At 71.1% G+C, this 113394-nt stretch carries 108 protein-coding genes (1 of these 108 only partly in view); 33 read left to right on the top strand and 75 right to left on the bottom strand.

Annotation, left to right across the window (positions count from 1 at the left end; genetic code table 11):
* The 11 genes from ACWED2_RS20410 to ACWED2_RS20360 form a co-directional block, all read left to right on the top strand.
* Positions 1-1149 carry the 3' portion of a class I SAM-dependent methyltransferase gene (locus tag ACWED2_RS20410; RefSeq protein ID WP_449692050.1) on the top strand. The gene continues 84 nt to the left of window position 1, outside the view, so only the last 1149 of its 1233 coding nucleotides appear in the window; the start codon falls outside the window, past its left edge; its stop codon occupies positions 1147-1149.
* 1 nt (position 1150) lies between these two features.
* Complete coding sequence (locus ACWED2_RS20405) at positions 1151-1942, top strand: glucose-1-phosphate cytidylyltransferase (RefSeq protein WP_449692049.1); 792 nt, start codon at positions 1151-1153, stop codon at positions 1940-1942.
* Positions 1939-2586 (top strand): PIG-L deacetylase family protein, encoded by a 648-nt coding sequence (locus tag ACWED2_RS20400; protein ID WP_449692048.1) that lies wholly within the window; start codon positions 1939-1941, stop codon positions 2584-2586. Before ACWED2_RS20405 ends, ACWED2_RS20400 begins: the two co-directional genes overlap by 4 nt.
* Positions 2587-2591: 5 nt before the next feature.
* Positions 2592-3611 (top strand): NAD-dependent epimerase/dehydratase family protein, encoded by a 1020-nt coding sequence (locus tag ACWED2_RS20395; RefSeq protein WP_449692047.1) that lies wholly within the window; start codon positions 2592-2594, stop codon positions 3609-3611.
* Positions 3611-4891 carry a DUF4910 domain-containing protein gene (locus ACWED2_RS20390; RefSeq protein ID WP_449692046.1) on the top strand — a complete coding sequence of 427 codons (1281 nt, stop codon included), beginning with the start codon at positions 3611-3613 and terminating at the stop codon, positions 4889-4891. Before ACWED2_RS20395 ends, ACWED2_RS20390 begins: the two co-directional genes overlap by 1 nt.
* A 5-nt stretch (positions 4892-4896) precedes the next feature.
* The gene (locus ACWED2_RS20385) at positions 4897-6222 is read left to right on the top strand and encodes a hypothetical protein (RefSeq protein WP_449692045.1); all 1326 of its coding nucleotides are present in this window, start codon (positions 4897-4899) and stop codon (positions 6220-6222) included.
* 7 nt (positions 6223-6229) lie between these two features.
* Positions 6230-7174 carry a glycosyltransferase family 2 protein gene (locus ACWED2_RS20380; protein WP_449692044.1) on the top strand — a complete coding sequence of 315 codons (945 nt, stop codon included), beginning with the start codon at positions 6230-6232 and terminating at the stop codon, positions 7172-7174.
* Positions 7171-8355 carry a polysaccharide pyruvyl transferase family protein gene (locus ACWED2_RS20375; RefSeq protein ID WP_449692043.1) on the top strand — a complete coding sequence of 395 codons (1185 nt, stop codon included), beginning with the start codon at positions 7171-7173 and terminating at the stop codon, positions 8353-8355. Before ACWED2_RS20380 ends, ACWED2_RS20375 begins: the two co-directional genes overlap by 4 nt.
* Positions 8352-8900, top strand: coding sequence for a dTDP-4-dehydrorhamnose 3,5-epimerase family protein (locus ACWED2_RS20370; protein WP_449692042.1), 549 nt, complete (start codon positions 8352-8354; stop codon positions 8898-8900). The genes ACWED2_RS20375 and ACWED2_RS20370 overlap by 4 nt, the downstream gene beginning before the upstream one ends.
* A gap of 8 nt (positions 8901-8908) precedes the next feature.
* On the top strand, positions 8909-10225 hold the full coding sequence (locus ACWED2_RS20365; protein WP_449692041.1) for a glutamate-1-semialdehyde 2,1-aminomutase: 1317 nt from the start codon (positions 8909-8911) through the stop codon (positions 10223-10225).
* A 93-nt stretch (positions 10226-10318) separates the two neighbouring features.
* Positions 10319-11800, top strand: coding sequence for a right-handed parallel beta-helix repeat-containing protein (locus tag ACWED2_RS20360; RefSeq protein WP_449692040.1), 1482 nt, complete (start codon positions 10319-10321; stop codon positions 11798-11800).
* 323 nt (positions 11801-12123) lie between these two features.
* Here the strand turns inward: ACWED2_RS20360 and ACWED2_RS20355 are convergent, their stop codons facing one another.
* The 14 genes from ACWED2_RS20355 to ddaH all read right to left on the bottom strand — a co-directional run bounded on the left by ACWED2_RS20355 (position 12124) and on the right by ddaH (position 31569).
* The gene (locus ACWED2_RS20355; protein ID WP_449692039.1) at positions 12124-12771 is read right to left on the bottom strand and encodes a phosphatase PAP2 family protein; all 648 of its coding nucleotides are present in this window, start codon (positions 12769-12771) and stop codon (positions 12124-12126) included.
* Complete coding sequence (locus tag ACWED2_RS20350; RefSeq protein WP_449692038.1) at positions 12768-13937, bottom strand: glycosyltransferase family 4 protein; 1170 nt, start codon at positions 13935-13937, stop codon at positions 12768-12770. The genes ACWED2_RS20355 and ACWED2_RS20350 overlap by 4 nt, the downstream gene beginning before the upstream one ends.
* On the bottom strand, positions 13934-15220 hold the full coding sequence (locus ACWED2_RS20345) for an O-antigen ligase domain-containing protein (protein ID WP_449692037.1): 1287 nt from the start codon (positions 15218-15220) through the stop codon (positions 13934-13936). Before ACWED2_RS20345 ends, ACWED2_RS20350 begins: the two co-directional genes overlap by 4 nt.
* A gap of 1 nt (position 15221) precedes the next feature.
* Entirely contained in the window at positions 15222-16748 is a 1527-nt protein-coding gene (locus ACWED2_RS20340; RefSeq protein ID WP_449692036.1) for a right-handed parallel beta-helix repeat-containing protein, read from the bottom strand.
* A gap of 9 nt (positions 16749-16757) precedes the next feature.
* Positions 16758-18815 carry an alginate lyase family protein gene (locus tag ACWED2_RS20335; protein WP_449692093.1) on the bottom strand — a complete coding sequence of 686 codons (2058 nt, stop codon included), beginning with the start codon at positions 18813-18815 and terminating at the stop codon, positions 16758-16760.
* Between the two features lie 133 nt (positions 18816-18948).
* The gene (locus ACWED2_RS20330) at positions 18949-21126 is read right to left on the bottom strand and encodes a bi-domain-containing oxidoreductase (protein ID WP_449692035.1); all 2178 of its coding nucleotides are present in this window, start codon (positions 21124-21126) and stop codon (positions 18949-18951) included.
* Positions 21123-23033 carry an asparagine synthase (glutamine-hydrolyzing) gene (gene asnB / locus ACWED2_RS20325; RefSeq protein ID WP_449692034.1) on the bottom strand — a complete coding sequence of 637 codons (1911 nt, stop codon included), beginning with the start codon at positions 23031-23033 and terminating at the stop codon, positions 21123-21125. The genes ACWED2_RS20330 and asnB overlap by 4 nt, the downstream gene beginning before the upstream one ends.
* A 103-nt stretch (positions 23034-23136) precedes the next feature.
* The gene (locus ACWED2_RS20320) at positions 23137-24903 is read right to left on the bottom strand and encodes a Wzz/FepE/Etk N-terminal domain-containing protein (RefSeq protein WP_449692033.1); all 1767 of its coding nucleotides are present in this window, start codon (positions 24901-24903) and stop codon (positions 23137-23139) included.
* Positions 24900-26258: an exopolysaccharide biosynthesis protein gene (locus ACWED2_RS20315; protein ID WP_449692032.1), complete on the bottom strand. Its 1359-nt coding sequence runs from the start codon at positions 26256-26258 to the stop codon at positions 24900-24902. The genes ACWED2_RS20320 and ACWED2_RS20315 overlap by 4 nt, the downstream gene beginning before the upstream one ends.
* Before the next feature lie 109 nt (positions 26259-26367).
* Positions 26368-27549, bottom strand: a complete 1182-nt coding sequence (locus tag ACWED2_RS20310; protein ID WP_449692031.1) for a glycosyltransferase family 4 protein — start codon at positions 27547-27549, stop codon at positions 26368-26370.
* Positions 27539-28849, bottom strand: coding sequence for a nucleotide sugar dehydrogenase (locus ACWED2_RS20305; protein ID WP_449692030.1), 1311 nt, complete (start codon positions 28847-28849; stop codon positions 27539-27541). The genes ACWED2_RS20310 and ACWED2_RS20305 overlap by 11 nt, the downstream gene beginning before the upstream one ends.
* A 194-nt stretch (positions 28850-29043) precedes the next feature.
* Positions 29044-29739: a glycoside hydrolase family 75 protein gene (locus ACWED2_RS20300; protein WP_449692029.1), complete on the bottom strand. Its 696-nt coding sequence runs from the start codon at positions 29737-29739 to the stop codon at positions 29044-29046.
* Positions 29740-29999: 260 nt separating this feature from the next.
* Complete coding sequence (locus tag ACWED2_RS20295; RefSeq protein WP_449692027.1) at positions 30000-30659, bottom strand: polysaccharide deacetylase family protein; 660 nt, start codon at positions 30657-30659, stop codon at positions 30000-30002.
* 82 nt (positions 30660-30741) lie between these two features.
* On the bottom strand, positions 30742-31569 hold the full coding sequence (gene ddaH / locus ACWED2_RS20290; RefSeq protein WP_449692026.1) for a dimethylargininase: 828 nt from the start codon (positions 31567-31569) through the stop codon (positions 30742-30744).
* Positions 31570-31652: 83 nt separating this feature from the next.
* Between ddaH and ACWED2_RS20285 the strand changes: the two genes are divergently transcribed.
* Positions 31653-32099 (top strand): Lrp/AsnC family transcriptional regulator, encoded by a 447-nt coding sequence (locus ACWED2_RS20285; RefSeq protein ID WP_033261465.1) that lies wholly within the window; start codon positions 31653-31655, stop codon positions 32097-32099.
* Between the two features lie 452 nt (positions 32100-32551).
* Here the strand turns inward: ACWED2_RS20285 and ACWED2_RS20280 are convergent, their stop codons facing one another.
* The gene (locus ACWED2_RS20280; protein ID WP_449692025.1) at positions 32552-32941 is read right to left on the bottom strand and encodes a hypothetical protein; all 390 of its coding nucleotides are present in this window, start codon (positions 32939-32941) and stop codon (positions 32552-32554) included.
* A 25-nt stretch (positions 32942-32966) separates the two neighbouring features.
* Here ACWED2_RS20280 and ACWED2_RS20275 point away from each other — a divergent pair, with 25 nt between their 5' ends.
* From ACWED2_RS20275 to ACWED2_RS20260, 4 genes are all read left to right on the top strand, one after another.
* Positions 32967-33731 (top strand): enoyl-CoA hydratase, encoded by a 765-nt coding sequence (locus ACWED2_RS20275; RefSeq protein WP_449692023.1) that lies wholly within the window; start codon positions 32967-32969, stop codon positions 33729-33731.
* Positions 33732-33990: 259 nt separating this feature from the next.
* A complete protein-coding gene (locus ACWED2_RS20270; RefSeq protein ID WP_449692022.1) occupies positions 33991-35916 on the top strand; it encodes a 2-oxoacid:acceptor oxidoreductase subunit alpha in 1926 nt (641 codons plus the stop codon).
* Positions 35913-36977, top strand: coding sequence for a 2-oxoacid:ferredoxin oxidoreductase subunit beta (locus ACWED2_RS20265; RefSeq protein WP_449692021.1), 1065 nt, complete (start codon positions 35913-35915; stop codon positions 36975-36977). The genes ACWED2_RS20270 and ACWED2_RS20265 overlap by 4 nt, the downstream gene beginning before the upstream one ends.
* Positions 36978-37073: 96 nt before the next feature.
* On the top strand, positions 37074-37424 hold the full coding sequence (locus ACWED2_RS20260; protein WP_449692020.1) for a VOC family protein: 351 nt from the start codon (positions 37074-37076) through the stop codon (positions 37422-37424).
* Here the strand turns inward: ACWED2_RS20260 and ACWED2_RS20255 are convergent.
* Together ACWED2_RS20255 and ACWED2_RS20250 are read right to left on the bottom strand one after the other, a co-directional pair.
* A complete protein-coding gene (locus ACWED2_RS20255; RefSeq protein ID WP_449692019.1) occupies positions 37417-38637 on the bottom strand; it encodes a sunset domain-containing protein in 1221 nt (406 codons plus the stop codon). The genes ACWED2_RS20260 and ACWED2_RS20255 overlap by 8 nt on opposite strands.
* A gap of 24 nt (positions 38638-38661) precedes the next feature.
* Entirely contained in the window at positions 38662-39714 is a 1053-nt protein-coding gene (locus tag ACWED2_RS20250; RefSeq protein WP_449692092.1) for a polyprenyl synthetase family protein, read from the bottom strand.
* Positions 39715-39946: 232 nt separating this feature from the next.
* Between ACWED2_RS20250 and ACWED2_RS20245 the strand changes: the two genes are divergently transcribed.
* The 5 genes from ACWED2_RS20245 to ACWED2_RS20225 all read left to right on the top strand — a co-directional run bounded on the left by ACWED2_RS20245 (position 39947) and on the right by ACWED2_RS20225 (position 43702).
* Entirely contained in the window at positions 39947-40555 is a 609-nt protein-coding gene (locus ACWED2_RS20245; protein ID WP_449692018.1) for a hypothetical protein, read from the top strand.
* Between the two features lie 309 nt (positions 40556-40864).
* Positions 40865-41137 carry a hypothetical protein gene (locus ACWED2_RS20240; RefSeq protein ID WP_449692017.1) on the top strand — a complete coding sequence of 91 codons (273 nt, stop codon included), beginning with the start codon at positions 40865-40867 and terminating at the stop codon, positions 41135-41137.
* Positions 41137-41769 carry a DUF3558 domain-containing protein gene (locus tag ACWED2_RS20235; RefSeq protein WP_449692016.1) on the top strand — a complete coding sequence of 211 codons (633 nt, stop codon included), beginning with the start codon at positions 41137-41139 and terminating at the stop codon, positions 41767-41769. Before ACWED2_RS20240 ends, ACWED2_RS20235 begins: the two co-directional genes overlap by 1 nt.
* Positions 41769-43031, top strand: a complete 1263-nt coding sequence (locus ACWED2_RS20230) for a PPE domain-containing protein (protein ID WP_449692015.1) — start codon at positions 41769-41771, stop codon at positions 43029-43031. Before ACWED2_RS20235 ends, ACWED2_RS20230 begins: the two co-directional genes overlap by 1 nt.
* Positions 43028-43702 carry an ESX secretion-associated protein EspG gene (locus ACWED2_RS20225; protein ID WP_449692014.1) on the top strand — a complete coding sequence of 225 codons (675 nt, stop codon included), beginning with the start codon at positions 43028-43030 and terminating at the stop codon, positions 43700-43702. The genes ACWED2_RS20230 and ACWED2_RS20225 overlap by 4 nt, the downstream gene beginning before the upstream one ends.
* A gap of 41 nt (positions 43703-43743) precedes the next feature.
* Here ACWED2_RS20225 and nuoN read toward each other — a convergent pair whose 3' ends face one another.
* The 18 genes from nuoN to ACWED2_RS20135 form a co-directional block, all read right to left on the bottom strand.
* Positions 43744-45315 carry an NADH-quinone oxidoreductase subunit NuoN gene (nuoN, locus tag ACWED2_RS20220; protein ID WP_449692013.1) on the bottom strand — a complete coding sequence of 524 codons (1572 nt, stop codon included), beginning with the start codon at positions 45313-45315 and terminating at the stop codon, positions 43744-43746.
* Between the two features lie 2 nt (positions 45316-45317).
* Positions 45318-46868: an NADH-quinone oxidoreductase subunit M gene (locus ACWED2_RS20215; RefSeq protein WP_449692012.1), complete on the bottom strand. Its 1551-nt coding sequence runs from the start codon at positions 46866-46868 to the stop codon at positions 45318-45320.
* Positions 46868-48769 (bottom strand): NADH-quinone oxidoreductase subunit L, encoded by a 1902-nt coding sequence (nuoL, locus tag ACWED2_RS20210; RefSeq protein ID WP_449692011.1) that lies wholly within the window; start codon positions 48767-48769, stop codon positions 46868-46870. The genes ACWED2_RS20215 and nuoL overlap by 1 nt, the downstream gene beginning before the upstream one ends.
* Before the next feature lie 11 nt (positions 48770-48780).
* Positions 48781-49080 carry an NADH-quinone oxidoreductase subunit NuoK gene (gene nuoK / locus ACWED2_RS20205; protein ID WP_003081840.1) on the bottom strand — a complete coding sequence of 100 codons (300 nt, stop codon included), beginning with the start codon at positions 49078-49080 and terminating at the stop codon, positions 48781-48783.
* A complete protein-coding gene (locus tag ACWED2_RS20200; RefSeq protein WP_449692010.1) occupies positions 49077-49952 on the bottom strand; it encodes an NADH-quinone oxidoreductase subunit J in 876 nt (291 codons plus the stop codon). Before ACWED2_RS20200 ends, nuoK begins: the two co-directional genes overlap by 4 nt.
* A complete protein-coding gene (gene nuoI, locus ACWED2_RS20195; protein ID WP_003081846.1) occupies positions 49949-50473 on the bottom strand; it encodes an NADH-quinone oxidoreductase subunit NuoI in 525 nt (174 codons plus the stop codon). Before nuoI ends, ACWED2_RS20200 begins: the two co-directional genes overlap by 4 nt.
* Positions 50460-51809: an NADH-quinone oxidoreductase subunit NuoH gene (nuoH, locus tag ACWED2_RS20190; protein WP_449692009.1), complete on the bottom strand. Its 1350-nt coding sequence runs from the start codon at positions 51807-51809 to the stop codon at positions 50460-50462. The genes nuoI and nuoH overlap by 14 nt, the downstream gene beginning before the upstream one ends.
* Positions 51806-54295: an NADH-quinone oxidoreductase subunit G gene (locus ACWED2_RS20185; protein WP_449692008.1), complete on the bottom strand. Its 2490-nt coding sequence runs from the start codon at positions 54293-54295 to the stop codon at positions 51806-51808. Before ACWED2_RS20185 ends, nuoH begins: the two co-directional genes overlap by 4 nt.
* Entirely contained in the window at positions 54292-55587 is a 1296-nt protein-coding gene (nuoF, locus tag ACWED2_RS20180) for an NADH-quinone oxidoreductase subunit NuoF (protein WP_449692007.1), read from the bottom strand. Before nuoF ends, ACWED2_RS20185 begins: the two co-directional genes overlap by 4 nt.
* Positions 55587-56444, bottom strand: a complete 858-nt coding sequence (nuoE, locus tag ACWED2_RS20175) for an NADH-quinone oxidoreductase subunit NuoE (protein ID WP_449692006.1) — start codon at positions 56442-56444, stop codon at positions 55587-55589. The genes nuoF and nuoE overlap by 1 nt, the downstream gene beginning before the upstream one ends.
* Positions 56441-57811: an NADH-quinone oxidoreductase subunit D gene (locus ACWED2_RS20170; protein WP_449692005.1), complete on the bottom strand. Its 1371-nt coding sequence runs from the start codon at positions 57809-57811 to the stop codon at positions 56441-56443. The genes nuoE and ACWED2_RS20170 overlap by 4 nt, the downstream gene beginning before the upstream one ends.
* Complete coding sequence (locus ACWED2_RS20165; protein ID WP_449692004.1) at positions 57808-58557, bottom strand: NADH-quinone oxidoreductase subunit C; 750 nt, start codon at positions 58555-58557, stop codon at positions 57808-57810. The genes ACWED2_RS20170 and ACWED2_RS20165 overlap by 4 nt, the downstream gene beginning before the upstream one ends.
* 4 nt (positions 58558-58561) lie before the next feature.
* The gene (locus tag ACWED2_RS20160) at positions 58562-59110 is read right to left on the bottom strand and encodes a NuoB/complex I 20 kDa subunit family protein (protein WP_043783847.1); all 549 of its coding nucleotides are present in this window, start codon (positions 59108-59110) and stop codon (positions 58562-58564) included.
* Positions 59111-59114: 4 nt separating this feature from the next.
* Positions 59115-59534, bottom strand: a complete 420-nt coding sequence (locus tag ACWED2_RS20155) for an NADH-quinone oxidoreductase subunit A (protein ID WP_348954221.1) — start codon at positions 59532-59534, stop codon at positions 59115-59117.
* Positions 59535-59999: 465 nt separating this feature from the next.
* The gene (locus tag ACWED2_RS20150; RefSeq protein ID WP_449692003.1) at positions 60000-61286 is read right to left on the bottom strand and encodes a geranylgeranyl reductase family protein; all 1287 of its coding nucleotides are present in this window, start codon (positions 61284-61286) and stop codon (positions 60000-60002) included.
* Between the two features lie 64 nt (positions 61287-61350).
* A complete protein-coding gene (locus tag ACWED2_RS20145; protein WP_449692002.1) occupies positions 61351-62040 on the bottom strand; it encodes a class I SAM-dependent methyltransferase in 690 nt (229 codons plus the stop codon).
* 23 nt (positions 62041-62063) lie between these two features.
* Positions 62064-63167: a glycosyltransferase gene (locus tag ACWED2_RS20140; RefSeq protein ID WP_449692001.1), complete on the bottom strand. Its 1104-nt coding sequence runs from the start codon at positions 63165-63167 to the stop codon at positions 62064-62066.
* 1 nt (position 63168) lies between these two features.
* Positions 63169-64239 carry a glycosyltransferase family 4 protein gene (locus tag ACWED2_RS20135; protein WP_449692000.1) on the bottom strand — a complete coding sequence of 357 codons (1071 nt, stop codon included), beginning with the start codon at positions 64237-64239 and terminating at the stop codon, positions 63169-63171.
* A gap of 177 nt (positions 64240-64416) precedes the next feature.
* On the opposite strand from ACWED2_RS20135, the gene ACWED2_RS20130 reads away from it, so the two are divergent.
* A complete protein-coding gene (locus ACWED2_RS20130; RefSeq protein ID WP_206790910.1) occupies positions 64417-65247 on the top strand; it encodes an inositol monophosphatase family protein in 831 nt (276 codons plus the stop codon).
* Between the two features lie 190 nt (positions 65248-65437).
* Here ACWED2_RS20130 and ACWED2_RS20125 read toward each other — a convergent pair whose 3' ends face one another.
* The 3 genes from ACWED2_RS20125 to menD all read right to left on the bottom strand — a co-directional run bounded on the left by ACWED2_RS20125 (position 65438) and on the right by menD (position 69208).
* Positions 65438-65869, bottom strand: coding sequence for a DUF3592 domain-containing protein (locus ACWED2_RS20125; RefSeq protein WP_449691999.1), 432 nt, complete (start codon positions 65867-65869; stop codon positions 65438-65440).
* A 22-nt stretch (positions 65870-65891) separates the two neighbouring features.
* Complete coding sequence (locus ACWED2_RS20120) at positions 65892-67412, bottom strand: M1 family metallopeptidase (protein ID WP_449691998.1); 1521 nt, start codon at positions 67410-67412, stop codon at positions 65892-65894.
* Positions 67413-67531: 119 nt separating this feature from the next.
* On the bottom strand, positions 67532-69208 hold the full coding sequence (gene menD, locus ACWED2_RS20115) for a 2-succinyl-5-enolpyruvyl-6-hydroxy-3-cyclohexene-1-carboxylic-acid synthase (protein WP_449691997.1): 1677 nt from the start codon (positions 69206-69208) through the stop codon (positions 67532-67534).
* Positions 69209-69265: 57 nt separating this feature from the next.
* Between menD and ACWED2_RS20110 the strand changes: the two genes are divergently transcribed.
* The 4 genes from ACWED2_RS20110 to ACWED2_RS20095 all read left to right on the top strand — a co-directional run bounded on the left by ACWED2_RS20110 (position 69266) and on the right by ACWED2_RS20095 (position 72460).
* The gene (locus ACWED2_RS20110; RefSeq protein WP_449691996.1) at positions 69266-70189 is read left to right on the top strand and encodes a 1,4-dihydroxy-2-naphthoyl-CoA synthase; all 924 of its coding nucleotides are present in this window, start codon (positions 69266-69268) and stop codon (positions 70187-70189) included.
* 1 nt (position 70190) lies between these two features.
* A complete protein-coding gene (gene menE / locus ACWED2_RS20105) occupies positions 70191-71300 on the top strand; it encodes an o-succinylbenzoate--CoA ligase (protein WP_449692091.1) in 1110 nt (369 codons plus the stop codon).
* Positions 71301-71366: 66 nt separating this feature from the next.
* Positions 71367-71504 carry a hypothetical protein gene (locus ACWED2_RS20100; protein WP_449691995.1) on the top strand — a complete coding sequence of 46 codons (138 nt, stop codon included), beginning with the start codon at positions 71367-71369 and terminating at the stop codon, positions 71502-71504.
* An 83-nt stretch (positions 71505-71587) separates the two neighbouring features.
* Complete coding sequence (locus ACWED2_RS20095) at positions 71588-72460, top strand: 1,4-dihydroxy-2-naphthoate polyprenyltransferase (protein WP_449691994.1); 873 nt, start codon at positions 71588-71590, stop codon at positions 72458-72460.
* Here ACWED2_RS20095 and ACWED2_RS20090 read toward each other — a convergent pair.
* The 3 genes from ACWED2_RS20090 to ACWED2_RS20080 are packed head-to-tail and all read right to left on the bottom strand — an operon-like array spanning position 72457 to position 74308.
* A complete protein-coding gene (locus tag ACWED2_RS20090; RefSeq protein WP_449691993.1) occupies positions 72457-73539 on the bottom strand; it encodes a PLP-dependent cysteine synthase family protein in 1083 nt (360 codons plus the stop codon). The two genes, ACWED2_RS20095 and ACWED2_RS20090, sit on opposite strands and share 4 nt — an antisense overlap.
* A complete protein-coding gene (locus tag ACWED2_RS20085; protein ID WP_449691992.1) occupies positions 73536-73823 on the bottom strand; it encodes a DUF4229 domain-containing protein in 288 nt (95 codons plus the stop codon). The genes ACWED2_RS20090 and ACWED2_RS20085 overlap by 4 nt, the downstream gene beginning before the upstream one ends.
* A gap of 11 nt (positions 73824-73834) precedes the next feature.
* The gene (locus ACWED2_RS20080; protein WP_310967891.1) at positions 73835-74308 is read right to left on the bottom strand and encodes an Lrp/AsnC family transcriptional regulator; all 474 of its coding nucleotides are present in this window, start codon (positions 74306-74308) and stop codon (positions 73835-73837) included.
* A gap of 277 nt (positions 74309-74585) precedes the next feature.
* On the opposite strand from ACWED2_RS20080, the gene ACWED2_RS20075 reads away from it, so the two are divergent.
* On the top strand, positions 74586-74798 hold the full coding sequence (locus ACWED2_RS20075; protein WP_086837800.1) for a BldC family transcriptional regulator: 213 nt from the start codon (positions 74586-74588) through the stop codon (positions 74796-74798).
* Positions 74799-74944: 146 nt separating this feature from the next.
* Positions 74945-75130, top strand: coding sequence for a hypothetical protein (locus ACWED2_RS20070; RefSeq protein ID WP_449658874.1), 186 nt, complete (start codon positions 74945-74947; stop codon positions 75128-75130).
* 75 nt (positions 75131-75205) lie between these two features.
* Here ACWED2_RS20070 and ACWED2_RS20065 read toward each other — a convergent pair whose 3' ends face one another.
* The 9 genes from ACWED2_RS20065 to hemL all read right to left on the bottom strand — a co-directional run bounded on the left by ACWED2_RS20065 (position 75206) and on the right by hemL (position 84551).
* Positions 75206-76552 (bottom strand): nucleotide-binding protein, encoded by a 1347-nt coding sequence (locus ACWED2_RS20065; protein ID WP_449691991.1) that lies wholly within the window; start codon positions 76550-76552, stop codon positions 75206-75208.
* Between the two features lie 76 nt (positions 76553-76628).
* Positions 76629-77597, bottom strand: coding sequence for a c-type cytochrome biogenesis protein CcsB (ccsB, locus tag ACWED2_RS20060; protein ID WP_449691990.1), 969 nt, complete (start codon positions 77595-77597; stop codon positions 76629-76631).
* A 4-nt stretch (positions 77598-77601) separates the two neighbouring features.
* Positions 77602-79197, bottom strand: coding sequence for a cytochrome c biogenesis protein ResB (gene resB / locus ACWED2_RS20055; RefSeq protein WP_449691989.1), 1596 nt, complete (start codon positions 79195-79197; stop codon positions 77602-77604).
* Positions 79194-79967 (bottom strand): cytochrome c biogenesis CcdA family protein, encoded by a 774-nt coding sequence (locus ACWED2_RS20050; RefSeq protein ID WP_449691988.1) that lies wholly within the window; start codon positions 79965-79967, stop codon positions 79194-79196. Before ACWED2_RS20050 ends, resB begins: the two co-directional genes overlap by 4 nt.
* Positions 79968-80819: 852 nt before the next feature.
* Complete coding sequence (locus ACWED2_RS20045) at positions 80820-81581, bottom strand: aminoglycoside phosphotransferase family protein (protein WP_449691987.1); 762 nt, start codon at positions 81579-81581, stop codon at positions 80820-80822.
* Positions 81582-81602: 21 nt separating this feature from the next.
* The gene (locus tag ACWED2_RS20040; protein WP_449691986.1) at positions 81603-81974 is read right to left on the bottom strand and encodes a hypothetical protein; all 372 of its coding nucleotides are present in this window, start codon (positions 81972-81974) and stop codon (positions 81603-81605) included.
* Positions 81975-82063: 89 nt separating this feature from the next.
* Positions 82064-82630 (bottom strand): TlpA family protein disulfide reductase, encoded by a 567-nt coding sequence (locus tag ACWED2_RS20035; protein WP_449691985.1) that lies wholly within the window; start codon positions 82628-82630, stop codon positions 82064-82066.
* On the bottom strand, positions 82627-83253 hold the full coding sequence (locus ACWED2_RS20030; protein ID WP_449691984.1) for a histidine phosphatase family protein: 627 nt from the start codon (positions 83251-83253) through the stop codon (positions 82627-82629). Before ACWED2_RS20030 ends, ACWED2_RS20035 begins: the two co-directional genes overlap by 4 nt.
* Complete coding sequence (hemL, locus tag ACWED2_RS20025) at positions 83250-84551, bottom strand: glutamate-1-semialdehyde 2,1-aminomutase (RefSeq protein WP_449691983.1); 1302 nt, start codon at positions 84549-84551, stop codon at positions 83250-83252. The genes ACWED2_RS20030 and hemL overlap by 4 nt, the downstream gene beginning before the upstream one ends.
* Before the next feature lie 59 nt (positions 84552-84610).
* Between hemL and ACWED2_RS20020 the strand changes: the two genes are divergently transcribed.
* Positions 84611-85087, top strand: a complete 477-nt coding sequence (locus ACWED2_RS20020) for a TspO/MBR family protein (RefSeq protein ID WP_449691982.1) — start codon at positions 84611-84613, stop codon at positions 85085-85087.
* On the opposite strand, the gene ACWED2_RS20015 is transcribed toward ACWED2_RS20020, so the two are convergent.
* The 15 genes from ACWED2_RS20015 to ACWED2_RS19945 all read right to left on the bottom strand — a co-directional run bounded on the left by ACWED2_RS20015 (position 85084) and on the right by ACWED2_RS19945 (position 99920).
* On the bottom strand, positions 85084-85611 hold the full coding sequence (locus tag ACWED2_RS20015; RefSeq protein WP_449691981.1) for a hypothetical protein: 528 nt from the start codon (positions 85609-85611) through the stop codon (positions 85084-85086). The genes ACWED2_RS20020 and ACWED2_RS20015 overlap by 4 nt on opposite strands.
* Before the next feature lie 9 nt (positions 85612-85620).
* Positions 85621-86823 (bottom strand): ABC transporter permease, encoded by a 1203-nt coding sequence (locus tag ACWED2_RS20010; protein WP_449691980.1) that lies wholly within the window; start codon positions 86821-86823, stop codon positions 85621-85623.
* Entirely contained in the window at positions 86820-87533 is a 714-nt protein-coding gene (locus ACWED2_RS20005) for an ABC transporter ATP-binding protein (RefSeq protein ID WP_449691979.1), read from the bottom strand. The genes ACWED2_RS20010 and ACWED2_RS20005 overlap by 4 nt, the downstream gene beginning before the upstream one ends.
* On the bottom strand, positions 87530-88813 hold the full coding sequence (locus ACWED2_RS20000) for an efflux RND transporter periplasmic adaptor subunit (protein WP_449691978.1): 1284 nt from the start codon (positions 88811-88813) through the stop codon (positions 87530-87532). Before ACWED2_RS20000 ends, ACWED2_RS20005 begins: the two co-directional genes overlap by 4 nt.
* A 62-nt stretch (positions 88814-88875) precedes the next feature.
* Positions 88876-89214, bottom strand: coding sequence for a hypothetical protein (locus tag ACWED2_RS19995; RefSeq protein WP_449691977.1), 339 nt, complete (start codon positions 89212-89214; stop codon positions 88876-88878).
* A gap of 13 nt (positions 89215-89227) precedes the next feature.
* Complete coding sequence (locus ACWED2_RS19990) at positions 89228-89668, bottom strand: hypothetical protein (protein WP_449691976.1); 441 nt, start codon at positions 89666-89668, stop codon at positions 89228-89230.
* Positions 89665-90201 (bottom strand): hypothetical protein, encoded by a 537-nt coding sequence (locus ACWED2_RS19985; RefSeq protein ID WP_449691975.1) that lies wholly within the window; start codon positions 90199-90201, stop codon positions 89665-89667. The genes ACWED2_RS19990 and ACWED2_RS19985 overlap by 4 nt, the downstream gene beginning before the upstream one ends.
* A 17-nt stretch (positions 90202-90218) precedes the next feature.
* Positions 90219-91190, bottom strand: coding sequence for a porphobilinogen synthase (gene hemB / locus ACWED2_RS19980; protein ID WP_449691974.1), 972 nt, complete (start codon positions 91188-91190; stop codon positions 90219-90221).
* Between the two features lie 152 nt (positions 91191-91342).
* Positions 91343-92875 (bottom strand): uroporphyrinogen-III synthase, encoded by a 1533-nt coding sequence (locus ACWED2_RS19975; RefSeq protein WP_449691973.1) that lies wholly within the window; start codon positions 92873-92875, stop codon positions 91343-91345.
* An 82-nt stretch (positions 92876-92957) separates the two neighbouring features.
* A complete protein-coding gene (gene hemC / locus ACWED2_RS19970) occupies positions 92958-93887 on the bottom strand; it encodes a hydroxymethylbilane synthase (RefSeq protein WP_449691972.1) in 930 nt (309 codons plus the stop codon).
* A gap of 20 nt (positions 93888-93907) precedes the next feature.
* Positions 93908-95215 carry a glutamyl-tRNA reductase gene (locus ACWED2_RS19965; protein WP_449691971.1) on the bottom strand — a complete coding sequence of 436 codons (1308 nt, stop codon included), beginning with the start codon at positions 95213-95215 and terminating at the stop codon, positions 93908-93910.
* 73 nt (positions 95216-95288) lie between these two features.
* Positions 95289-96212: a redox-sensing transcriptional repressor Rex gene (locus ACWED2_RS19960; protein WP_449691970.1), complete on the bottom strand. Its 924-nt coding sequence runs from the start codon at positions 96210-96212 to the stop codon at positions 95289-95291.
* A gap of 336 nt (positions 96213-96548) precedes the next feature.
* Complete coding sequence (locus tag ACWED2_RS19955) at positions 96549-98105, bottom strand: molybdopterin-dependent oxidoreductase (RefSeq protein ID WP_449691969.1); 1557 nt, start codon at positions 98103-98105, stop codon at positions 96549-96551.
* A 65-nt stretch (positions 98106-98170) separates the two neighbouring features.
* Positions 98171-98407: a glutaredoxin family protein gene (locus tag ACWED2_RS19950; RefSeq protein WP_360263394.1), complete on the bottom strand. Its 237-nt coding sequence runs from the start codon at positions 98405-98407 to the stop codon at positions 98171-98173.
* A 10-nt stretch (positions 98408-98417) separates the two neighbouring features.
* The gene (locus tag ACWED2_RS19945) at positions 98418-99920 is read right to left on the bottom strand and encodes an AMP-binding protein (RefSeq protein ID WP_449691968.1); all 1503 of its coding nucleotides are present in this window, start codon (positions 99918-99920) and stop codon (positions 98418-98420) included.
* Positions 99921-100252: 332 nt separating this feature from the next.
* Between ACWED2_RS19945 and ACWED2_RS19940 the strand changes: the two genes are divergently transcribed.
* From ACWED2_RS19940 to ACWED2_RS19925, 4 genes are all read left to right on the top strand, one after another.
* Entirely contained in the window at positions 100253-100945 is a 693-nt protein-coding gene (locus ACWED2_RS19940; protein ID WP_449691967.1) for a sigma-70 family RNA polymerase sigma factor, read from the top strand.
* 115 nt (positions 100946-101060) lie between these two features.
* Positions 101061-102137: a DUF5667 domain-containing protein gene (locus ACWED2_RS19935; protein WP_449691966.1), complete on the top strand. Its 1077-nt coding sequence runs from the start codon at positions 101061-101063 to the stop codon at positions 102135-102137.
* Positions 102138-102196: 59 nt separating this feature from the next.
* Positions 102197-103099: an HAD family hydrolase gene (locus ACWED2_RS19930; protein ID WP_449691965.1), complete on the top strand. Its 903-nt coding sequence runs from the start codon at positions 102197-102199 to the stop codon at positions 103097-103099.
* A 70-nt stretch (positions 103100-103169) separates the two neighbouring features.
* Positions 103170-104111, top strand: a complete 942-nt coding sequence (locus tag ACWED2_RS19925; RefSeq protein ID WP_449691964.1) for a CPBP family glutamic-type intramembrane protease — start codon at positions 103170-103172, stop codon at positions 104109-104111.
* On the opposite strand, the gene ACWED2_RS19920 is transcribed toward ACWED2_RS19925, so the two are convergent.
* The 10 genes from ACWED2_RS19920 to ACWED2_RS19875 all read right to left on the bottom strand — a co-directional run bounded on the left by ACWED2_RS19920 (position 104078) and on the right by ACWED2_RS19875 (position 113235).
* The gene (locus ACWED2_RS19920; RefSeq protein WP_449691963.1) at positions 104078-104752 is read right to left on the bottom strand and encodes a response regulator transcription factor; all 675 of its coding nucleotides are present in this window, start codon (positions 104750-104752) and stop codon (positions 104078-104080) included. The two genes, ACWED2_RS19925 and ACWED2_RS19920, sit on opposite strands and share 34 nt — an antisense overlap.
* Positions 104740-105972: a sensor histidine kinase gene (locus ACWED2_RS19915; RefSeq protein ID WP_449691962.1), complete on the bottom strand. Its 1233-nt coding sequence runs from the start codon at positions 105970-105972 to the stop codon at positions 104740-104742. The genes ACWED2_RS19920 and ACWED2_RS19915 overlap by 13 nt, the downstream gene beginning before the upstream one ends.
* Before the next feature lie 43 nt (positions 105973-106015).
* The gene (locus tag ACWED2_RS19910) at positions 106016-107047 is read right to left on the bottom strand and encodes a lysophospholipid acyltransferase family protein (RefSeq protein WP_449691961.1); all 1032 of its coding nucleotides are present in this window, start codon (positions 107045-107047) and stop codon (positions 106016-106018) included.
* 77 nt (positions 107048-107124) lie between these two features.
* A complete protein-coding gene (locus tag ACWED2_RS19905) occupies positions 107125-108168 on the bottom strand; it encodes an NAD-dependent epimerase/dehydratase family protein (protein ID WP_449691960.1) in 1044 nt (347 codons plus the stop codon).
* Positions 108169-108424: 256 nt separating this feature from the next.
* Positions 108425-108526, bottom strand: coding sequence for a 30S ribosomal protein bS22 (locus ACWED2_RS19900; RefSeq protein ID WP_007030867.1), 102 nt, complete (start codon positions 108524-108526; stop codon positions 108425-108427).
* Positions 108527-108692: 166 nt separating this feature from the next.
* Positions 108693-108908: a helix-turn-helix domain-containing protein gene (locus ACWED2_RS19895; protein WP_013222402.1), complete on the bottom strand. Its 216-nt coding sequence runs from the start codon at positions 108906-108908 to the stop codon at positions 108693-108695.
* Positions 108909-109116: 208 nt separating this feature from the next.
* Entirely contained in the window at positions 109117-109926 is an 810-nt protein-coding gene (proC, locus tag ACWED2_RS19890) for a pyrroline-5-carboxylate reductase (protein ID WP_449691959.1), read from the bottom strand.
* Positions 109927-110054: 128 nt separating this feature from the next.
* A complete protein-coding gene (locus tag ACWED2_RS19885; RefSeq protein WP_449692090.1) occupies positions 110055-110873 on the bottom strand; it encodes a thioesterase family protein in 819 nt (272 codons plus the stop codon).
* Between the two features lie 134 nt (positions 110874-111007).
* On the bottom strand, positions 111008-111820 hold the full coding sequence (locus tag ACWED2_RS19880) for a sugar phosphate isomerase/epimerase family protein (RefSeq protein ID WP_449691958.1): 813 nt from the start codon (positions 111818-111820) through the stop codon (positions 111008-111010).
* Between the two features lie 68 nt (positions 111821-111888).
* The gene (locus tag ACWED2_RS19875; RefSeq protein WP_449691957.1) at positions 111889-113235 is read right to left on the bottom strand and encodes a hypothetical protein; all 1347 of its coding nucleotides are present in this window, start codon (positions 113233-113235) and stop codon (positions 111889-111891) included.
* Positions 113236-113394 lie beyond the last annotated feature (159 nt).

The following is a 113394-nucleotide window of genomic DNA, read 5'->3' as shown; positions in this document are numbered from 1 at the left end:
GCGGCGGAGCAGCTCGACGAACCGGAAGCCACCTTCCCGCTCCACCTGAAGGTGTGCACCGACTGCTGGCTCGCGCAGATCCCGCCGCTGATCGACCCCGGCGAAACTTTCACCGAGTACGCGTACTTCTCGTCCTTCTCGACGTCGTGGGTCGAGCACGCGAAGCGTTTCGTCGACGGCGCGGTCGAGCGGCTCGGGCTCGGCGAGAAGTCGTTCGTCGTCGAGGTGGCGAGCAACGACGGGTACCTGCTCAAGCACGTCGTCGGGCACGGGATCCGGTGTCTGGGCGTGGAACCTTCGGTGAACGTCGGGCAGGCGGCGCGTGACGCCGGCGTGCCCACCCTGACGGCCTTCCTCTCCGAGGAAACCGGCCGGCAGGTGCGCGAAGAGCACGGTGCCGCGGATCTGGTGGCCGCGAACAACGTCTACGCGCACATCCCCGACGTCCTCGGCTTCACGAAGGGCCTGCGCGCCCTGGTGGCCGACGACGGCTGGGTCTCCATCGAGGTCCAGCACCTGCTCACGCTGATCGAAAAGAACCAGTACGACACGATCTACCACGAGCACTTCCAGTACTACACGGTCGAATCCGCCCGCCGCGCCCTCGCGACCGGCGGCCTGACCGTGGTCGACGTCGAGCTGGTCCCGACGCACGGCGGCTCGATCCGGCTCTGGGCGCGTCCGGCCGAGGTGGCGGGCGAGCCCAGCGAGCGGATGACCGACGTGCTGGAGCGCGAAAAGTCCGCCGGGCTGCACGAGCTGTCCGGGTACACCGAGTTCGCCGAGCGCGTCACCCGCGTGCGGCTGGACCTGCTGAAGTTCCTCATCGAGGCGCGCAACGACGGGAAGACCGTCGTCGGGTACGGCGCCCCGGGCAAGGGCAACACCCTGCTGAACCACTGCGGCATCCGGACCGACCTGCTGCAGTACACGGTCGACCGCAACCCGTACAAGCACGGCCGGTTCACCCCGGGCACGCGCATCCCGGTGCTGCCCCCGGAGCGGATCGACGCGGACCGGCCCGACTACGTGCTCGTCCTCCCGTGGAACCTCCGGGAGGAACTGACCGAACAACTCTCCTACATCGGGGACTGGGGCGGAAAGCTCGTGTTCCCGATCCCCCACCTGGAAATCGTCGAGGTGCAGTGAAGTGAAGGTCGTCCTCTTCTGCGGTGGCTACGGGATGCGGATGCGCAACGGCGCGGCCGACGACGTCCCCAAGCCGATGGCGATGGTCGGTCCGAGACCGCTCATCTGGCACGTGATGCGCTACTACGCGCATTTCGGCCACACCGAATTCATCCTGTGCCTCGGCTACGGCGCGGCGCACATCAAGAACTTCTTCCTGTCGTACGAAGAAACCATTTCGAACGACTTCGTGCTCCGGAACGGCAAGGCCGAGCTGCTCTCGACCGACATCGCGGACTGGACGATCACCTTCGTGCAGACCGGGATCGAGTCGCCGATCGGCGAGCGCCTCCGCCGCGTCCGCGAGCACCTCGACGGCGACGAGATGTTCCTCGCCAACTACGCCGACGTCCTGTCCGACGTGCCGCTGCCCGAGATGATCGAGCGGTTCGAGAAGTCGGACGCGGGCGCGTCGATGATGGTCGTCCCGCCGCAGTCGTCGTTCCACTGCGTCGAAATGGACGAAGGCGGCATGGTCGGCTCGATCACCGCGGTGAGCGAGATGCCGCTGTGGGAGAACGGCGGCTACTTCGTGCTGCGCCAGGACGTGTTCGACCACATCCCGGAAAACGGCGACCTCGTCGCCGACGGCTGCGCCGAGCTGGCCAAGCGGGGCCGGCTGCTCGCCTACCCGTACCGCGGGTTCTGGAAGCCGACCGACACGGTCAAGGAGCGGGCGGCGCTGGACTACGCCTACAGCCACGGCGACCGCCCCTGGGCGCTGTGGGAGCGCCCGGCCGTGAGCACCGCGTGATCGGGCTCCGGCCGGGACGGCTCGGCAGCGTGGTCGCCCTCGGCGCCCACTGCGACGACATCGCGATCGGCGCCGGCGGCACGTTGCTGACGCTGTGTTCCTCCCGGCCCGGCCTGCGGGTCGACGCCCTGGTCCTGTCCGGCGGCGGCACGCCCCGCGAGGACGAGGAGCGGGCGGCGCTGGCGGCGTTCTGCCCGGGCGCGGACGTCGAGGTCACCGTGCTCAAGCTGCCGGACGGGCGCTTCCCGGCCCACTGGGAAGAGGCCAAGAACGCCCTGGAGGACCTGCGGCGGCGGACCGACCCGGGCCTCGTCCTGGCCCCGCGCACCGACGACGCGCACCAGGACCACCGCGGGCTGGCGAAGCTGGTGCCCACGACGTTCCGCGACCACTTGGCGCTCGGCTACGAGATCGTCAAGTGGGACGGCGACCTCGGCAGCCCGTCGGTGTACCAGCCGCTCTCCGACGAGCTCGCAGAGGAGAAGGTCCGGCTGCTGCAGGAGCACTACGCGTCGCAGCGGCACCGGCCCTGGTACGACCGCGAGGCCTTCCTCGGGCTGGCCCGCATCCGCGGGATCGAAGCCGCCGCGAAGTACGCCGAAGCGTTTTTCGTCAAGAAACTCACTCTCGATCTGAAGGGCTGAATCCGATGCGGGTGTTGCTGACGGGGCACAAGGGCTACCTGGGGACGGTGATGGCCCCGGTGCTCGCCGCCGCCGGCCACGAAGTCACCGGCCTTGACTCCGGCCTGTTCGAGGACTGCCTGCTCGGGCCCGCCCCCGCCGACCCGGCCGGGCACGTCGTCGACCTGCGGGACGTCACGCTCGAGCACGTCACCGGGTTCGACGCGGTCATCCACCTGGCGGCGCTGTCGAACGACCCGCTGGGCTCGCTCGCGCCCGAGCTGACCTACGACATCAACCACCACGCGTCGGTGAAGCTCGCGAAGCTGGCGAAGGAGGCCGGCGTCCAGCGGTACATCTACGCGTCGACCTGCTCGGTGTACGGCGCCGGTGGCGACAACCTCGTCGACGAGGACGCGCCGCTGCGCCCGGTGACGCCGTACGCGGAGTCGAAGGTGCGCGTCGAAGCCGACGTCCACGAGCTCGCCGACGACGACTTCACGCCGGTGTACATGCGCAACGCGACGGCGTTCGGCTACTCGCCGCGGCTGCGCGGCGACATCGTGCTGAACAACCTGACCGCGCACGCCCACCTGTCCGGCGAGGTGCTGGTGCTGTCGGACGGCACGCCGTGGCGGCCGCTGGTGCACGCCCAGGACATCGCGCGCGCGTTCGCGGCGGCGCTGACGGCGCCGAAGGAGGCCGTGCACAACAAGGCGTTCAACATCGGCACCGAAGAGAACAACGTCACCGTCGCCGAGATCGCCCAGGAGGTCGTCGAGGCCGTGCCGGGCTCGACGCTGAACATCACCGGCGAGGCGGGCGCCGACCCGCGCTCGTACCGGGTCGACTTCTCGCGCTTCCGCGCGGCGATCCCCGGCTTCACCTGCGACTGGTCGGTCAAGGACGGCGCCGTCGAGCTCATCGAGGCCTACCGCAAGTTCGGGCTGACGCGGGAGTCGTTCGAGCAGCTGTTCACCCGGCTGGCCTGGCTGAAGAGCGAGGGCGAAGCCGGCCGCGTCGACACCACCCTGCGGCGGAAGTAGTGGCGGCCCCGCAGCTGCGGACCGGGGCGGAACTGCACGCCCTGGTCGAGCGGCTGTACCCGATCTGCCGCAGCATCACCGGCGACGGCGTGCGGCAGACCCTGGACATCATCGGCGAGCACATCTGTTTGGAGCGGCACGAGGTCCCGACCGGTACCGCGGTGCTGGACTGGACGATCCCGCAGGAGTGGAACATCCGGGACGCCTACGTCGCTTCGCCGTCGGGTGAGCGCGTGATCGACTTCCAGGAGCTGAACCTGCACGTCGTCGGGTACAGCGTCCCGGTGTCGCGGCGGATGCCGCTGAGCGAGCTGCGGGAGCACCTGCACACGCTGCCGGACCAGCCGTCGTGGGTGCCCTACCGGACCAGCTACTACGCCCCGGCCTGGGGCTTCTGCCTCGCGCAGGAGAAGCTCGACGCGCTGCCCGACGGCGAGTACGACGTCGTCATCGACTCGACCCTGGCCGACGGTTCGCTGACCTACGCCGAGCACGTCGTGCCCGGCCGCGTCACCGACGAGGTCATCGTGTCCTGCCACGTCTGCCACCCGTCGCTGGCGAACGACAACCTCGCCGGCATCGCGGTGGCCGTTTCGCTGGCCCAGCAGCTGGCTCTCTCCCAGCCCCACTACACCTACCGGTTCCTGTTCATGCCGGGCACGATCGGCTCGATCACGTGGCTGGCGCGCAACGCCTCCCGGATCGAGAAGGTGCGTCACGGGCTCGTGCTGGCGTGCGCGGGCGACCCGGGAACGCTGACGTACAAGAAGTCCCGCCGCGACGACGCCGAGATCGACCGCGTGATGCAGCACGTGCTGCGGTCGCGGGAGCACCGCGTCGTCGACTTCTCGCCGTACGGCTACGACGAGCGCCAGTTCTGCTCGCCGGGCTTCAACCTCGGCGTCGGCTCCCTGACGCGCACGCCGTACGCGGGCTACCCCGAGTACCACACGTCCGCCGACAACCCGGGCTTCGTGTCGCCCGCGGCCATTGAGGACACCCTCGGCGCCCTTCGCGATGCCTTCGGTGTCCTGGACCGCAACCGCCGGTACGTCAACCTCAGCCCGTACGGCGAGCCGCAGCTCGGCAAGCGCGGGCTGTACGACTCCCTCGGCGGCCGCAGCGACGCCAAGCAGGCCCAGATGGCGATGCTGTGGGTGCTCAACCTCTCCGACGGTTCGCACAGCCTGCTCGACATCGCCGAGCGCGCCGGGCTGCCCTTCGAGATCGTCGACGTCGCGGCGCGGGCGCTCCACGACGCCGGCCTGGTCAAGGAGTGAGCGACGTGGCCAACCATCGCCGTGCACCGCGCTCGATCTTCCGGTCGGGCGCGGTTCGCGCGATGGCCGGACGGTTGAGCTGGGGCCTCGGCGACCAGGCCGTGTCCAGCCTGACCAACTTCGCCGTCGGGCTGTACGTGGCCCGCTCGCTCGGCACGTTCGCGTTCGGCATCTTCAGCCTCGCCTGGGTCACCTACGGCGTGGTGCTCAACATCTCGCGCGGCCTCGCCACCGACCCGCTGATGGTGCGGTTCAGCGCCGTGGCGGAGGACCGGTGGCGCACGGGCGTGGCGAGCGCGTCCGGCACCGCGATCGGCGTCGGCTGCGCGACCGGGCTGGTCAGTCTCGTGGCCGGCCTGGCCGCGGGCGGGCCGCTCGGCAACGCCTTCGTCGCGCTCGCCGTCGTCCTGCCGGGCCTGCTCCTGCAGGACGCCTGGCGCTTCGCGTTCTTCGCGCGCGGGGCGGGCAAGAAGGCGTTCATCAACGACTGTGTGTGGGGCGTGGCCCTGATCCCGGCGCTCTACGTCGCCGCGCAGATCCACACGGTGGTCGCGTTCGTGCTGGCCTGGGGCCTTTCCGGCGCGGTCGCGGCCCTCTACGGCGGGTTCCAGACGAGGATCCTTCCGCACCCGCGCGAGCTGCTCGGCTGGCTCCGGACGCAGCGCGACCTCAGCGTCCGGTACCTCGTCGAGAACGTCAGCAACAGCGGCGCGTCGCAGCTGCGCGCGTACGGCCTCGGCGCCATCGCCGGGATCACCGCGGTCGGCGCGGTCCGCGGGGCCGAGCAGCTCCTCGGCCCGTTCCTGGCCCTGCTCATGGGGCTGTCCCTGGTGACGGTCGCCGAGGGCGCGCGGGTGCTCCAGCGGGCCCCGCACCGGCTGAAGCACTTCTGCATGATCCTCGGCGGCGGGCAGGCCGCCGCGGCGTTGTGCTGGGGCCTCGGCCTGCTGCTGCTCGTGCCCGACCGCGCCGGCCGCTGGGTGATGGGCTCGGTGTGGGACTCGTCGTCCCCGCTGATCCTCCCGGTCACCCTCGCCGTGGTCGGCGCGAGCTTCGCCACGGGGGCGGCGGCCGGCCTGCGCGCACTCGGCGCGGCTCCCCGCAGTTTGCGGTCCCAGCTGATCGCCTCCCTGTTCTACGTCACCTTCGGCATCGCCGGCGCGTTCCTCGGCGGCGCGGCCGGGTCCGCCTGGGGCGTCGCGACGGCCACCCTCAGCGGCTCCGTCGTCTGGTGGTTCCAGCTGCGCCTGGGGCTGCGCGACTACGTCCCGCCGGGCGCCGACGAGCCCACCGTGGTGTTCGAGCCGATCAAACAGCCGATCAAGGAATGAGGACTCCATGACCACCGTCCCGCGGCTGAGCCTCGGCCTCCCGGTGTACAACGGCGAGGAGTACCTCGCCGAGTCGCTGGACGCCCTGCTCGGCCAGACCTTCGAGGACTTCGAGCTCATCATCTCGGACAACGCCTCCACCGACGGCACCGACGAGATCTGCCGCCGCTACGCCGAGAAGGACTCGCGGATCCGCTACGTCCGCCAGCCGAAGAACATCGGCGCGACACCGAACCACAACTTCGTGTTCGACGTGTCCCGCACCGAGCTGTTCAAGTGGGTCTCCCACGACGACCTGTACGCCCGCGACCTGCTCAAGCGGTGTGTCGAGGCCCTCGACGAGCGCCCGGACATCATCCTCGCCCACTGCGACCAGGCGATCATCGACGGCGACGGCCGCATCGTCCAGCCGCTGGAGTACACGCTGAACACCGCGTCCCGGCACGCGCCGGACCGCTTCCGCAGCGTCCTGTTCGAGCCGGGCGGCGACGACTTCTACGGCGTCATCCGCGCCGACGTCCTCCGCCGCGTCAAGCCGCTCGACAGCTACCACCACGCCGACCGGACGTACTCGGCCGAGATGGCCCTGCACGGCCCGTTCCACCAGGTGCCCGAGCTGCTCTACTTCCGCCGCGACCACCCGGGCCGCGCCGAGCGGGCCAACCCGACCATCCGGAGCCGGTGCGCGAATCTGGACCCGCGGCGCGCGAACCGGCTCCGGAATCCCACCGTCCGCCTGCTCGGCGAGTACGTCTACGGATTCGCGGACCTCATTCGGCGCGCGCCGATCTCGGCCGCCGACAAGCGCGAGTGCTTCGGCCACCTCGGCGCCTGGCTGACCAACCGGGCCCGCTCCGGCCACGGCGAGCGCGTCGAGGACCGCGCGCCGACCGCCTCGGACGTCGCCACGGTCAACGAGATCGTGGCCGGCCGGGAAGGCAGGCTCGCGTGAAGCGTCCGCCACGCGTCGGCGTGTTCGGCCTGCTCGGCTCGGGGAACCTCGGCAACGACGGTTCCCTCGAAGCCGTGCTCGGCTACCTGCGCGCCGAGTACCCGGACGCGGTGCTGGGCGCCCTGGTCGGCGGGCCCGAGCTGGTCCGCCGGCGGTACGGCCTCGACGCGACGCCGCTGCACTGGAACCAGGCCGAGTACGAGACGGCGTCCGGCCTGCGCTCGATCGTCCTCAAGGGACTCGGCAAGCTGGTCGACATCGGCCGCACGGCCGCCTGGGTCCGCAAGCAGGACGTCGTCATCGTGCCCGGCATGGGCGTCCTCGAAGCGACGCTGCCACTGCGTCCTTGGGGTTTCCCGTATTCGCTCTTCCTCCTGTCCGCCACCGGGCGCCTCTTCGGCACCAAGGTGGCGCTCGTCTGCGTCGGCGCCAACGAGATCAGCGCCCGGGCGACGCGGGCCCTGGTCCGCTGGTCCGGCCGGCTGGCCGCCTACCGCTCCTACCGCGACGACATCTCGCGCGACGCCATGCGCGCCATGGGCGTCGACACGAGTGCCGACCAGGTCTATCCCGACCTCGCGTTCTCCCTCCCCACCCCGGCCGCCGGCGGCAAGCCGGGCACCGTCGGCGTCGGCGTGATGGCCTACTACGGCGGCAACGACGACCGCGCCGAGGCCGACCGCATCTACCGCCACTACGTGGACACGATGAACCGTTTCGTCGCGTGGCTCGTTGACCAGGGCAGACCCGTCCGGCTGTTCATCGGCGACCAGATCGACCGGCAGGTCGTCGACGAAATCATCGAGAAGACCGCCAGCCCGCTGGTGACGGCGGCTCCGGCGGAGACCCTGGACGAACTGATGCACGAGATGGCCGAAGTGGACAGCGTGGTGGCCACGCGCTACCACAACGTGCTCTGCGCCCTGAAGGTCGCGAAACCGACCGTGGCGATCGGCTACGCACCGAAGAACGACGTGCTGATGGCGGAGATGGGCCTCGACGGCTTCACCCAGCGGGCGAAGACCGTCGGCTTCGACCGGCTCGTCGAACAATTCACCGAACTGGAGAACCGTTCGGCGGAACTTCGCCAAACACTCCTGGAACGGAACCAGATGAACGCGCAACGGCTCAAAGACCAGTTCGCCGCCCTTTCGGCGGCCCTCTTCGGGGGTGGGCGATGAAGGCCATTCCGGTGCCCGAGATCGACGGCGCGTACCTGTTCGAACCCACTCCGCACGCGGACCGGCGCGGCTTCTTCAGCCGGACGTTCGACCGCGACGTCGTCGCGTCGGTCGGCATCGACCCGGACGGCTTCATCCAGGACAGTCTTTCCCGGTCACGCAAGGGAGTCGTGCGCGGGATGCACCTTCGCGGCGGGGCCGGCGAGGCGAAGCTGGTGCGGTGTTCGCACGGCGCCATCTTCGACGTCGTGGTGGATCTCCGACCGGATTCGCCGACATACCGGAATGTGAAAACCTTCGAACTTTCCGGTGATACCCAGGTTTCTTTGTACATCCCGGCGGGGTGTGCACACGGATTCCAGTCACTCACCGATCCCTCCGATGTTTCGTACCGTATCGATCGGGCGCACGATCCTGAAGAGGACATTACGATTTCGTACAAAGACCGTGAATTGGACATTTCGTGGCCACTGTCGGTCACAATGGTCAGCGACCGGGACGAACGGGCGCCATCTCTCGGAGAGGCGTTGAAACCAACGAGGTGAGCCACGACATGGGAACGAACCTGCCCCGCTCCACAAAGGCGAACGAGCGGCTGCACCGGGTCATCCCCGGCGGTGCGCACACCTACGCCAAGGGCTCGGACCAGTATCCCGAAGGGATGGCCCCGGTCATCTCGCACGGCCGCGGCGGCCACGTCTGGGACGTCGACGGGAACGACTACATCGAGTACGGCGCCGGCCTGCGAGCCGTCAGCCTCGGCCACGCCCACCCGCGGGTGGTCGAAGCGGTGCGCGGCGAGCTGGACAAGGGCAGCAACTTCATCCGGCCGTCGATCATCGAGGCCGAAGCCGCCGAGCGGTTCCTCGAGAACATCCCGACCGCCGACATGGTGAAGTTCACCAAGAACGGCTCGGACGCCACCACGGCCGCGGTCCGGCTGGCCCGCGCCGCCACCGGCCGCAAGCTCGTCGCCAAGTGCGCCGACCACGCCTTCTTCTCCACCGACGACTGGTTCATCGGCACCACGCCGATGAACGCGGGCATCCCGGACGAGACGACGGAAGCGACGGTGTCCTTCCCGTACGGCGACCTGCAGGCCGCGGAGGAGCTGCTGCAGCGCCACGAGGGCGAGATCGCGTGCATGATCCTGGAGGCGGCCGCCGCGGTGGAGCCGCCGCCGGGGTACCTGCTGGGCCTGCGCGAACTGACCACCCGGCACGGCGTCGTCCTGATCTTCGACGAGATGATCACCGGCTTCCGCTGGTCCGCCCAGGGCGCGCAGGGCCTCTACGGCGTCACGCCCGACCTCTCGACGTTCGGCAAGGCGCTCGGCAACGGCTTCGCGGTGTCGGCGCTGGCCGGCAAGCGGGAGCTGATGGAGATCGGCGGCCTGCGCACCGGCCGCGAGCGGGTGTTCCTGCTCTCGACCACGCACGGCGCCGAGACCCACTCGCTCGCCGCCGCGATGGCGGTCATGGACGTCTACCGCGACGAAGACGTCATCGGCCGCATGCACGCCCTCGGCGACCGGCTCGCCGCCGGCGTCCGCGAGGTGACGGCCGGGATCGGCGTCGAAGACCACGTGGTGGTCCGCGGCCGGGCCAGCAACCTGGTCTTCGGCACGCTCGACGAGCAGGGCAGGCCGTCGCAGCCGTACCGGACGCTGTTCCTGCGCGAGCTGATCAGCGGCGGCGTGCTCGGACCGTCCTTCGTGGTCAGTGCCGCACTCACCGAAGCGGACATCGACAAGACCATCGACGTCGTCGCCCAGGCCTGCACGGTGTACCGGAAGGCCCTCGACGCCAACGACCCCACGCCGTGGATGGGCGGGCGACCGGTGCAGCCCGTGTTCCGCAAATACGCCTGATCCCCGCACGGACGGGCCGGATTCACCCGTTGGGTCCGATGAGGACACTTGAGGGTGACTGCTTTCCGGCCCGTTCGTGCGTAACTTCCTGCCATGGGTAGATCTCGTGCGGTTCTCGTCGCTGCTTGCTCGTTCCTGATCGCCGTGGCGTGCCCGGCGGCCGCGGGCGCCGCCGACGGACCGCAGCCGGTGTGCGGCCACCAACCCGCCGAGTACGGGCAACCACCCTCGGGCGCCGTCGCCGTCGATCCGGCCGTCGACGGCGACCTCGCGGCCAAGACGGCGGCGCACCCGGCGGGCACGACGTTCTGGCTGCGCCCCGGCACCCACACGCTCGGCAAGGACGAGTTCGGCCAGGTCGTCCCCAAGGACGGCGACGTCTACCTCGGCGCGCCGGGCGCGGTCGTCGACGGCCGCGGCGTCAACCGGGCGGCCTTCACCCAGCGGGCCCGCAAGGTGGAGATCCGCGGCCTCACCGTCCGCGGGTTCGCCGCCCCGCAGGACCAGGGCGTGGTCAACCACGACTCCGGCGACGGCTGGCTCATCGAGAACACCACCATCGAGGACAACGCGGGCGCCGGGCTGATGGCCGGCGCCGGCCAGGTCGTGCGGCACAGCTGCCTGCGCAACAACGGCCAGTACGGGCTGAACGCCTACCAGGCCGGCGACGGCATCACCGGGCTCGTGCTGGAGGGCAACGAGATCACCGGCAACAACACCGGTGACTGGGAGGCCAAGGTGCCGGGCTGCGGCTGCAGCGGCGGCGCCAAGTTCTGGGCCGTGAACGGGGCCGACATCCGCGGCAACTGGGTGCACGGCAACCACGGCGCCGGCCTGTGGGCCGACACGAACAACAACGACTTCCTCGTCGAGAACAACCTCTTCGAGGCCAACGACGCCGAGGCGCTGTTCTACGAGACCAGCTACAACCTGGTGCTGCGCGGCAACACGTTCCGCGGCAACACCCTGGTGCAGGGCCGGGCGTTCGCGGCGCGCGGCGACAACTTCCCGGTGGCGACGGTGTACCTGTCGGAATCGGGCGGCGAGCCGCGCGTGCAGGCCCGGACGTGGGCCATCGACATCAGCGGCAACACCTTCGAGGACAACTGGGCCGGGATCACGTTGTGGGAGAACGCCGACCGCTTCTGCAACAGCCCGGCGAACACCTCGACGGGCTACTGCACCAAGACGGCGGCAAAGTCTTCGTGCGCCGCGGGCACCATCGAGAAGGCCCCGGCCTACGACGACTGCCGCTGGAAGACACAGCGGGTGGACATCCACGGGAACACCTTCCGGTTCGACGCGGGCCGCGTCGGCTGCACGAGCCTCTGCGGGCGGATGGCTCTCCTGTCCAACTTCGGGACCTTCCCGGACTGGTCGCCCTACAAGGGAACGGTGATCGAAGAGGCGATCACCTTCCGCCAGACCAACCGCTGGCACGACAACTCCTACTCCGGGCCGTGGACCTTCGTCGCGCATGACACCTCCAAGACGGTCGACGCCGCGGCCTGGCAGGCAAAGCCCTACGCACAGGACGCGTGCTCTTCGTTCGGCGGTGGGCCCGCCGGCTGCTGATCACGAGCTTGCCGACCGGGTCCGACAATTTCCACGACGCCCGGCGCCGCCGGCCGACATTTCCCTTGCCGCACAGAGGAAAAGTCGCGAACGGAGAATTTCGGACACGACCGTTCACCCGATCCAGCGACTGGCGATCGCACGCCTGTTCGGTACCGTCGGAGACATGACCGCTTCGACCCCCACCGCGTCCACAGTGGACGAATCACGCAAACCCGGCCGCCCCGGCACCGCTCACCGCGCCGGGAATCGACCACCCCGCGTGCGCCTGCACTCAACTCGGATCAGCACACCATCCGTCCAACCCGCGAGCGGCCTCGGCCTCAAAGCCGGTCGGCCGCCCGGTCCAGCACCCAGGCAGTCACCGGGACCGCGGCCAGCGCAGCGCAGAACCCACCGAGGGCGTCCGTCGGGTAGTGCGCGCCCAAAGCGACCTCGGCCCACCCCATCGCGAGCCCGGCGACCACCGTCAACGCCAGCACGAGTACGAGCGCGGCCGCGCGCCCCAGCCCCAGCCGCTCGGTGAGCAGCAGCGCGATGACCAGCGCGAGCGCCGTCGCCAAGGCCGTGTGTCCACTCGGGTACGACAGGAACTCGCCGTGGATGGTGCGGCCGACCAGCGGCTTCAGCACCGTCGTCACCGCCACCGTCACCACCACACCCAGCACCGTCAGCACCGCCGCCCGGATGCGGTGGACCAGCCAGCACAACGCCGAAAGGAGAGCGATCAGGATCACCGACCCCACCGGCTCGCCACCGAAGTCGATGGCCAGGGCGACGTACCGCCACGGCGGCTCGACCGGGTAGATCGAAGGGAGGATGGCCGCGTCGATGCCGGTCAGGCTCGAGTCGCGGAAGTGCAGGATGCCGAGCGCGACCAGCACCGCCGTCGCCAGAGCAGCCGTCATCGCCAGCGAAGTGCGCAACGCGGGCGGCAGGGCCGGGGGCGCCGTCCGGACCAGCTGCCTCACGCCTCGATCGCCGCCTCGTACCCGGCGATCAAGCGGTCGAGGCCGACCGCGGGCGTGAAGTCCTTCTCGTACCGGACGCGAGCCGCGTCGCCCATGTCGCCGTTGCGGTCGCCGACGACCGCGCGCAGGCGGTCGGCGAGCGAGGCCGCGTCGTTCGGGACGTGCAGGAGGCCCGTGACACCGTCGTCGACCAGCTCGGGGAACGCGCCGTGCGCGGCCGCGACCGTCGGCACGCCGGCGGCCATGGCCTCGACCACCACCAGGCCGAACGCCTCCAGCCACGTCGACGGCGCGACCACCGCGACGGCGTCGGCGGTCAGGGCACGGCATTCCGCCTTGTTCCGGAGGCCGACGTAGGAGACGTCGGGCCGGCCGGCCGCCCAGGCCGCGACCTCGTCCTGCATCGGGCCGGTACCCGCGATGACCAGCGGCACGCCCAGGGCGCCGTCAAGCCGCTCCCAGGCACGCATCAGCAGGCCGACCCCCTTTTCCTCGGTGACGCGGCCGAGGAACAGCACGTGCTTGCCGGCGCCCGTGCGGCGGACGCCGGGGTCGGTGACGAAGTTGTGCTTCACCGCCATCCGCTCGCCGGGCATCCCGGCCGACACCAGGAGGTCACGTTGGGCCGCCGAAATGCAGAAGAACCGGGAAACGCCCGTCCACCACCGGCGCCGGTTCGCGACCATGCTCGCCGCCATCGGAAGCGTGGCCGCGCTCGAACCGCGGTAGCAGCCGTGCTTCACCGCCGGCAGCGGTGAGCCGCCGACGCACTCGGTGCAGATGCGGCCGTCGCGGTGGAGCGTGCCCGGTGGGCAGACCATCGTGTAGTTGTGCAGCGTCGCGACCGCGGGCACCCCCGCGTCCGCGCACGCGGCGACCACCGACGGCGACAGCAGCGGGAACGTGTTGTGGATGTGCACGACGTCCGGGCGCGACGCGCGCAGCCGGGCGGCGAGTTCCTTCCGCACCGCCGGGTTCCACGGCACCATCAGCGGCACCGCGGCCTTGCGGGGCAGCGGCATCGCCGCGATGTCGTCGCTGCGGCGTTCGAACAGCGACACCTGGTGACCGCCCTCGGCGAGCAGCGTCACCTCGGCGTCGACGACGTTGTTCTCGCCGCTCGGCTGCTCGGACCGGTAGCGGTTGTGGACCACGAGCACCTTCACGCGCCTGCACCTCGCACGTCTGCCCCCTTCGCCGGGATGAATGCCTGTTCGTCGGACTGCGGCACCCCGCGGACCAGCAGCGACGCGGCGACCGCCAGGTGCAGCAGGTACGGCGACGCGTCGCCGAGCCCCGCTTCGGTGTAGGAGGCCGAAATGCAATAGGTGATCAGGAAGATCGCGCACGCGCGAGCCAGTGACGGCGGCCGCAGCACGGCCACCACGACCAAGGTGAGGAGGAACCCGGCCACCAGCGCGATCCCGACGAAACCCTGCTCGTGGTAGATCGCGAGCCAGCTGTTGTCGATCGGGAGGCCGTCGTAGGACTTGTCCGTCAGCCCGACCCCGAAGATGTACTCCGCCGTCGACCGCGGGGCCTCCAGCAGCGCGTCCCACACCTTCGCGCGGCCGGTCAGGCTGGAGAAGTTGTCCGCGCTCTGCCCGCGGAGGAACCACGTCTGCAGTGCGCCCGCGAGCACCACGCCGGCCACGCCGCCGACGCCGACCGTCCACGCGAACACCTTCCTCGCGCGGGCACTGGTCAGCACCATCGACAGGAAGGCCACCGCGAGGCCGGCGACGAGGCCGAGCGTCGCCGTGCGGGTGTGCGTGAGCAGCAGCAGCCCCAGCACCGGCACCACGATCAGCAACGCGCTGCGCCACGTCGTGCGGCGCCCGAACCAGAGGAGGAGCGTGAGCCCGGAAATCACCGCCGCGTACTGGCCGATCTGCGGCGGGGTCAGCGGCCAGATAGCGCCCGAGAGCCGGCCGCCGTACTCCTCCGGCATCGCGTTGCCGGGCGAGATCACCAGGCCGACCGCCACCGACGCGAGCACGACCGCGTACGTGCGGATGTGGTACCGGACGAAGCTGAAGCCGCCGTCCCACCAGCGGGTCAGCAGCCAGAGCGTGGAGACGAACACCGTGAGCCGGAAGCACCGGAACAGGGCGCCGAAGCCCTCCTGGAGATCGGCGCTGGAGAGGATGCTGGCCCCCAGCAGTGCCGTCAGCAGCAGCAGGTACGCGCTCGGGCGGATCCGCAGGTGCCTGTTCAGCGCCAGCGCGATCACGAACGCCGTCATCAGGGAGCCCATGGTGACCAGCTGGCTGACCGACCGCGGCAGCGGGAGAACAGTCTTCGCACCGGTCGAGCCGAGCGTGTTGAGGATCAGCAGCGCCCACGCCAGGCCCGCCCACTTCGGCGTGGCGGACGCGGGTTCGCGCGCGGCGTCGCCGCGGAGGCCGGACAGTCCGGCCCGCCCGGCCGGCCCGGTGTGCGCCGTCATGTCAGCCCCCGCCCTGCGCGGTGAAGATGCTCCCGCTGTCCTGAGAGTAGGGCGCGCCTTCCCACTCGCCGATCTCGAGGACGCGGTCGGCCGAGTAGGCGATGAACGTCCACGGGCCGGCGTAGCTGTTGTCGTGCCAGCGGTTGTCCTGCTTGAACGTGATCGATTCCTGGACGGCATCGCCGCGGTACGGCGACCAGTCCGGGTAACTGCCGAAGTTGGACAGCAGGCCCATCCGGCCGCAGGACGCCTGGCAGCCGACGACCGCGGGGTCGAGGACGAACTTGTTGTCGTGGATGTCGACGTGCTGGGTCTTCCAGCGGCAGTCGGCCAGGAGCGCGCCGCTGGTGATCGCCGGGGCCGCGCACTCCTTGACCGCGGGCACCAGCCGGGTGCAGTCACCGGAGGAGGTGTTGGCCGGGCTGTTGCAGAACCGGTCGGCGTTCTCCCAGAGCGTGATCCCGCTCCAGTTGTTCTCGAGGTAGTTGCGGGAGATCTCGATCTTGGCGGTGCGGGCCTTGATCCGCGGCTCGCCGCCGGACTCCGAGATGTAGACCGCCGACGTCGGGAAGTTGTCGCCCTTGTCGGCGTACCGGCGGCCGTCGGTCCAGTTGTTCTTGCGGATCGTGTTGTCGCGGATGATCGCGTTGTAGCTGATCTCGTAGATCAGCGCGGCGCTGTCGTTGTTCTCGATGAGGTTGCCCTCGATGAGGAAGTCGTTGTTGTTCGTGTCGGCCCAGAGCCCGGTGCCGTGGTTGTCGTGCACCCAGTTGCCGCGGATGTCGGCACCGTTGACGTCCCAGAACTTGATCCCGCCGCTGCAGCCGCAGCCCTGGATCTTCGCTTCCCAGTCGCCGGTGTTGTTGCCGGCGATCTCGTTGCCCTCGACGACGAGCGCGGTGAGCGGCGTGCCGCCGGAGTAGGCGTTCATCCCGTACTGGCCGTTGCGGCGCAGGCAGTTGCCGCGCACCTGCTGGCGCGCGCCCGCCATCAGCCCGGCGCCGTCGTTGTCCTGGATGGTCGAGTGCTCGATCACCCAGCCGTCGCCGGAGTCGTGGTTGACCACGCCTTCGTCGTGGGGAGCGGCGAAGCTCTGCACGGTCAGGTAGGTGATCTTGACGTTGACCGCGTGCCCGGTGAAGGCGTACTGGTTGATCTTCCGGCCGTCGACGACCGCGCCGGGGGCGCCGATGTAGACGTCACCGTCCTTGGGGGCCACCTGGTCGTACTTGTCGTCGCCGAGGATGTGCTTGCCGGGCTTCAGCCAGAACGTCGTGCCGGCACCGGCCGAGCGCGTCTTCGCCGCCAGGTCCCCCGGCACGGCGGGATCGACGACGACGGCGCCCGCGGGCGCGGCGGCCGGCCCGGCCGGCTGCTTGTCGCACACCGCGGCGACCGACCCGCTGGGGGCAGCGGTGGCCTGGGCCGGACCGCCGTCGGTGTCCGGGCCGCCCGAGCACGCCGCGACCGTGAGCAGGACACCGAGCAGCGGGGCTGCACGGCGGAGTCGGAAGCGGCGGGCTGTCACGGGCGGGTCCTAACTGAAGCGGAGCAAGGTGGTGAGGTGTCCGGGCAGCCCGGAGCCGACAAGGGTGGTGGCGGGTTCCTTCCGCCCGAACCCGGCGGAGTACCAGCCCAACGGCGGCTCGGTATCGCCCCGGTGCACGGTCCAGGAGAGTTCGGACGGCAACTCCATGACGGCGGTGCGCACCGCGCTTCCGGCACCGGTGAGGGAACCGGAAACCCGCCCGACGAGCGGATCGGCGGCGGAACCGGCCGAACGTCCGCCGCCGGGAGCCGGGGAACCGGACTTGCTCCTCGCGCCGGCGAGCGGCGAACCAGCACCGGCCGGCCAGCGGAGACGGGCCGTGGTGCCGTCGAGCATGACCGTCACCGACGGGCCGAAGTGGAACGCCAGCCGGGCCGCTCCCGGTGCCCCTTCGCCCAGCACCTCGTCGACGATCCTCAGCACCTCGCCGTCCAGCTCGACCGTGCGGCGGTGGACCGCCGGGGCGTAGCCGTCGTGGGCGGCCGACCAGCGGGACGGGCCGTCGTCCGGGGTGTGGACCGCCAGCACCTTCGTCACCGCGTGGCGGGTCCACAGGAACGGGCCGCCCGAAACCGACTGGTCGCGGCCGGCCAGCTCGAGCGTGTTGTGCCCCAGCGTCGACCGGAAGTACGACCGCCACTGCGGCTCGCCGTGGTAGCAGAACGTGCCCGGGTCGGCCAGCACGTCCACGCCGTCGTGGCGGACTTCCAGCGACAACGCGTCCGCGTGGGCGTGGGCCGCGATCGAGAGGAACCCGTGGGGGCCACCGTCGCAGCGGACCCACACCGGGCCCGAACGCAGGATCGTCATCCCCGCGTCCCGCAGGTGCGCGGGGCGGCGGCCCGGGCGAACGCCCGAAGCCCGCGGGGTGCGCGACACCAAAGACGCCAGCAGCGGTGTCCGCACGTCGTCGCCCGGGATGGCAGGCCACCAGTCCAGGCGGCCGAACAGCGCCTCCCCCGAAGCCAGCAGCGATGCCCAGCGGTCGGTGGAAGCGCCGTCGACGATCAGGCCGAAGCCGTCGTCGGCGTCGCCCTGGCGCGGCGGCCGCAGCCGGTTGTCCACAATGGACGCCAGCGCGTCGGTCATCCGGAGCAGGACGTCCCACGTCGTATCCGGCACCGGGGTGCCCGCGGCGTCGGCCTCGGCCGCCGCCGCCAGGCCCAGCTCCAGCACCAGGCCGTGGTACTCGGACGCCAGTTCCGCGTTGAGACCGGACGCGAACGTGTTGCGTCCCAGCTGGAGGTCCAGCGAGCGCATCGCTTCGGCCCGCCAGCCCGCCGACTCCGGGAACCAGCCGAACGCGCACGCCGCGGCCAGCAGCCCGGCGTCCTCGGCGATCACGTGGTTGTTCGCCGACGAACCGTGGCTGCGCAGCGTCGCGAGCCAGTTCTGGTGGTGCCACAGCTGGAGCTGGAAGTCCGGGTTCTCCTCGAACAGCTCGGCCACGCCCGGCCAGCCGTCGAGCAGCCGGCGCGTCCAGACCCACGAGAGGAGCCGGATGCCCAGCTCGATGCCGCTCACCCAGTGCGGCCCCCGCAACGGCGGGTTGGCGGCCCACCACGATCGCAGGTGCTCGGCGGCGCGCGCGGCGTAGGCGGAAGACCCGGTCAGGGCGTACGCCGCGGCCAGCACGGTGAGGTGCTGGTGCCGCGACGGCTCCCAGATCTGCTTGATGTCGCCGACCGTGTCCTCGGACCGGTACGGCACGTCGAACGCGTACACGTCCGAGGGCGCGCGACGCCCGGTCTTGGGGTCGAGGAACCAGTCGGGTGCCTCGAAATCCGTGCGCTCGACACCGAAGAACTCCGCACGGCCCGCCATCAGCTCATCGGCCGTGGCCAGGAGCCGCGAAACCGCCTCCCCGGACACCTTGCCCAGCACGCCGGCGGGCAGCGCCGCGGTGAAGCGGGGGTGCGACGGCCAGTCGGGCGGAGTCGGCAGCGCGGACCGCCACTGCCGTTGGACAACGGCATGCCGCGCGCGCCCGACGACCTCCGCCGGCCCCATCCGGGACAGCCGGCGCAGGTACCAGCCGGGCCCCATCACGGCCGGCCCCCGACCGCCGGCCGCGCCGGTGCCACGCTCGGCACGGCCCCGCACGACAGCGCCCGCCGGACCACTGCCACGCCCGGCGTGTCCCTGCGCGGCGATGCCGGCCCGAGCGACGCGGCGCTTCTCATGCCGGGGCACCCGTCTTCCGCGGCAGCTCGATCCGCACCGGGGCCGCGTTCGCGGCGCTCGTCTGCGCGGCCAAGGTCGCCAGCGTCGTCGCGGCCAGCGAATCGATCGAGATCGGCATCGGCGAGCCCGTCCGGACCGCCGACAGGAACGCGTCGACCTCCGCCGCCTGGCCCTTGTCGCGGCCCTTGGGGATGCGCGAGCTGGCCCACTTCTTGCGCGAGTACACCGATGCGCGGACGAAGTCGTCGAACTTCAGGACCTTGCCGTCGGCCGTCAGGTCCAGGGTCTCCTTCGGGAAGCCCGACGAGCCTGTCTCCGCGTACGTGATGACCGCCGTCGAGCCGTCCGGGTAGCCGAGGGTCACCTGGAGGTCGCCCGTCGCGTACACCGAGACCGGATCCGCGTCGAGCAGCCAGCTCACCGTGTCGATGAAGTGCCCACCCTCGCCCGCGAAACGGGAACCTTCCGAATCCGTCTGGTTGTACCAGCTGCCGTGGTCGAGGCGGCCCGCGTTGACCAGGTACCGCACGCTCGCCGGGCCGACGCGCGGGCCGAACTGCTCGCGGGCCTCGTGCAGCAGCGGGGCGAACCGGCGGTTGAAGCCGACCTGGAGCCGGTCGTTGCCGGACTCCTCGATCGCGTCCAGCACCTTCTGCAGCTCCGGAGCCGACAGCGCCAGCGGCTTCTCGACGAACACCGTCTTGCCCGCGAGCAACGCCTGGCGGGTGAGCTCGGCGTGCGAGCTGTGCCGCGTCACGACGAACACCGCGTCGATCGACGAGTCGCCGAGGACGTCGTCGATGTCCGTCGACGCCGCCGCGAAGCCGAACTTGCGCCGTGCGTTGGCGCCGGACAGCGCCGACGTCGTCGCGACGTGCTTGAGCTCCACGTCCGCGCGCTCCACCAGGTGCGGCAGCAGCATCGACGACGCGTAGTTCCCCGCCCCGATGAAGCCCAGCCGCACGGGCTGCCCCGCCGGCAGAGCCGCCGCGGACGACGACGTCACCCCGACCCGGGCCGAGGTGACCACGGGCTCCGTCCGGGCGACCGCGTCCGGGTAGCGGAACAGCACCGCCACCGCCTTCAGCGAGCCCTCGTTCAAGGACTTGTACGTGTCGACAGCAGCAGAGAAGTCCGAGACGTGCGTGATCAGCGGCTCGACGTCCAGCCGGTCGCGCGCGATCAGGTCCAGCACGCACTCGAGGTTGCGGCGCTCGGTCCAGCGGACCTGGCCGATCGGGTAGTCACGGCCCTCGAGCTCGTACGACGGGTCGTAGCGGCCCGGCCCGTACGACCGGGAGAACCGGACGTCCAGTTCCTTCTCGTAGTAGGCGTTCCACGGCAGGTCGAGCTTGCACTTGCCGATGTCGATCACCCGGCCGCGGTCGCGCGAGAGCTTCGCGGCCAGCTCCACCGGGTCGTTCGTGTTGCCGCCCGCGGCCAGGTACGTCTGGTCGACGCCCGCGCCGTGCGTCAGCTCGTCCACGGCCGTGTCCACGATGCCGGACGCCGGGTGCGCGCACGTCAGCGCGCCGAGGCTCTCGGCGAGCTTGCACCGGTCCGGGTCGGGGTCGACGCCGACGACGCGCACGCCGGACGACGCCAGCAGCTGCACCACCAGCTGGCCGATCAGGCCGAGGCCGATGACCAGGGCGACGTCGCCGATCTGCGGCTCGCCGCGGCGCACGCCCTGCATCGCGATGGACCCGACGGTGCCGAACGCGGCGTGCCGCGGGTCGACGCCGGCGGGCACCGGCGAGTAGAGGTTCTTGGGCACCCAGTTCAGCTCGGCGTGCAGCGCGTGCTCGTTGCCCGCGCACGCGACGAGGTCGCCCACCTTCACGTCGGTGATGCCCTCGCCGACCTGCTCGACGACGCCGCACAGCGAGTAGCCGAGCGGGGTGTATGAGTCCAGTTTGGACGTCACCTTGCGGTAGGTCGCCGAAAGGCCGTTCGTGGCGACGCTCTGCATGACCTTCGCGACCTGGTCGGGGCGGGCCTTCGCCTTGCCCACCAGCGACATGCTGGCCTCGGACACCTTCATCATCTCGGTGCCGGTCGAAATCAGCGAGTACACCGTCCGCACCAGCACGCCACCCGGCTTGCAGGCCGGCTCGGGCACGTCGAGGAGCGCCAGTTCCCCGCTCTTGTAGTTCTGGACTACCTGCTTCACTTCGCTCCCGCTCCAGACATCGCGTTCCGGTACCAATACTCAAGAGTCAAGACGTGCCAGAGGTGCTTGCCGCGGTCTTCCTGGCCGGCGGCGTCCTCGGCGACCATGCGCTGCAACGCTTCCCGCTGCAGGAAACCGGACGAAACGAGCACGCCGTCGTTGACGACTTCGCGCACCAGCGGCGCCAGGTCGCGGCTCATCCAGGCCCGCAGCGGCGCGCTGAACAGGCCCTTCGGCCGGTGCACGATCTCGCTCGGCAGGATGTTCAGCGCCGCGTTCTTCAGCGCGACCTTGCCCGCGCGGCCGACGATCTTCTGGTTCCCCTTGATCTTGAACGCCGCGCGCACGACCTCGACGTCGACGAACGGCGTCCGCACCTCGGTGGACGCCGCCATCGTCGAACGGTCGGTGTAGGTCAGGTTCAGCCCCGGCAGGAACATCCGCGAGTCGGCCAGGCACATCCGGTTGACGAAGTCGTCCAAAGCCTGGTCGTTGTACGTGTCCGCGTGCTCGGTCAGGACGTCGTCCACGGAAGGCGCGAGATCCGGGTTCACCAGCGAGAGCAGCTCCGCGCGGTCGTACATGGTATAGCTGCGGCGGAACGCCGTCTCCTCGGGCAGGCCCGCGAAGGAGAGGAACCGCTTGGCGAACCGCACCGACCGGTACCCGCGCTTGGCCGACGCCACCGGCAGCCGGTCCACAATGGACTCGACCGGGCGCCGGACCGCGCCCGGCACCTTGTGGTAGCGCAGCGCGATCAGGTTCGCGAGGTGCTTGCGGTAGCCGGCGAACAGCTCGTCGGCGCCCATCCCGGACAGCATCACCTTGACGCCGGCCTCGCGCGCGGCCGAGCAGATCAGGAACGAGTTGATCGCCGCCGGGTCGCCGATCGGCTCGTCGAGGTGGTAGGTCATCTTCGGCAGCAGGTCGAGCACCTGCGGCGCGATCTCGATTTCGTGCAGGTCGACGCCGAACTGCTCGGCGACGATCCGCGCGTAGCGAAGGTCGTCCGGCATGGCCTCGAACTTCGCGTCCTCGGCCCGGAACCCGATGGTGTAGGCCGAAATCCCGGGCTGCGACCGGGCGGCCAGCGCCGTCAGGTAGCTGGAGTCCAGCCCGCCCGAGAGGAACGTCGCCACCGGGACGTCGGAGAGCAGGTGCTTGGCCGTCGACTCGCTGATCACCGCGTGCAGGTCGACCTCGCCGTCGAAGGCCGCACCCTCCTCGGCGACCTCCCGCAGCGACCAGAACCGGCCGCGGTCGACCTGGCCGTCCGGGCGGCAGCGCAGCCACGTGCCCGGCTGCAGCTTCTCCGCGCCCTGGTAGGCGCACCGGCTGTCCGGCACCCAGTAGTAGAGCAGCGACGCGATCAGGGCCGCGTTGTCGACCTGCAGCGACCCGCTCAGCTCGCCGGCGAGCGCCTTCAGCTCGGAGGCGAACGCGACGCCGCCGTTCCGCTGCACGAAGAACAGCGGCTTGATGCCCAGCTGGTCGCGGACCAGGAACAGCTCGCCGGTGCCCTCCTCGAACAGCGCGAAGGCGAACATCCCGCGCAGCTTGGGCAGGCAGTCCGTGCCCCAGCGCCGCCACGCCTGCAGCAGCACCTCGGTGTCGGACGTCCCGCGGAAGCGGACGCCGGCCGCGGAAAGCTCGGCCCGCAGCTCGGGGGCGTTGTACAGCTCGCCGTTGTAACTGAGCGCGAGCCCGTCGAGAGCCATCGGCTGGGCGCCGGTCTCGGACAGGTCGATGATCGAAAGCCGCCGGTGGCCCAGGTGCACGGAGCCGGGGCCGGCCGCGTGCTCGTAGCGGCCGGAGCCGTCCGGGCCGCGGTGGGCCAGTGTCTTGGTCAGCCGGTCGGTGAGCGGCCCGCCGTCCGGCCAGAGGTAGGTGCCTGCGATGCCGCACATGGAGTGCGTTCCCCTTCGGTCGCGGCGCGGGTCAGGAGACTCACGCACTCTTTTCGGGGGTCTGGGTGGCGGAACCCCCGGCCCGGGGCGAAGCCCCCGGTTGTCACAGCGCTCTCTTTTCGGGTTCGAGGTCGGCGTCGAGATCGCCCTTGTGGCTCGGTTCGCCGTGGTCGCGCTTGAACGGCGACGGCCGCTTCGGGGGCTTGACCGGGGCGAACTTCTTCGTCGGTGCGTTCAGGTGGTCCGGGACGCTCACGCTGCCGGGCGGCGGCAGCGGCGAGGCCGGGGGCCTGGGCGTGGTGTGCGGCGGCTGAAGCACCGGCCGGACCGGGGTGAACCGGCGCGTCGGCGCTTCGGTCCTGGCGACGCGCTCGGCGATGCGGGCGACCAGCTTGTCCAGGTCGTCTTCGCGCTCGGCCGGGGCCGGCGGGGCCGCGGTGGCCTTCCGGCCGCGTCCGCGCAGCGCCGTGTGCAGGCCGTCCCACAGCGTCCCGTCGGACTTGTCGCGCGGGTCCGGGTCGACCAGCACGATGCCGACGATCGGGATCTCCTGGTCGGCCAGCTGCCGCGCGACGGTGTGCAGCCACAGCGTGTTCGCGTGCCCGGACTTCACGACCAGCACGGTTTCCTTGCCGAGGTGCTCCAGGTCGGTCCACGCCGTGCCCGGCGACACTGTGCCGACGCCGACGCGGCGCTCTTCCGGCGTCCCGGCGGGATCGCCGGCGGCGACCACGGAGACGTCGCTCTTCATCTCCTGCGCGAGCTTGCGGACATCCTCGCCCGGCAGGTCGTCGACGACGCTCGCCGCGCCGTCGGCCGCCAGCTCCGCGGCGATGTCCAGGCTGAGCGCGGCGGCGACCTTCGGGGCACCGAGTTCCAGCAGCGACACCTCGCGCGGGTCCTGCTTGATCAGGCGGACCAGCGTCGTGGCGACGCGCTTGCGTTCGGCGACCGCGCGCGAGCGCCGCCACAGCCGGGCGGGGCCCCGCAGCTTCGACGGCAGCTGCGCGATCACCGACGCGCCGAGGTGCGTCGAGATCTCGCGGCGCAGCACCGGCCGATCGCGCGAAACCGCGCCGACGGCGACGAACGCGAGCCCGAGGGCCAGGCCGAGCGCGAACCCGATGCCGGCGTTCGTCGCGGTGGTCTTGAGGAACGCTTTGGGCAGCACACGGGCCGCGTCGACGATCTGGGTGCCCGCGGCGACCTGCGGGCTGCCGATACCGGCCTGCTGGGCGCGCGAGGTGAAGTCCGAGATCTGCGCGGTGAGCGCGGCGCGGCGGCTGTACAGGCTTTCGAGGGTGGGCTGGCTGGCCTGGCGCCCCTTGCCCTCCTCCTGGACGATCTGCTGCTCGACCTTGCCCAGCTCGTCCTGGGCGTTCTTGCGCTGGTCGAGGATGGCCTGCGACTGGGCGGCCGCGGCCGCCTGGCTGCGCTTGACGTGGTCGGCGATGAACGTCTCGGCCAGCGCCTGCGCCCGGGCCACGGCCTCTTCGTTGGTCTTCGCCTTGACGGTGATCTGCAGGATGTTGTTCGTCAGCCCGAGGCCCGCGTAGTTCTTCATGAACTCTTCGGGCGAATCGGTGCTGCCCAGCTTCTTGAGCGCGGCGCCGGCGATCTGGGTGGTCTGCAGCACGGCGACGTCGGTGCGCATCAGCGTGCCGCTGTCGGTCGGCGAGTCATCCTGGTGGACCACGATCACCTTGGCGACCGCGGTCGGCGGCGCGGGCAGCACGACCGCGAGCACCGCACCGGCGATGAGCCCGAGCAGCGCGGTGGCCAGCCAGACCCGCTTGCGGCGGCGGATCGCGACGAACAGGCGCTGAAGGTCGATGAGCGGCGCCGCCGGGGTTTCGGGGGTATTCGTCACGCCGAACCTGCCAAGGCTTTCTCGGGGGCTTCCGCCGCTGGTCCGGGTTTCTCCGGCGCGCTCGGCCGGACGGGGTGGGTGAGGACGGCGCCGACGATCTCCTGGCCGCCGTCGGTGCAGGCCTCGGCGAGCCGGACGAGCTGCCACGCGGTGCGCGTGCCGGCGCCCAGCACGACCAGGACGCCGGAGCTCGCCGTGGCGTCCGGCACCGTCGGCCGGTCGGCCGAGTATTCGAAGACACGCAGCGGCACGGACAGCCGGTCGGCCAGCTCGGCGAGCTGCTCGGCGGCCAGGCGCCCGGTCTCGTCGTCGTCGGCCACCAGCAGCAGGAGGTCGGCGGGGCCGGTGGCCAGCCGCGCCAGCACCCGGCGGTAGCGGATGTCGCGGTTGACCTCGTCGGCCGAGGTGGCGACCGGCGGCAGCACCCACGGCCGGTCGCCGCCGAGCAGGCGCCGCACCTTGCCGACGAAGCCGGTGGCCGGGGCGCGATCACCCTGCGGGGTGGTGACGTCGACGCCGGCGAGGATCGGCGCGCCGAGCGCGGAGGCGATCTCCGGCTCGCCACGCAGGCGCCGGTCGGTCCGGGCGGTGAACAGGTGGCCGAACACGCCCGCGAGGAAGAACAGCACCGCGCCCCCGGCGACGAGCTGCGTCATCGTCGGCGCCGCCGGCGACGTCGGGCGCTGGGACGGCCCGAGCACCACGGTGTTGCCGACGCCGGTGGCCAGGTCCGCTTGGTTCAGGTCGTTGATCGCCTGCTCCAGTGACGTCTTCAGCCCCTCGAGCTGGGTGCGGACCTGCACGCTCTCCACCGTGAGGTTGCCGCCGACGTTCTTGGCGAGGTCGCTGATCCGTTCCGTCGTCAGCTTGACCTGCTGGCGCAGCGACTCGCGCTGCTCCTGGGCGAGCTGCACCGAGGCGTCGGCGGAGTTGGTCGCCAGCTGCGTGGAGAACTTGACGTACTGCTGGGCGACCTGGTCGGCGAGCTGCTGGGCGTGCTCGGCGGTGTCGGCCGAGACGGTGATCGTCACGACGTTGCTCTGCGCCACCGACGTGCTGACCTGGTCCTTCAGGTCGGCGCCGCTCGGGTGCCACGGCAGCACGGCCGCGGCGCGGTCGAGCACGACCGAGGCCTTCGCGATGTCCGCCTGGGTCAGCAGCTCGTCGGCCTGACGCGGGCCTTGGAGCAGCACGCCCGCGGTCGTCTTGTAGCCGGGCGAGAACAGGATCGACGCTCCGGCGCCGACCAGCGCGCCCAAGACGGCGAGGGCGGCCAGCAGCCGCCATCGCCGTCGCAGGACCTGCCCGACCAGGGCCAGGCGCACCGTGTCGTCAGTCAACGGCGGGGTCTCCATTCCTGAGCCGGGTACGCCGAACGGGTTCAGTTGATCGGCCGGTTACCGGAGTCGTCGTAAGACCGAGAGCATTGGTTACACGTCCGGTGGGTTCTTGACCGAACGGCGATCAGGACTTCACAGCGTGCTCATACGCGGCCAGCAGGGCCTTCGCGGAGTTCTCCCAGGAGAGCGGACCAGCCACCCTGGCCTGGCCGAGTTTACCCATCCGGGCCCGCTCCTCGGGGTCGTCGAGCAGCTGGGCGACGAGTTTCGCGAACGCCGATTCGTCGTTCGCCGGGGCGTAGACCGCGGCCTCCCCGGCGGACACCCGCGCTTCCCGCAGCTCGAACGAGACGATCGGCTTGCTCATCGCCATGTACTCCATGACCTTGTTCATCGTGGAGACGTCGTTCAGCGGGTTCAGCGGGTCCGGCGACAGGCAGACGTCGGCGGTGGACAGGTAGCGGACCAGGTCCTCGTCGGAGATCCGGCCGGTGAACTCGACCTGGTTGGCCAGCCCGAGCTTCGCCGACAGCGCGACCATGTCGTCGAACGCGTCGCCCGAGCCGACGAACACCGCGTGCCAGTCGGTGCGGCCGACCTCGTCACGCAGCTTCGCGAGCGCGCGCAGGGCGTAGTCGACGCCGTCCTGCGGGCCCATCACGCCCAGGTACGCGAGCAGGTACGGCTTGCCCTTCTTGAGCTCGGGCTCGGCCGGCACCTCGTGGAACCGCTCGACGACCGGGGCGCTGCGCACCACGAAGACGTCCTCGGGCTTCTTGCCACCGCGGATCCGGGCGACCTGCTTGTAGCTCTCGTTCGTCGAGATCACGACGTCGGCGGCGCGGTAGGTGGCGCGTTCGAGCGCACACACCCCGCGGTAAAGCAGGTCCTGCCCGCGGTCGAACCGCGAGAGGTACAGCTCCGGGCAGAGGTCGTGCTGGTCGAAGATGAACCGCGCGCCCTGCCGCTTCAGGTATTTCGCGACCAGGTACAGCAGGTCCGGCGGGTTGCAGGCGTGCACGACGTCGACCGGCCCGACCTTCCGGGCCAGCCGCAGCGTGTGCCACAGCGCGCTGCCGTACTCCTGCAGGTAGCCGGCCGGGCCGCCGGTCGCCGCCGTGAGCGGGTAGCGGTGGATGTGGACGCCGTCGACGACGGCTTCGGCCTCGGTGTCGCGTTTCGTGCCCTGCGGGCAGATCACGTGGACTTCCCACCCGGCGTCGCGCAGGGTCGTGGACTCCTGCCAGACCCGCCGGTCGAACGGGACGGAAAGGTTTTCGACGAGGATGAGCGCTTTACCAGGCAAGGCCGGCGTATCCCTCTTCAAGGCGACGCTCCGCGGCGTCGGGCAGGCGGACGAGGTCGACGATCTCCCGGCCGTGCGGCAGCGCCGCCAGCACGTCCGGGTCTTTGGTGCCCACGAGCAGGACGTCGGCGTGGTTCACGACTTCTTCGACGGTCCCGGCGAGCAGCTGGCCGAGGTGCGGCAGCCGGCTCTCGATGTACTCGCGGTTGGCGCCCATCAGCCGCGAGAGGCTGACGTTGGCGTCGTAGATCTTCAGGTCGTAGCCCTTGCCGAGCAGCTTCTCGGCCAGCTCGACCAGCGGCGACTCGCGCAGGTCGTCGGTGCCCGGCTTGAACGACAGCCCGAACAGGCCGACCTTGCGCTTGCCGGTGCGCGCGACCAGGTCGAACGCCCGCTGCAGGTGCTCGTCGTTCGACGCGAGCACGTGCGACAGGATCGGGACGTTGACGTCGGCGCGGTGCGCGGCGTAGACGAGCCCGCGCAGGTCCTTCGGCAGGCACGAGCCGCCGAAGGCGAACCCGGGCTTCAGGTAGGCCGGGCTGATGTTCAGCTTGGTGTCGGCGAGGAAGACGTCGATCACCTGGTGCGAGTCGAGGCCCAGCGCGCGGCAGATCGCGCCGAGCTCGTTCGCGAAACCGATCTTCAGGCCGTGGAAGGAGTTGTCGGCGTACTTCGTCATTTCCGCGACCGGGATCGGCACCCGGAACACCGGGCCGGGCAGCCCCTCGTACAGCCCGGCGACGGCGTCCCCGCTGGCCGCGTCGATCTCGCCGATCACGGTCTTCGGCGGGTCGAAGAAGTCGCGGACGCTGGTGCCCTCGCGCAGGAACTCCGGGTTCACCGCGACGCCGAAATCGACCCCGGCGGTGCGGCCCGAAGCCTTCTCCAGGATCGGGACCAGCAGGTCGAGGCAGGTGCCGGGCAGCATCGTGCTGCGGAAGACGACGGTGTGCCGCTCACTCTTCGCGGCGAGCGCTTCCCCGATCTCCTCGGCCACGCGCTCGAGGTAGACCGTGGACAGGCTCCCGTTCGACGCCGACGGCGTCCCGACGCAGACCAGCGAGATCTCACTGTCGGCGACCGCTTCCGCGACGTCCGTGGTGGCTCTCAGCGCGCCGCTCGCGACCACTTCGGCGGTCAGCTCGCCGATCCGCTCCTCGACCACCGGGGCGTTGCCCTGGGTGATGAGGTCGATCTTCACCGGGTTGACGTCCACGCCGACCACCCGGTGTCCCTGCCCCGCCAGGCACGCGGCGGAGACACAGCCGACGTAACCGAGCCCGAAGACACTGATCTTCACGCCAAAACCTCCGCTATTCCGCGCGACCCTCAAGTTGGTCGGCGGGCACCCCTGGATCGTTACCGCGCCAGCGGCGAACGGGGGACGGCGTGAGACTGCGGTGAGACGCAAGGGATTCGAGTGAGAATTGCGTCTCGATCCGGCGGCGAACCGTGGGTGTCAGCCACGGTTCGCCGCCGGACGGTGAATAGGTGTCAGTTGTTGTTCACGAAGGTGGTGGCGAGGCTTTGCCCCTTGCTGACCGCATTGGCGTGGTTCTCGATCGGCGAGACGGTCGAGTTCTTGAAGCAGATGTAGGTCACGCCGGAGTCGGTGCCGCCGTTGGACGGGTCCGGGTTGATGCCGAGGTCCTTCGCCGTCGCGTAGGAGGCTTCACCGATGATCTGCGACGGCCCGGTGTCGCCGATGACGGTGTACTCGACCTTGCCGTTGTAGATCACCGCGCAGGAACCGCCGCCCTTGAGGCCGGAGGAGGAGTACTTCCAGATGCTGCTGGAGCTCGGCACGACGATGTAGGGCAGCTTCGCGGCGTTGAGCGGCTTGCCGTCGGACTGGTGGAAGGCGGTGTCGTCCTGGAAGCAGCAGTCGGTGTCCTCGTTGCACTGCGAGGTGCGCTGGCCGTCGCAGTCGATGTCCATGTCGGCTTTCCAGAAGACCGCCCCGTTGGCGTCGCAGATGGCGACCGTTTTGCTCGAAACGTCTTCGTCGGTCTTGTACTTGCCGTTGGAGATCTGCCGGCAGCCGGTGGTCTTGGCGAGAAGCTGGGCCGCGGTGGGGGCGGCTGCGACGGTGGCCGGCTGGGCGGCCGGGGCGGGCGACGCCGACGCGAGGGCGGACGGCATCATCGCCGCCGCCAGCGCGAGCGTCGCGAGCAGGATCAGTTTCCGCATTCCTGGTGCTCCCTTTAGTTAGGAAACTTTCCTTACGGCGGCGGGGCACCAGGATGCACCGCGGACACGAGCGCGTTCAAGACCCGCGGGTCCGGGAATTTCCCATCAGGTGGCCGAAGTTGACGAAAAGGCTGCTCATCGGACCGGCTGCGCGGAAGGCGGTGTCCCGTTCGCCGGGACACGGCCGGCGGGCCCGGATCCGGCCCTTGCCCGGCTGCGCGGTGAATGGGCGGTTCGCCCGATGTGCGGGCAGCCGGCGGCTACCGCGCGGCGCGGCGGAACAGGCGGTCCGCCCAGCGCGTCGCCCGTCGCCGGGAGCCGGCGAGCAGGCCGTCGAGCCAGTCGCCGTCGAGGTCGTGCGGGAGCTCGGTGCGGGCTTGCAACCAGCCGTCGCGGCGGGTCGCGCCGCCGTCGCTGGAGTACACGCGGGTGGCGCCCGCCTGCCGCAGCCGGGCGAGGACCCGGCGGTCGTAGGCGCCGAACGGCAGCGAGTAGCGCCGCACCGGCCGGCCGCAGAGGTCGCCGAGCAGCTTCGGCGCGTCCTTCAGCTCGCGGTCGGCGTGCCGGTCGTCGAGCCGCCGCCAGTCCCGCGGTTCCCAGCCGTGCGAGCCGATCTCCATCCCGGCGCGCGCGAGCTCGCGCAGGCCGTCGCGGTCGAGGTAGCCGCGCTGCCCGAGCCGGCCGGCCAGGGGGAAGAACTCCGCCGTCAGCCCGCGGTCGGCCAGCCGCGGCAGCACGATTTCGACGTCGGAATCGTTGCCGTCGTCGAAGGTCAAGCGGACGTCCTCGCGGTCCGCGGCGACGTCGAGGACGCGCTCGAACTGGTCGACGGTCAGCCAGCGCTCGTCTTCGCCGGGGTCGAGCGGGCGCGCCGGCCGGCCCACGCCGTGCACGGCCAGGATCACCGTCACCTCTCCCACCGCCTGCCACCCTGAGTAGTCGATTTGTTACTTCGATTAATCGTGGTGGCAAACGGGTGAGTTACACGTTTTCGGCCGTTGTTCAGCCTTTGCGGATTTCCAGCGTGCAGCACTTCGGGCCGCCGCCGGCTTTGCGCAGCTCAGAGATGTCGACGTAGACGGGTTCGTACCCCCGTGCGACCAGAAGTTCACCCAGACGGACGGCCTCCACCGGCAGGACGACGTTGCGGCCGTCGGACACCCCGTTGAGCCCGAAACACTCGGCGTCTTCCCTGGTGGCGAGCACCGCGTCCGGGAACAGCCGCTCCAGCACGCGGCGCGAGCCGGCCGAGAAGGCGTCCGGGTAGTAGGCGATCTGGGCGCGGGTCGTGTCCGTCGCCTCGGCGAGCACGAACAGCGCGGTGTCGAGGTGGTAGTAGCGCGGGTCGACCAGCTGGAGCGAGACGACCGGGACGCCGAGGACCTCCTGCGCCTCGGCGTGCGCGGCCGGATCGGTGCGGAAGCCGGTGCCGGCGAGCAGCAGGGTGCCGGTCCAGGCGAAGTCGCCTTCGGCCTCGTTGATCTTCTCCGGCATGGTGATGTCGCGGTAGCCGTGTTCGACGAACCAGCGGCGGAAGTGCTCGGCCTCCGCGGCGCGCTGCGGGGCGCGGAACCGCGAGCCGAGCACGCGCCCGTCGACGACGGTGCCGGAGTTGGCGGCGAAGACCATGTCGGGCAGGCCGGGCTGGGGCTCGATCTCCTCGACGGTGTGGCCGAGGCGGCGGTAGGTGTCGCGCAGCTCGGTCCACTGCGCGACGGCGACGTCGGCGCTGACCGGCTGGGTCGGGTCCATCCAGGGGTTGATCACGTAGTCCACCGCGAAGAAGCGCGGCGGGCACATGAGGTATCGACGAGTGGTCGGTACGCGCATCGCCTGCATGGTTGCAGGGTAAGGTGCGCCTAATATCGCAATCAATCGCTGTTCGCTGCGCGTATCTGTGCTAAATGTTGCGTGTGAACACCATCGACCAGCGAATCGTTTCGTGTCTCGTGGCGAACGCGCGCTCCAGCTACGCGGAGATCGGCAAGGTGGTCGGCCTGTCCGCGCCGGCGGTGAAGAGGCGGGTGGACCGCCTGCTGGAGACGGGCATCCTGCGCGGCTTCACGGCGGTGGTCGACCCGGAGGCGCTGGGCTGGGGAACGGAGGCGTTCGTCGAGGTCACGTGCCAGGGCAACATCACACCGGCCCGCATCCGCGCGCGCCTGGAGCCCCTGCCGGAGGTGGTGGCGGCGTACACGGTGTCAGGCGCGGCGGACGCAATCGTCCACCTCCGGGCGGCGGACATCCACCACCTGGAGACGGCGCTGGAGCGGCTGCGCGGGCTGGAGATCGTGGACCGGACGGTGTCGACGGTGGTGCTTTCGCGGCTGCTGGAACGGCCGCCTACTCCGGAGCAGTGAGGCCTCCGGCCCCCGGTATCCAGTTTATCGGCGGGGCCCGACAGTTCCGGCGGGATCAGTGGTGCCGGTGCACAGGTCGGGGGCCTTGTGGACAAGTCGGCGCCCTGGGTCGCCGAGATCGCGGAAGTGTCGGCCCTCGCCGATACGCTGGTCACCGGGGGCCGGAGGCCGCCCTCAGCCACCCGACGCCGGTTGAGCCGCGGGGCGCCGCAACCCACCAACGCCAGCAACGCGGGCTCCTCGTCCGAGCGCAGCTCCGCCCGGCTACTCGCCGCGCGGAAAGTCACCGCCGGCCGGTCGCGCCGCCTGTGCCACGGCCTCAGTCACCCAACGCCGGCGACCTCGCCAGGGCCTCAAGCACCCAACGCACACGGCACCGCCGGCGCCCAACCGCCGAACGCCGGCAAACCGCAGCGCATCAACGCCAGCCTCGCCGCAACGCCACCAGCGCCTCAGCCACCGAGCGCGCGCAGCACCGCAGGCGCCTCGTCCGGGTGCAGCCGCAGCTCCGTCCGGCCACCCGCGCCGTGGAACGTCACCGCTTGCCGGTCGACCGCCTGCATCGTCAGCTCCCCCGGCTCGAACACCACCGGCTCCGAGCGCGACACCCGCCACCGCACCGGCCCGTCCCCGACCACCAGCCACCCGCGCCTCTCACGCCCCGCCGTCAGCTCCTCCGACCGCAGCACGCACGGGTACTCCACCCGGGAACCGCGAGCCAGGGCCGCGGCGCGAGCCCGGCGTCGGCGGCCGCCGAACAGCTCGGCCGTGTCGATCATCGTCAGCAGATTCCCCGCCACCACGACGATGCCCTTGACCAGCACCCCGACCAGTTCCCCCACACACCCAGCGTGCCACGCTGGGCCCATGACCGACAGCATCGTCAGCGAGCACTCCGGCGGGATCGCCCTGCTGACCGTCGACGCGCCCGGCAGCCGCAACGCGCTGACCCTCGACCTTTCCGCGCAGCTCGCCGCGGCCGTCGCGGCAGCCGAACAGGACGAGTCCGTGCACGCCGTCGTCGTCACCGGGACGCCGCCCGCCTTCTGCGCCGGCGCCGACCTGTCCGCCCTGCAAAAGGCCGACGAACCCGGCCTGCGTGCCATCTACGAAGGCTTCCTCGCCGTCGCCCGGTGCGCGCTCCCGACCATCGCCGCCGTCGGAGGTGCCGCCGTGGGGGCCGGGCTGAACCTCGCCCTCGCCGCCGACGTGCGGCTGGCCGGGCCACGGGCGAAGTTCGTCGCCCGGTTCCTCGAACTCGGGCTGCACCCGGGCGGCGGGATGACCTGGATGACCCAGCGGCTCGCCGGTCCGCAGCAGGCCGCCGCCATGACGTTGTTCGGGCAGCCGCTCGACGCCGAAGCCGCGGTGCGCGCCGGGCTGGCGCTGCGCGTGGTCGACGGCGGCCATGACGAACTGCTGACGGCGGCGCGTGACCTCGCTCACCCCGCCGTCGCCGCCCCGCGGGAAGCGCTGCTCGCCACCAAGCGCAGTCTCCGCACCACCGCGAGCCTGGCCGAACACGGTGCCGCCGTCGACGTCGAGATCCGGCCGCAGCTGGCGTCACTGGCGTCGCCGGAGTTCGCCGAACGGCTTTCCCTGATGCGAGACCGGATCCGTTCGCGCCCGTGACTCGAGCCGGAAGCTCTACCCTGCCGGGAGACGCGCATCACAACGCAGCGCAGCAGCGACCCGTTACGATCAGTTACAGGTATCTACCGTACCTGCGAGGGGACATCGAAGAGCACCGATGAGGTCGCCCAAGACCCGGGACACTACCAACATCGGTGTTGAGGGCGAGCTAACCTCGGGAGTAGACCTGGTGAACGCAGCCGCGGCACCGGCAGGCCAACGGAAGCCGTACCGTCGGGAGAGAGGGAATCCCTGACCCATGAGCACGAGTGCGAACGGCAACGGCGCTGGTCACGGCTCACTCGCCGCAACCAGGCCGACCGAGGTCAGCAAGCTGGACCGGGTGGTCATCCGGTTCGCCGGCGACTCCGGTGACGGCATGCAGCTGACCGGCGACCGCTTCACGTCCGAAGCCGCCGCCTTCGGCAACGACCTTTCGACGATGCCGAACTTCCCCGCCGAGATCCGCGCGCCACAGGGCACCATCCCCGGCGTCTCGAGCTTCCAGGTGCACTTCGCCGACTACGACATCCTCACCCCCGGCGACCGGCCGGACGTGCTGGTGGCGATGAACCCGGCCGCGCTGAAGGCGAACCTCGCCGATGTCCCGCACGGCGGGACGATCATCCTCAACACCGACGAGTTCATCAAGCGCAACCTGACCAAGGTCGGCTACGCGACGGACCCGCTGGACGACGACACGCTCGCGCCCTACCAGGTGCACCGGGTCGCCATGTCGACGCTGACCCAGGGCGCGCTCGCCGACACCGGCCTCGGCAAGAAGGACGCCGAGCGCTGCAAGAACATGTTCGCGCTCGGCCTGCTGTCCTGGATGTACCACCGGCCGACCGAGGGCACCGAGCGGTTCCTGCGCGAGAAGTTCGCGAAGAAGCCGGACATCGCCGAGGCGAACATCCTCGCCTTCCGCGCGGGCTGGAACTACGGCGAGACCACCGAGTCGTTCGCGACGACGTTCCAGGTCGCGCCGGCGAAGCTGACCCAGGGCACCTACCGGCAGATCACCGGCAACACCGCGCTGGCGTACGGGATCGTCGCCGCCGGGCAGCGCTCCGGCCTGCAGATCCTGCTCGGCACGTACCCGATCACCCCGGCGTCGGACATCCTCCACGAGCTGTCCAAGCACAAGAACTTCGGCATCATCACCTTCCAGGCCGAAGACGAGATCGCCGGCATCGGCGCCGCGCTCGGCGCGTCCTACGGCGGCGCGCTCGGCGTCACCTCGACGTCCGGGCCGGGTGTCGCGCTGAAGTCCGAAGCCGTCGGCCTCGGCGTGATGGTGGAGCTGCCGCTGGTGGTCATCGACGTGCAGCGCGGCGGCCCGTCCACCGGCCTGCCGACCAAGACCGAGCAGGCCGACCTGCTGCAGGCGATGTTCGGCCGCAACGGCGAGTCGCCGGTCCCGATCATCGCGCCGCTGTCGCCGGCGGACTGCTTCGACGCGGCCGTCGAGGCGACCCGGATCGCGCTGAAGTACCGCACCCCGGTGCTGCTGCTCTCCGACGGCGCGATCGCGAACGGCTCCGAGCCGTGGCTGATCCCGGACGTCGACGAGCTGCCCGACCTGCGCGTCGAGTTCGCCACCGAACCCAACGCGGACAACGACTCCGGCGAGTTCTGGCCGTACGTCCGCGACCCCGAGACCCTCGCCCGCGCGTGGGCGATCCCGGGCACGCCGGGGCTGCAGCACCGCATCGGCGGGCTGGAGAAGGCCGACAAGACCGGCCACATCTCCTACGACCCGGACAACCACGACAAGATGGTCCGGCTGCGGCAGGCGAAGGTCGACGGCATCGACGTCCCCGACCTCGTCGTCGACGACCCCTCCGGCGGCAAGGCGCGCGTGCTGGCGCTGGGCTGGGGCTCGTCGTTCGGCCCGATCGGCGCGGCCTGCCGCCGCGTGCGCAAGCTCGGCCTGCCGATCGCGCAGGCGCACCTGCGGCACCTCAACCCGCTGCCGGCCAACCTCGGCGACATCCTGCGCAGCTACGACAAGGTCGTGGTGCCGGAGATGAACCTCGGCCAGCTCGCGCTGCTGCTGCGGGCGAAGTACCTGGTGGACGTCCACTCGCACACGAAGGTCGCCGGCCTGCCGTTCAAGGCCGAAGAGCTGCAGAACCTGTTCTCGGAGATCATCACCGGCGTTACTACGGAGGCGGCACGATGACCGCGATAGATCTGGGGATACCCAACCTCGGTGGCCTGGACCTTGTGCCCACCACCGACGAGCCGCAGAAGGCCAAGGACTACAAGTCCGACCAGGAAGTCCGCTGGTGCCCCGGCTGCGGTGACTACGTCGTGCTGAACGCGGTCCAGTCGTTCCTGCCGACGCTCGGCCTCAAGCGCGAGAACATCGTGTTCATCTCGGGCATCGGCTGCTCGTCGCGGTTCCCGTACTACCTGAACACCTACGGCATGCACTCGATCCACGGCCGCGCGCCGTCGATCGCGACCGGGCTCGCGACGACGCGCCCGGACCTGTCGGTGTGGGTCGTCACCGGTGACGGCGACGCGCTGTCCATCGGCGGCAACCACCTGATCCACGCGCTGCGCCGCAACGTGAACATCAAGATCCTGCTGTTCAACAACCGGATCTACGGGCTGACCAAGGGCCAGTACTCCCCGACGTCCGGGCAGGGCATGGTCACGAAGTCGACGCCGATGGGCTCGGTGGACACGCCGTTCAACCCGCTCTCGCTGGCGATCGGCGCGGAGGCGTCGTTCGTGGGCCGGGCGCTGGACTCAGACCGCAAGGGCCTGACCGAGGTCCTGCAGGCGGCGGCGCAGCACCGCGGCTCGGCGCTGGTCGAGATCTACCAGAACTGCCCGATCTTCAACGACGGCGCGTTCGACGTCCTCAAGGACGCCGACGAGGCCGCCACGCGGCTGATCCCGTTGCGCGCGGGCGAGCCGATCCGCTTCGGCCCCAACCAGGAGTTCGGCGTCAAGCGCGGCGACTGGGGCGGGCTGGACGTCGCCAAGGTCGCGGACATCGGCGAGGACAACATCGTGGTGCACGACCCGGCCATCGCGGACACGTCGTACGCGTTCGCGCTGTCGCGCCTGGGCGACCAGAACCTCAACCACGTCCCGACGGGCATCCTCCGCCAGGTCGAGCGCCCGACGTACGACGACGGCGCCCGCGCCCAGGTCGAGGAGGCCCGCGCGGCTCGCAAACCGGACCTGCAGGGCCTGCTGCGCGGCAAGGACACCTGGACGGTCGCGTAACCACCTGCTCCCCGAAGGCCGCCATGCCCGGTGCATGGCGGCCTTCGCCGTTTCCGGGGTTGCCACGATTGGGACGCATGTCCTAAGTTTTAGGCCATGCGACCTGAATCACCTTTCGTGTTCTTCGACGTCCGCACCACCGACGCGGCGGGCAGCAAGCGGTTCTTCGCCGAGCTGCTGGGCTGGGAGGCGAACGACACCCTGCTGACGGCCGGCGGCACGCCATGGGGCGGCCTCACCGAGCTCGCGCCCGGAGACGACCGGGCGCCGCAGTGGCTGCCCTACGCGCCGGTGTCCGATGTGGACGCTGCCGCGGCGAAAGCGCTGGAGCTGGGCGGAACCCTGGTGCGTGAGCGCACCGATCTGCCGTTCGGCTCCCTGGTGGTGGTCACCGATCCCGGTGGCGCGGCCCTCGTGCTGTTCCAGGCCGGGCCGGCCCTCAGCTGAGCGGCCGGAACCCGACGCGTTCGGCGTCTTCGGCCGTCCGGAACCAGACCTCGGCGACCATCTTCGGGAACTGCGCCGACTCCTCGGTGCAGTACCGCAGAGCCGTGACGCTGGCCTTGACGGCGAAGCTGTCGCTGGGTGCCCCGCCGCCCGGGCGCGGCATCGCCGAACCGGGACCGAACGGGCCCGGCGGGACCGCATCGCCCGCCGCCTGGCGGGCCGGGGGCGGCTCCGGCGCCGCGACGCCGGCCGCGGCCGCCGCCTGGTTCGGCTGCACCGACGGCTCGAACAGCGAGCCGCTGTGCGCGCCGGACAGGTCCGGCTCGCGGCGCTCCACCGTGCGCATCGACGGCTGGATCGGCTGCGGGGTGTCGAACCCGCCCCGCGCCGCCTCCCGGGGCTGCCGCTTCGGCAGCACCTGCGTCGCTTCGGCGGGGGTCTCCGGCGGCACGTCCAGCTCACTCTCGGCGATGTCGCCGCCGAACGCGTACTGCGGCGGCTCGTCTTCTTCCGGCTCGTGCTGGTCCACCGAACCGGGGTGCTCGGTGATGAAGCGGGTGCGCTCCACCGGCTCTTCGAAGGCCGACCGCTCGGACGGCGGCTCGTCGTCGAACCAGTCCGGCGCGGGCGCCGCCTCGCCGGCCGGGGGCTGGAACAGCGAGCCCGCGGGGTCCGAGTCGAGCTTCTGCTCGAGCCGCGACAGCGCCGGCGACTCGGGCTCGTCGTCGAACGAATCCCCGACCGGGGCGAGGTACTGCGTCGGGGCGCCGCGGTCCGGCTCTTCGTCCGGCGCCAGGAACTGGGTGGCCGCGCTCCGGTACGGGTCGCCTTCCCCGGCCTCCGGTTCCGGCGACTGGATGAACGGCTCGGTCGGCGGCATCCGCGACGGCACCTGGGCGTCGAGCTCGGCGAAGTCCTCGTCGATGTCGTCGTGGACGTCGTCGCGGTGGATCGGCGGCGCGGCGACCAGCGTGCCGGGGTAGGAGGTCTCCTGGCGGGACGGCTCCGGTTCGGGCCGCCGGAACGCCTCGGTGCCGCGGACCACGTCGGCGTTCGCGGGGGTGCGCGCGGCGTCGGCGTGGGCCTGCGCCAGCGAGCTCTCCAGCCGGCGGACGCTCTTGCGGAGCGGCAGCACGAGCACCAGCCAGGTGAGGACGACCCCGACGAAGAACGCGGCGAGGCTCCACAGCCAGACCTGTCCGAATATGGACATCTTTTCCTGCCCCTGTTAAGTGCGTTAGCGCGTGCGCGCGACCAGGTAGTCGGCGACCGACTCGCACGCGTCCCGAGCGGGTGACGCCGGCAGCGCGGTGAGCTCGGCTCGCGCGCGCTGAGCGTAGTCGGCGAGGGTGACCCGCGCTCGATCGAGTCCGCTGCTCACCCGAAGGAGGTCCAGCGCCTCCTGCACGAGCGCGTCGTCGGCGATCGGCCCGGACAGCAGCTCGACCAGCCGGGGTTCGGTGCCCGGGTCGGCCAGCGCGTACAGCATCGGCAGCGTCCGAACGCCTTCGCGCAGGTCGGTGCCCTGCGCCTTGCCGAGCTCGTCGGACGGCGAGGCGATGTCGATGATGTCGTCGGAGATCTGGAACGCGGTGCCGATGATGTCGCCGAACCGGCGCAGCGCCTCGATGTGCTCCTCGGCGGCGCCGGACATCATGCCGCCGAACCGGCCGGAGGTGGCGATCAGCGAGCCGGTCTTCTGGGCGATCACGGTGAGGTAGTGCGCGACGGCGTCGTCACCCGGGCCCGGGCCGACGGTCTCGCGCATCTGGCCGGTGACCAGCTCACCGAAGGTCTCGGCGATGATCCGCGCGGCGTCCGTGCCGAGGTCGGCGACCAGCCGCGAGGCGTGCGCGAAGAGGAAGTCGCCGGTGAGGATGGCGATGGTGTTGTCCCAGCGCGCGTTGACGCTCTCGGCGCCGCGCCGCATGGTGGCCTCGTCCATCACGTCGTCGTGGTAGAGCGTGGCCAGGTGCACCAGCTCGACCGCGGCGGCGGCGATCACCACGTGGTCGTCCTGCTTGGGGCCGAACTGCGCGGCGAGCAGGGTGAACAGCGGACGGAAGCGTTTGCCCCCGGCCTCGACCAGGTGCAGCGCGGCGTCGTTGACGGCCTGGACGTCGCTGCGCACGACCTCGCGCAGCAGCTTCTCGACCTCGGTCAGCCCGCCGGCGATGGAGCGCAGCAGGGTTTCGTCGGCGATCTGCAGCCCGACCGACGCCCGCAGGTCGTCGAGGGCGCCGCCCGGCGCAGCGGGGAGGGATCCCGCCCCGGGGGCTGGGGAAGGCACAGACACGTCGGCTCCGCTCTACTCGTGCACCGGTCGGTTGCCCCTTGAGCGTAGTGGCTACCGCGCGCGGTCGTTTACCCGCTGTCCTGCGGAAACGGTGACGAACATGACACCGCCCCGGGTGGTTCGCGCTCCTCGAAAGGGTGATCGGAGATTCCGGGCGCAACGGACGTCTCCGGCGGGCGGATATTCAGTCGTGGAAGAGGCGCTCCGCTTCGTCGAGGAGGAACAGATGCGCAGCACGATGGTCACGGCCTTGGTGGTGACGGCTGTAGCCGCTTCGGCGGCCTCGCCTGCTACGGCGGCTTCGGCTCCTGGCGTGGCGGACATCGGCTCGGCGTCGTTCACGAAGGTCGAGATCCCGGCACAGGGTCACTGTTCGATCGGCGGCCCGACGAGCGCAACGGCTCCGCTGGTGTCGAAGCCGGGCATCACCTTCGGCGGCGGCGAGTCGTCCTGCACGACATCGGGCCCGACAACGAAGTCGACGGCAACGGGCAAGAATTTCGAGCTGTCGGCGCTGACGGGCGTGGGCGGCCCCCGGGTGAAGCTGTCGAGCTGGACGGTGACGTGCGAGGGGACGCAGACGCAGACGAGCGCGGACTGGACGTACAGCGGGCTTTCGGGCATGGCGAACCCGCCGAGCCCGGTGCCGGTGGGGTACGTGTCGCCGCTTCGCAAACCGGACGGAACGGTCCTGGCGAACGCGGTGTTCAACATCCAGGAGCTACCGGGCGACGGAAGCATCGAGCTGACGATGCTGCGCATTTCGTTCCTGCCGGCATCAGGCCTCAGCGGCCAGGTGACCCTGGGGCAGACCAGCTGCGCCCCAACCCCATAGACGTCACGAGGGCCGCGGCTTGGGAGAGCGCCGAGAGGACCGCCGCGGCCCTTGTGACCTTTGTTTTCCGCCACGGGAACCCTGGTAGGGTGCGAGACGTCGGATACGCAGGGTGCTCGGGGCGAAGCACACTGCAAGCTAGGGGAGAGCTGATGACGACGGTGCGTTGTGTCTGAGGGCCCGGTGTATGACCCGGGTGGGGATTGGGAGCTTCCGGGGCCGAACGGGGTTCCGCTGGCCGGGTCCTACGGGGGTGGGGGTGGTTCGGGGGGTGGGTTTGCGTATGACGAGGAGACTCTTCGTGAGTTGATGCGTGAGTGGAACGACCTGGCCAACGAGTTCAAGCACGACCAGGAACAGGCGATCACCCTCACCCGCGCCAAAGGCCCAGGTCTTGAGTACGCGAGTGGCGGCAACGCGGAGAAGATTCATCAGTCCGGGGAAGCTCTCCTGTCGACGCTTGCCGCCCGGGAAGAGTACTGCCGCAACATGGCTGCAAAGTTCAAGGCCGCGTTGGGCATGTATGCCCGCGCCGAGGACGATTACACCACGCAAATCACGCAGGCCGGAGGCAGCCTCTGATGCGCCGCACTGTTCCCGTCTTCACCGTGTTGCTACTGGTCGTGACGGCATGCTCGACCACCAATCCGGGCACCCCGTCGGCTTCCAGCCGCACTCCGACTCCGGGTACGAGCTCACCCTCGGAAAGCAACAGCGCAGTGCCAGGGCCGGGTGTTCCCAAGGTGCCGCATCCGATCGACGTTGCACGATTCAAGCCCGAGCCGTGTGGTGCGTTGACCGACCCTCAAGTAGCCGAGCTTCTCGGGTCCGGCGTGGCAGGCAAGCCAGACCTGCAAGCACCGGCTGGACCGACTTGCTCGTGGGATTCAGCCGATGTTTCGCAAGCAGGAATCGGAGTCATCTTCATGAACGCCGATCAACTCGGTCTGACAAGCGTCTATGAAGCCAAAGGCAAGCAGTATCAGTTCTTTCAACCGATGGAATCGATCAATGGATTTCCTATCGTCGCGTATGGCGTGAACGACGAGCGAACATCTCGTGGCCGGTGCGCAGTGGCGATTGGAACGAGCGACACCCAAGCCGTCGACGTTCATGTCGCGCAGTCCGAGAAGAACATCGGCAAAAAGGATCCTTGCGCGGCGGCCCATGAGATCGCCGCACAGGTCCTGAGCAACCTCCGCGGAGGGAACTGATGGCAACCGAAGGGCCGCTGACGGCAGCGCAGATCTACGAACAGATCACTGGCGGCGAGGGCATCGGCTCCCTCGCCGACGCTCAGGATGGTGCCAGCCAGTTGACCACTCGGATGGTTGAGCGGGCCCAGCGGATAAGCGCCCTCCGGGTCAAGACCATGTCCGGCTGGCAGGGCAGCGCCGGGGAGGCGGCTGCCGATGCCACTCGGCCTCTTGTTCAGGCCGCAGCTGATGATGCCGTTCATCTTCGGAATGCTCAGACTGCTGTTGGGGCTCAGATGGATGCCTTTGGGACCGCCAAGAACTCCGTCAAGCCCGTTGCCGCTCAGCCGCCGGTGCTTGAGGTTGATGATGTGCTTCAAGCCATCAGTGACAACGGCTGGGGTTCCTACCACGCCAAAGTTGCCGGGTGGCAAGCTGACAGCCAAGCCAACATCGATGCCTTCAGTGCCTACCACTCCGCCAGTACCGCCAATGGTGGGCAGATGCCCGCGCAGTACGCGCAGCTCTCCGACTCCGGGGCGCCCATCTCCATGCGGACCTCCGGCGACAAAGCCGGCCCCACCGATACCGGGGACTGGGCCCGGAATCCGAGCCAGACTCAGATTCCCGCCCAGGATCGGCAGGTCTCTCGACCCGGGCAAAACCGGGGCACAGACCAGGGACAACAGCAGAACCAGCAAACCCAACAGGATCAGCAAAACCGGCCGACCCAGCCGGATCAAGCCCGGCCCGGGACCACGAACACCGATACCATTCCCGACAACACCCACGCCAACAGCTACGTCCCCAAGCCCGTCATGCCCGCCGCTCAGGGTGGGTATGAGTTCGGGCCTACCGGGCAGCCCGTCAGCAACCTCACCGGGCCCGGGACGAACTGGTCCGGCGGGTTCGGGCCCGGGACCGGGCCCTACGTCGGCGGTGGGTACCAAACGGGCACGGGACCAGGCAGCGGGACAGGAACGCCCAGAGCCGGCACGGGAACCGGGCCGGGAACAGGAAACCAGCGCGGCCTCGGCAACAGCACCGGCGCCCGGCTCCCCGAAGAACGCTTCCCCACCACCAACCCCGCCCGCGGCGCCGCCGGCCCCCGCGGTGCCAACGGCCTCCCCATGGGCGCCCCCGGGCAAGGCCGCGGCGGCAAAGAAGAAGACCGCGAAAAGAAAACCGCCCCCTACCTGCAAAACCCCGACCCGGACGGAACCTTCGGCGGCTTCACCGAAAAACCCATGCCGCCCGTAATCGGGGAAAAGAAGCAGTGACCGCCGTCTTCTCGCTGAACACCCTGCTCGCCGCCATGCGTTACGTCGGCTGCGGCGATCCGCACCCCGTCTTCGCGAAAGGGCTCCGCTACATCCCACCCTCCGCCGCAGACCAAGTGAACAAGCAAGCCCTCGAGGAACTCCGCCCCTACGGCTTCACCGAAGGCGATAGCTTCACCCCCGATTTCGAAGACCTCCTGCACCTCATCGGCCACCCCGCCCAGGAGTACTTCGCCTACGCCCGCGACACCACCGGCCAAACCGGCATCCTCGTCGCGGCCAAAGAGCGAACCGCCGTCTGTGTCGTCTGCCAGGGCGACCAGGTCGAACTCACCGAGGTCGACGTCGACACCCACCCCGCCGACGCCCTCGTCGCGCGGCTGCCCGGCTATCCGCCCGCCGACATCAAGCCCTTCTCGCTCCCCCAGGCCGACTTCCAGAAACAACCCGAGAGCGACATCTTCGACGACGCCCCCGCGCGCAGCCGGGAAGCGCAGGAACTCGACGCCCTCTTCGAGCAACCCCACTACGGCGTCGGGCAGCTCCAGACCGGCGGCAAGACCGTCAGCTACCTCGATCTCGACGCCGGGCGCGTCGGGATCGCCCTCGCCGACGGCTACATCAGCGTCCTGCCCGGGGATCCCGAAAAACTGAGCCAGAAACTGAAATAGGCCGCCACTCCCAAAAAGAGTGGCGGCCTATCAAGAAAACCTCAGAAAGCGAAGCCGCCCGAACCGGCCCAGCCGAGGGCGAATGCCGGGACCAGGCCCAGCACCAGCGTCACCGCCGTGCCCAGGAAGATCGCCGTTCCCGTGCCGAAACCCGGGACCGATACCGACGGCCCGTCCGCCGCCGGCTCCGAGAAGTACATCAGGACGATCACCCGCAGGTAGAAGAACGCCGCCACCGCGCTGAACACCAGCGCGACCACCACCAGCGGTGCCATTCCGTCCGACAGCGCCGCCGAGAACACCACGAACTTGCCGACGAACCCGGAAGTCAACGGGATCCCGGCCAGCGCCAGCAGCAGGAACGTGAACACCCCGGCCAGCAGCGGCGAGCGCTTCGCCAGCCCGGCCCACGCCGAAAGGTGCGTCGCCTCGCCCGAGGAATCCCGGACCAGGCTGATCACGCCGAACGCCGCCAGCGTCGTGAAGCCGTACGCCAGCAGGTAGAACAGCGTGCTCGACAGCCCATCGCGCGTCATCGCGATCGCCCCGACCAGCAGGAACCCCGCGTGGGCGATCGACGAGTACGCCACCATGCGCTTGACGTCCGTCTGGGTCAGGCCCAGCACCGCGCCGATCACCATCGAAATGATCGCCACGCCCCAGAGAACTCCGCGCCACTCCCACGAAGTCGACGAGAACGCCACCGACAGCACCCGCAGGATGCCACCGAACGCCGCGACCTTCGTGCACGCCGCCATGAACGCCGTCACCGGGGTCGGCGCCCCCTGGTACACGTCCGGGGTCCACGTGTGGAACGGGCCCACCGAACCCTTGAACAGCAGGCCGACCACCAGCAGGCCCAGCCCGGCGAACAGCAGCGTGTCCGACCGGTCCGAACCCGCCGCCGCGGCCGCGATGTCGCCCAGCTTCACCGAGTTCGCGTAGCCGTACAGCAGCGCCAGCCCGTACAGGAAGAACGCCGAGGAGAACGCGCCCAGCAGGAAGTACTTGACCGCCGCTTCCTGGGACAGGAGACGACGCCGGCGGGCGAGGCCGCACATCAGGTACAGCGGCAGCGAGAGCACTTCCAGCGCGATGAACATCGTCAGCAGGTCGTTCGCCGCGGTGAACGCCATCATGCCGCCGAGGGCGAACAGCGTCAGCGGGAACACCTCGGTCTGCATCACCGTCGCCGTCTGCGCGCGGTCCTGGACCGTGCCCGGGCGGATGCCCGCCTGGGCGACCAGTGCGCCGCCCGGCTCGACCACGCGGTCGGAGATCAGCAGCACCGCGCCGACCGCCAGCGCGAGCAGCGTGCCCCAGAGGAACAGCGCCGGCCGGTCGATCGAGATCGCGCCGCTGAACGTCGTCACGCCGCCCGCGGGCGCGTCGCCCGTCGCGTAGACGATCAGGCTGACGCCGGCCGCCACGATCGACGCCAGGCTCAGCCCGACCTGGATGCCGAACCGCGACCGCTTCGCCGCGAACGCCTCGACCAGCACGCTGACGCACGCCGCACCGAGGACGATCAGCACCGGCAGCACGGCCGGGTAGTCGATCGACGGCACCTGCACCGGCGGCTCCGGTGCCTGGGTCAGGAGGATGTCGAGCACTTTTACTTGCCTCCCTGGACCGCGGACAGCGTCTGCTGCACCGTCGGGGTGACTGTGTCGAGCACCGGCTTCGGGTAGAAGCCGAGGACGATGATCAGCACGACCAGCGGCGCGAGGATCGCGATCTCCCTGCCGGAAAGGTCGCGAATCGCCTTCTTCGCACCCAGCTCCGGCGCGATGGCCGTGCCCGGGCCGCCGCCGACACCCACGAGGGCGTCACCGCGGACCGGGCCCTGGAAGACCCGCTGGTAGAGCCACAGGACGTACGCCGCGGCCAGGACCATGCCCACCGTGGCGAGGATCGTGTACACCGGCTGGTCCACAAAGGACCCGATGAGCACCAGGAACTCCGAGACGAACGAGTTGGTGCCCGGCAGCGAAAGCGTCGACAGACCGGCGAGCAGGAACAGCCCGGCCAGCAACGGGGTCACCTTCGCCATGCCGCCGTAGTCCGAAATGCGAGAAGACCCGCCGCGCGCGATCACCAGGCCGATCACCACGATCAGCATGCCGGTCGCGAGGCTGTGGTTGAGCATGTACGTCGCCGAGCCGACCATCGCCTGCTCGTTGAACGCGAAGATGCCCAGCGAAATGAACCCGAAGTGCGCGATGGACACGTACGCGATAAACCGCTTCATGTCCCGCTGCCCCGCCGCGAGGATCGATCCATAAAGGACACCGATCACCGAGAGCACCAGCACCAGCGGCGCCAGTGTCTTGCTCGCGTCCGGGAACATCGGCAGGCAGTAGCGCAGGAACCCGAACGTGCCGACCTTGTCCAGCACGCCGACCAGCAGGACGGCGACGCCGATCGGCGCCTCCCCCGCCGCGTCCGGCAGCCAGGTGTGGAACGGCACCAGCGGCGCCTTGATCGCGAAGGCCAGGAAGAAGCCGAGGAACAGCCAGATCTGCGTGGACAGCGGCGCGTCGCGCACCACCGTCACCAGCGTGGCCCAGTCGAACGTGCCCTTGCCGAGCTTGTCCGCCGCCAGCGAGTACGCCCCGATCGCCGAGGCCAGCATGATCAGGCCGCCGAGGAACGAGTACAGGAAGAACTTCACCGCCGCGTACTGCCGGTTCGCGCCGCCGTAGCCGCCGATCAGGAAGTACATCGGGATCAGCATGATCTCGAACAGCACGTAGAACAGGAAGACGTCGGTCGCGGCGAACACGCCGATCGTGAGCGCCTCCTGCAGCAGGATCAGCGACAGGAACCCGCCCGCGCTGCGCCCCGCCGGGAGCTTGTCCATCGTGCCGAGCCCGCCGACGACGATCGGCACCAGCAGCGCGATCACCGCGATCATGATCAGCGCGATGCCGTCGGTGCCGAACGCGATGTGCACGCCGAAGCTGGGGATCCAGTCGAAGCTCGACGTCATCTGCAGCCGCGCGCCCGAAGGCGAGTAGCTGAGCCAGAACGGGATGATCAGCACCAGCTCGAGGAGCGAGAACCCGAACGCCGTGAGCACCGCGGCGCGGTCGTTCCCCTTCAGGAACGCCAGCACCAGGGAGCCGGCCAGCGGCACCAGGATGAGGATGAGCAACCAGGTCATCAGGAGAACCTCACCAGCAGGAGAGCCGCCAGAAGCAGGAACGTGCCGCCCAGCATCGACAGCGCGTACGACCGGACGAACCCGGTCTGCAGCCGCCTCAGCCGGCCGGACCCGCCGCCGAGACCGGCGGCCAGGCCGTTGACCGCGCCGTCGACGCCGCGGTTGTCGACGTACACCAGCGCCCGCGAGAGCCAGGTGCCCGGGCGGGCGACCAGCGTCTCGTTGAGGGCGTTGCCGTAAAGGTCCTTGCGCGCGGCCCGGGTGACGAACGAGACCCGCTGGGGCTGCTCGACCGGGACGTCACGGCGGAAGATCAGGTACGCGAGCGCGACGCCGAGCAGCGAGAGCACGACCGCCGCCACGGAAATCACCCAAGCGTCGAACGGCGCGTGGTGCGCTTCCTCCAGCTCGCCGACCGAGGGGGCCAGCCAGTGGGCGAAGCGCTCACCCTGCGAGAAGAAGAAGCCGGCGCCGACCGAACCGACCGCCAGGACGGCCATCGGGACCCACATGACCGGCTTGGACTCGTGCGGGTGGAAGTCGTGGCCGTCGGTGCTCTTGATGTCCTTCCAGCGCTCCTTGCCGAAGAACGTCATCACCATCAGGCGGGTCATGTAGAACGCGGTGAGCCCGGCACCCAGCAGGGCCGCGCCACCCATCACCCAGCCGCGCCAGCCGCCCTGGCCGAACGCCGCTTCGATGATCGCGTCCTTGGTGAAGAAGCCCGACAGCGGCGGGATGCCGATCAGGGCCAGGTAGCCGAGGCCGAAGGTGATGAAGGTGATCGGCATGTGCTTGCGCAGGCCGCCGAACTTCCGCATGTCGACCTCGTCGTTCATGCCGTGCATGACCGACCCGGCCCCGAGGAACAGCCCGGCCTTGAAGAAGCCGTGCGCGACCAGGTGCATGATGCCGAGCGCGTACGCGATCGGCCCGAGGCCGACGGCGAGCATCATGTAGCCGATCTGGCTGACCGTGGAGTACGCGAGGACCTTCTTGATGTCGTCGTACGCGCAGCCGATGATGCACCCGAGCAGCAGGGTCACCGTGCCGACCAGGGTGACGATCAGGCGGCCGTCTTCGGTGGCGTTGAAGATGTCCTTGGAGCGGGCCACCAGGTAGACACCGGCCGTCACCATCGTGGCCGCGTGGATCAGGGCCGACACCGGGGTCGGGCCCTCCATCGCGTCCGGGAGCCACGCCTGCAGCGGGAACTGGCCGGACTTACCGCAGGCGCCCAGCAGGAGCAGGATCGCCATCGCGGTGATCGCACCCGTCGAGAACTTGCCGTCCGCGACCGCCTTGAAGACCTCGGCGTAGCCGGTCGAGCCCGCGTACTTGAACATGATGAAGATCGCCAGCGCGAGCCCGACGTCCCCGACGCGGTTCATCAGGAACGCCTTCTTCGCCGCGGTGGCGGCGGACGGGCGGCCCTGGTACCAGCCGATGAGCAGGTAGGACGCGAGACCCACGCCTTCCCAGCCCAGGTAGAGCGTCACGAAGCTGTTGCCCAGTACGAGGACCAGCATCGAGGCGACGAAGAGGTTCAGGTACGCGAAGAAGCGGTACCGGCCCTCGTCGTCGGCCATGTAGCCGATCGAGTAGTAGTGGATCAGCATGCCGACGCCGGTGATGAGCAGCACGAACGTCAGCGACAGCGCGTCGATCCGCAGCCCGAAGTCCACCTGCAGCGCGCCGACCGGGATCCACGAGTAGACCTTGACGTCGGACGTGGTGGCCGTGTCGGCGCTGAAGAACAGGATCAGCCCGTAGACGAAGGCGAGGGTGACGGTGGCACAGCCGAGCAGATGCCCCCAGGCCTTCGCGCGCTTCCCTGCCAGCAGCAGGATCAACGCGCCGAGACCGGGCAGGGCCACCAGCAGCCACGATGATGCGGTCACTCGGGGGTCTCCTAGTACTTCAGCAGGTTGGTGTCGTCGACCGAGGCCGAGCGCCGGGTGCGGAAGATGGCCATGATGATCGCCAGGCCGACCACGACCTCGGCGGCCGCGACGACCATGACGAAGAACGCCATGATCTGGCCGTCGAGCCCGCCGTTGATCCGGGCGAAGGTGACCAGCGACAGGTTCACCGCGTTGAGCATCAGCTCGATGCACATGAACACGACGATCGCGTTGCGCCGCACCAGCACGCCGACCGCGCCGAGCGCGAACAGCAGCGCCGACAGCAGCAGGTAGTACGTCGGGGTCATTCCTTCTCCCCCTTGGTTTCCGAAGCTCCCCCGGCAGTGGGTTCCGTGCCGACCAGCGCGTGCGCGTCCGGGTGCGGGCCCTCGTCCGCGACGAGCTTGCGTTCCTTCGCCAGCTCGATCGCCGAGGTGGACTCGATGATCGCCGACAGCGACTCCGGGGCGACCGAGCCGTCCGGCAGCAGCGCCGGGGTGGCCACCGAGTTGGCGGTGGCGAAGACGCCCGGGCCGGGCAGCGGCGACGGCCGGTCGTGCTCGCCGCGGAAGCGCAGGAGCACGAGCTCCTTCTGCGTGAGCTTGCCGCCCTTGCCGTGCCGGTCGGTGAAGGCCAGCACCATCGCGCCGATGGCGGCGGTGATGAGCAGCGCCGACGTCAGCTCGAACGGGAACAGGTAGTCGGTGAAGATCAGCCGGCCCAGGCCCTTCGGCCCGCCGCCCGCCGGCGTGGCGGAGTCGAGCGGGATGGCCGGGGTGACGTTCTCCAGCGACCGGTAGATGCCGGTGGCGAGCAGCGCGGCGAGGCCGATTCCCAGCACCGTCGCGGCCAGCCGCTGCCCGCGGAGGACTTCGACGACCGAGTCCGAGCTCTCCCGGCCGACCAGCATCAGCACGAACAGGAACAGCATCATGATCGCGCCGGTGTAGACGATGATCTGCGTGAAGCCGAGGAACGGCGCCGACTGGATCATGTACAGCGCGCCCAGGCTCAGCATGGTCAGCACCAGCCACAGCGCCGAGTGGACGGCGTTGCGGGAGAAGATCATGCCGAGCGCGCCGAGCAGCGAGACCGGACCGAGGATCCAGAACGCGACGGCCTCACCGGTGGAGACGCCGGCCGACGCGTTGGGTGCCTGGGCGAGGAGTGCGGCGATCACTTGACGCCCTCCCCGCGAGCCAGTTCGGGGCCGTTCACGTAGTAGTCCTGCTCGTTTTCGCCGAGCCGCATCGGGTGCGGCGGCTGCTCCATGCCGGGCAGCAGGGGCGCGAGCAGGTCTTCCTTCGTGTAGATCAGCCGCTGGCGGTCGTCGTCGGCCAGCTCGTAGAAGTTGATCATCGTCAGCGACCGGGTCGGGCACGCCTCGATGCAGAGGCCGCAGCCGATGCAGCGCAGGTAGTTGATCTGGTAGTCCGCGCCGTACCGCTCGCCCGGCGAGTACCGGGCTTCCTCGGTGTTGTCACCACCCTCGACGAAGATCGCGTCCGCCGGGCAGGCCCACGCGCACAGCTCGCAGCCGACGCACTTCTCGAGGCCGTCCGGGTGCCGGTTCAGCTGGTGGCGCCCGTGGTAACGCGGGGCGGCGGGGGCGCCGGCCTCCGGGTACTCCTCGGTGGCGACCTTCTTGAACATCATCCCGAAGGTGACGCCGAAGCCCTTGACGGGATCAAGAAACCCCATCTTGTGCCCCTTCCTTTGCGGTACCGACGGCCGCCGGCTTGCGGCGGGCCGCCTTCGCCTCGGCCTTGGCCAAGGCCTTCTGACGCGGGGTGGTCTGCGGGACCTTGAGGTCCAGCGGCGGGACCGGGAAGCCGCCGCCGGTGACCGGGATGCTTTCGCTCTCCTCTTCGCGGCCCGCGGCGCGGACGTAGAAGAACAGCGAGGCGACGATGAAGATCGCGACCGCGGCGATGATGATGGTCGCGGTGTTCCAGGTGATCACCTTCGCGAAGGTCACCATGATGATCCACACCAGGTTCAGCGGGACCAGGACCTTCCAGCCCAGCCGCATGAACTGGTCGTAGCGCAGGCGGGGCAGCGTGCCGCGCAGCCAGATGAACCCGAACAGCAGGACGAACATCTTCGCGAAGAACCACAGCACCGGCCACCAGCCGGTGTTGAGGACGTTGTTCCCGATCAGCGACAGCGGCCACGGGGCCATCCAGCCGCCGAGGAACAGCGTCGTCGCGAACGCCGAGACGATCACCATGTTGACGTACTCGGCGAGGAAGAACATCGCGAACTTCATCGAGCTGTACTCGGTGTGGAAGCCGCCGACCAGCTCCGACTCGGCCTCCGGGAGGTCGAACGGAGCGCGGTTGGTCTCGCCGACCATCGAGATCAGGTAGATCACGAAGCTGGGGACCAGGTAGAGGAACCACACCTTGTGCTGCGCGCCGACGATGTCGGCCAGGTTCAGCGACCCGGCCTGCAGGATCACCGCGACGATCGAGAGCCCCATCGCGATCTCGTAGGAGATCACCTGCGCCGCGCTGCGCATGCCGCCGAGCAGCGGGTACGGCGAGCCGGACGACCAGCCGGCGAGCACGATGCCGTAGACGCCGATCGAGGAGCAGGCCAGGATCACCAGCGCGCTGACCGGCAGGTCGAGCAGCTGCAGCACGGTCCGCTCGCCGAAGATCGACACGACCGGGCCGAACGGGATGGCCGACAGCGCGATCAGCGACGGCACCACGCAGACGACCGGGGCGAGGAAGTACACCTTGCGGTCGGCGGTGTCCGGGATGATCTGTTCCTTGAACGGCAGCTTGATCGCGTCCGCCAGGGACTGCAGGTAGCCGCCGGGGCCGACCCGGTTGGGGCCGGGCCGGTTCTGCATCCGGCCGACGGCCTTGCGCTCCCAGACGATCAGGAAGATCGTCAGGATCGGCCCGATCAGCAGGATGACCACGCACTTGAGCAGGATCAGCCACAACGGGTCGTCGGCCAGCAGCGCCGCCCGCGTCGCCGCGTCCGGCACGCTGCCGACGGCTGCTTCGGTCAGCAGCGGGGTCATTGCCCACCTCCAGCGAGGTTCACGACGGCGCCGTGGCCGGCACCGAGCGTCTTGAACACGGCGGAGCCGTCCGAGTTGCCCGGCAGCCACACGACACCGTCGGGCAGGTCGGCGATCTCCACCGGCAGCGTGATCGCACCGCGTTCGGTGCTCACCGTGACGGTGACGCCCAGCCCTTCGGCGGTCTTGGCCGAGAGCCGCGCGACCGGCGTGCGCTGGGTGCCCTTGAGGTGCGGCTCGCCGTCCTGCAGGGAACCGTTGTCGATCAGCTGGCGCCAGGTCGACAGGACCGCCTGGCCGTCACCCGGCGTCGCGGGCGGGGCGACCTCGGCGGCGACGTGGCTCCAGCGCAGCGCCGAGGCCTGGCCCAGCTTCTCGAAATCACCGCGTGCGGCGGCCGGCGTCTGCGTGAACAGGTCCGCGTCCATCTCGACGGCGAGGGTGTCGAGCACCCGGCAGTCCGGCAGGGCGCCGGTGCCTTCGATGGTGGTGTCGAACGGGCGGGTGCGGCCCTCCCAGTTGAGGTAGCTGCCGGACTTTTCGTCCGACGCGGCCACCGGGAGGATGACGTCCGCGCGCTCGGTCACCGCGCTGTGCCGCAGTTCCAGGCTGACCACGAACCCGGCGTTGTCCAGCGCGCGCAGCGCGAGGGCCGGGTCCGGCAGGTCGTACGGGTCGGCCCCGCCGACGACCAGGCCGCCGAGCTCGCCGGCCGAAGCGGCCAGCAGGATGTCGGTCGCGTCGCGGCCCGGAGCTGCCGGGAGCGGGACGCCCCAGGCGTTCTCGACAGCGACGCGGGCGGCGTCGTCGCCGACCCGGCGGCCGCCGGGCAGCAGCGACGGCACGCAGCCGGTCTCCAGCGCACCCCGGTCGCCGGCGCGGCGCGGGATCCACGCGAGCCGGACTCCGGTGCGCTCGACCAGGTCGTGCAGGGCGGCGAACAGGCCGGGGATCGCGGCGGCGCGCTCGCCGACCAGGACGACTGCACCTTCGCCGCGCAGGGCCTCGTCGAGGTCCGGCGCGTGCTTGGCGATGCCGTCGATCGCGGCGGCTTCCTGGCCGGGGACGCAGGCGAGCAGCTCGCCGAACGTCTTGCGCACCGACGACGTCGTCCACTGTCCCAAGTGGACGACCCGGGTGCGGTTCTTGCGGGCCGCCTTGCGCAGCCGCAGGAACACGATCGGGGCTTCGTCCTCGGGCTCGAAGGCGACGCACAGGACCGTGCGGGCCCGCTCGATCTCGCCGAAGGTGACGCCGGACTCCGGCGTCACGCCCACGACGTGCGAGGTCAGGAAGGCCAGCTCCTCGGCCGAGTGCGGGCGGGCGCGGAAGTCGACGTCGTTGGTGCGCAGGGCGACGCGGGCGAACTTCGAGTACGCGTAGGCGTCCTCGACGGTGAGCCGGCCACCGGGCAGCACGCCGACGCCACCGTTCGACCGGGCCTGGACGAGCCCCTCGGCGGCGATGCGCAGCGCGTCGGTCCAGGACGCCTCTTCCAGCTCACCGGTCTCGGCGTTGCGGACCAGCGGACGCCGGATGCGGTCCTCGGCGCCGGTGTAGCGGAAGGCGAACCGGCCCTTGTCGCAGATCCACTCTTCGTTGACTTCCGGGTCGTCGCCGGCCAGCTTGCGCTGGACCTTGCCGCGCCGGAAGTCGGTGCGCTCGGCGCAGCCGGACGAGCAGTGCTCGCACACGCTCGGCGAGGACACCAGGTCGAACGGCCGCGACCGGAACCGGTAGGCCGCGCTGGTGAGCGCCCCCACCGGGCAGATCTGGATGACGTTGCCGGAGAAGTAGGACTGGAACGGCTGCCCGGACGTCGTCCGCGAGGCCAGGTCCAGGACGTCCGCCGTCTCCGCGGTGCCGATCTGCTGGTGGGCGCCGCGTTCGAGGAGCTCGATGAACGGGTCACCGGCGATCTCGCGGGAGAACCGGGTGCAGCGCTGGCAGAGCACGCAGCGTTCGCGGTCCAGCAGCACCTGCGTGGAAATCGGCAGCGGCTTCGGGAACGTCCGCTTGGTGTCGACGAACCGCGACTCCGTGCGGCCGTGGGCCAGCGCCTGGTTCTGCAGCGGGCACTCGCCGCCCTTGTCGCAGATCGGGCAGTCCAGGGGGTGGTTGATGAGCAGCAGCTCCATCACGCCCTGCTGGGCCTTGTCCGCGACCGGCGACGTCAGCTGCGTCTTGACGACCATGCCGTCGGCGACGGTCATCGTGCAGGACGCCTGCGGCTTCGGCATCGGACGGCCGCCCATCTCGACCTCGACCAGGCACTGGCGGCAGGCGCCCGCCGGGTCGAGGAGGGGGTGGTCGCAGAACCGCGGGATGACCGTGCCGAGGCGTTCGGCCGTGCGGATGAGGAGCTCGCCCTTGGGGGCGATGACCTCTTCGCCGTCGATGACCAGCTTGACGTGGCCCTCGGGGACCGGCGTCACAGTGTCCTCAGAAGCGGGCTTGGCTGTGTTTGATTCAGCCGCGATCGTCATGCCTGCGCTCCCACGAGTTCGGGCTTGGTCTGTTCGTGCCGGTTCGCTTCGCACAGCGCGAGGAACTCCTCGCGGAAGTACTTGATGCCGCTCTGGATCGGCGACACCGCGCCGTCCCCGAGGGCGCAGAACGACCGGCCGAGGATGTTGTCGCAGACGTCGAGGAGGGTGTCGATGTCCTCCTCGGTGCCGTGGCCCTCGACCATGCGCTCGAGGATCTGCGCCAGCCAGTACGTGCCTTCGCGGCACGGCGTGCACTTGCCGCAGGACTCGTGCTCGTAGAACTGCGTCCACTTCATCACGGCCCACGGCACCGACACGGTCTCGTTGAAGACCTGGACGGCGGTGGTGCCCAGCATCGACCCGGCTTCCGCCGCGCCCTCGAAGTCCAGGGGAACGTCGAGGTGCTCGGCGGTGAACATCGGGGTGGACGAGCCGCCCGGGGTCCAGAACTTGAGCGGGATGCCGTCCTTCATGCCGCCCGCCATTTCTAGGAGCTCGCGCAGCGTGGTGCCGAGCGGGCATTCGTACTGGCCGGGTTTCTCGACGTGGCCGGAGATCGAGTAGATCTTCGGGCCGGGCGACTTCTCGCGGCCCATCTCGCGGAACCAGCTGGAGCCGGCGTTGACGATGTAGGGCGCGCTGGCGATGGTCTCGACGTTGTTCACCGTGGTCGGCGCGGCGTAGAGGCCCGCGGCGGCCGGGAACGGCGGCTTGAGCCGCGGCTGGCCGCGACGGCCTTCGAGCGAGTCCAGCAGCGCGGTTTCCTCGCCGCAGATGTACGCGCCCGCGCCCGCGTGGACGGTGATCTTGAGGTCGAAGCCGGAGCCGAGGATGTTCTCGCCCAGGTAGCCCGCCGCTTCGGCCTCGCGCACGGCCGCGTTGAGCCGGCGGATGCAGTGCAGCGCCTCGCCGCGGACGTAGATGAAGCAGTGGTTGGACCGCATCGCGTACGAGGCGATGATGCAGCCCTCGATGAGCGAGTGCGGGTCCGCCATCATCAGCGGGATGTCCTTGCAGGTGCCCGGTTCGCCCTCGTCGGCGTTGATCACCAGGTAGTGCGGCTTGTCGAAGTTCGGCGGCATGAACGACCACTTGATGCCGGCCGGGAAGCCCGCGCCGCCGCGGCCGCGCAGGCCGGAGTCCTTGATCAGCTGGACGAGCTGCTCCGGCGTCCCGGCCAGTGCCTTGCGGATCGCCGTGTAGCCCTCGAGGGCCTCGTACTGGCCGATCTGCCAGGAGTTCGGCGACAGCCAGCGCTTGGTCAGAACCGGAGTGATGGGGTCAGCCATTACTTCTTCTCCACTTCTGGCAGCGGCACATCGGAAGCCACGGGGGCGACCCAGCCGCGGTCCTGCGCGAGCTTCGCGCCCCGCAGCGTCTCGACGGCCTGTGACGGGCCGTCGACGTCCCGGCGGTAGGCCGTCTCGTCCTCCGGGAAGAACCCGGCGAGCTGCAGCTCGGCGCCCTTGAAGTTCGTCAGCGGGGCGCCGCGCGTCGGGGCCGGCTTCTTGCCCGCCTGCAGCGCGTCGACCAGGGCGACGGCCTTGTCCTCGGTCTGGTTGTCGAAGTACTCGTAGTTGACCTGGATGACCGGCGCGAGGTCGCAGGCCGCGAGGCACTCGGCGTGCTCGAGGGTGATCGAGCCCGGCTCGTTCGGCGTGCCCGCGGTCTCGTTGTGCCCCAGCGGGTTCTCCTCGGAGCCGAGGTGCGTCTGGAGCCGCTTGTAGATCGCGTCGCCGCCCATGGCCGCGCACAGCGTGTTGGTGCAGACGCTCACGAGGTGTTCACCGCACGGGCGGCGCTTGTACATCGTGTAGAACGTGGCGACCGCGCTGACCTCGGCGTCGGACAGGTCGAGCTGCTTCGCGCAGAACGCGATGCCCTCCTGGCTGACGTAGCCCTGCACCGACTGCACGAGGTGCAGCATCGGCAGCAGCGCCGAGCGGGACATCGGGTAGCGCGCGATCAGCTCCTGCGCCTTGGCGTGGATGTCCGCGTCGAAGATGTCCTCGAGGGGCGTCTCGGTGATGATGCCGGCGGCGACCGCCGGGTCCGGCGCGATGGCGACGACGTCGACGTCGGGCCCGGCCGCGGCGTGCGTGGTGTCCGCGTAGTTCGGCCCGGGCTCGGGAACTGCTGTGGTCATCGGTCCACTCCCCCCATGACGGGGTCGATCGAGGCGATGGCGGCGATCACGTCGGCGACCAGGCCGCCCTCGGCCATGGCGGGCATCGACTGCAGGTTCACGAAGCTCGGTTCGCGCACGTGGACCCGCAGCGGCCGGGTGCCGCCGTCGGAGACCAGGTGCGCGCCCAGCTCGCCGCGCGGCGACTCGACCGAGGTGTAGACCTGCCCGGCCGGCACCTTGAAGCCCTCGGTGACCAGCTTGAAGTGGTGGATCAGGGACTCCATGGACTGGCCCATGATCTTCTTGACGTGCTCGAGCGAGTTGCCCATGCCGTCGCTGCCGATGGACAGCTGCGCGGGCCACGCGATCTTCTTGTCCTCGACCATGACCGGGCCCGGCTCGAGCTTCTCGAGGCACTGCTCGATGATCTTGAGGCTCTCGTGCATCTCGTGGACGCGGATCAGGTAGCGCGACCAGCAGTCGGCGCCGTTGTCGACGGGCACGTCGAAGTCGAACTCGTCGTAGCAGGAGTACGGCTCGGTCTTGCGCAGGTCCCACGGGAGACCGGCGGACCGCAGCACCGGGCCCGTGACGCCGAGCGCGAGGCACGCGTCGACCGGCAGGTAGCCGACGCCCTTGAGCCGGTTGCGCCAGATCGGCTGGCCGGTGAAGAGCTTGTCGTACAGCGGAAGGCGCTTCTTCATCGTCTTGACGAATTCGCTGACCTTCTCGTGGTAGTCGGCCGGCATGTCCTGCGCGAGCCCGCCGGGCCGGATGAACGCGTGGTTCATCCGCAGGCCGGTCAGGTGCTCCAGCAGGTGCAGCACCTCTTCGCGCTCGCGGAAGCCGAGCGTCATCGCGGTGGTGGCGCCGAGCTCCATGCCGCCGGTGGCGATGTAGACCAGGTGCGAGCCGATGCGGTTGATCTCGAGCAGCATCACGCGCAGCAGCTGGGCGCGGCGCGGGGCTTCGATCTGCAGCAGCTTCTCGACGCCGAGGCAGTACGCCATCTCCGTCGAAAGCGGGGCCAGGTAGTCCATGCGCGTCACGAAGGTGACGCCCTGGGTCCAGGTCCGGTACTCGCAGTTCTTCTCGATGCCGGTGTGCAGGTAGCCGATGACCGACCGCAGCTGCGTGACGGTCTCGCCCTCCATCTCCAGCACGAGCCGGAGCACGCCGTGCGTCGACGGGTGCTGCGGGCCCATGTTGATGACCATGCGCTCGTCGTGCGCCGCGTCGGCGATGACGTCGTCCCAGTCGCCGCCGGAGACCGTGTAGACGCGGCCTTCGGTGGTATCGCGGGAATCGGCGTAGTCGACGCTGTCCGAGCCTTCGGCGCTCGTGTCGGTTCCCGTCGTGACGTCGGACAGGTTCTCGGTGCTCACGAGTACGACCTCCGCTGGTCCGGCGGCGGGATCTCCGCGCCCTTGTATTCGACCGGGATCCCGCCGAGCGGGTAGTCCTTGCGCTGGGGGTGGCCGTCCCAGTCGTCCGGCATGAGGATCCGGGTCAGGGCCGGGTGGCCGTCGAAGACGATGCCGAACATGTCCCAGGTCTCGCGCTCCTGCCAGTCGGCCGTCGGGTAGATCCCGACCAGCGACGGCACGTGCGCGTCCTCGACGTCGAGGGTGACCTCGAGGCGGATCCGGCGCCGGTAGGTCAGCGACGTGAAGTGGTAGACCGCGTGCAGCCGCTGCGGGACGTCGACGCCGTAGTCCACACCGGACACCGAGGACAGCAGCTCGAAGCGGAGGCCGCCGTCGTCGCGAAGCGTTTTCGCGATCGCGGGCAGGTGCTCGCGGGCGACGTAGAAGGTGATCTCGCCGCGGTCGACCGTGGTCTGCAGGATCGCCTCGGCCGGGATCTTGCGCTCGGCCAGCGCGGCGTAGAACTCGTCGGCGAACTGGTCGAACCAGCCGCCGTACGGGCGCTCGGCCGGTGCCGGGCTGTACGCCGGGAGCCGGACGCCGCCGTAGCCGGAGGTGTCGCCGGTGCCGTGGACGCCGAACATGCCCTGGCGCTCGCGACCGGTGACGACCGGTTCGGCGGCGCCCGGCCCCTTCGCCGTCAGGCCGGTTTCGGCTCGCTCGGCGCTCGACTGCTCATCGCCGGGTTGGGGGTTCTCAGTCATCGCTCTACTTCTTCGCGTACTTGATCGACGACGCGACGAGCTCGGTGCGCTCCCCGCTCGCGGCGCGGATGGCGGCGCGGCGGGCGTTGATCGGCTCGTCCTGGATCTTGGCGTGCAGCTTGAGGATCGCGTCCAGCAGCATCTCCGGCCGCGGCGGGCAGCCGGGCAGGTACATGTCGACCGGCACGATGTGGTCGACGCCCTGGACCACGGCGTAGTTGTTGAACATGCCGCCGGAGGAGGCGCAGACGCCCATGGCGAGCACCCAGCGCGGCTCGGCCATCTGGTCGTAGATCTGGCGCAGGACCGGGGCCATCTTCTGCGTGACGCGCCCGGCGACGATCATCAGGTCGGCCTGCCGCGGCGTCGCGCTGAAGCGCTCCATGCCGAAGCGGGCGATGTCGTAGCGGGAACCGCCGACCGTCATCATCTCGATCGCGCAGCAGGCGAGGCCGAACGTGGCGGGCCAGAGCGAGTTCTTGCGCGCCCAGTTGACGAGGCCTTCGAGGCTGGCCAGCAGGACGCCGTTGGGGAGTTTTTCTTCGAGGCCCATGGGTCTAGTTCCAATCCAGGCCGCCGCGCCGCCACACGTAGGCGTACGCGAAGCCGACCGTCGCGATGAACAGCAGGATCTCCACCAGGCCGAACGTGCCCAGCGCGTTCGCCTGCACGGCGAACGGGTAGAGGAAGACCATCTCGATGTCGAACAGGATGAACAGCATCGCGGTGATGTAGTACGCGACCGGCATCCGCCCGGCGCCGACGAGCGGCTGCGGGGACGGCTCGATGCCGCACTCGTAGGCGGACAGCTTGGCCTTGTTGTACCGGCTGGGGCCGACGAGCGGCCCGAGCAGGACCGACAACACGGCGAACGCCAATGCCAGCACGAACAACAGGACCAGGGGCAGGTAGGGCTTCAGGCTCGGGGCCTCTTGCGCCAGCTGCACCGTGTCGGTCCGGGTCAGCAACGTCAGCACGGGGTCTTCGCCATCCTTTCCGCGCCGCTGCGGTTGTGCTTGTGGTGGGGAACCGCTGGGCCTCGTCGGCACCCTAAGGGACCTGGGTCACACCGCCGAGGGTCAGGGTCTCCTTACGGCCCGTGGCTGGACCGTGAGCAGCTTGTGAAATAGTTCACAAGCCACTCGTCGCGGATGTGAAGGGATTCACAAAGCATGGGGGGAGTCTAGGACGCGACTCACACTCTTGTCCCTAGTACCCCGTGTTATAAGGGTCGCCTAAGTTCCGCCGCCATCGTTGTCACGGCCGGCCGCCCCGCGCGCACGACCTGCGCGAAGGGCGTTCAAGATCGCGTTTCGCCGGACAAAACGGGCGCTGACCTGTGATCTATCCCACTGACCGCACGGCCAACTTGTTAGGCCACTCGTGTGTCCGCGCGCGAGAGAGACCGGCACGGAAGCCGTGCCGGGCTCTCGGAAATCCGGTCAGCGCGGGCTCGGCGTGACCTTCGCCAGCGCTGCGATGAGCCGGTCGACGCCGTCGCCGCCCTTGGCGTCGTAGCAGCCCGACAAGCCCTTGTAGACCAGCGGCAGGAGCTTGTTGATGCGCAGCCCGTACTTGGTGCACGCGTGCATGATCTTCGGCTTGCCGATGATCTTCGCGAAGACGTTCCCGAGCGCGTAGTAGCCGCCCATCAGCTCACCCACGGCCCGCGGGTACGCCTCCAGTGCCCGCTCCCGCGAAGGCCCTTCGCGCCGGGCCAGCGCCTGCACGACGACCTCCGCGGCGATCTGCGCGGACTCCATCGCCGCCGAGATGCCCTCGCCGTTGAACGGGCTGACCATGCCGCCGGCGTCGCCGAGCAGCAGCAGGCCGTCGCGGTAGTGCGGGGTGCGGTTGAAGCCCATCGGGAGGCCGGCGCCGCCGACCTTGCCGATCGCGTTCTCCTCGCGGTAGCCCCACTCCTCCGGCGTCCCGTCGAGCCACTGGCGCAGCAGCGCGCGGTAGTCGGTGTTCCGGAACGACGCCGACGTCGAGAGCATGCCGAGGCCGACGTTCACCGTGCCGTCGCCGAGCGGGAACGCCCAGCCGTAGCCCGGGAGCAGCTTGGGGTTCCGCGGGTCGGACTTGTCCCACAGCTCGAGGTGGCCCTCGATGAACGGGTCGTCGTGGCGCGGGCTCTTGTAGTACTGGCGCACGGCCACGCCCATCGGGCGCTTCTCGTTCTTCTGGATGCCGACGCTCAGCGCGAGCCGCGCGGACACGCCGTCGCAGGCCAGGACCAGCGGGGCGCGGTAGTGCACCGGCGTCTTCTCCGGGCCGACCTTCGCCTCGACGCCGACCACGCGCCCGGCCGCGTTGGTGATCGCGCTGGTCACCGTGGTGCGCTCGTACAGCCGCGCGCCCGCCTTCACGGCGAGCTTCGCGAGGAGGTCGTCGAAGTCGTGGCGGGTGCGCGAAACGCCGTACGGCGGGTAGCTCGTCAGGTCCGGCCAGTCGAGCTCGAGCGTGAGGTCGCCGGTGAGGATCCGCAGGCCGCGGCTGTGCACCCAGCCCGCGTCCTCGCTGGTGTCGATGCCCAGGTCGATGAGCTGCTTGACGCCGCGCGGGGTCAGGCCGTCGCCGCAGACCTTCTCGCGGGGGAATTCGGTCTTCTCCAGCAGGAGGACGTCGACGCCCGCGCGGGCCAGGTAGGTGGCCACGGTGGACCCTGCGGGTCCGGCGCCGACGACGATGACTTCGGCGTCCTGGTCTGCGGTGCGTCGCGTCATACTTCGAATCTAACAGCGGAGCGAAGCTCCTCCTTTGAGGGCGGTGGCGGGGAGGAAGGCGGGTTTATGCAGGCTTTCGCGCGCGGTGGATCGCCACGACCCCGAATGTGAGGTTCAACCACTCGACGTCGGTCCAGCCGGCGCTCGCGATGATCTCGCCGAGCGTGCGCTGGTCGGGCCAGGTCAGCATGGATTCGGCCAGGTACTTGTAGGCCTCGGGGTTCGACGACGTCCGGCTGCCGACCCAGGTCAGCAGCTTCAGGACGAACCGCCGGTGGATGAACCGGATGGGCGCGAACGGGGGCGTCGAGACCTCGCAGATGACCAGGCGGCCGCCGGGTTTGACCACGCGGGCGATCTCGGTGAGCGCCGCCTTCGGGTCGACGAAGTTCCGCAGCGCGAGGGAGATCGTCACGGCGTCGAAGCTCTCGTCGGCGAACGGCAGGTTGAGCGCGTCGGCCGCAACCATCGGCACGTTCCGGTGCAGGCCGGCGCGCAGCATGCCGAAGGAGAAGTCCGCGGCCAGGCACCAGGCGCCCCCGCGGGCGTACTCGACGGTGGACACGCCGGTGCCGGCGGCGAGGTCCAGGACCTTTTCGCCGCGGCGGGCGTCCAGCACGCGGGCGGTCGTCGTGCGCCAGCGCCGGTCGAAGCCGAAGGTCATGAACGAGTTCGCCCGGTCGTACCCGGACGCGACGCCGTCGAACATCGCGGCGACTTCGTGCGGGTCCTTGTCCAGGCTTGCGCGTGACATGACCTGAGATTAGTCCCGCGGGTTCAGTGGAACGTGGCCAGCATGCCCGCCACGGCCGCGGGCCAGGTGAACTCCTCCGCCCGCGCTCGCGCCGCCGCGCGCCGCAGCTCCTCCGGGCTGTCCAGCAGGCTGGTCACCGCCGAAGCGAACGCGGGCGCGTGGTCGTCCACCGCCGCGCCGCACCCCGGCCGCACGATCTCGCGCAGCGCGGACGAGGCCGACACCACCACCGGCGTCCCCGAGGCGAGGGCCTCCAACGCGGCCAGCCCGAAGGTCTCGTGCGGGCCGGGCGCCAGGGAGACGTCGGCGCTGGCCAGCAGCCGCGCGACGTCGCCGCGGCCCGCCAGGAACCCCAGAAACGTCACCGGCAGCCCCCGCGCCCGGCGCTCGAGGGCTCGCCGCCGCGGCCCGTCGCCCGCCACCACCAGCCGGACCTTCGCGCCCGCCTCCGTCAGCGCGGCGACGGTGTCCACGCTGCGTTCCACGTGCTTCTCCGGCGACAACCGTCCACAGTGGACGAGCAAGGCCTCCGCTCCCCCGGCGAGGTCGGTGCGCCAGCCGTCGTCGCGCATGGCCGGGCGGAAGGTCGCCAAGTCGACACCGAGCGGCACCCGGCGGACGTTCGGCGCCGCGATCCGGTCGAACTCCGCGCGCGCGAACGCCGTCGTGCAGACGACCGTGTCGTAGCTGGCGGCCATCCGCCGGTTGGCGACGTCGGCGACGCGGCGGGCCATCGGCGCGGGCAGCAGGAACTGCTGCAGCAGGCGGTCGAGGCGTTCGTGGGAGATGACCGTGCTGGGGACGCCGTGGCGGCTCGCCCAGCCGCCCATCCCCCGCAGCGTCAGCCGGTCGGACACCTCCAGGCGGTCCGGCTCGAGGTCCCGCAGGACCGCGCGGACCCGGTGCGGGTCGACCGCCCGGTAGCCGCCGGTGCCCGGGATCTTCGGCGCGGGCAGCGAGAACCGGCGGACCCCGGTCGGGAGCACTTCGTCGGTGTACCGGCGGCCGGGCACGACCAGCGTCACCTCGTGCCCGCTCGCGACATAGCCGGCGCCGAGGTGGTGCAGCGCGGTGCGCAGCCCGCCCGAGCGCGGGCCGTAGAAGTTCGCGAGCTGGACGATGTGCATGTCAGGCCGCGCGGGCGGCCCGGCCCCGCACGGCTTCGTAGTGCCCGACGAGCTCGTGGCAGACGGCGGGCCAGGTGCGGCCCAGCACGACCTTGCGCGCCTTCTCGCCGAGCCTCGCGCGCAACGCGGCGTCACGAAGGGCCTCGGTCATTTCGAGGAGCGCCGGACCGAACCGCTCGCGGTCCGCGGGCAGCAGGTAGCCGGTGCGGCCGGGCAGGACGAGGTCCTTCGGGCCGCCGGCGTCCGGGGCGAGCACCGGCAGCCCGGAGGCCATCGCTTCCTGCACCGCCTGGCAGAACGTCTCGTGCGGTCCCGTGTGGACGAACACGTCCAAGCTCGCGTACGCCTTCGAGAGGTCTTCGCCGTACTTCGCGCCGAGGAAAGCCGCGCCGGGCAGCTGCTCCCGGAGGTTTTCGAGTTCGGGCCCATCGCCGACGACGACCACCCGGATGCCCGGCACGCCGGCGAGCGCGGCCAGCCGGTCGACCTCCTTCTCGGGCGCCAGCCGTCCGACGAACCCGACGAGCAGTTCGCCGTGCGGGGCCAGCTCGGCCCGCAGCGCGGGGTCGGCGTGCGCCGGGGAGAACCGGTCGATGTCGACGCCGCGCGCCCACCGGTGCACCCGCGGGACGCCGTGGCGCCGCAGCTGCTCGACGGAGTCGCTGGACGGCGCGAGCGTCCGGTCGGCGCGCGAGTGCAGCCGGCGCACCCAGCGCCAGGCCGCGCGGGCGGCGATGCCGAAGCCGTACGCGGCGGCGAACCCGGCGATGTCGGTCTGGTAGACGGCGATCGAGGGGACGCGCAGCCGTCTCGCGGCGGCGAGCCCGCGCGCGCCGACGACGAACGGCGACGCCAGGTGCACGACGTCCGGGCCGAACGCGGCCAGCGCGTTCAGCACGGTCCGCGTCGGCAGGCCGATCGGCAGGGAGCTGACCCCGGGGACGTCGAGCGCGGGGATCCGGATCACCGGGGCCCCGCGGTAGGAGTCCGGGCCGGGGCCGGGCGCGATGATCAGCACGTCGTGCGCGCGTTCGCGCAGGTGCTCGACGACCCGCAGGACGGAGTTGGTCACGCCGTTCACCTGGGGCAGGAAACTTTCGGTGACTATGGCGACTCGCACGCCCTCGACGATCGCAGCCGATGCTGGCGCTCGTGTGACGGGTGAGCCAACGCTGCCGGAACAGATCGGCTACGACATGTCATCTCGTGGTCGCGTGCCGGAAACCCGGGTGGCCCAGACTAAGCAGGCATGACCCTCTTGTCCTCACGGCCGCCGCGGCCCGTCGAGCCCGGCCTGCTGTCGAGGGCGCTCGAAGTGGCCGGGCGGCTGGCCAACGACGCCACCGACGTGATCACCGCGACCGCCGGCCGCGGCGCCCACCCGTCCACGCTGGACTCGCCGTTCGACTGGGTCACCGACACGGACCGGATCCTGGAGCGCCACACGCGGCGCGTGCTGACGGCGGAGTTCCCGGGCATCCCGGTGGTCGGCCACGAGTTCGGCGCGGATCACGGCGCGGACGTCGCGGAGTACCGCTGGGTGGTGGACTCGGTGGACGGCACGGCGAACTACGTGGCCGGGGTGCCCTGGTGCGCGTACAGCCTGGCGCTGGTGGACGCGGCGGGCCCGGTGGTGGGCGTGGTGGCGGACCCGTACCGGGCCCAGATCTACGCCGCGGCGCGCGGCCGGGGGGCCCGCGCGAACGGCAAGCCGATCCAGCTGGCGGACCGCTGCGTGACGGCGGGCGCGCTGGTGTGCACGGAGCTGGCCCGCACCGGCCCCTGGCCGGGAATGGGCGGCTTCATCGAGCGAGCGGCGGCGGCCCACGCGGGCGTCCGGGTGCTCGGCTCGGCGGCGTTGTCGATCGCCCAGGTGGCACTGGGCCACGCGGCGGCGGCGGTGCTGCACAGCTACCACGAGTGGGACGTGGCGGGTTCGGTGGCAATGGCCATCGAGGCGGGCGCGGTGGTCCTGGACAAGCACGGCGAGGACACGGCGTTGCCGACGGACGGCCTGCTGGTGGCGGCCCCGGGGGTGGCGGACGAGGTCCTGGGCTGGTGGCAGGAGACGGCGGGCTGAGTTGTCCACATCGGGTCCGGTTATCCACAGATTTGCCGCGTCACCCGTTTGTGCAGCCCGCCGCCGATAGACTGGAACCGGGCACGCCCCCCAGGGTGTGGCGGGGAGCTGTCCGGGCGGTCGGTGGCCTCAACGCGCAAAGCACACAGCCCGCCGAGGCACCCAGCCCGCCCTACACATCCCCCGCCCCTCAGGCAACAACCCGCTTGTTCTGCCGCCGGATCCACCAAAGCGCCGGCCCGGCCACCAGCCAGGTGAAGAACACGAAACTCCCCAGCGGCAGCAGCGTCAGGGTCGCCGACCGCCCAGCCACCCGGGCCAGCTCCGGATCCGAAGCGTCGTACTCGATCCGCACCAGCTGCCCCGCCGCCAGCCCGTCCGGGTACAGCACCCCGTTCGCCGGGCTGTGCACGATCCCGTCCGGCGTCTCGAAGTGGATGATCGTCCGATCGAACGCCACCGAGTCCACCGTGGCCGTGGCCGTCCCCAGCTGGTCCGAGATCGAGCTGTCGTTCCGGATCGCCGCGAACAGCAGGCACACGCACATCACGGTGAGGAGCGAGGCGACGCCGAGGATGGTCCACCACCCGACGCGCCTCGCCCGTTCACCTCTCGTGCTCACGCCGCGAGCGTAGCGGTCCCGCTCAGCCCGCGTGTTCGGCGGCGAGGAACCGGTGGTTCGCCTGGATCTGGTCGTACGACTTCGGCTTCACGGACGCCGTGGCCGAAAGCCGGGAAGCAGCCGCAGCGGCACCGTTCGGCCCCACCGCGGGCTTCCCGGCCGTGTAAAGCCACGTCTGGAACAGGTCGTGCAACGGCTTGCCCGAGATCTTCTCCGCCAGCGCGATGAACTCGAGGATCCGCCCGTCCTTACCGCCCTTGGCCGCCTGCCACGCCTTCAGGATCGCGAAGAAGGCCTGGTCGCCGACGGCCGTCCGCAACGCCTGGAGCGTCAGCGCGCCCCGGTCGTAGACCGCGTTGTCGAACTGGTTGTCCGCTCCCGGGTCGGCCGGGATCAGCTTCCACAGCGGAGCGTCGGCCGCGTTCGAGTCGTACGTGTACTGCGCCAGCTCGGCGACCGAACCCTCGCCCTCGTGCTCCGACCACAGCCACTCCGCGTAGGACGCGAAGCCCTCGTTCAGCCAGATGTCGCTCCACCGCCCCAGCGACACGTTGTCGCCGAACCACTGGTGGGCGTTCTCGTGCGCGATCAACGTCGTGTTCGAGCCCGCGCGGAAGTTGCGGACGCCGTACGTCGGGCGGGTCTGGTTCTCCAGGGAGAAGCCGATGCCGCTGGTCACGACCCCGCCCTCGGCCTCGAACGGGTACGGGCCGAACTGGGTCGCCAGGAATTCGTTGATCTCCGGCGTCCGCTCCACGCTCGCCTTCGCCGCGTACAGCGAGTCGCCGAGGTCGGCGCCGTAGGCGTTGACGACCGGCTTGCCGTCGGGCGTGGTCGACTGGACGACCTCGTACTTGCCGACGATGAACGACGTCAGGTACGTGGCCTGCGGCTGGGTGCTGCGCCACTGCCACCGGGTCCAGCCGGCGCGCTGCTTCGTCGTGCGGACCAGGGTGCCGTTGGAGATGGCGGCGTTGCCGTCCGGCGCCTCGATGGAGACGTCGTAGGTCGCCTTGTCGGTCGGGTGGTCGTTGGCCGGGAACCACCACGCCGAGCTCTGCGGCTCGTCGATGCCCAGCGCACCGAACGCACCCTTCTTCCACGCGTTGAGCCCGTCCACCGTCTCGGTCGACGGCGTGTCCGCGTAGGCGACGACGACCGTCGCGGTCTGGCCCTTGAGCAGCGGCTGCGCCGGCGTGATGACGAGCTCGCCGTTGCCGGTCTGGTTGGTGAACTGCGCCGGGCGGTTGTTCACCCGCACGCTCGACGCCTTCAGCGCGAAGTCGAGGTCGAACCGCGAGAGGTCCTGCGTCGCGGTGAGCAGCAGCGTCGTCGTGCCCGACAGGAGGTCGGTCGCGGGCTGGTAGGTCAGCCGGATGTCGTAGTGCAGCACGTCCGTGCCGCCGTTGCCGGCGTTCGGGTAGTACGGGTCGCCGACACCGGGGGCGCCGGGCGCGGGCGCCGCGCTCGCGGTGCCGGCGAGCAGCACCGAGACGACGCCGGCCGCGAGCGCACCGAGACCGGTGCGCGTTCTTGCACGCATTCGAATTCCTCCAAGAGGTGAGGATCAGCGCGCTCGAACGTAGCCAGCCAGGAACCACCCAGGAACAGCCGAAGGGAGGTTTCTTGCCTGCTGGGATACCACCCGGAAAGCGGTTGACGTCAGCCCGCGGAGACGGCCGCGGACACCGCGGCGCGCAGGCGGGCGTGCAGGTCGCGGTGCCGCGCCCGGTCCACCCGCACCTCGACGACCCGCAGGCCCGGCGCGGGCGCCAGCGCGGCCCGGAACTCCGTCAGCGTCTCCGCGACGACGTGCGGGACGCGGTAGCCGGCGCACAGCGCGCCCAGGTCGGCGCCGTGCGGGGTGCCGAAGACGCGTTCGAAGCTGGCCGAGTGCTCGGGCGCACCCTGCTCGAGCAGCGAGAAGATGCCGCCGCCGTCGTCGTTGAGCACGACGATCGTCAGGTCGGGACGCTGCTCCGCGGGCCCGGTCAGCAGCCCGGACGCGTCGTGCAGGAACGTCAGGTCGCCCAGCAGCGCGTACGACGGCCCTCGGTGCACGTACGCGGCCCCGATGGCCGTCGAGACCGTGCCGTCGATCCCCGCGACGCCGCGGTTGCGGTGCACGAGGACGTCCGGGCGCAGCCGGCCGGCCAGCGCGACGTCCCGGGTCGGGTTGGACGAGCCGACGACCAGCAGCGAGTCCGGCGGCAGCGCGTCCACCAGCTCGGTCGCCACCCGCAGCCCGCTGGGCCAGGGCTCCTCGGCCAGCGTCGACGCCACCGCGGCCGCGGCCGCCGCGTCGGCCCGCCGCCAGCTGGCCAGCCACTCCGGGTCGGCGGGCTTGGTCGGCTCGTCGAACCACTGCCCGACCTGCCGGACGTTGTGCGCGGGCGCCGGCCAGTCGGAGTCCGGCCGGACCAGCAGGACCTCGACCGAAGCGTCCGAGAGCACCTTCTGGATCTGCCGGAACACCGTCGGACGGCCCAGGCAGAGCACCTGCTCCGGCTTGTGCTTCGAAATGAACTCCTCGACGCCCAGCAGCCACGCGCCGGACGAGATCGCCGTGCCGCCGGACAGCCCGATCCCGCCGGTTTCGGAGATCACCGGCCAGCCGTGCTGCTCGGCCCACTCGCTGGCCGCCTGGACGCCGGTGTCGCACGCGATCACCAGGCCGTGGCGCGCCGAAGGCACCACGAACGACGGCAGCGCGCCGAAGTCCGGCAGCTCGGTCCAGCGGGACCCGTCCGCGCGGCCGTCCAGGGACTCGTACCACTCGCCGTCGTCGTCGAGGTCCGGCACGAGCGGCTCGCGGAACGGGATGTTGAGGTGCACCGGCCCGCAGCGCCACTCGCCGTAGGCGGCGTTCCAGGCCCGGCAGATCTGGCTGCGCCAGTACGAGTTCTGGCCGGCCCGCCGCTCGGCGACGGCCAGCTCGTCGAAGTAGCGGATCGCGTCGCCGTAGAGCTGGTGCTGGTCGATGACCTGCGACGCCCCGGCCGCGCGCAGCTCGGGCGGCCGGTCGGCGGTCAGCACGATCAGCGGGACACCCGCGCGGTCGGCCTCGAGCACCGCCGGGTGGAAGTTCGCGGCCGCGGTGCCGGACGTGCAGAGCACGGCCACCGGACGGCCGGTGCGCGCGGCGATGCCGAGAGCGAGGAAGGCGGCGCCGCGCTCGTCGATGCGGACGTGCAGCTGGAGCTTCCCGGCCGCCGCCGCGTCGTACAGCGCGATCGACAGCGGCGCGTTGCGGGAGCCCGGGCAGAGGACGACGTGCGAAACGGTGTTGCGGACGAGCTCGTCGACGATGACCCTGGCCTGCGCGGTGGAAGGGTTCACCGGCAGGCTCCTGCCTCATCGAGATCGTTCATGTCCACACGTCCTATCCTCGCAAACGTGGATGACGCCCGAGTTTCCGAGCTGTTCGATCCGGCCGCGTGGACCGAGGTCGAAGGTTTCGCCTTCACCGACATCACCTACCACCGCTCCGCCGAGAGCCGCGGCGGCAAACGCGTCGTGCGCATCGCGTTCGACCGCCCCGAGGTGCGCAACGCCTTCCGGCCGCACACCGTCGACGAGCTCTACCGGGCCCTCGACCACGCCCGGATGAGCGCCGACGTCGGCTGTGTCCTGCTCACCGGGAACGGCCCGTCGCCCAAGGACGGCGGGTGGGCGTTCTGCTCCGGTGGTGACCAGCGTATTCGCGGACGCTCCGGGTATCAGTACGCGAGCGGGGAGACCTCCGACACGGTCGACCCCGCGCGGGCCGGCCGGCTGCACATCCTCGAGTGCCAGCGGCTCATCCGCTTCATGCCGAAACCGGTGATCGCGGTGGTGCCGGGCTGGGCCGCGGGCGGCGGGCACTCCCTGCACGTCGTGTGCGATCTCACCCTCGCCTCGGCCGAGCACGCGAAGTTCAAGCAGACCGACGCCGACGTCGGCTCGTTCGACGGCGGCTACGGCTCGGCGTACCTGGCGAAGATGGTCGGCCAGAAGTTCGCCCGGGAGATCTTCTTCCTCGGCCGGGAGTACTCCGCCGAGCAGATGCACCAGATGGGCGCCGTCAACGCCGTCGTCCCGCACGCCGAGCTGGAAAAAGAGGCGCTGACCTGGGCGTGGGAGATCACCCGCAAGTCGCCGACGGCGCAGCGGATGCTGAAGTACGCCTTCAACCTCACCGACGACGGCCTGGTCGGCCAGCAGCTGTTCGCCGGCGAAACCACCCGGTTGGCCTACATGCAGGACGAGGCCGTCGAAGGCCGGGACGCCTTCCTCCAGAAGCGCGACCCCGACTTCAAGGACGTCCCCTATTACTACTGAGCTGCTCCCGGTCCACCTCGACGGCTCGCCCGAAGCGCTCGAGACGCTGACACGAGCCATCGCGGCCGCGCTGGGCGGCGGCCCGGCCGTGCTGCCGTTCACCGACCCCGCCCTGCGGGACGCGATGACGCCGGACGAACCCGCCGAGCCGGGCACGGCCGTGGTCATCGCCACGTCGGGCTCGACCGGCGCGCCGAAGGGCGTCCTGTTGTCGGCCCGCGCGCTGACCGCGTCCGCCGCGGCCACGCACGCGCGGCTGGGCGGGCCGGGGCACTGGCTCCTGGCGACGCCGGCGCACTACATCGGCGGCCTGCAGGTGCTGGTCCGGTCGCTGCTGGCCGGGACCACCCCGGCGCTGCTGACCGGCACCGGCTTCCGCCCGGACGACTTCGCGGCGGCGGCCGCGGCTCTCGACGGCGGCCCGCGGTACACGGCGCTGGTGCCGACCCAGCTGGTCCGCCTGCTCGACGACGGTGGCGCGGGCCTGACCGCGGCGAAGACGTTCGACGCGATCGTGGTCGGCGCGGCGGCGACCCCGCCGTCGCTGCGGGAGCGCGCCGCGGACGCCGGGGTGCGGATCGTGCCGGCGTACGGGATGAGCGAGACGGCCAGCGGCTGCGTCTACGACGGCGTCCCCCTCGACGGCGTCCGCGTCGACCTCGGCGGCGACCGGATCCGGATCGCCGGTGACGTCCTCGCGCACGGCTACCGGCTTCGGCCGGACCTGACCGCGGAGTCCTTCGCGGACGGCTGGTTCACGACGTCCGACCGTGGCGTTCGCCACGCCGACGGCCGCATCGAGGTCCTCGGCCGGGCCGACGACATGATCAACACCGGCGGTGTGAAGGTGTCGGCGACCGCGATCGAGCGGTGCCTCGGCGCACAGCCGGGCGTGCGGGACGCGTGCGTCGTCGGCGTGCCGGACCCGGAGTGGGGCGAGGCCGTGGTGGCCCTGGTCGTCCCGGACGGTGAGCACGGAGACCTGCGCGCGGCGGTCCGCGCGGAACTGGGGGCCGCGTCGACGCCGAAGCGCATCGAATTCGCCACGGAACTGCCCCTCCGGGGTCCAGGGAAGATCGACCGGACGGCCGTGAAGGCCCGTCTTCGGTAGCGTTTACGCCGCTGAATGGCGGTACGGCGTTGACACGCACGGGACGCGCCCGCTTGGCTACTCACCATGACGCGCTGGTTCAGAACTGCACTCATCGCCACGGCCGTCACGCTGGGTGTCTTGGCACCCGCGAGCGCGGCTCTCGCCGACGGCGTGGACCCCAACAGCGGGTCGCTCGTCTGGCAGCTGCCGACCTCCGACTGAGACGTCCGGGGCTTCGCCGCCTGGAACCGAAAGACTTCCCGGGTTCCGGCTCGCCCGTGATCGTCATGGCGTTGAATGACGTCATGGCGAGCTTGAGCGAGTGGATCGAAGGGGCCCGGCCGCGGACGCTGCCCAACGCGGTGGCGCCGGTGGTGGCGGGTGTCGGCGCGGCGATCGCGCTCGACAGTTTCTCCTGGTGGCGTTCGGCGCTGGCGCTGCTCGTCTCGCTCTCGCTGATCGTCGGCGTCAACTACGCCAACGACTACTCCGACGGCATCCGCGGCACGGACGAAAACCGCGTCGGCCCGCTCCGGCTGGTCGGTTCGAAGGTCGCCGCCCCCAAGGCCGTGCTGACCGCCGCACTGGTCTCGCTGGGCCTCGCCGGGGTGCTGGGGCTGGTCCTGGTGGCCGTCAGCGGGCACTGGTGGCTGCTGGGGATGGGCGCGCTGTGCATCCTCGGCGCGTGGTTCTACACCGGCGGCAAGAAGCCGTACGGCTACTACGGCTTCGGCGAGATCGCCGTCTTCGTGTTCTTCGGACTGGCCGGCGTGCTCGGCACGGTGTACGTCCAGGCGGGCCGGGTCAGCTGGGCGGCGCTGGCCTGCGCGGTCGCGGTCGGCTGCTTCTCGACGGCGGTCCTGACGGCCAACAACCTGCGGGACATCCCGACCGACATCGAGTCCGGCAAGCGCACCCTGGCCACCCGCCTGGGCGACAAGGGCACCCGGCGGCTCTACCTGGCGCTGGTGTTCGTGCCGTTCCTGATCAGCCTGTCGTTCGTCTTCACCGGCTATTCGGTGGCCGCGCTGGCGGCGCTGACCATCATCGTGCTGCTCCCGGCGGCGGGCGCCGTCCAGGCCGGCAAGAAGGGCCGCGAGCTGATCCCCGCGCTGCGGGACACCGGCCTGGCCATGCTGCTGTGGGCCGTGGTCGCCGCCGTCGGCCTCAACGTCTAGCTCTCCGCGACGAACTTCCCGGTGGCCAGGAACTCCTCGAACAACGCCATGTGCGGCGCGATGTCCAGGTTCTGCTGGGCCAGCCACTCGTCGTTGTAGTAGGTGTGCGCGTACCGCTCGCCGCCGTCGCACAGCAGGGTGACGACGCTGCCCGCCTGGCCGTCCTCGACCATCCGGGAGATGAGCCGGAACGCGCCGTAGAGGTTCGTGCCGGTCGAGCCGCCCGCCCAGTGCCCGGTGCGCTCGCGCAGCAGCCGGATGGCCGCCAGGGACCCGGCGTCGGGGATCTGGAACATCTCGTCGATGACGCCGGGGACGAACGACGGCTCGCACCGCGGCCGCCCGATGCCCTCGATCCGGGACGGCATGCCGGTGCCGTAGTCCAGTGCGCCGGTCTCCCAGGCGCCGTAGAACGACGAGTTCTCCGGGTCGACCACGCACACCTTCGTCGTGTGGCGCTTGTAGCGGACGTACCGCCCGAAGGTCGCGCTCGTGCCGCCGGTGCCCGCGCCGACGACGATCCACTTCGGGATCGGGTGGCGCTCGGAGCGCATCTGCGCGAACACCGACTCGGCGATGTTGTTGTTGCCGCGCCAGTCCGTCGCGCGCTCGGCGTAGGTGAACTGGTCGAGGTAGTGCCCGCCGCACTCGGCCGCGAGCCGCTCGGCCTCGGGGTACATCGCCGGGGCCTCGTCGACGAAGTGGCACTCACCGCCGTAGAACTCGATGAGCGCGACCTTCTCCTTCGACGTGCGCCGCGGCACGACGGTGATGAACCGCAGGCCGAGCATCCGGGCGAAGTAGGCCTCGGACACCGCGGTCGAGCCGCTGGAGGCCTCGACGAGCACGGTGTCCGGCCCGATCTGGCCGTTGACCAGCCCGTAGAGGAACAGCGACCGGGCCAGCCGGTGCTTCAGCGAGCCGGTCGGGTGCACCGACTCGTCCTTGAGGTACAGGTCGATGCCCCACTCGGGGGGCAGCGGGAAGACGTGCAGGTGCGTGTCCGCGCTGCGGTTCGCGTCGGCCTCGATGATCCGGACGGCCTCGCGGACCCAGCTGCGGCTGTGCGGGCGGCTCACTCGGGCTGCCCGGCGGCGTCGCCACGCAGCTGTGCGCGCAGCTCGGCCCGGGCGCGGGCCCGCTTCTCGTTGCGCTTCGCCAGCCCGGCGGTCACGCGGGCGTTGAGCGAGCGGAACAGCAGCAGGCCGAGGGGCAGGCCGACGACCAGGCCGATCAGCAGGGCGACCAGCAGCGGTACCCCGGTCAGGGACAGCGCCCACGCGATCACCCCGACCAGCACGAACCGCGCCAGCAGGTACAGCGTCAGGTCACGGGCCAGCTGCGGGGGCTTCTCGTCGCTCACATCAACGCAGGCTACGCCCCGCCCGGCCGGTCCTTCTGCAGGCCCGCGTTGTTCGGGCGGCCCTCGAACCGCGTGGAGAGCACCACGGTGGTGTTCGTCCGCCCGACGCCCGGGATGCGGCGCAGCCGGCCGAGCGTGCGTTCCAGCTCGTCGACGGTCGGCACCCGCACCTTGACGACGAACGCCTCGTCGCCGGCCACCGCGTAGCAGCTCTCGACCTCGTCGAGCTCGGCGAGCGCGTCGGCGACGTCGTCTTCCGTCGCGGTGTCGGTCGGGTGGATGCTGACGAGGGCGGTGACGCCGAGGCCGACCGAGCTCGGGTCGACGACCGCGTGGTAGCCGGTGATCACGCCGGCGGCTTCCAGCTTGCCCACGCGCTCGTGCACCGACGACGCGGACAGGCCGACGGCCCGCCCGAGGTCGGCGTAGGTGGCCCGTCCGTTGATGCGCAACGCTGCGATGATCTTCCGGTCCAACTGATCCACGGGATCACTCTATGCGGTTGGACAATCCCCCATTGGCACCACGCCTCGCGGCCGGTGGCCACAGAAGTGGCGTCTTCCCACGTCAGATCACCGCAGGGTAGTTACCGAGGATAAACAACCTGTCCGTTTTGACCTTTAAGGGCTCTTTACTCAGAGACAACCGTTCGAGTACCCGACGGGTGAAGTGCAACGATTGCCTCGTTGGCTACCCCGGCGCGACGGGCAGAAGGGCCCGGACGCCTCCGGTATAGCAGTGAGTTCGTTAAGGAGGCGGAAAATGACCGCGACGATGGGCGGACGCCTGCTCACCCCTGGCGAGGTGGCAGCGCTGTTCCGAGTGGACCCGAAGACGGTGACGCGGTGGGCGACCGCGGGGCGGATCGGCTCGATCCGGACCCCGGGCGGGCACCGGCGGTTCCGGGAGTCCGAGGTGAACGAGCTCCTGGCCGAGCTGACCACCGACGCCAGCGAACCGGCGCGCACCGCCTGAACCATCCGGACGCCAGGGCCGTGTCGGGTACGGGAACCACCCCGTCCCCGGCACGGCCTTCGTGCATCACCGGCCCGGCTTCAGGCCCATCACACGGCCGGACCGGTTAACCTCGGGGGACAGGCAGCCATACGGAAGGATCCGGCATGCTCGCTCTGCTCGCGGCGGTCGGCGCGCTGGTCGTCGCCCTGCTCCTGTGGCGGTCGTTCGCCGGCCAGCGGGTCGGGGTGCCCTCGGCTCCGCGCCGCGCCCCCCTCGCCCCGGACGACGATCCCGACTTCCTGCGCCAGCTGGCCGAACAGCAGCGCAAACGCCGGGACGAAGACCTTTAGGAAGCCCTTTACCTTCGCCGCGCCGCTCGTGAGTGGTAATTCGGGTTCTAACCCGAATTACCACTCACGACGTGGTCAGCGGTAACCCTGGGAGAGCGGGGTGGCGAAGCCGTCGGCGACGGTGGCCGCCAGCTCCAGCAGGGCCAGGCGGGTGTCGCCGGAGAGGCGATCCAGCTCGATCTCCGCGCCTTCCTCCAGGTGCGGGTCGAACGGCACCTTGCAGACCGCCCGGACCTTCGCGCCGAAGTGCGCCGACAGCTTGTCGAGGTCGACCGAGCCGCCCTTGGGCCGGACCGAGTTGATCACCGCCACCGAGCGCTTGACCAGCTCGCCGTAGCCGTGGGCCTCGAGCCAGTCCAGCGTCGCCGAGGCGCTGCGGGCACCGTCGACCGAGCCGGACGACACCACGACCAGCGCGTCCGCGACGTCCAGGACGCCCTTCATCGCGGAGTGCATCAGGCCGGTGCCGCAGTCGGTGAGCACGATGTTGTAGAAGTGCTCCAGCAGGTTGACCGTGCGCCGGTAGTCGTCCTCGGAGAACGCCTCCGACACCGCCGGGTCCTGCTCGCTGGCCAGGATCTCCAGTCGGCTCGAACCCTGGGACGTGTAGGACCGGACGTCGCTGTACCGGGTGATGCGGGCGGCATCACGCAGCAGGTGGCGGACCGTCGCGGTCGTCTCCAGCGGGATCTTCTGCGACAGCGTGCCGCGGTCCGGGTTGGCGTCCACCGCCACCACGCGGTCGCCGCGCAGGGACGCGAACGTCGAGCCCAGCGTCGTCGTCACCGTCGTCTTGCCGACACCGCCCTTGAGCGACAGCATCGCGATCTTGTAGCACCCGCGCAGCGGCTGGTTGACGCGGGCGATGAGCTCCCGGCGGCGGGTGTCCGCCGGGCTCTCCCCCGGGTTGACCAGCTTCCCGGAGCCGACGTAGAGCGCCTTGCGCCAGCCGGACTGCGGGGGTCGCCTGGTCTGCTTGACCAGGTGCGCGGTCGACAGGTCGTGGCCGTGGCCCGGCTGCGGCGGCGCCGCGTGCCGGCCGCCGCCCTGGGGCTGCGGGAGCCCGGACGGCTGCTGCTGCGGGTACTGGGCGTGGGCCTGGTACTGCTGCGCCGGGTCGCCGTACTGCGGCTGCAGCGGCGGGAGGTTCTGGTCGTAGCCGTAGGGCACCTGGTGCGGTCCCGAAACGGCCGGGTTGGGCACCTGGTGCGGCCCGGACACGGCCGGGTTGACCTGGTGCGGGCCCGAAACGGCCGGGTTGGGCGGCGGCGCCACCGCCTGCGTCGGCTGCACGTCGAACGCCCCCGACGTCTCGGGGTGCGGGTGCGAGTCCGTCCGATCGTCGGCGAACAGGCCCGCGCCGACGGCGGGTTCAGCCTGTTCGCGGTGGCCAGGAGCCGATTCTTCGCTGGGTCCGGTCACCGGTGAAACCTCCACGCACTCCGCCTGACACTCTGCTCCCCCGGTGTCGACGGTAGTCGGCGTTCGCGCGGGATGCTCAGCCCACCCCGGCGTAGGAGTGCAGGCCCGCGGTGACGAGGTTCACGAAGAACAGGTTGAAGACGATCGCGGCGAACCCGACGATGTTGATGGCCGCCGCGCGGGCCCCGCGCCAGCCCGCGGTCGCCCGCGAGTGCAGGTAGGCCGCGTAGACGACCCAGGCGATGAAGGCGACGGTCTCCTTGGGGTCCCAGCCCCAGAACCGGCCCCACGCCGACTCGGCCCAGACCGCGCCGCAGAGGACGCCGAAGGTGAACACCGGGAAGGCGAAGATGGTGGTCCGGTAGGCGATCCGGTCGAGGACGTCGGCCGCGGGCAGCTTCGGGGCGAACCGCGCGAACCTGGTGTTGTCCTTGTCGTGGGCCGCGCGGAAGAGGTAGAGCACGCTGGCCACGCCCGGCACCAGGAAGACGCCGGAGCCGATGATGGCCGCCGAGACGTGGATGACCAGCCAGTAGGACTGCAGCGCGGGCTGCACCGGCGCCGCGATCGTGTACAGCATCGTGCCGTTGATGAACATCAGGATCACGACGGGCAGCAGCAGGAAGCCGGTCAGGTGCCGGACCGGGAACTTCCACATGACGACGATCCAGGTGACCACCGTGATGAAGGTGACCGCCATGCCGTACTCGTACATGTTGCCCCACGGCGCGCGGTGCACGGCGAGGCCGCGCAGCACGATCGCCGACAGCTGCAGCAACGCGCCGAGCACGAGCAGCGACGCACCCATCCGGCCGATCCGCTCGGGGCGGCCGACCTCGCGCTGCGCGGCCGGGGCCTCCTCGACCGGCGGGCCGCCGGCCCCGACGAGCTCGCGCGAGCGCCGCTGGGCCCGCTCCATGGCCAGCCGGCCCTTGGCGCCGAAGCCCTGCTCGATCAGCGTCATCATCAGCGCGACGACGTAGATCGCCGCGGCGGTGGTGTAGAGCCAGTCGCTGTAGGTCGACAGCGTCTCGTTGATCGGCATTGCCTCAGCCCTTCTGCCCGCTGATCAGGCGTTCGCTGACCCGCTGGAACTCTTCGCCGTACCCGGCCTGGTCGGTGCGGGCCAGCCCGGCGACCTCGATCACGGTACCCGGGTCGTCCTCGGTCCCCGGTTTCACCCGCACCCACAGCCGGCGGCGCTTGACCAGCAGGGACGCCCCGAGGCCGAGGAACATCGCGATGGCGAAACCGAGCACGAACCCCTGGGTGGGGTCGTGGGAAACCTGCAGCGAGACCCACTGGCCGACGCCGTCGAAGCGGACCTTCGTGCCGTCGTCCAGCTTGATCTCCTGGCCGACCTTGAGGTTCTCGCGGGCGACCTTCTTCAGCCTGCCGTCCTGCACGAGCGACTGGTCGACCTCGAACACCGACTGGCCGCGCCCGGCGTCGAGGCCGAGGTCGCCGCGCAGGACGTCGACGGCGACGGCGGGGTCCTTCGCCTCGGGCGCCGACGACGTCAGGACGTTGCCGTGCAGGAACGCCGTCGGGGCGAACAGGCCGGTGATGGCCAGCTGGCGGGTCCGCCGCTGCACCTCGTCGGTGATGCCGGGCTGGTCGAACTTCGTCGCGCCCTCGGCGAGCATCGTCGTCGGGTCGACCGTGCGCCACTGGGTGTTCTGGGTGCGCTGCGAGCCGTCCGGGAAGGTGACGGTGAACTTCGGCGAGTAGCCGTGGCCGAGCAGGTAGACGCGGTCGCCGGCGGTGCGCAGCGGCGAGTTGACCTCGAGGCCGTACGGGCGCCAGGTGTTCGTCTCGAGGTCCGGGCCGGACTGGTACTCGATGTTGGAGTGGTAGTAGTCCGGCTGGCCCGACTCGGTGTAGCGCGCGGTGAAGTCGTTGACCTTCACGCAGAACGGGTTCAGGTCGGTGCCGTCGACGCGCAGGCCGGCGTTGAAGGAGTCGTAGTTGTAGATGCCGGCGTTGCAGAAGCTGTCGCCGTTCGCCTGGACGATGACCTGGCCCTCGTAGCCGAAGAGCTTGCCGAGGGCGAAGAAGACGATCAGGCCGAGCATGCTGAAGTGGAAGACGAGGTTGCCGGTCTCGCGCAGGAAGCCGCGTTCGGCCGAGATCGTGCGGACGCCGCCGGCTTCCTCGCGCTCGACGCGGCGCCACCCGGAGAGCTGCTTGTGGACGGCCTCGATCTCGGCAGCGACGTCGGTTTTGCCCCGGCCGAGCCGGTAGTGCGGCATCCGGGCGAGGTTCCGCGGGGTGAGCACCGGCTTGGCGCGCATCGCCTTGACGTACTCGAAGCTGCGCGGGGTCAGGCAGCCCACGAGCGAGACCATCAGCAGCAGGTAGATGGCCGAGAACCAGATGCTGGAGTAGACGTCGTAGAACTCGAGCTTGTCGAGCAGCGTCCCCCACCAGCCGTGGGCGGCGATGTACTGGTCGACCTTCGGCGCGTTGAGCTTCCGCTGCGGCAGGAGCGCGCCGGGCAGGGCGGCCAGCGCGAGGAGGAAGAGCAGGACGAGCGCGGTGCGCATCGACGTCAGCCCGCGCCAGGTGTTGCGCAGGAAGGCGAGGCCGCGTTTCGCGGGCGTGGGCCCCTGGGGGGTGACCGGAGGCGCCTCGGTGGTCGTCACAGCGGCAGCTCCAAGTTGAGCGCGAACTCGTTGCGGAGCCAGCCCATCAGATCTCCCCAGACGCCGGTGACCAGCAGGAGGCCGACGACCAGCAGCAGCGCGCCGCCGAAGATCTGCACCTGGCGGCCGTGCCGGCGGACCCAGTCGGTGGCGCGCACGGCCCAGCGGGCGCCGAGCGCGATGAGCAGGAACGGCAGCCCGAGGCCGAGGCAGTAGACGGCGATCAGCAGGTACCCGCGGGCCGCGGCGCCGCCGGTGGCGCTGGCCAGCGTCATGACGGCGGACAGGGTCGGGCCGATGCACGGCGTCCAGCCGAGCCCGAAGATCGCGCCGAGCAGCGGAGCGCTCCAGATGCCGCCGCGCGGCACGTGGTGCGAGCGGACCTCGCGCTGCAGGCCCGGGATCCAGCCGAGGAAGACGAACGCCATGGCGATGGTGAGCACCCCGCCGACGCGCTGCAGGGCGTCCTGGTTGAGGGTGAGGGTCGCGCTCAGCCAGACGAGGGTCCCGAGCGTGGCCACGAAGACGACGGTGAACCCGAGGACGAACAGGAGCGCGGCGCCCACGACCGCCCACCGGCCCCGCTTGCGCTCTTCATCGGCCCGCACGGCGGGCGCATCGGCCCCGACGAGCGCGGCGAGGTAGGCGAGGTACCCGGGCACCAGCGGCACGACGCACGGCGAGGCGAAGGAGATGGCCCCGGCGAGCAGCGCGACACCCGCGGCGAGCAGCAGCGGCCCGGAGATCGCCAGCTCGGTCACGGAGTTCACCCCGTTGAGGGTAGGCAGTGAGGTCCTGGTGAGAACGCCGGGGCCGCTTCACAGGACCTCGGTCACAGCGGTTCAGGACCTTCGTCCTGCTGGTAGGGGCGGTTCCGGGCGATTTCCGGCCCCCGGGCTTTCGGGAATCCGGCCGCCCATCCACAGCCCGGCCGAGTTGTGGATGACTCCGCTGCCCGGCGGGTTTGCCGGCGGGTTCTGTCGTGCCCCGCCGATAAACTGGACCGGGGCGGTCCCCCAAGGGAAGGGCGGGTGCTGCCCGCCCGCTCGCGCCCGGCCGGATAAGCCAGGCCGATGGCGCCCGGCGGCGCCGGCTGGACCAGCCACCAACCCGACCGCCCCGCGGCGCTGCAGACTCTGCATCCGGCCGGACGACCGGTCCCCCTCGGCAGCGCGGCCGGCGAGGTTTGCCCGGTGCCCCGGCAGCGCGGCCGGCGAGGTTTGCCCGGCCCCCTCGGCCGCCCTGCGCAGCCGGTCGCTGCGGATCGCCAGGCCAGCGGCGCCGGCTGGACCAGCCGGTCCTGTGCCACCCGCCCGCGCCGGCCGGACCAGCCAGGCCAGCGCCACCAACCCACACCGCCCCCGCGGCGCTGCGGACCCTGCATCCGGCCGGACGACTGGTCCCCCTCGGCAGCGCGGCCGGCAGGGTTTGCCCGGTCCCCCCGGCCGCCCTGCGCAGCCGGTCGCGCGGGACCACGGCTTCCCGAGCTGGCCGAAACTGCAGGTGGCCGGCGGCGCCGGCTGGATCAGCCGGTCCGGTGCCGCCCGCCCGCGCCGGCCGGACCAGCCAGGCCAGCGCCACCAACCCGCACCGCCCCGCGGCGCCGGACCTGGCGGGGGAGGTCATTCGCACAGGTGCCGGTGGGTCCGGCTCCACTCGACCCGGGCGGCCAGCTCGTCCAGGTACCCCTCGGCCACCCAGCGGACCTGCGGCTGGTGCCCCTGCTCCGCCGCCCGGCGGACCTCCTCGAGCCCGGACCGCTGGCCGTCGAGCACGGCGTCGACCAGCCCCTCCGTCGACGTCAGGCCGTACGCCTCGGCGAACACCGCCACCCGGCGGCGCCGGTCGGGCGGCGCCGGGTAGCGGAGGCTGCGGACGCATTCGGCGTCGTCGCGGAAGGGTGCCACGTACTCCAGCGCGTACGCGACGTCGTGGAGCCGGGCCGCGGGCCGGGCGTAGTCCCAGTCCAGGATCCCGACCGGCCGATCGCCCTGCCAGACGACGTTCCACGGGCCGAAGTCTCCGTGGCAGACCACTTCACCGGTGCCGGTGCCGGTGAACCACGTGAGCTCGCCGGCGAGCCCGAAGCCGGCCACCGCGTCGTGGTAGCCGCGCAACAGCCGGGCGAAGGCGGCCAGGCCACCTTCGCCGACCACCTTGGCCCACCCCTGCGGGCCCGATTCGCCAGCCAGGTGGGTGAGCACCTCGCGGCCCTCGTCGTCGATGCCCAGCACCCGCGGCGCTGCCGCGAAACCGGCTTCCTCCAGGTGCCGGAGCAGGGCGTGGACCGCGGGTGTCCACGGGTGCACCGGGCGGCGGACCGTGTCGCCGATGCGGACGACCCGGCGGTGTGGCTCGTCCTGGAGCAGTTCCTCGGTCGTCACCCGGCCACCCCCGGCAAGCCGTCAGAAGTGGAGCTCGCCGCCGTCGGCGAACCTCCCGTTCACGCTGGGACCGTAGTTGCCGTACTCGCCCGTGTTGAGCTCGGACTGGCCGTTGCTGGTGACCGTTTCGTAGGTCGTGTACGGATAGCAGCAGCTGCCGATCGACAGCTTGTCGCCGTACCGGGCGCCGGAGAGGTTCGCGTGCACCTGGTTGTTGGCGGTGTTCAGCCACAGGCGGAGGGCGCGGCCGTAGCCGGTCCGCTCCTTGAGCAGCGTGAACCCCTGGACGGCGACCGGCGCGGACGCCGCCGTGGTCGAGGCCGAGGCAGGCATCGCCACGGCGGTGGTGGCGGCCGCCGCGATCAGCACGGCGGCCGCGGTCTTCTTCAGCATGGGTCGTCCCCTTGGTCGAGCCAAATGATCAAGGAGAAATTTAGCCGAGAAACCGGCCACTTCGGTGGAAAACCGGCAAAAGCGCCCGATCAGGCTTCCGCGGTCAGCCGCTGCGTCACCGGGCGCAGGTCCTGGGCCAGCACCGGCCGCAGGAACACCGCCGCCACCCGGTGCTGCTTGTCCAGCACGATCGTCGACGGGATGATGTTCCTCGGGTAGCCGCTGAGCTTGAGGAGCACCCGGCCGTCCGGGTCGTAGATCGACGGGTACGTCAGCTTGCGGTCCCGGACGAAGTCCTGGGCCACCTCGCGCGCCGGGTCGCGGACGTCGATGCCCACCACCTGGACGCCCTGCTGCGCCAGCGCCTCCATCTCCGGCACCTCCGTGCGGCACGGCCCGCACCACTGGCCCCACAGGTTCAGGACCACGACTTTGCCCGCGTAGTCCGCCAGCGACAGCTGCTTGCCCTCGTTCATCAGGTCTTCACCCGCCAGCACCGGGGCCGTCTGGCGCTCGGCGACGTCGTAGGTGATGTCGACCTTGCCGCCGGGCGAGACGAAGCTGAAGCTGCTCCCCTGCACCACCGCGTCCTTGCCCGCGCTGCACCCGGCCAGCGCGAGCGTCAGCGCCGCGAGCACCACCCCGAAGAGCTTCATGCGCCGGTCACCTTCGGGTCGGTTGCGCCCGCGGGTTCGCTGTAGACGATCTCGCGCAGCTCGTCGCCGTCGAACACCAGCGACGTCAGGGACGCCAGGGAGCACTGGCGGCGCCGCGGGTCGTGCCACAGGCGCTTGCCCTCGAGGAACCGCCGGAGCGTCCAGATCGGCAGCTGGTGCGACACGCAGAGGGCCTCGTGCCCGGCCGCCGCCTCGCGGGCCCGGTGGACCGCGCCGAGCATCCGGTGCGCGATCTCGACGTAGGGCTCGCCCCACGACGGCTTGAACGGGTTGACCAGCTTCGGCCAGTGCTTGGGCTCCCGCAGCGCGCCGTCGCCGACCGCCACCTGCAGGCCCTCGAACTGGTTGCCCGCCTCGATCAGCCCGGAATCGGTCGCGATGTCGAGCCGGTGGGCGGCGGCGATCGGGGCCGCCGTCTCCTGCGCCCGCTGCAGCGGCGACGCGACGACGTGCACGAGGTCGTGGCCCGCGACGGCCTCGGCGACCGTCAGCGCCTGCCGCTGCCCGCGCTCGGAGAGCCGGTAGCCGGGCAGTCGGCCGTAGAGGATCTTCGTCGGGTTGTGCACTTCGCCGTGCCGCAGCATGTGGACGACGGTGGTCACTGGACAGCTCCGGCCGCCGCGCGCGCCGCCGCGGGCAGAGCCGCTTCGATCACCGAGAACGCTTCGTCGTCCATCGCCGCGTTGACGAACCAGGCCTCGTACGCGCTCGGCGGCGCGTACACGCCTCCGTCGAGCAACGCGTGGAAGAACGGCGGGAAGCGCCACGTCTCGGACGCCTGCGCGCCGGCGTAGTCGCGGACCGGCGCCTCGCCGAAGAACACGCTCACCAGGTTGCCCGCGTATTGGACGTTGTGCGCAACCCCGGCTTCGCTCAGTGCGGCGCGGAAGAGGTTGCCGAGGCGCTTCGCGTTCGCGTCGAGAGCCGCGTACACGGAGTGGTCGGCCGCGCGCAGCGTCGCCAGGCCCGTGGCCACCGCGACCGGGTTCCCGGAGAGCGTCCCGGCCTGGTAGACCGGCCCGCCCGGGGCGAGCTTGGCCATCACGTCGGCGCGGCCGCCGAAGGCCGCCGCCGGCAGGCCGCCGGACATCACTTTGCCGAACGTGTAGAGGTCGCCGGCCACGCCGTCGAGGCCGAACCAGCCCGCGTGCGAGACGCGGAACCCGGTCATCACCTCGTCCATGATCAGCAGCGCGCCGTGCTCGTGGGCGATCTCACGCAGCCCGGCGTTGAAGCCGTCCACCGGGGCGACCGCGCCCATGTTCCCGGCCGCCGCCTCGGTGATCACCGCGGCGATCTCCCCCGGGTTGTCCACAAAGGATTTCCGGACCGCGTCGAGGTCGTTGTAGGGCAGCACCAGCGTGTCCGCGGCCTGCGCGCCGGTGACACCCGGCGACGTCGGCAGCCCGAGCGTGGCGACGCCGGAGCCGGCCTGGGCGAGCAGCGCGTCGACGTGACCGTGGTAACACCCGGCGAACTTCACGATCTTCGACCGGCCGGTGAACCCCCTGGCCAGCCGGATCGCGCTCATCGTGGCCTCGGTGCCCGAGTTGACCAGCCGGACCCGCTCGACCGGCCCGACCCGGCCGATGATCTCCTCGGCCAGCTCGACCTCGCCGATCGTCGGCGTGCCGAACGAGAGCCCCGACGTCGCCGCCGTGCGCGCCGCCTCGACGACCGCCGGGTGCGCGTGGCCCAGGATCATCGGGCCCCAGGACGACACCAGGTCGACGTAGCGGTTGCCGTCGGCGTCCCACAGGTGCGGGCCTTCGCCGCGGACCATGAACCGCGGGGTGCCGCCCACCGAGTTGAAGGCCCGGACCGGCGAGTTCACCCCGCCCGGGATGGCCGTCTTCGCGCGGTCGAACCATGCCTTGGACTGCTCGGTTCCAGTGCTCACCGGTCCATACTCCCAAACCCGCCTAAGATGGCGGTCAGCCGCCCGGGAGGGGACAGCCGGTGACCGAACGCGCCCAGCACCGCAACCAGTGGCTGATGCTGGCCGGGTTCCTGGGCGTCGTCGCCGTGGTGGCCGTGGTCGGCGGCCTGGCCGCAACGTCGGCGCGCGAGGTCTACGCGCGGCTCGAGCAGCCGCCGTGGGCGCCGCCCGCGTCCCTGTTCGGTCCGGTGTGGACGGTGCTGTACGTCACCATCGCGGTGGCCGGCTGGCTGTACTGGCGGACGGACGGCGAGACGCGCGGGTTCGCCGCCTACGGCATCGGCCTGCTGTTCAACCTGCTCTGGACGCCGCTGTTCTTCGAGAGCGGCGCGGCCAGGGTGGCGCTGGCCGACATCCTGCTGCTGGACGTCGTCGTGGCCGTGACGATCGTCCTGTTCGGCCGCCGGTCGAAGGCCGCCGCCGCGCTCCTGGTGCCCTACCTCGCCTGGATCCTCTACGCGACGGCGCTCAACACCGCGATCATCGTCCTCAACTAGCGGCCGGCCTGCTGCGTGATGGCCTGCGCGGCCACCGTCCCGTCGCTGCCCGCCTGGCCCTGGACGACGACCGTCGCACCCGGCTTGAGGTCCGACAGCTTGCCCTGCTGCGTGACCCCGACCGTGGTGTCGTCCGATGTGGACACCTTGACGTCGGTGCCCTGCGCGGTCTTGACGTACACCGTGGTGCCGTCGACGCGGTCGACCGTGCCCGTGGTGCCGCGGCCGCCCGCGCCGCGGAACCCGCCGCCCTGCTGGCCGGTCCCGCCGGTTTGACCGGTCCCGCCCTGGGCCCGGCCCTGCGTGCCGCCGGTCTGCCGGGCCGGGGTGGACGAACCGAACGCCGCGTGCGTCCAGGCGCCGCCGCCGAACGCGATCGCGAACACGACGAGCCCGGCCAGTACCAGCGTCGTGCGCGAAAACGGCTTCGCGGCCCGGCGCATTTCGGCGTTCAGGTCGCCGCCGACCGCAGGGCTGGCGATGACGTCCTCCGCGTTCGGCGGGGTCGTGGTGGACGAAGACATCGAAACTCCTTATTCGTGACGCAGGGCCTCGATGGGCCTCAGCTTGGCGGCCCGGTTCGCCGGGAAGCTGCCGAAGAACAGCCCGATCAGGGCGGACACCGCGAAGGCGAGCAGGATCGACGAGGGCACCACGACGGGTTTGATCCCGGAGATGGTGAACCGGCTGCCGATCACCCCGATCGCGACGCCGAGCAGCCCGCCGAACAGGCTGAGCATGGTCGCTTCGGCGAGGAACTGGCCGAGGATGGCCGAGCGCGGGGCGCCGATGGCCTTGCGGATGCCGATTTCGCGGATCCGCTCGGTGACCGTGACGAGCATGATGTTGGTGACGCCGATGCCGCCGACGAGCAGCGAGATGGCGGCGACCGCACCCAGCAGCACGGTGAACGTCTCGGTCGCCGACGTCCGGGTCGCGAGCAGCTGCTCGGAGTTCTGGATCTGGTAGTCCGGGGTGCCGCCGAGCCGGATGCCGTGGCGGGCGTTGAGGATCGCGGTGATCTCGGACTGGGCCAGCGAGACGGAGTCGGCGCTGGTGGCCTGGACGGCGATCTGGCTGAGGCTGCCGTACCCGGCGAGGGAGTTCTGGACCGCCGAAATCGGCGCGATGGCGACGTCGTCGGCGTTCTGGAGGCCGGTGCTGCCCTTGGCCTGCAGCACCCCGATCACGGTGAACTGGATGCTGTTGAGCAGGACGTTCTTGCCCACCGGGTCGGTGGTGCCGAAGATCGACTCCGCCGTCGTCGGGCCGAGCACGACGACCTTCCGCGCGGCCGTGACGTCCTCGCTGGTGAACAGCTGGCCCTGGGCTATCTCGCGGTTGGTCGTGGTGAAGTACGCCGGTTCGGTGCCGGCGACGCTGGAGATGTCGTAGGACGTCTGCCCGTAGGTCGCGGTCGCCGTCGTGTTGACCACCGGCGAGGCGGCCTTGACGTCCGGGGCGCCGACGGGGTCGACGAGCGCGTGCGCGTCCTGCACGGTCAGCGGCCGCGCGGCCGCGCCCTGGCCGCCGCCTCGCGCCGGGGAGACGTTGACGACGTTGGTGCCGAGGCCCTGGATGCTGGCGGCGATCGCCGCCGACGCGCCGTTGCCCACCGCGACCAGCAGGATCACCGCGGCCACGCCGATGGTGATGCCGAGCGTGGTCAGGGCCGAGCGCAGCTTGTTCGCGGTGAGCCCGCGCACGGCGAACCGCAGGATTTCGAGCAGGTTCACGAGACCGCCCCCACGGTGCCGGTCGTGCGCGTCACTTCGTCCGACACGATGAGCCCGTCGTCGACCCGGACGACGCGGTGCGCGTGCTCGGCGACCTCGTCTTCGTGGGTGATGACGACGATGGTGCGGCCGAGGGAGTTGAGCCGGTCGAACACACCGAGGACGTCCTCGGTGCTGCGCCGGTCGAGGTTGCCGGTCGGCTCGTCGGCCAGCAGCATCGCCGGGCCGGTGACCAGCGCCCGCGCCACCGCGACGCGCTGGATCTGGCCGCCGGAGAGCTCGCTCGGCAGGTGCTTGGCCCGTTCGGACAGCCCGACCATTTCCAGCGCCGCGAGCGCCCGCCGTCGCCGTTCGGACCTTCGAAGTCCACTGTAGACCAACGGGAGTTCCACATTGGACAAAGCGGAGGTCCGGGGCACCAGGTTGAACGACTGGAAGATGAAGCCGATCTTCCGGTTGCGCAGCAACGCCAATTGCCGTTCGTTCAGCTTCCCGACGCCGAACCCGTCGAGCAGGTAGCGGCCGGACGTCGGCACGTCGAGGCAGCCGAGCATGTTCAGCAGCGTCGACTTCCCCGAGCCGGACGCGCCCATGATGGCGACGTACTCGCCGGGCCACACGGTGAGGTCGACGCCGCGCAGCGCGTGCACCGCCGTCTCGCCGGCCCCGTAGGTCTTGCGCAGCCCGGAGACCGCGATCACCGGGTTCATCCGCGGCCGCCGAACCCGCCGCCGGCGCCGGTGCCGCGCTGGCCGCCGCCCGGGAACCCGCCGGTCCCGCCACCGGGGAACCCGCCGGTGCCGCCGCCCGTGCGCCCGGTGCCGCCGGTCGTCGGAGTCGTCGCGGTGCCGGTGAGCACGACGTTCTCACCCTCGGTCAGCCCGGAGGTGATCTGGACCGTCGACTCGCCACGCAGCCCGACCTGCACCTGGCGCGTGACGTTCTGCCCGTTTTCCTGCACGGTGACGAGGTTGGTGCTGCCGACGGTCTGCACCGCCGCGGCCGGCACGCTCATCACGTCGTCCGCTTCGGCGACGGTGATCACGACGCTGGCCGACTGGCCGGGCCGGAGCCCGTCCGGCGGGCTGGTCAGGGCGAGCTGCGCGCCGTAGGAGACGACGCTGCCGCTGGTGGTCGGGGTCAGGTTGACGCTCGACACGGTGGCCTGGATCGGCTTGTCCGGCAGCGCGTTGAGCGTCACCGTGGCCTTCTGGCCGGCCTTGACCTTGCTGACGTCGATTTCGGCGACCGAGGTGTTGACGACCAGGCCGCTCAGGTTCGTGATGGTGATGAACCCGCTGCTTCCGGACGAGGAGGACGCGGCCGAGCTGGAGTTCGACGACGAGCCCTGCCCGCCCTGGCCGCTGCCGCTGCTGCTCGACGACTGGCTGGTGGCCGAGGAGCCGCTCGAGGACTGCTGCCCGACGGTGCCGTTGATCGCGGTGACCGTGCCGGCGCCGGGCGCGTACAGCACGGTGTTGTCGAGCGCCTGCTGCGCGGTCTGGACGTCGAGCTGGGCCTGGTCGACCTTCGCCTGCGCCGAAGCGACGTTGTTGGCCGCGGTCGTCTGGGCGTTCTGGGCGTTCGGCCCGGTGGCCGGGGTGGCCTCGGCCGTCTCGGCGGTGTCGAGGCCGTTCTGGGCGACGACGAGGTTCGCCTTCGCGACTTGGAGCTGCTTCGACGCCTGTGTGCTGTCGACAGTGGCGAGCTTCTGCCCGGCGCTGACGACGTCACCGACCTTGACGTCGATCGCGGTGACCTTGCCGGCCGTCGCGAAGTTCGCCGCGCCGGTGTAGCTGCTGGCGAGGGTCCCGGCGGCCGAGACGGTCTCGGTGACCGTCGCCCGGCGCACCGGGGTGCTGCGCGACTGCGCCTGCGCCGAGCTCGGTTCCGGGCTGAATGCCTGGTATATCCCGAATCCCGCCCCGGCCAGCAGTACGACCAGAGCTCCGTTGATCACCCATGCCTTCGAGGCACGCACGCGCGTCATGCGGCAACTTTGGTGCCGCTGCTTAGCAATGGACTGTTCGTTGCCTGTGCGCGAGCTGTGTATCAGGCCTTGGGCTTGGGGCCGCGCGCACGGATGGCGAGCGACAGCTGACGCACCGCGTCGACCAGCAGCAACGCGGCCACGGTGCCGAGCCCGATGGCGGCGGCGAGCAGCCCGCCGAAGTACCGGTGCGACTCGAGCACGGCGCCGTCGTCGGTCCGGGTGACGACGGTGGCGACGCTGTCGTGCCAGCACAGGAAGGCCACCCAGCCGGCGAGCCCGGCGAGCAGCACCTCCACGACGGCGACCAGCGTCCGCCACGGCTTGTGCAGCCTCGCCTGCGGGCCGGGTTCTTCCGGCGGCCAGAGCTCGGCGCCGGTGGGCTGCGGAAGGTCGATCACGGTACCGATTTTCTCATGCTTCGCGCGGGGTCGCCCGGACGAGCCGGTCCAGCGCGTCCCGCAGGGCCTCGACGTCCTTCGCCCAGGCGAGCACCACCGTGCCGTCGGCCAGCTTCAACGGCAACGAATCGTACTTCCGCGGCACCGACCAGCCGCCGCCCAGCACCCGCGCGCCGACCGGCGTCCCGACGTCCGCCACCTCGGCGATCTGCGCGGCCGGCACCTGCTCCCGGCCCTGCCGCAGCCGCTCGGTGGTCACCTCCAGCGACAGGAACCGGCGGCGGGCGTACACCCACGGCATCGTGATCACGCACAGCGCGATCCCGACCATCAGCCAGCCCACCACGTGCACCGGGCCGCCGGTGACCAGCTCCGCCAGCGCGCCCACCAGCGCGAACGCCGGGCCCCAGCCGATCGCCGCCCAGCTCACGCCGGACTCGGCGTAGAGCCTCACGGCTTCTTGCCGACCTTGGGGAAGTAGCCGCTCACCGAAGGCAGGTACAGCAGCACCAGCGCGATCACGAACAGCAGCACCGCGACCAGCGTCAGGTAGGTCAGCACCGGCGCGAAGGTGAAGATCAGCAGCACCATCACGATCGGCAGCACGGTGAGCACCGTCCGGGCCGAGCGGGTGCCTTCGCGGGCCTTGTACGCGAACAGCAGGAACAGCAGCGTGAACACGATCGACCCGACCAGGAGGAACCACAGCATCGCCGTGACGCCGTCCGCGATCATCTGCGGGGTGATCTTCGGGTCCTTGGTGCCCTCGATGTACCGGTCGATGACCGCGGACTTGCCGGCCAGCAACTGGACGTACCCGAGGATCAGCACCACGCCCCCGGCCAGCCACAGCCAGAACGACACGGCCACCGGCCGCGGCGGGGTCGCCTTGGGCGCCTTCTCACCGGGGAGCACCGGATCGGGCGACCGGCCCTGCTTGCGCCGTTCGTCGTCGGTCAGACCCGAGAGGTCCTCTTTGTCTTCCACGCGAGGACTCTAGCCGGTCAGTCCAGCCAGGCAGCGGCTTCGGCGGCCCAGTAGGTGAGGATCATGTCCGCACCCGCGCGGCGGATCGACGTCAGCACCTCGAGGACGGTCCGCTCGCGGTCGAGCCAGCCGTTCGCCGCGGCGGCCTCGACCATCGCGTACTCGCCCGAGATGTTGTACGCCGCCACCGGCACCGGGGAGATGTCCGCCGCCGCCTTGATGACGTCCAGGTAGGCCAGCGCAGGCTTGACCATGATCATGTCCGCGCCTTCGGCGAGGTCCAGCTCGATTTCGCGCAGCGCCTCGCGGCCGTTGCCCGGGTCCTGCTGGTAGGTCTTGCGGTCGCCCTTGAGCTGCGAGTCGACCGCCTCGCGGAAGGGGCCGTAGAACGCGCTGGCGTACTTCGCGGAGTAGGCGAGGATCGCCGCGTCCTTGTGCCCGACCTCGTCGAGCGCCCGGCGGATGACGCCGATCTGGCCGTCCATCATCCCGGACGGGCCGAGCACGTGCGCCCCGGCTTCGTACTGCGCGATCGCCATCTGGGCGTAGATCCGCAGGGTGGCGTCGTTGTCGACCGCGCCGTCGGCGTCCAGGACGCCGCAGTGGCCGTGGTCGGTGAACTCGTCGAGGCACGTGTCGGCCATCAGCACGGTGGCGTCACCGAGCTCGTGGCGCAGGTCGCGCAGGGCGACGTTGAGGATGCCGTTTTCGTCGACGGCTCCGGAGCCCTCGGCGTCACGCGTGGCCGGGATGCCGAACAGCATCAGCCCGCCGACCCCGGCGTTGACCGCGTCGACGGCGGCCTTCCGCAGCGTGTCGCGGGTGTGCTGGACGACGCCGGGCATGCTCGCGATCGGCCGCGGCGCGTCGATCCCTTCGGCGACGAACATCGGGAGGATCAGCTGGCGTGGCCGCAGCGTCGTTTCGCCCACCAGCCTGCGCATGGCCGGGGTGGTGCGAAGCCTGCGGGGACGATGCTCGGGGAACACCCTTACCAAGTTACTCCCGCTCCTTTTGCCGGAGTTCCGCAAGGGTGCTCAGCGGTCCTCCCGGATCGCCGAACGCGCGGCCTCCGACCACCCCCGCCGAACCGGACGAAGGCCGCCCCGGCGAACCGGGACGGCCTTCGTCGTGAAGAACCTCAGGAGCGGCGGGCCCGCTTCGCCTTGCGCGGCGGCGGCAGCGCACCCTCGGCGCGCAGCCGGGCCGCGTGCTCGGCCAGCGCGTCCACCAGGTGCGGCACGTCCGCCTTCTCCGGCTGGACGTCGACCCGCAGCCCGAACTCCACGGCGGTCTCCGCGGTCTTCGGGCCGATGCACGCGACCAGCGTGCGGGTGTGCGGCTTGCCGGCGATGCCGACCAGGTTCCGCACGGTCGAGGACGAGGTGAAGCAGACCGCGTCGAACCCGCCGGTCTTGATCATCTCGCGGGTCTCGGCGGGCGGCGGCGCCGCCCGGACGGTCCGGTAGGCCGTCACGTCGTCGATCTCCCAGCCGCGCTCGCGCAGGCCGGCCGACAGCGTCTCGGTGGCGATGTCCGCCCGCGGCAGCAGCACGCGGTCGACCGGGTCGAGCACGTCGTCGTACGGCGGGAACTCCGCCAGGAGCCCTTCCGAAGACTGCTCACCGGACGGGACCAGCTCCGGGATGATGCCGAACGAGCGCACCTTCGCCGCCGTCGACTCGCCCACGCAGGCGATCTTCACGCCGGAGAACGCACGAGCGTCGAGCCCGAACTCCTCGAACTTCTCCCACACCGCGCGGACCGCGTTGGTAGAGGTGAAGACGATCCACTGGTAGCGGCCGTCGACCAGGCCCTTGACCGAGCGCTCCATCTGCGCCGGGCTGCGGGGCGGCTCGACCGAGATGGTCGGCACCTCGTGCGACGTCGCGCCGTGACCGCGCAGCCGCTCGGCCATCTCGCCGGCCTGCTCCTTGGTGCGCGGCACCAGGACCTTCCAGCCGTACAGCGCGCGCGACTCCCACCACGACAGCTTCGAGCGCTGCCCGGCGGCCTGGCCGATCGTGACGATCAGCGGCCCGACGAGCTCGCCCGCGTCGTTCGCGACCTTCTCGAGCGTGGTGTCGAGGGTGCGCTGGGTGTTGATCGTGCCGTTCGCGGTGACCGCGACCGGGGTCGACGCCGGAACGCCGTTGCCGGTCAGCGCCGAAGCGGCCTCGGCCAGGTGCGCCGACGTCGCGTGCAGCACCAGCGGGCCGGGCGCGGCGGCCAGTGCCGCCCAGTCGACGTCGCCGCGGACGTCGACCTCGGTGTGCGTGCCGCCCAGCGCGACGCCCGCGTACGCCGGGACGGCCGCGGCCGGGGAGACGCCCGGGATGACGTCGAACACGGCGCTCGTGCGCGCGACCGCCTGGACCTCGGCCACCACGGCCGGGGTGGTCAGCGGGTCGCCCGCGACCAGGCGCAGCACCAGCCGGCCGGCCTTGGCCTCGGTGGTGAGGTCCTTGGCGACCTCGGCGGCCTCGCCGACGGCGGGCCGCACCTCGGCGCCCTCGGCCGCCATGGCCAGCACGGCCTGCGGCACGTCGGGGTCGGTCACCACGACCTCGGCCTTGGCGAGCAGTTCCTGGGCACGGACCGTGAGCAGGCCGGCGTCGCCGGGGCCGGAGCCCACGAACGCTACGCGCCCGGTGGTCTTTCGCGCGGGGGTCATCTGTGCGTTTCTCCTCTTGCGGCGGCCGTGCCCGATCGCCTGGCCGCAGGTCTCCTACGTCTTGAAAGCGCTCGCGAGAGCGCTACTGAGCGGGGCCGGAGAGTGCTCCGGCGCCCAGGTCCAGCAGCTCGGCGGCCAGGTCCTTGCCCAGCTGGGCGGCCTGGTCCTTGTCGGCCAGTGCGATGGCCCGGACCATGTCCACCGCACCGTTCTCGCCTTCCGCGGCGGCGGTGCCGCGCAGCGAGATCCGTTCCACGACCTTGCCCTCGGCGTCGAGATCTTCGACGATCTCGGCGAGCGCACCCACCGGCGCGCTGCACCCCGCCTCGAGCGCGGCCAGCAGGGAACGCTCGGCCGTCACCGCGGCCCGCGTGCCCTCGTCGTCCAAAGTGGACCGGAGCAGCTGCTCGAGGTCCACGTCGGCGGCCCGGCACTCCACCGCCAGCGCACCCTGCGCGGGTGCGGGCAGCATCTGGATCGGGTCGAGGGTCTCGGTGATCGCCTCGGCCCGGCCGATCCTGGCCAGTCCGGCACGCGCGAGCACCACGGCATCGAGCTCGCCGTCGGACACCTTGCGCATGCGGGTGTCGATATTGCCGCGAATCGGCACGATTTCCAAACCGAGGCCCAGCGCGCGCAGCTGCGCGGTGCGCCGCGGGGAGCCCGTGCCCACTTTCGAGCCGGGCAGCAGCTCACCCAGCGTCAGCCCGTCGCGCGCGACGAGCGCGTCCCGCGGGTCCTCGCGCGGCGGCACGGCGGCCAGCGTGATGCCCGGTTCGGGGGCGGTCGGCAGGTCCTTGTACGAGTGGACGATGACGTCGACCTCGTTGCGCAGCAACGCTTCCCGCAACGCCGATGTGAAGACGCCGACCCCGATCGTGGGAATCGGCGCGGAGGACTGGTCACCGGGCGTGGTCACCTTGACGATCTCGACCTCGGCGCCGGTGGCCCGCAGGGCGTCGGCGACGGTCCCGGTCTGGGCGAGCGCGAGCTTCGAACCGCGCGTACCCATGCGAATGACTCTGGTCACTGCTACTTCTTCTCTGGTGGGGGCTTCGGGCTCGCCACCGCGGCGGGCGCCTGCGGGTCGAGGCAGAACAGTTCTCGCAACGCGTTCGCGTAGTCGGTGTCGGCCGTCTCGGCGGCCAGCTGCTTGACCCGCACCGTCGGCGCGTGGAGCAGCTTGTCGACCACCCGGCGGACCGTGCGGCCGACCTCTTCGCGGACGGCGCCGTCCAGCTCGGGCAGGCGGTTGTCCAGCCGCAGCAGCTCGGCGTCGACGACCTCGGCCGCGCGGCGGCGCAGGGCGGTCACCGTCGGCGTCACCTCGGCGCTGCGCTGCCCGGCGAGGTAGTCGCGGACCTCGTCGAGGACGATCCCGGTCGCCTTGGCGGTCTGGCGCTCGGTGGTCGGCGTCCCGGCCTCGCGCATCCGGCGCTGGATGGTGGCCAGGTCGACCACCCGCACGTCCGCCAGCTCGCCGACCTCCGGGTCGACGTCCCGCGGCAGGCCGAGGTCGCAGACGACGAGGTCCCGGCCGCGCCGCGGCAGCACCTGGTCCGGTCCGAAGACGGCGTCCTGCGCGCCGGTGCAGCAGATCACGATGTCGGCGTTGCGAACGGCGTCGGCGACAGCGGACAGCGGGACCGCGCGGGCGGGCACGCCCTGCTCGGTGACGTTCGCGGCGAGCCGGCGGGCGCGGGCGTCGGTGCGGTTGGCCACGGTGATCTCGCCGATCCCGGCCTTGCGCAGCTGCGACGCGCTCAGCGCGCCCATCGAGCCGGCGCCGACGATGACGGCGTGCTTGCCGGCGACGTCCCCGGCCGCGGCGAGGGCTTCGGAGACGACCGACGCGCCGAGCTGGTCGAGCCCGGTCTCGGTGTGCACGCGCTTGCCGACGCGCAGCGTGGTCTGGATGAGTTCGTGCAGCGTGCGGCCGACGGTGCCGGCCTCGCGCGCGGTGGCGTAGGCGGACCGGATCTGGCCGAGGATCTGCGTCTCGCCGACGACCATGGAGTCCAGGCCCGAGGTGACCGAGAACAGGTGCTCGACGGCGGCACCGGCGTAGTGGACGTACAGGCTGTCGTAGAGCTCGGCGGGCGCCATCCCGGCCTGGCGGGCGAGCACCTCGGAGACGTCGTTGAGGCCGCCGTGGAAGGTCTCGACGACCGCGTAGACCTCGATCCGGTTGCAGGTCGAGACCAGCATGACCTCACTGACGTGCTCGGCCTGCTGCAGCTCGTCGAGCACCTTGCCGATCTCGGGGGCGGGCACCGCGACGCGTTCGAGCGTGCTCAGCTCCGCACTCCGATGCGAGAGACCGACCGCCAAGACGCTCATGCGCACACCTCGCTGACGCTCGGCGTAGCCTGAGCGGCAAGCGCTGTGTCGAATGATTCACTCGCAAGCTCGCTCATGAGCGCACCACCATTTCCCGTCCGCCGTCCGGACCCGAGCCGTTCCGCCTGCCGTTCCCATTCTCGGACGGGTGAACAGCGCCGGGTAATCCGGAATTGCCCTGATTGCCGGCGGCCGAGGCTTCACTGTCCGCGCGGCGGGCCACATGGAACGAGAGTATCTGCAGCTCGACGGCCAAATCCACTTTGCGGACCTCGATGTGAGCAGGAACCTGCAACACGACCGGAGCGAAGTTCAGGATGCACTGGACACCGCCCGCGACCAGCCGGTCACACACCGACTGCGCCGCGGTGGGCGGGGTGGCGATCACGCCGATGGAGATGCCGCGCTCGGCGCAGATCCGCGGGATGTCGTCCATGTGCGACACCGGGAGGCCGCCGACCGGCACGCCGATCAGGTCCGGGTCCAGGTCGAACAGCGCTTCGACCGGGAAGCCGCGCCCCGGGAAGCCGCCGTAGTTGGCCAGCGCGTGGCCCAGGTTGCCGATCCCGACCACGGCGACCTTGTGCTGCCGGGTCAGGCCGAGGATGCGCTCGATCTGGCTGACCAGGACGCCGACCTCGTAGCCGACGCCGCGGGTGCCGTAGGAGCCCAAGTAGGAGAGGTCTTTGCGCAATTTGGCGGAATTCACGCCGGCGGCCTGCGAGAGCTCTTCGCTCGAAACGGTCGTCGCGCCCTGTTCGGACATTCCGGACAGCACCCGGAGGTAGACGGCCAGCCGCGCGACGGCGGCCTCGGGGATGGACTTCGCCCGGACGGCCTCGGGGGCATCCCCGTTGCGACCGGGCTCACCGGCGGGGACCGCGGGCATTTCGGCGGTGGGGGCGTTGTCGGCGTCGGGGCCGGCCGGGCGGCGGGGCCGCCGGGGCGCCGGGCCCGGGGAGTCCGCCGCGTCGCGCCTCCCCCGCTGTGTCACCACGCCGTAGTTCTCCTGCCCGCTGTGCACGTCTGGCGGCCATCGCCATTCGGAACTGTGTCTTGACCCAGGACCCGGTGTCCGGTTCGATACCGGCCCGCCCCGGGCGATGGCCCTACGGTAGACCACTTGTGAACGCACGCACAAAGTCACTGGTCGGAGGCGGTTCCGCGGGCCACACGATCATGACGCGGCGTCAGAATCCTTGCCCGGCAGGCACTTCCGGTTTCGCGGCGGGCACCCGGTGATCGAAAGCCGCCCGGCGGCGCGGCCCGCGGGACGCGGCGAGCGGGCCACCAGCCGCGGTGAACGGCTCCGCCGGACCGATCGGCCGGCGGCTCAGCGGGCGTCGAGGGTGACCGAGTGCCAGCCGGTGGCGCCGTCCGGGACCGGGTCCGCGCGGTTCTCCGTCTGCGTGTAGCCGTCCTGATCGGTCGCCCGCACCGACGCCTGGTGCGTCCCCTTCGGCACGTCGAGTTCGATCCACCACATCCGCCAGGTGTCCTTGCTCACCTCGGCCGACAGGGTCGCCTCCCGCCACTCCCCCTGGTCCAGCCGGACCTCGACCTTCGCGATGCCCGTGTGCTGCGCCCACGCCGTGCCGGCCAGCCGGACCTTGCCCGCCGTGACGCCCGCGAACCCGCTCGGCGTGTCGATCCGGGATTCGGTCTTGATCGGCGCCTGCTCGGCCCAGCCGCGGCTCAGCCAGTACGCCTGCCGGGCGTCCCACCGGGTGAATTCGAGCGACTCGACCCACTTCGTCGCCGAGACGTACCCGTACAGGCCGGGGATGACGATCCGGGCCGGGAAGCCGTGCTCGACCGGCAGCGGCTCGCCGTTCATCCCGATCGCCAGCATCGCGCCGCGCGCCGGGTCGAGGGCGACGTTCGCCGGCGTGCCGCACGTCCAGCCGTCGGTGCTGGTGGCGAACATCTGCTCCGCACCCGCCTGGACCCCGGCCTCTTCCAGCAGGTCCACCAGGTCGACGCCGATCCAGGACGCGTTCGAGATCAGCGGCCCGCCGACCTCGTTGGACACGCAGGTCAGCGTCACCCGGCGTTCGACCAGCGGCCGGTTGCGGATGTCGGCGTAGGAGAAGGTCACCTGGCGGTCGACCATCCCGTGGATCTTCAGGCGCCAGTCCTCGGCGCGGATCTGCGGCACGACCAGGGCGGTGTCGATGCGGTAGAAGTCCGCGTTCGGCGTGAGGAACGGCGGCGAGCCGAGCTTCGCGAAGTCGGCGTCCGCGGGCAGCGGCGGCGCGGTGCGCGCGGGCACGAGCGGCCCGACGGCGGCCCGCGAGTTCTCGGCGTTCGAGCTGGTCCCCGCCACCTGGCCGACGACGGCCGCGATTCCCGACCCCGCGGCCACCCCGACGCCGGCCCGCAGGAACTTGCGGCGGTCGAAGCCCCGCTCGTCGACGACGTCGACCGGCAGCGCGATCCGGTGCAGGACGGTGAACACCGCCAGGCCGGCGACCAGGGCGGCGACCGGCGCGAGCAGCGAAACCTGCCCGAGGTCGCTGCGCGCGTACACGGCCGCGACGCCGGCGGCGCCGAGGACGAAGACGAGCACCTGACCGGCCCGGGGCGTCCGGCGCGAAAGCTGCCCGGCGAGCAGCGCGAACAGGACCAGCACCACGGCGAGCCCGATCTTGAGCACCGGCTTGTCCCAGGTGCCCAGCGTCCGCTCGGCCCACTTCACGATGGCCGTCGGACTGTGGTCGACGACGTAGTTCGCCACCGCGATGAACGGCGACGCCGTGTACCCGACGAAGCCCGCGACCAGGTGCCCGACGCCGAGGGCCGCGGCCAGCGCGAGGAGCCCGATGAGGGTCGCGACGGGCAGCGAAAGCCGCCGGGGTGCTTCGGGCGGCGCTTCCTGCAGAGTGCTCACGTCTCCATCTTCGGAGCGAGCGCGTGAAGCGGCTGCCCGATACCGCTTACGGACGTGTTACGGCTTCAGGCCAGCGCCCGGCGCAGCCGGTCCTCTTCGACGCGCCAGTACCCGTGCTCGGCGCCGTCGACCAGGATCACCGGGACGCGGTCGCCGTACTCGGCGCGCCACTCGGGGTCGGTGTCGACGTCCTCGGCCTTCCACGCGACGCCGAGCTCACCGCAGATCCGGGCGACGTCGGCCTCCGCGACCTCGCAGAGGTGGCAACCGTCCCGGCCCATCACCGTCACTTCGTGCGCCATGCCGTTCTTCCTACCGCAACCGCAGGCGGCGCAGCTTCCCGGTGGCCGAGTGCGGCAGCGACTCGGCGAATTCGACCAGGTGCGGCACCTTGTAGCCGGCCAGGTGGGCCGCGCAGTGGTCGACGACCTGCTGCTCGGACAGTGCCGCCCCGGCCGACGGCACGACGACCGCCTTGACCGCCTCGCCGCTGCGCTCGTCGACCACGCCGACGACCGCGGCCTCGGCCACCTCCGGCAGCTCGTCGATCACGGCCTCCACCTCGCGCGGGAAGACGTTGAAGCCGTTGACGATGATCAGGTCGTTGGCCCGGTCGACCAGGTGCAGGTCGCCGTCGGTGTCGAGGTAGCCGACGTCGCCGGTGCGGAACCAGCCCTCGCCGTCGGGTCCGTGGTCGCCGTCGGGCCAGTAGCCGGAGAAGAGGTTGGCGCCGCGGATCGACACCAGCCCGGTCTCGCCCTCGGCCTCGAAGACGTCGTCGACGTCGTCCGGGTCGAGCGGCACGGCCGGGTCGGTGCCGTCGCTGTCGACCAGCCGCAGCTCGACGCCGGGCAGCGGCCGCCCGACCGAGCCGGGCTTCGGGTAGCCGGTGACCAGCGTCGACGTCACCACCGGGGCGCATTCGGTGAGGCCGTAGCCCTCGTAGACGTCGAGGCCGGCGGCCTCCCGGATCGCGGTCAGCACCTTGGGGTGCAGCGGCGCGGCACCCGAGGTCATCCGCCGCACGGTGGCCAGTCCGCGGCGGAGCTCGTCGGCGCCGAACGCGGCGAACTCGCCGTACATCGTCGGGACGCCGGTGATCGAGGTGACGCGGTGCTCGGCGCAGTCGTCGAGCGTCCGCTGCGCCTCGAAGCGCTCGGAGAGCACCGCGGTCGCCCCGACCGCGGTCGCGTGCAGCAGGCCGGGCCCGAGGCCGTAGACGTGGAAGAGCGGGATGGTGATCAGCACGCGGTCGTCGTGGTCCAGGACGCCCTCGACCGCGCTGATCTGCTCGAGGTTCGCCAGCAGGGCGCGGTGCGACAGCATCACCCCGCGCGGCGGCCCGGTGGTGCCGGACGTGTACGAAATGACCGCGATGTCCTCCCCGGCCCGGCCGGCGTCGGCGAATTCACCCGGGTCACCCGCGGGTGTGAGGCCGATCACGCCGTCCGGGAGGTCCTCGTCCGGATCGCGTTGGACGACGACCTTCGCGCCACTGTGCTCCAGCAGCTTTTCGAGCTCCGGCGGCGGCACCTGCGGCGACAGCGGCACGACGATCGCGCCCGCGCGCAGCGCGCCGAAGAAGGCGACCACGAAGTCCAGTGACGTCGGCAGCCGCAGCCCGACCCGGTCGCCGGGCGCGACACCGGCGTCCGCCAACCGGCGGGCCTGGGCCTGGGCGGCCGCGTCGACCTCGCGGTAGTTCAGGCCGCGTCCGGTGCCGGTTTCGAGCACGGCCGGGTGCTCCGGCCACGTCGCCGCGGCCCGTGTGAGCAGCCCGCCGACCCCCGGCTGCGTCCCGTCTGGAGCACTCACCCGCGACCCGCCTCTCCTCGTCCCGCGCGAACCGTTGCAAGTCTGTCATCTGAAGCGACGTCATGGGTGCTGACCGCGGGCGTTCCCTCTGCGCAACCCCGGAACCACTACCTACTTAGCGGTAACAACACGTATGCTGCACTGCGTCGCGCCGGTGGAGTTGATCACCGCCGCGACCGGAGAGAGGGAGTCGCCGTGAGGAACTTGCCTGTCCACGAGGTCGTGGGGCATGCGAGCCGGCCGATCCCTGCTCGTCCGGGTTCCGGGGGTTGTGGGGGCACCGGGGATACCGTGGCCCGCTGGGTCGAAGCCACCGCCGGAGGTGCCACCCGATGACCGTCCCGACCGCCGTCAGCCGCGGGCCCGTCTTCATGTTCGCCGAGCGCGTCTTCGGCCGGACGTCCGCCGTGCCGCTGAGCAGGCAGGCGGCCGACGACGAGCGCGCCGAGGCGGCCAAGGCCGAGGCCTGGGACCTGGTGCGGGCCGCACAGGACGGCGACTCGTCCGCCTTCGGCCGGCTCTACGACCGCTACGTCGACGTCGTCTACCGCTACGTGCTGTTCCGGCTCGGCGACCGCGACCTCGCCGAGGACGTCACCAGCGAGACGTTCCTGCGCGCGCTGCGCCGCATCACGTCGGTGAGCTACCAGGGACGTGACGTCGGCGCCTGGTTCGTCACCATCGCCCGCAACCTCGTGCTCGACCACGTCAAGTCGAGCCGGTTCAAGCTCGAAGTGGTCACCGACGAGGTCACCGAGCCCGGTTCGGCGCCGTTCAGCGTCGGCGCGGCCGTCCAGGCGGGCCCCGAGCAGGAGGCGATCAGCCGCGCCACCCGGGCCGAGCTGCTGCGCTGCGTCGCGGAACTGGGCGATGACCAGCGCGAATGCATTGTCCTGCGGTTCCTCCAAGGCCTGTCCGTCGCCGAGACGGCCGAGATCATGAACCGCAACGAAGGCGCGATCAAGGCGCTCCAGCACCGCGCGGTGCGCCGATTGGGACAACTTCTGCCCACCGGATTGCGCTGAACCCGCGAACTTTTCCGGTCTTCGGCCGAAACCGGTAACCCTGGCGGCTTCTGGATCGTTACCCCACGCAGACCGGTGTGTGGACCGGCCGAGGCCCGGGATGGAGAGCAGCGCCGTGAGGTTTGCGCGTGAGCGAGCCGAGAGCGAGCGGTTCGCGCGTGCCCTGGAACCGTCGCCGGTGCGCCGCGACGGCGAGTTCGCCGACGAGCTCGCGATCGTCGGCGCCCTGCGCGACCTCGGCGCGGCCGGCGCCCCGGACCTGGAGACGCGGCAGCGGATCCGCGCGGAGATCGCGGGCCGCCTGGAGACGGCGGCGGCCACCGCTCCGGGTCGGAGGTGGCGGCCGCGGACCGCCGACCTGGTGGCCGCCGCGCTCTTCCTCTTCCTCGTCCTCTCGGGGCTCACGCTGGTGCTCTCACGCACCGCATTGCCCGGTGACCCGCTGTACGGCGTCAAGCGCGCCGGCGAGTCGACCGCGCTGGGCCTGACGTTCGGTGACCAGGAGAAGGCGCGCAAGCACCTCGAGTTCGCCACCAACCGGATCACCGAGCTCGGCGAGCTCGCCGCCGAGGGCGCGAACGCGTCCGACTACCGGACCGCGTACGACGACTTCGCCGCCGACCTGCGGGCCGGCGTCGCCCAGATGTCCACCGCGGCGACCAGCGACGGCGCCGGCACGCAGGCGCTGTCCGACGTCCGGCTGTGGGCGCGCAACCAGGCGGCGAGGCTGGCCGCGCAGCCGCTCCCGGCCGACGCGGCGCCGGTGTTCGGCGACGTCCGGGACCTGCTGGGCAAGGTCCAGGAGCGCACGAGCGGCCTGGTGGCGCGGATGAACTGCTACCAGATCACCACCGGCACCTCCGACGAGCTGGGTCCGCTCCCGGCGACCGGCGAGTGCACCCAGCGCCCGGCCCCGGCCGCCGGCGGCCAGCCGACGTCGGCGACGGCGTCGGTCGCGCCTTCGCCGTCGGACAGCACATCGCCGGCGGCGACGGGCACGCAGCTGCCGCCGTCCGACGCCGCCGCGACCCCGGGCCTCCCGGCCCCGACCGGCGGGGTGACGCCGCCCCCGGTGTTCGGCCAGCCGTCGACGACGTCCCGGCCGCCGGCGCCGACGACCACCACGTCCCCGCCGCCGCTGGTTTCGATCCCGCCGCTCCTGCCGGGTCTCCCGCCGATCATCATCGGCTGAGGTCCCGCCCACACCTGCGACGGCGCGGTGGGCGGCTCGCTACGCTGTGCGAAGGAGACGTGGAGGCGGTGTACGTGTCAGCTTGGCGTGGCAAGGACAAGAGTCAGGAGCTCGAACGGCTCGCCGAGCTGGCGGGCGAGGCGTCGGCCGAGGCCGCGCACGCCCTTTCCGAACCCCCTGCCCCGCCTGCGCCGCCGGACCTCACCGCGGCCGCGTTCTTCGACGTCGACAACACGATGATGATGGGCGCGTCGATCTTCTACTTCGCCCGCGGCCTGGCGGCCCGGAAGTTCTTCACGTCGGCGGATCTGGCCGGGTTCGTCTGGGGCCAGATCAAGTTCCGGCTCGGCGGCCGCGAGAACAAAGAGGACATCAAGACCCACCGCGAGCGCGCACTGTCCTTTGTGGCCGGCCGCACGGTGGCGGAGCTGACGTCGATCAGCGAAGAGATCTACGACGAGCTGATGGCGGACAAGATCTGGTCCGGCACCCGCGCGCTGGCCCAGATGCACCTGGACGCGGGCCAGCGGGTCTGGCTGGTGACGGCGACGCCGATCGAGCTGGCGGCGATCATTTCGCGCCGGCTCGGCCTCACCGGCGCGCTGGGCACGGTGGCGGAGACGCGCGACGGCGTGTACACCGGCCGCCTGGTGGGCGACCTGCTGCACGGCCGCGCGAAGGCCCACGCGGTGCGGGCGCTGGCCTCCCGCGAGGGGCTGAACCTCAAGCGCTGCACGGCGTACTCGGACTCGGCGAACGACATCCCGATGCTGTCGGCGGTGGGCACCGCGGTCGCGGTCAACCCGGACGGCGGGCTCCGGGACGTGGCCCGGGCGCGCGGCTGGGAGATCCGCGACTTCCGGACCGGCCGGAAGGCGGCGAAGATCGGCGTCCCTTCGGTACTGGGCGCCGGGGCACTGGCCGGCGCCGTGGCGGCCGGCATGGCCTACCGCCGCCGGTAGCGCCTGCGCTACCTCCTCTTCGGGTGCGCGTGGGAATGACCCGCCCGCCGCCGGCTGGTGTGCTTTTCCCATGGGAAAAGCAGCTTCGACGGAGGGCAGCGCGGTGGCGACCCGAGTGGACATCGAAGAGCGGACCGGTGGCGGGGGCGGGCTGCGGGACAGCCTTCGCAGACATCCGCTCACCTGGTTCTTCGTCCTGGCCAACCTGCTGAGCTGGGTCGCCTGGACGCCGTACATCCTGTCGGAGAACGGACTGGGCGTCCTCCACTTCCGGTTCCCGGAGCTGCTCGGCACCTCGCAGTTCGCCGGCGTCCTGCCGGGCGCCTACCTCGGCCCGATCGGCGCGGCGTTCCTCGTCACCGCGATCGCCGACGGGCGGACCGGCCTGCGCCGCTGGGCCGGGCGGCTGTTCAAGTTCCGGGTCCACTGGTTCTGGTACGTGGCCGTCGTGCTCAGCGTGCCCGCGCTGCTCACGCTCACCACGATGGCGTTGTCCGAGCAGAACCCCCTCGTCCCGGCCGTGGCGACGCTGGTGGCCTACCTGCCGGGCCTGGTGCTGCAGATGCTCACGACCGGGCTCGCGGAAGAGCCCGGCTGGCGGGACTTCGCCCTGCCCCGCCTCCAGCAGCGCTACGGGCCGCTCGGCGGCACGCTGATCCTCGGCCCGCTCTGGGGTTTGTGGCACCTGCCGCTGTTCTTCAGCCAGTGGGGTGGCTGGCCGGACGTCACCTGGCTGACGCCGATCGAGTTCGTCGCCACCTGCGTCACCTTCAGCATCATCATGACCTGGGTGTTCAACCGCACCGGCCAGAGCCTGCCGCTCGCCATGCTGCTGCACACCAGCGTCAACAACTTCTTCTCGCTCGCCTGGTCGGAGATGTTCCCGTCGCTGTCGGTCCGGGACACGACCCACGCGTTCCTGCTCGCCTCGGCCGCGGTGTCGCTGGTCCTGCTCGTCGCGACCCGGGGACGGCTGGGCTACCGGCCCAAAGCCCACGGGCTCGAAGCCTGACCCCGCAGGTAGTGCAGCACCGCGGTGACCCGCCGGTCCACCCGGTCGGTGGGGGCGAGGTCGAGCTTGGCGAAGATGTTGCGGATGTGCTTGTGCACGGCGCCGTCGGTGACGACGAGCCGTTCGGCGATCGCGCCGTTGCCCAGGCCTTCGGCCATGAGTCCCAGCACTTCGCGCTCGCGCGCGCTGAGCCGCTCGAGCCGGTCGTCCGGACGGCTGCGCGTCAGCAGCTGGGCGACGACCTCCGGGTCGATCGCGGTGCCGCCGTCCGCGACCCGCTGCAGGGCCTCGAGGAACTCCTCCACCCGGCCGACCCGCTCCTTGAGCAGGTAGCCGAGGCCGGCGCCACCGCCGGTGAACAGTTCGGTGGCGAACGCCTGCTCGACGTGCGCGGACAGCACGAGCACCGCGAGCCCGGGCCGCCGGCGGCGAGCCTCGACGGCCGCGACGATCCCTTCGTCGGTGTGCGTCGGCGGCATGCGGACGTCCACAATGGCCAGATCCGGCCCGTGTTCGTCCACCGCCGCCAGGAAGTCCTCGGCGTTGGCCACCGCCGCTCGGACGTCGACGCCCTCGGCGCGCAGCAGCATCGCGACCCCCTCACGCAGCAGCGGGTCGTCCTCGGCGATCACGATCCGCACGGCAGGCTCACCCTCAGGGTCGTCGGTCCGCCGGGCGGGCTGGTCAACGCGAAGGTCCCGTCGTGGGCCTCGACGCGGCGCCGGATGCCGGTCAGCCCGGACCCGGAGTTCGCGTCCGCCCCGCCGCGGCCGTCGTCGGTGACCTCCACGTGCACCCGGTCCGGCTCGTCGCGGAGCCGGACCGTCGCGGCGCTCGCCCCGCTGTGCCTGGTGACGTTCGTGAGCGCCTCGGCGACGACGAAGTAGGCCGTCACCTGGACCGAGACGGCGGGACTGCCGGCGAGGTCGGCGTCGATCCGGCAGGTCACCGGGCAGTCGGCGGCCAGCGCGGTGAGCGCGTCGGGAAGGCTGCGTTCGGTCAGCACCGGCGGGAGGATACTGCGCACCACTCCGCGTAGTTCCGCGAGCGCCTGCTCGCCGGCGTCCTGGGCGCGCCCGAGGATCTCGTCCGCCGCGGCGGGATCCCGCGCCAGCGCCCGCCTCGCGGCACCCAGCAGCACGTTCACCGCGACCAGCCGGTTCTGCGTCCCGTCGTGCAGCGACCGTTCGATCCGCCGCAGTTCGACGGCGTGGGCGTCCAGCGCCGCCGCGCGCGTGGCGGTCAGCTCGGCGATGCGCAGCGCGAGGTCGGTCCCGCGGGCGGGCGCCAGCAGCCGCAGTCCCGGCCACTCCTGCAACCGGGCCAGCAGCGGCATGACCAGCACCGAGACGACCAGCGTCGCGACGCCGAACAGGCAGACCAGAAAGGCGTCACCCCAGTCCGTCGCCGTGAAGAACCGCTGGGCCGTGGTGGCGTCGTCGGGCGCGACGAACCACCACCACACCGGGAACGACGCGTCGTGCATGACGTCGACGGCCAGGGTCAGGGCGGTCAGGCCGAGGAGCAGCCCCAAGGTGCTGTGGCAGACGAGCCAGCCCAGTTCGCGCCGGACGGAGTCCTGGGCGAGGGCGGCACGCACCTCCCGCGGCACCGGTGCCGGGCGGAGCACCTCCAGTCGCGTCCGCTCCCGGTCGGCGACCGTGCGCACCAGGCGCAGGGCGGCGGGCACCAGCAGGATGCCGACGCCGGCCAGGCAGAGCACGGCCGTCCCGAGCACCCACAGCGAGGCAGCGACCGCCAGCACGGCGGTGCCCATGCCCACGACGAGCCGCTCCAGCGCGTCCAGCGCCGCACGGGCGCGGACTACCGGGTGCCACGGCCGGGCGTCCTCGGTGGCCATCCCGGAGAGGATAGAGCACCTGCCCCGGCCGGGTGGACACAGCTCAGCCGCGGAAGACCGACTTCCGCTGCGAAAGCCGCTGGTACAGCGTCTGCTGGATCGACTCCCGGACCTGGTCGGTCAGCTGGAACACCAGCATCGGGTCGTCGACCGCGTCCGGGCCGTAGGAGTCCGTCGCGATCGGCGCACCGAACTCGATGCTCCACTTGGTCGGCAGCGGCACCGCGCCCAGCAGGCCGAAGTGCGGGAAGAACGGCGTCACCGGGAAGTACGGCAGCCCGAGCATCCGCGCCAGCACCTTGATGTCGCCGAGCTTCGGGTAGATCTCCTCGGCGCCGATCACCGACACCGGGATGATCGGCACGCCCGCCTTCAGCGCGGCCGAAACGAACCCGCCGCGGCCGAAGCGCTGCAGCTTGTAGCGCGAAGCGAACGGCTTGCCGACGCCCTTGAAGCCCTCCGGCCACACCCCGACCAGCTCGCCCTTGCGCAGCAGGCGCTCGGCGTCCGCGTGACAGGCCAGCGTCTGGCCGGACTTGCGGGCGAACGACCCGACCAGCGGCACCTGGAACACCAGGTCCGCGCCGAGCCCGCGCAGGTGCCGGCCGCCGGTCTCGTCGTGGACCGCCACCGCCGTCATCAGGGAGTCGAGCGGGATCGTGCCCGAGTGGTTCGACACCAGCAGCGCGCCGCCGGCCGCCGGGAGGTTCTCGACGCCGTACGTGTCGACGCGGAACCACTTCTTGTACAGCGCGCGCAGCGGCGGCAGGAACACCGCCTCGGTCAGCTCGGCGTCGAAACCGAACTCGTCCACGGTGTAGTCGCCGGTCAGCCGGTCGCGGATGAAGCCGAGCGCCGAACGCGCGGCGGCCGACAGTGACTCTTCCGACCGGGGCGCTTGCGGTGCCGGCTGGTCGGCACCGCCGGGGAAGGCGACGACCGGCGCCTGCTCCTGTTCACGGAGGTCGCGCTCGGCCTCCACGGCTTCCGGCTTCTCCCGGCCCGGTCCGTGCAGGGGGATGACCTGCGCCTCGGCACCGCCCACCGTTCCCGCCTCGCTTCCGAAGTCGTCCAAGTCCTGCGGTCTGCCTGTAACAACCGGAGCTTCGCTCCGGGCCGGGGGCTTCGCCACCCGGACCCCTGAAAAGCCCTTTATCGGCTCTGCCCCGTCGCGGCGGCGACGAGCACCTTGCCGGCCAGGCCGGCCAGCTTGCCGCCGTCGAGCACCGGGCGGAGCCCGCGTCCGACGATGTAGTCGTCGAACGCCTCACGCGTGGTCCACCGCGGGGTGTACCCGAACTCCTGCTTCAGCTTGGCGATGTCGACGACCCGGCCGAAGTTCAGCAGCCGGACCTGGTCGGCGGAGAAGTCCACGACGCGGGCGCCCCGCAGGACCTTGCCGACCGACGGCACCACGCTCCGCGGCATCGGCAGCTCGACCCGGCCGGCCCGCCGGATCGCCTGCGAGAGGGTGAGTACCCCCTCCGCGCCGACGTTGAACACGCCGGGCTTGTCGTTCAGGGTCGCCCGTTCCAGCACCGACAACGCGTCCGAGGAGTGCAGCAGCTGGATGCGCGCGTCGTAGCCGAAGACCGTCGGCACCACCGGCAGCGCGAAGTAGCGCGCGAGGACGGTGTCGGTCTCGGGGCCGATGATGTTGGCGAAGCGGAACAGCGTGGTCGTGATGTCCGGGCGGCGGCGCACCAGGCCCCGCACGTACCCCTCCATCTCGACGGCGTCCTTGGCGTACCCGCTGGTCGACGTCGGGATGAGCTCGGAGTCCTCGGTGAACACCGCCTGCGAGCGGGCGCCGGCGCCGTAGACGGCCGCCGTCGACTTGACCACCAGCTTCCGCACCAGCGGGGAGCGCTGGCAGGCGGCCAGCAGCCGCATGGTGCCGATGACGTTGACTTCCTTGATCGCCGTGCGGCGGCCCGGGCCCGCCGGGTGCGCGGTGCAGGACGCGTGCACCACCGTGTCCACCTTGGCCGTGCTGATCACCTTGGCGATCAACGGGTTCCTGATATCCGCGCGGACGAACTCCGCGTGGCCCATGCGCTGCAGGACCGCCTTGTCCGGCGGGACCGTGTCGACACCGATGACCCGTTCGAAGTCGGGGTTGTTGCCCAGCCGGGCGAGCAGTTTCCCGCCCAGTTCCCCGGCGACCCCGGTGACGAGCACGATGTTCGACGGCATGCGACTCCCTGCGGCGTAGGGCATGTGGGGGGTGGACGGTCACCCGAGGCGCGCGAACCTGCACTCACTGGAAGCATCGCGCGGACGCCCTTGAGATGTTACCGCTCTTCAGTGGTAGCTCCGGCCCGTCTCACGTGCTATTAACGCCGGTTTCCCCGGAAAGCGACGAACGCCTCACTCGACCGGGCGAAAACTGCCCACCACATGGACGTGGCCCGTCCAGAGACTGGACGGGCCACGGTCACGCTCAGCAGGCTTACTTGCCGGCCTTACGACGCTGGACGCGCGTACGGCGAAGCAGCTTGCGGTGCTTCTTCTTCGACATGCGCTTGCGGCGCTTCTTGATCACAGAGCCCATGGGCGCTCCTTAGTTAGACGTCGGTCACGCTGCCCGGCGCAGCGTCCAACGGGTGGAGCGCACAGGCACGAGCGGTTTTCCAGGTTACCCGTCACCCGTGACGGGCCGGTCGGCGGGCACGTCGTAGCGCTGCGCGCCGCTGGCCACGGCGTGCCCGGAGACCGGCTCAACCCACGTCGTAGTAGGCACCCTGCAGGTACTCGTGCACTGCTTTCTCCGGCACCCGGAAGGACTTGCCGACCCTGACGGCGGGCAGCTCACCCGAGTGCACGAGACGGTAGACGGTCATCTTGGAGACCCGCATCAGCGTGGCGACCTCGGCGACCGTCAGGAACTGGACCTGCCCGACGGCGGGCAAATCCTCCTTCTTGTTCGGCGACATGTTTACCGCGTCCTTCGACACGTGTCGCGCCACGAGGCTTCCCCACCTGTGGTATCGACACGCACGTGCTCTATCGAGAGTAGCGGGACTGGTGGGACTAATGCGACGCCTGTCACCGAGATGGGCCCCTACCAGCGCTAACGCACAAGCACCCGCGCGTGCAAGACCCCGGGAATCGTCCTTTCCGGGGAAATCGGGCGCCCGGGAGTCAGCTCTCGTGGGCCTTGCCGAGCTCCACGGAACGGTCCTTCGCGGCCTCGATAGCGGCCAGCAACGCGGCGCGGACGCCGTGCTTCTCGAGTTCGCGGATGGCGTTGATGGTCGTCCCGGCCGGCGAGGTCACGGCCTCGCGCAGCAGCACGGGGTGCTCGTCGGATTCGGCGAGCATCTTCGCCGCCCCGACGGCCGACTGGATGATCAGCTGCCCGGCCAGCGCCCGCGGCAGGCCCAGCAGGATCCCGGCGTCGATCATGGCCTCGACCAGGTAGAAGAAGTAGGCGGGCCCGGACCCGGACAGCGCGGTGACGGCGTCCTGCTGGGCCTCGGGCACCTCCACGACCTGCCCGACGTGCGAAAGCAGGTCCCGCACCACGGCGAGGTGCTCGGCGGTCGCGTACCGGCCCGCGGAGATGGCGCTCATGGCCTCGTTGACCAGCATCGGCGTGTTCGGCATGACCCGGACGACCGGCACACCCTCGGCGAGCCGCCGTTCGTACAGCGAGGTGGGCAGCCCGGCACAGAGTGAAACAACGAGTGACGACGGCCCGAGCAGCGGCGCGAGCTCGTCGAGAACGGGCTCGATGTCCTGCGGCTTGACGGCGACCACCAGGATGTCGGCCTGCTTGGCGGCTTCCTCCACCTCGACGCCGCGGATGCCGTAGCGGCCGGTCAGCTCTTCGACGCGCGCCGGGTACCGCTCGGTGAAGACGAGGTCGCCGGCGTCGTGGCCGCCGTGCAGCAGCCCCGAGAGCAACGCCTCACCGATCTTGCCCGCACCCAGCACCGCGATGACCGTCATGGGCCAAGCGTGCCAAACCCCGCCGGGCGCCGCGGTGCCGGGGCGACGGAGACCGTGATGCCCCGCCGATCACGCGTGATGCCGCTTCAAGCACGCGTGATGCCCCTCCGAGCACACCCGGCCCGTGCTCAGCCGCCCGGAGCCGGGGCCAGGCCGAGCTGACGGGCCTGGCACACGAGCCGCCCCTGCGCGTCCACCACCGTGGCGTCGGAGTCGAACCACGACTCGTGCACCGAACGAGACTCGACCACCACGCGCAGCCAGCCCGGTGCCGGGCGCGTCCGCAGCAACGCCGTCAGCTGGACCGTCGGCGCCCAGCCGATGCGCCCGAGGTTCATCACCACCGGCGGGTTCACGTCGGAGGCGAGCAGCGAAAAGTACGGGTCGGCCAGGCTGTGCCGCGGCCGGACCCACAGCCGCACCCGGGGCGGCTCGCCGGTGCGCCCGGTGAGGAACCCCGCGGTCGCCGGATCCAGCCGGACCTCGCAGCCCTTGGCCAGGTTGAACGGCCCCTCGGTGCTCTCGGCCATCGCCGGCGCGCCGGGCGGCGGCTCGGCGGGCATCGACGGCACGTCGGTCCACTCCGGGCGGCGCATCGGCAGCCGGCCCGTCGTCACCCTGGCCTCGACGCAGCTGCGGCCGCGCTGCTCCAGCCGGACCTCGACCACCGTCGCGCGGCGGCCGACCTTGCGGACGTCCGTGCGCAGCAGCACCGGGCCGAGCGCGGGCGCGTGCAGGAACTCCGCGCTGACGACCAGCGGCTCCGCGTGCGGCTCACCGCGCTCGTGCAGGGCGGCGATCGCCGCCCTCGCCAGCAGGGCGAGCAGGAAACCCCCGTGCGGGTGCGAGCCGATGGCCCATTCCGCACGCAGCACCGCGGTGAAGGTGCCGTCCCCCAGCGACCGCGCCGCACTCGCCGTGTCGAAGGACACGGCGGTGCCGTCCATTCCGCTCACGAACGGTCCGCGCCATTTCGGGAATCCGGGGAGGTGACGAGCAATGAGAGCGACGGGTTCACGGACCGAACTTTACGGGTTCAACCGGCGGAAATGCACTGGGGCGTGGATATGCCCGCCGCCCGTTATTGCCCGAGGTGGAACCGCGCGAACAACAAGGCCTCGGCCAGGTCGCGGACGCGCGTGCCCGCGGTGACGGCGTGCCGGGTGTTGATCTCCAGCACGATCTGACCGGCGAAACCGTTGCTGACCAGCTTCTCGAGCAGTTCGGCGCAGGGCTGGCCACCGCGTCCGGGTACCAGGTGTTCGTCCTTCGGGACGCCGGTGCCATCGGCCAGATGGACGTGCGAGAGGCCGTCGCCCATCCGCTGCGCCAGCGCCAGCGCGTCCATCTCGGCTGCCGCTGTGTGGGACAGGTCGAGCGTGTAGTGCCGGAACCCGACGTCCGTCGGATCGATCGACGGCCGGAACGCGGACACGCGCGAATTCTTGGAACCACCGGGCGGGCGGACCTTGAACATGTTTTCGACGGCGATTTCCACGCCGCTCGACTCCTCCAGTTCGTCGACCAGATCGCCGAACGCATCCCCGTACCGGCGCTGCCAGCGGAACGGCGGGTGCACCACCACCGTGCGCGCGCCGAGCTCGAGCGCGGCGTCCACCGACATCCGCAGCCGGACGGCCGGGTCGGGCGACCAGATCCGCTGGGTGATCAGCAGCGACGGCGAGTGCACCGACAGCACGGGCACGCCGGTGCGCCGCGACCACCGCCGCAGCGCGGTGACGTCCTGGCTGACCGGGTCGGCCCAGACCATCACCTCGACGCCGTCGTAGCCGAGCTCGGCGGCCAGCTCGAAGGCCGTGCCCGCCCTGAGGGGCCACACCGACGCCGTGCTGAGTCCGACGGGGATCGGCTGCTCGTCTGTCACGCGCGCCATCCTGCCTCGTCACCCCGCGTGGGCGGCGCCGCCGGGCCGCCAACGCGACGCGCGTCACCGCGCGCGCGTCAGCGGCCGACGAGCAGCAGCGCCGCCGGCGACACCGTCACCACCAGGCCCACCAGCACCGCCAGCACCGTGGTCTGCAGGTCTTCGGCGCGGCGGATCTTCCGCACGATCCAGACCAGCGCGACGACCACCAGCAGCGCGGCGACCAGCGCGGCGGCCGGGATGTTCACCCAGAGCCAGTTGAAGCCGAGCCAGACGGCGGCCCCGCCGACGACGCCCATCGCGAGCTGGCCGGCCAGTGCCAGCCACTGCTTGCCGGGCGAAGCCGCGGGCTCCGGCTCCGCGACCGGCTCGGGCGCGTCGTCGTACTCGTCGTCTTCGTAGCCTTCGCCCTGCTCGTAGCCGTAGTCGTCCTGCTCGAAGTCCGGGCCGTCCGCCGGGTAGTCGTCGGCGAACTCGCGCTCGTAGGGCGCCAGGTCGTCCGGGATCGGCGCCCGCGAGGCCCGGTCGCCGGGCGCGAACGGCATCGGCGGCGGGTACGCGCCCGTCGGCGGGCCCGCGTCGTAGGCGGCCTGGTAGCCGCTGCTCTCCGGGGCGAAGCCGTCGGGCTCGAAGTCGTCCTCGGGGTAGCCGTCGTCCGGGGCGTCGGTGGGCACCGCCGGCATGACGCCGATCTCGGTGTCCTCCATCTGCTCCTTCTGCCGCCGCTTGCGCCAGTTCGCCAGGCCCGCGGGCGAGGACGGTTCCGGCGGCTCGGGCTTCTTGCCCTTCGGCGGCACGGGCGGGCCGGGCAGCTCGTCGTCCGGGACCGCCGAGAACTGCTCGGTGTGGTCCTCGCGCTTCGGCTCCGGGCGGCGCGCCGGGGCGCGGCGCGGCCGGCCGGGCGCGGCGGGCGGGGTCGCGAACGACCCGCTGGCCATCGGGCCCGGCGGGACGTCGATGTCGGCGTCCGGGGTGCCGTTGAGGCCGTCGAGCCGGGCCGAGAGTGGGCCGCCGGGCGGCGGCGGGGGCGTCGGCAGCTGCTGCGACGGCTGCGGCGGCGGCACCGGCAACTGCTGGGACGGCTGCGGCGGGCCGGGGCGGCGCCGGACCGGCGGGACGGCCGCGCGGGTCTCCTCGGCCGCCGGCGGCACCGGCAGCTGCTGCGACGGCTGCGGCGGCGGCACCGGCAGCTGCTGGGAGGGCTGCGGCGGCGGCACGGGCAGTTGCTGCGACGGCGGGGGCGGCGGCTGGCGGCGCGGCGCGGCGCGCGGCGGCACCGGCAGCTGCGCGGACTCCTGCGGGCGCGCGAACTGGCCCGAATCCTGCGGCGGCCGGGCGAACTTGCCGGACTCCTGCGGGGCCGGGCGGGCGTACTGGCCGGACTCGGCACCGCCGGGGGCGGGCCGCGCCGGGGGCGGCGGCACCGGCCGGGGCAGCGGCTGGGAGTCCTGCGGGACCGCACGGGGCGCGGGCGGCGGCGGGGACGGCGGCTCGGCGGGACAACTGGCTGCCGGTGTACGGCGCGCCGCGCGTGATCGACGGCGCGGCCAACGGCTACCTCTACGACCAGGTCAGCGGCACGG

It is taken from the genome of Amycolatopsis sp. NPDC005003, from assembly GCF_053600695.1.
The sequence above is the reverse complement of the archived record's forward strand: the minus strand, read 5'-3'. Positions and strand labels throughout refer to the sequence as shown.

What these genes read in the sequence shown, in the direction of transcription:
- ACWED2_RS20395 (WP_449692047.1), top strand. Translation starts at nt 2,592, where the DNA reads ATGCGGGTGTTGCTGACGGGGCACAAGGGCTACCTGGGGACGGTGATG.
- ACWED2_RS20380 (WP_449692044.1), top strand. Translation starts at nt 6,230, where the DNA reads ATGACCACCGTCCCGCGGCTGAGCCTCGGCCTCCCGGTGTACAACGGC.
- ACWED2_RS20370 (WP_449692042.1), top strand. Translation starts at nt 8,352, where the DNA reads ATGAAGGCCATTCCGGTGCCCGAGATCGACGGCGCGTACCTGTTCGAA.
- ACWED2_RS20365 (WP_449692041.1), top strand. Translation starts at nt 8,909, where the DNA reads ATGGGAACGAACCTGCCCCGCTCCACAAAGGCGAACGAGCGGCTGCAC.
- ACWED2_RS20360 (WP_449692040.1), top strand. Translation starts at nt 10,319, where the DNA reads ATGGGTAGATCTCGTGCGGTTCTCGTCGCTGCTTGCTCGTTCCTGATC.
- ACWED2_RS20345 (WP_449692037.1), bottom strand. Translation starts at nt 15,220, where the DNA reads ATGACGGCGCACACCGGGCCGGCCGGGCGGGCCGGACTGTCCGGCCTC.
- ACWED2_RS20335 (WP_449692093.1), bottom strand. Translation starts at nt 18,815, where the DNA reads ATGGGGCCCGGCTGGTACCTGCGCCGGCTGTCCCGGATGGGGCCGGCG.
- asnB (WP_449692034.1), bottom strand. Translation starts at nt 23,033, where the DNA reads ATGTGCGGCATCGCAGGCACCTACCTCTGGCCGGACGGCGGGCCGCTC.
- ACWED2_RS20315 (WP_449692032.1), bottom strand. Translation starts at nt 26,258, where the DNA reads ATGGAGACCCCGCCGTTGACTGACGACACGGTGCGCCTGGCCCTGGTC.
- ACWED2_RS20300 (WP_449692029.1), bottom strand. Translation starts at nt 29,739, where the DNA reads ATGCGGAAACTGATCCTGCTCGCGACGCTCGCGCTGGCGGCGGCGATG.
- ddaH (WP_449692026.1), bottom strand. Translation starts at nt 31,569, where the DNA reads ATGCGCGTACCGACCACTCGTCGATACCTCATGTGCCCGCCGCGCTTC.
- ACWED2_RS20275 (WP_449692023.1), top strand. Translation starts at nt 32,967, where the DNA reads ATGACCGACAGCATCGTCAGCGAGCACTCCGGCGGGATCGCCCTGCTG.
- ACWED2_RS20270 (WP_449692022.1), top strand. Translation starts at nt 33,991, where the DNA reads ATGAGCACGAGTGCGAACGGCAACGGCGCTGGTCACGGCTCACTCGCC.
- ACWED2_RS20265 (WP_449692021.1), top strand. Translation starts at nt 35,913, where the DNA reads ATGACCGCGATAGATCTGGGGATACCCAACCTCGGTGGCCTGGACCTT.
- ACWED2_RS20260 (WP_449692020.1), top strand. Translation starts at nt 37,074, where the DNA reads ATGCGACCTGAATCACCTTTCGTGTTCTTCGACGTCCGCACCACCGAC.
- ACWED2_RS20255 (WP_449692019.1), bottom strand. Translation starts at nt 38,637, where the DNA reads ATGTCCATATTCGGACAGGTCTGGCTGTGGAGCCTCGCCGCGTTCTTC.
- ACWED2_RS20245 (WP_449692018.1), top strand. Translation starts at nt 39,947, where the DNA reads ATGCGCAGCACGATGGTCACGGCCTTGGTGGTGACGGCTGTAGCCGCT.
- ACWED2_RS20240 (WP_449692017.1), top strand. Translation starts at nt 40,865, where the DNA reads ATGCGTGAGTGGAACGACCTGGCCAACGAGTTCAAGCACGACCAGGAA.
- ACWED2_RS20235 (WP_449692016.1), top strand. Translation starts at nt 41,137, where the DNA reads ATGCGCCGCACTGTTCCCGTCTTCACCGTGTTGCTACTGGTCGTGACG.
- ACWED2_RS20230 (WP_449692015.1), top strand. Translation starts at nt 41,769, where the DNA reads ATGGCAACCGAAGGGCCGCTGACGGCAGCGCAGATCTACGAACAGATC.
- ACWED2_RS20215 (WP_449692012.1), bottom strand. Translation starts at nt 46,868, where the DNA reads ATGACCTGGTTGCTCATCCTCATCCTGGTGCCGCTGGCCGGCTCCCTG.
- nuoK (WP_003081840.1), bottom strand. Translation starts at nt 49,080, where the DNA reads ATGACCCCGACGTACTACCTGCTGCTGTCGGCGCTGCTGTTCGCGCTC.
- nuoI (WP_003081846.1), bottom strand. Translation starts at nt 50,473, where the DNA reads ATGGGGTTTCTTGATCCCGTCAAGGGCTTCGGCGTCACCTTCGGGATG.
- nuoH (WP_449692009.1), bottom strand. Translation starts at nt 51,809, where the DNA reads ATGACCCCGCTGCTGACCGAAGCAGCCGTCGGCAGCGTGCCGGACGCG.
- ACWED2_RS20185 (WP_449692008.1), bottom strand. Translation starts at nt 54,295, where the DNA reads ATGACGATCGCGGCTGAATCAAACACAGCCAAGCCCGCTTCTGAGGAC.
- nuoF (WP_449692007.1), bottom strand. Translation starts at nt 55,587, where the DNA reads ATGGCTGACCCCATCACTCCGGTTCTGACCAAGCGCTGGCTGTCGCCG.
- nuoE (WP_449692006.1), bottom strand. Translation starts at nt 56,444, where the DNA reads ATGACCACAGCAGTTCCCGAGCCCGGGCCGAACTACGCGGACACCACG.
- ACWED2_RS20165 (WP_449692004.1), bottom strand. Translation starts at nt 58,557, where the DNA reads ATGACTGAGAACCCCCAACCCGGCGATGAGCAGTCGAGCGCCGAGCGA.
- ACWED2_RS20160 (WP_043783847.1), bottom strand. Translation starts at nt 59,110, where the DNA reads ATGGGCCTCGAAGAAAAACTCCCCAACGGCGTCCTGCTGGCCAGCCTC.
- ACWED2_RS20150 (WP_449692003.1), bottom strand. Translation starts at nt 61,286, where the DNA reads ATGACGCGACGCACCGCAGACCAGGACGCCGAAGTCATCGTCGTCGGC.
- ACWED2_RS20145 (WP_449692002.1), bottom strand. Translation starts at nt 62,040, where the DNA reads ATGTCACGCGCAAGCCTGGACAAGGACCCGCACGAAGTCGCCGCGATG.
- ACWED2_RS20140 (WP_449692001.1), bottom strand. Translation starts at nt 63,167, where the DNA reads ATGCACATCGTCCAGCTCGCGAACTTCTACGGCCCGCGCTCGGGCGGG.
- ACWED2_RS20130 (WP_206790910.1), top strand. Translation starts at nt 64,417, where the DNA reads ATGACCCTCTTGTCCTCACGGCCGCCGCGGCCCGTCGAGCCCGGCCTG.
- ACWED2_RS20120 (WP_449691998.1), bottom strand. Translation starts at nt 67,412, where the DNA reads ATGCGTGCAAGAACGCGCACCGGTCTCGGTGCGCTCGCGGCCGGCGTC.
- ACWED2_RS20100 (WP_449691995.1), top strand. Translation starts at nt 71,367, where the DNA reads ATGACGCGCTGGTTCAGAACTGCACTCATCGCCACGGCCGTCACGCTG.
- ACWED2_RS20095 (WP_449691994.1), top strand. Translation starts at nt 71,588, where the DNA reads ATGGCGAGCTTGAGCGAGTGGATCGAAGGGGCCCGGCCGCGGACGCTG.
- ACWED2_RS20075 (WP_086837800.1), top strand. Translation starts at nt 74,586, where the DNA reads ATGACCGCGACGATGGGCGGACGCCTGCTCACCCCTGGCGAGGTGGCA.
- ACWED2_RS20070 (WP_449658874.1), top strand. Translation starts at nt 74,945, where the DNA reads ATGCTCGCTCTGCTCGCGGCGGTCGGCGCGCTGGTCGTCGCCCTGCTC.
- ccsB (WP_449691990.1), bottom strand. Translation starts at nt 77,597, where the DNA reads ATGCCGATCAACGAGACGCTGTCGACCTACAGCGACTGGCTCTACACC.
- ACWED2_RS20040 (WP_449691986.1), bottom strand. Translation starts at nt 81,974, where the DNA reads ATGCTGAAGAAGACCGCGGCCGCCGTGCTGATCGCGGCGGCCGCCACC.
- ACWED2_RS20035 (WP_449691985.1), bottom strand. Translation starts at nt 82,630, where the DNA reads ATGAAGCTCTTCGGGGTGGTGCTCGCGGCGCTGACGCTCGCGCTGGCC.
- ACWED2_RS20015 (WP_449691981.1), bottom strand. Translation starts at nt 85,611, where the DNA reads ATGTCTTCGTCCACCACGACCCCGCCGAACGCGGAGGACGTCATCGCC.
- ACWED2_RS20005 (WP_449691979.1), bottom strand. Translation starts at nt 87,533, where the DNA reads ATGAACCCGGTGATCGCGGTCTCCGGGCTGCGCAAGACCTACGGGGCC.
- ACWED2_RS20000 (WP_449691978.1), bottom strand. Translation starts at nt 88,813, where the DNA reads ATGACGCGCGTGCGTGCCTCGAAGGCATGGGTGATCAACGGAGCTCTG.
- ACWED2_RS19975 (WP_449691973.1), bottom strand. Translation starts at nt 92,875, where the DNA reads ATGACCCCCGCGCGAAAGACCACCGGGCGCGTAGCGTTCGTGGGCTCC.
- hemC (WP_449691972.1), bottom strand. Translation starts at nt 93,887, where the DNA reads ATGGGTACGCGCGGTTCGAAGCTCGCGCTCGCCCAGACCGGGACCGTC.
- ACWED2_RS19965 (WP_449691971.1), bottom strand. Translation starts at nt 95,215, where the DNA reads ATGAGCGTCTTGGCGGTCGGTCTCTCGCATCGGAGTGCGGAGCTGAGC.
- ACWED2_RS19950 (WP_360263394.1), bottom strand. Translation starts at nt 98,407, where the DNA reads ATGGCGCACGAAGTGACGGTGATGGGCCGGGACGGTTGCCACCTCTGC.
- ACWED2_RS19940 (WP_449691967.1), top strand. Translation starts at nt 100,253, where the DNA reads ATGACCGTCCCGACCGCCGTCAGCCGCGGGCCCGTCTTCATGTTCGCC.
- ACWED2_RS19925 (WP_449691964.1), top strand. Translation starts at nt 103,170, where the DNA reads ATGGGAAAAGCAGCTTCGACGGAGGGCAGCGCGGTGGCGACCCGAGTG.
- ACWED2_RS19915 (WP_449691962.1), bottom strand. Translation starts at nt 105,972, where the DNA reads ATGGCCACCGAGGACGCCCGGCCGTGGCACCCGGTAGTCCGCGCCCGT.
- ACWED2_RS19905 (WP_449691960.1), bottom strand. Translation starts at nt 108,168, where the DNA reads ATGCCGTCGAACATCGTGCTCGTCACCGGGGTCGCCGGGGAACTGGGC.
- ACWED2_RS19900 (WP_007030867.1), bottom strand. Translation starts at nt 108,526, where the DNA reads ATGGGCTCTGTGATCAAGAAGCGCCGCAAGCGCATGTCGAAGAAGAAG.
- ACWED2_RS19895 (WP_013222402.1), bottom strand. Translation starts at nt 108,908, where the DNA reads ATGTCGCCGAACAAGAAGGAGGATTTGCCCGCCGTCGGGCAGGTCCAG.
- proC (WP_449691959.1), bottom strand. Translation starts at nt 109,926, where the DNA reads ATGACGGTCATCGCGGTGCTGGGTGCGGGCAAGATCGGTGAGGCGTTG.
- ACWED2_RS19885 (WP_449692090.1), bottom strand. Translation starts at nt 110,873, where the DNA reads ATGGACGGCACCGCCGTGTCCTTCGACACGGCGAGTGCGGCGCGGTCG.
- ACWED2_RS19880 (WP_449691958.1), bottom strand. Translation starts at nt 111,820, where the DNA reads ATGGCGCGCGTGACAGACGAGCAGCCGATCCCCGTCGGACTCAGCACG.